Origin of the sequence: Mycolicibacterium llatzerense (assembly GCF_000878195.1) — a bacterium.
GTDB lineage: Bacteria > Actinomycetota > Actinomycetes > Mycobacteriales > Mycobacteriaceae > Mycobacterium > Mycobacterium llatzerense.
The window spans coordinates 114988-217847 of record NZ_JXST01000002.1; the positions used below are offsets into that span (position 1 = coordinate 114988).

Annotated in this window: 94 protein-coding genes and 3 tRNA genes (1 of these 97 running past the window's edge); 50 read left to right on the forward strand and 47 right to left on the reverse strand. The window is 67.1% G+C overall.

Translation table 11 applies throughout. The annotated features are described in order from the left end of the window. Both TL10_RS01840 and TL10_RS01845 read right to left on the reverse strand, forming a co-directional pair. Nucleotides 1-722, reverse strand: the 5' end (the start) of a protein-coding gene (locus tag TL10_RS01840; RefSeq protein WP_043984291.1) for a lysylphosphatidylglycerol synthase transmembrane domain-containing protein. Its footprint begins 1642 nt before the window's first position; only the first 722 of its 2364 coding nucleotides appear in the window; its start codon is at nt 720-722; its stop codon lies off the left edge, out of view. Nucleotides 723-770: 48 nt separating this feature from the next. Then, nucleotides 771-2552, reverse strand: coding sequence for a penicillin-binding transpeptidase domain-containing protein (locus tag TL10_RS01845; RefSeq protein WP_043984292.1), 1782 nt, complete (start codon nt 2550-2552; stop codon nt 771-773). A gap of 126 nt (nt 2553-2678) precedes the next feature. Between TL10_RS01845 and TL10_RS01850 the strand changes: the two genes are divergently transcribed. Further along, nucleotides 2679-3416, forward strand: coding sequence for an SDR family NAD(P)-dependent oxidoreductase (locus TL10_RS01850; RefSeq protein WP_043984293.1), 738 nt, complete (start codon nt 2679-2681; stop codon nt 3414-3416). A gap of 159 nt (nt 3417-3575) precedes the next feature. Here TL10_RS01850 and TL10_RS31395 read toward each other — a convergent pair whose 3' ends face one another. The 3 genes from TL10_RS31395 to TL10_RS31575 form a co-directional block, all read right to left on the reverse strand. Beyond that, on the reverse strand, nt 3576-3839 hold the full coding sequence (locus TL10_RS31395) for a hypothetical protein (protein ID WP_192830160.1): 264 nt from the start codon (nt 3837-3839) through the stop codon (nt 3576-3578). A 374-nt stretch (nt 3840-4213) separates the two neighbouring features. After that, the gene (locus tag TL10_RS01860) at nt 4214-5488 is read right to left on the reverse strand and encodes a hypothetical protein (RefSeq protein ID WP_043984294.1); all 1275 of its coding nucleotides are present in this window, start codon (nt 5486-5488) and stop codon (nt 4214-4216) included. Between the two features lie 295 nt (nt 5489-5783). After that, nucleotides 5784-6182, reverse strand: a complete 399-nt coding sequence (locus TL10_RS31575) for a hypothetical protein (RefSeq protein ID WP_234711352.1) — start codon at nt 6180-6182, stop codon at nt 5784-5786. Between TL10_RS31575 and TL10_RS31580 the strand changes: the two genes are divergently transcribed. Continuing rightward, nucleotides 6094-6522, forward strand: a complete 429-nt coding sequence (locus TL10_RS31580; RefSeq protein ID WP_234711349.1) for an SDR family oxidoreductase — start codon at nt 6094-6096, stop codon at nt 6520-6522. The genes TL10_RS31575 and TL10_RS31580 overlap by 89 nt on opposite strands. Nucleotides 6523-6760: 238 nt before the next feature. On the opposite strand, the gene TL10_RS31585 is transcribed toward TL10_RS31580, so the two are convergent. Further along, entirely contained in the window at nt 6761-7039 is a 279-nt protein-coding gene (locus TL10_RS31585; protein ID WP_043984297.1) for a hypothetical protein, read from the reverse strand. On the opposite strand from TL10_RS31585, the gene TL10_RS01880 reads away from it, so the two are divergent. Continuing rightward, entirely contained in the window at nt 7038-7712 is a 675-nt protein-coding gene (locus tag TL10_RS01880) for a hypothetical protein (RefSeq protein ID WP_131630661.1), read from the forward strand. The genes TL10_RS31585 and TL10_RS01880 overlap by 2 nt on opposite strands. Before the next feature lie 22 nt (nt 7713-7734). On the opposite strand, the gene TL10_RS01885 is transcribed toward TL10_RS01880, so the two are convergent. Continuing rightward, the gene (locus tag TL10_RS01885; RefSeq protein WP_043984299.1) at nt 7735-8874 is read right to left on the reverse strand and encodes a sensor histidine kinase; all 1140 of its coding nucleotides are present in this window, start codon (nt 8872-8874) and stop codon (nt 7735-7737) included. Then, nucleotides 8874-9608 (reverse strand): response regulator transcription factor, encoded by a 735-nt coding sequence (locus TL10_RS01890; protein ID WP_043984300.1) that lies wholly within the window; start codon nt 9606-9608, stop codon nt 8874-8876. The genes TL10_RS01885 and TL10_RS01890 overlap by 1 nt, the downstream gene beginning before the upstream one ends. A 137-nt stretch (nt 9609-9745) precedes the next feature. On the opposite strand from TL10_RS01890, the gene TL10_RS01895 reads away from it, so the two are divergent. From TL10_RS01895 to TL10_RS01905, 3 genes are read left to right on the forward strand one after another with little or no spacing between them, the layout of a single operon-like run. After that, nucleotides 9746-10045 carry a hypothetical protein gene (locus TL10_RS01895; protein ID WP_043984365.1) on the forward strand — a complete coding sequence of 100 codons (300 nt, stop codon included), beginning with the start codon at nt 9746-9748 and terminating at the stop codon, nt 10043-10045. A gap of 50 nt (nt 10046-10095) precedes the next feature. Next, entirely contained in the window at nt 10096-11331 is a 1236-nt protein-coding gene (locus TL10_RS01900) for a CaiB/BaiF CoA transferase family protein (RefSeq protein WP_082067803.1), read from the forward strand. Further along, nucleotides 11324-12472 (forward strand): thiolase family protein, encoded by a 1149-nt coding sequence (locus TL10_RS01905; protein WP_043984301.1) that lies wholly within the window; start codon nt 11324-11326, stop codon nt 12470-12472. Before TL10_RS01900 ends, TL10_RS01905 begins: the two co-directional genes overlap by 8 nt. Here the strand turns inward: TL10_RS01905 and dmpG are convergent. The 3 genes from dmpG to TL10_RS01920 are packed head-to-tail and all read right to left on the reverse strand — an operon-like array spanning nt 12469 to nt 14551. After that, complete coding sequence (gene dmpG, locus TL10_RS01910; protein ID WP_043984302.1) at nt 12469-13476, reverse strand: 4-hydroxy-2-oxovalerate aldolase; 1008 nt, start codon at nt 13474-13476, stop codon at nt 12469-12471. The genes TL10_RS01905 and dmpG overlap by 4 nt on opposite strands. An 8-nt stretch (nt 13477-13484) precedes the next feature. Continuing rightward, nucleotides 13485-13928 (reverse strand): hypothetical protein, encoded by a 444-nt coding sequence (locus TL10_RS01915; RefSeq protein ID WP_052506269.1) that lies wholly within the window; start codon nt 13926-13928, stop codon nt 13485-13487. After that, a complete protein-coding gene (locus tag TL10_RS01920) occupies nt 13925-14551 on the reverse strand; it encodes a TetR/AcrR family transcriptional regulator (protein WP_043984303.1) in 627 nt (208 codons plus the stop codon). The genes TL10_RS01915 and TL10_RS01920 overlap by 4 nt, the downstream gene beginning before the upstream one ends. A gap of 76 nt (nt 14552-14627) precedes the next feature. Between TL10_RS01920 and TL10_RS01925 the strand changes: the two genes are divergently transcribed. From TL10_RS01925 to TL10_RS01940, 4 genes are read left to right on the forward strand one after another with little or no spacing between them, the layout of a single operon-like run. Continuing rightward, entirely contained in the window at nt 14628-16142 is a 1515-nt protein-coding gene (locus TL10_RS01925) for a bifunctional 3-(3-hydroxy-phenyl)propionate/3-hydroxycinnamic acid hydroxylase (protein ID WP_043984304.1), read from the forward strand. Beyond that, nucleotides 16139-17008 (forward strand): alpha/beta fold hydrolase, encoded by an 870-nt coding sequence (locus TL10_RS01930; protein WP_043984305.1) that lies wholly within the window; start codon nt 16139-16141, stop codon nt 17006-17008. Before TL10_RS01925 ends, TL10_RS01930 begins: the two co-directional genes overlap by 4 nt. Further along, on the forward strand, nt 17005-17988 hold the full coding sequence (locus TL10_RS01935) for a VOC family protein (RefSeq protein WP_043984306.1): 984 nt from the start codon (nt 17005-17007) through the stop codon (nt 17986-17988). Before TL10_RS01930 ends, TL10_RS01935 begins: the two co-directional genes overlap by 4 nt. A 19-nt stretch (nt 17989-18007) precedes the next feature. Beyond that, nucleotides 18008-19036, forward strand: coding sequence for an amidohydrolase family protein (locus TL10_RS01940; RefSeq protein WP_043984368.1), 1029 nt, complete (start codon nt 18008-18010; stop codon nt 19034-19036). 15 nt (nt 19037-19051) lie between these two features. On the opposite strand, the gene TL10_RS01945 is transcribed toward TL10_RS01940, so the two are convergent. Together TL10_RS01945 and TL10_RS01950 are read right to left on the reverse strand one after the other, a co-directional pair. Next, nucleotides 19052-20353, reverse strand: a complete 1302-nt coding sequence (locus TL10_RS01945) for an acyl-CoA dehydrogenase family protein (protein WP_043984307.1) — start codon at nt 20351-20353, stop codon at nt 19052-19054. A 90-nt stretch (nt 20354-20443) separates the two neighbouring features. Further along, a complete protein-coding gene (locus tag TL10_RS01950; RefSeq protein WP_043984308.1) occupies nt 20444-21061 on the reverse strand; it encodes a hypothetical protein in 618 nt (205 codons plus the stop codon). 195 nt (nt 21062-21256) lie between these two features. Here TL10_RS01950 and TL10_RS01955 point away from each other — a divergent pair, with 195 nt between their 5' ends. Beyond that, a complete protein-coding gene (locus tag TL10_RS01955) occupies nt 21257-24109 on the forward strand; it encodes an MMPL/RND family transporter (protein WP_043984309.1) in 2853 nt (950 codons plus the stop codon). Nucleotides 24110-24164: 55 nt separating this feature from the next. On the opposite strand, the gene TL10_RS01960 is transcribed toward TL10_RS01955, so the two are convergent. Beyond that, nucleotides 24165-24770: a TetR/AcrR family transcriptional regulator gene (locus TL10_RS01960; RefSeq protein WP_043984310.1), complete on the reverse strand. Its 606-nt coding sequence runs from the start codon at nt 24768-24770 to the stop codon at nt 24165-24167. A 92-nt stretch (nt 24771-24862) separates the two neighbouring features. Between TL10_RS01960 and TL10_RS01965 the strand changes: the two genes are divergently transcribed. The 6 genes from TL10_RS01965 to TL10_RS01990 are packed head-to-tail and all read left to right on the forward strand — an operon-like array spanning nt 24863 to nt 29697. Then, nucleotides 24863-25387, forward strand: coding sequence for a DUF4242 domain-containing protein (locus TL10_RS01965; RefSeq protein WP_043984311.1), 525 nt, complete (start codon nt 24863-24865; stop codon nt 25385-25387). Beyond that, a complete protein-coding gene (locus TL10_RS01970; RefSeq protein WP_043984312.1) occupies nt 25384-26406 on the forward strand; it encodes an acyl-CoA/acyl-ACP dehydrogenase in 1023 nt (340 codons plus the stop codon). Before TL10_RS01965 ends, TL10_RS01970 begins: the two co-directional genes overlap by 4 nt. Next, a complete protein-coding gene (locus TL10_RS01975; RefSeq protein WP_043984313.1) occupies nt 26382-27101 on the forward strand; it encodes an ABC transporter ATP-binding protein in 720 nt (239 codons plus the stop codon). Before TL10_RS01970 ends, TL10_RS01975 begins: the two co-directional genes overlap by 25 nt. After that, nucleotides 27098-28246, forward strand: a complete 1149-nt coding sequence (locus TL10_RS01980) for an ABC transporter substrate-binding protein (protein WP_043984369.1) — start codon at nt 27098-27100, stop codon at nt 28244-28246. Before TL10_RS01975 ends, TL10_RS01980 begins: the two co-directional genes overlap by 4 nt. After that, nucleotides 28243-29049: an ABC transporter permease gene (locus TL10_RS01985; RefSeq protein WP_043984314.1), complete on the forward strand. Its 807-nt coding sequence runs from the start codon at nt 28243-28245 to the stop codon at nt 29047-29049. The genes TL10_RS01980 and TL10_RS01985 overlap by 4 nt, the downstream gene beginning before the upstream one ends. Before the next feature lie 9 nt (nt 29050-29058). After that, nucleotides 29059-29697 carry an IspD/TarI family cytidylyltransferase gene (locus tag TL10_RS01990; RefSeq protein WP_043984370.1) on the forward strand — a complete coding sequence of 213 codons (639 nt, stop codon included), beginning with the start codon at nt 29059-29061 and terminating at the stop codon, nt 29695-29697. On the opposite strand, the gene TL10_RS01995 is transcribed toward TL10_RS01990, so the two are convergent. Then, nucleotides 29684-30385, reverse strand: a complete 702-nt coding sequence (locus tag TL10_RS01995) for an IspD/TarI family cytidylyltransferase (protein WP_082067804.1) — start codon at nt 30383-30385, stop codon at nt 29684-29686. The two genes, TL10_RS01990 and TL10_RS01995, sit on opposite strands and share 14 nt — an antisense overlap. A gap of 158 nt (nt 30386-30543) precedes the next feature. Between TL10_RS01995 and TL10_RS02000 the strand changes: the two genes are divergently transcribed. From TL10_RS02000 to acpS, 4 genes are all read left to right on the forward strand, one after another. After that, nucleotides 30544-31746 carry a low temperature requirement protein A gene (locus tag TL10_RS02000; RefSeq protein ID WP_082067810.1) on the forward strand — a complete coding sequence of 401 codons (1203 nt, stop codon included), beginning with the start codon at nt 30544-30546 and terminating at the stop codon, nt 31744-31746. A 123-nt stretch (nt 31747-31869) separates the two neighbouring features. Next, a complete protein-coding gene (locus tag TL10_RS02005) occupies nt 31870-32595 on the forward strand; it encodes a DUF1906 domain-containing protein (RefSeq protein ID WP_043394420.1) in 726 nt (241 codons plus the stop codon). A 538-nt stretch (nt 32596-33133) separates the two neighbouring features. Beyond that, on the forward strand, nt 33134-42355 hold the full coding sequence (locus TL10_RS02010) for a type I polyketide synthase (protein WP_043984316.1): 9222 nt from the start codon (nt 33134-33136) through the stop codon (nt 42353-42355). Nucleotides 42356-42398: 43 nt separating this feature from the next. After that, nucleotides 42399-42791, forward strand: a complete 393-nt coding sequence (gene acpS / locus TL10_RS02015) for a holo-ACP synthase AcpS (protein ID WP_020102278.1) — start codon at nt 42399-42401, stop codon at nt 42789-42791. 87 nt (nt 42792-42878) lie between these two features. Here acpS and TL10_RS02020 read toward each other — a convergent pair whose 3' ends face one another. After that, entirely contained in the window at nt 42879-43517 is a 639-nt protein-coding gene (locus tag TL10_RS02020) for a LysE family translocator (RefSeq protein ID WP_043984317.1), read from the reverse strand. 48 nt (nt 43518-43565) lie between these two features. Here TL10_RS02020 and TL10_RS02025 point away from each other — a divergent pair, with 48 nt between their 5' ends. Continuing rightward, complete coding sequence (locus TL10_RS02025) at nt 43566-44912, forward strand: dipeptidase (RefSeq protein ID WP_043984318.1); 1347 nt, start codon at nt 43566-43568, stop codon at nt 44910-44912. Here the strand turns inward: TL10_RS02025 and TL10_RS02030 are convergent. The 6 genes from TL10_RS02030 to bcp form a co-directional block, all read right to left on the reverse strand. After that, nucleotides 44888-46156, reverse strand: coding sequence for an amidohydrolase family protein (locus TL10_RS02030; protein ID WP_043984319.1), 1269 nt, complete (start codon nt 46154-46156; stop codon nt 44888-44890). The genes TL10_RS02025 and TL10_RS02030 overlap by 25 nt on opposite strands. Before the next feature lie 15 nt (nt 46157-46171). After that, the gene (locus TL10_RS02035) at nt 46172-46948 is read right to left on the reverse strand and encodes a class II aldolase/adducin family protein (RefSeq protein WP_192830161.1); all 777 of its coding nucleotides are present in this window, start codon (nt 46946-46948) and stop codon (nt 46172-46174) included. After that, nucleotides 46935-48557, reverse strand: a complete 1623-nt coding sequence (locus TL10_RS02040; protein ID WP_192830162.1) for a class I adenylate-forming enzyme family protein — start codon at nt 48555-48557, stop codon at nt 46935-46937. The genes TL10_RS02035 and TL10_RS02040 overlap by 14 nt, the downstream gene beginning before the upstream one ends. A 41-nt stretch (nt 48558-48598) precedes the next feature. Then, nucleotides 48599-49369, reverse strand: a complete 771-nt coding sequence (locus tag TL10_RS02045) for a FadR/GntR family transcriptional regulator (RefSeq protein WP_043984320.1) — start codon at nt 49367-49369, stop codon at nt 48599-48601. Nucleotides 49370-49475: 106 nt separating this feature from the next. Further along, nucleotides 49476-49718 (reverse strand): hypothetical protein, encoded by a 243-nt coding sequence (locus TL10_RS02050; protein ID WP_043984321.1) that lies wholly within the window; start codon nt 49716-49718, stop codon nt 49476-49478. 163 nt (nt 49719-49881) lie between these two features. After that, nucleotides 49882-50355, reverse strand: a complete 474-nt coding sequence (bcp, locus tag TL10_RS02055; RefSeq protein WP_043394404.1) for a thioredoxin-dependent thiol peroxidase — start codon at nt 50353-50355, stop codon at nt 49882-49884. Nucleotides 50356-50446: 91 nt separating this feature from the next. On the opposite strand from bcp, the gene TL10_RS02060 reads away from it, so the two are divergent. Continuing rightward, nucleotides 50447-50671 carry a DUF3618 domain-containing protein gene (locus tag TL10_RS02060; protein WP_043394403.1) on the forward strand — a complete coding sequence of 75 codons (225 nt, stop codon included), beginning with the start codon at nt 50447-50449 and terminating at the stop codon, nt 50669-50671. A 9-nt stretch (nt 50672-50680) separates the two neighbouring features. Here TL10_RS02060 and TL10_RS31135 read toward each other — a convergent pair whose 3' ends face one another. Continuing rightward, nucleotides 50681-50845 (reverse strand): hypothetical protein, encoded by a 165-nt coding sequence (locus tag TL10_RS31135; protein ID WP_157850342.1) that lies wholly within the window; start codon nt 50843-50845, stop codon nt 50681-50683. A gap of 418 nt (nt 50846-51263) precedes the next feature. Between TL10_RS31135 and TL10_RS02065 the strand changes: the two genes are divergently transcribed. After that, nucleotides 51264-51336: transfer RNA gene (locus tag TL10_RS02065), tRNA-Lys, on the forward strand. A 280-nt stretch (nt 51337-51616) separates the two neighbouring features. Beyond that, entirely contained in the window at nt 51617-51970 is a 354-nt protein-coding gene (locus TL10_RS02070; RefSeq protein WP_043984322.1) for a nuclear transport factor 2 family protein, read from the forward strand. Between the two features lie 2 nt (nt 51971-51972). On the opposite strand, the gene TL10_RS02075 is transcribed toward TL10_RS02070, so the two are convergent. From TL10_RS02075 to orn, 3 genes are all read right to left on the reverse strand, one after another. Continuing rightward, entirely contained in the window at nt 51973-52542 is a 570-nt protein-coding gene (locus tag TL10_RS02075) for a GNAT family N-acetyltransferase (protein WP_157850343.1), read from the reverse strand. Between the two features lie 89 nt (nt 52543-52631). After that, nucleotides 52632-52704, reverse strand: a tRNA-His gene (locus TL10_RS02080). 57 nt (nt 52705-52761) lie between these two features. Then, a complete protein-coding gene (gene orn, locus TL10_RS02085; RefSeq protein ID WP_043984324.1) occupies nt 52762-53391 on the reverse strand; it encodes an oligoribonuclease in 630 nt (209 codons plus the stop codon). Nucleotides 53392-53471: 80 nt separating this feature from the next. Between orn and TL10_RS02090 the strand changes: the two genes are divergently transcribed. Further along, nucleotides 53472-55058, forward strand: a complete 1587-nt coding sequence (locus TL10_RS02090; RefSeq protein ID WP_043984325.1) for a helicase HerA-like domain-containing protein — start codon at nt 53472-53474, stop codon at nt 55056-55058. 4 nt (nt 55059-55062) lie between these two features. Here TL10_RS02090 and cmrA read toward each other — a convergent pair whose 3' ends face one another. Then, nucleotides 55063-55869, reverse strand: a complete 807-nt coding sequence (cmrA, locus tag TL10_RS02095) for a mycolate reductase (RefSeq protein ID WP_043394393.1) — start codon at nt 55867-55869, stop codon at nt 55063-55065. A gap of 33 nt (nt 55870-55902) precedes the next feature. Between cmrA and TL10_RS02100 the strand changes: the two genes are divergently transcribed. Then, nucleotides 55903-57228, forward strand: coding sequence for an MFS transporter (locus TL10_RS02100; protein WP_043984326.1), 1326 nt, complete (start codon nt 55903-55905; stop codon nt 57226-57228). Here TL10_RS02100 and TL10_RS02105 read toward each other — a convergent pair. Together TL10_RS02105 and TL10_RS02110 are read right to left on the reverse strand one after the other, a co-directional pair. Beyond that, nucleotides 57225-57887 (reverse strand): MmpS family transport accessory protein, encoded by a 663-nt coding sequence (locus TL10_RS02105; RefSeq protein WP_131630662.1) that lies wholly within the window; start codon nt 57885-57887, stop codon nt 57225-57227. The genes TL10_RS02100 and TL10_RS02105 overlap by 4 nt on opposite strands. Before the next feature lie 67 nt (nt 57888-57954). Continuing rightward, the gene (locus tag TL10_RS02110; RefSeq protein ID WP_043394648.1) at nt 57955-58569 is read right to left on the reverse strand and encodes an SACE_7040 family transcriptional regulator; all 615 of its coding nucleotides are present in this window, start codon (nt 58567-58569) and stop codon (nt 57955-57957) included. A 91-nt stretch (nt 58570-58660) separates the two neighbouring features. Between TL10_RS02110 and TL10_RS02115 the strand changes: the two genes are divergently transcribed. The 5 genes from TL10_RS02115 to TL10_RS02135 are packed head-to-tail and all read left to right on the forward strand — an operon-like array spanning nt 58661 to nt 64658. Next, nucleotides 58661-60223, forward strand: coding sequence for a carboxyl transferase domain-containing protein (locus TL10_RS02115; RefSeq protein ID WP_043984375.1), 1563 nt, complete (start codon nt 58661-58663; stop codon nt 60221-60223). A gap of 1 nt (nt 60224) precedes the next feature. Beyond that, complete coding sequence (locus tag TL10_RS02120; RefSeq protein ID WP_043984327.1) at nt 60225-62204, forward strand: acetyl/propionyl/methylcrotonyl-CoA carboxylase subunit alpha; 1980 nt, start codon at nt 60225-60227, stop codon at nt 62202-62204. Further along, nucleotides 62201-63364, forward strand: coding sequence for an acyl-CoA dehydrogenase family protein (locus tag TL10_RS02125; RefSeq protein WP_043394387.1), 1164 nt, complete (start codon nt 62201-62203; stop codon nt 63362-63364). The genes TL10_RS02120 and TL10_RS02125 overlap by 4 nt, the downstream gene beginning before the upstream one ends. Beyond that, nucleotides 63361-63849 (forward strand): MaoC family dehydratase, encoded by a 489-nt coding sequence (locus tag TL10_RS02130; protein WP_043984328.1) that lies wholly within the window; start codon nt 63361-63363, stop codon nt 63847-63849. The genes TL10_RS02125 and TL10_RS02130 overlap by 4 nt, the downstream gene beginning before the upstream one ends. After that, on the forward strand, nt 63849-64658 hold the full coding sequence (locus TL10_RS02135) for an HpcH/HpaI aldolase/citrate lyase family protein (RefSeq protein WP_043984329.1): 810 nt from the start codon (nt 63849-63851) through the stop codon (nt 64656-64658). The genes TL10_RS02130 and TL10_RS02135 overlap by 1 nt, the downstream gene beginning before the upstream one ends. A 75-nt stretch (nt 64659-64733) precedes the next feature. Here the strand turns inward: TL10_RS02135 and TL10_RS02140 are convergent, their stop codons facing one another. Both TL10_RS02140 and TL10_RS02145 read right to left on the reverse strand, forming a co-directional pair. Beyond that, nucleotides 64734-65411, reverse strand: coding sequence for a response regulator transcription factor (locus TL10_RS02140; RefSeq protein WP_043394381.1), 678 nt, complete (start codon nt 65409-65411; stop codon nt 64734-64736). After that, complete coding sequence (locus tag TL10_RS02145; RefSeq protein WP_052506272.1) at nt 65386-67617, reverse strand: sensor histidine kinase; 2232 nt, start codon at nt 67615-67617, stop codon at nt 65386-65388. The genes TL10_RS02140 and TL10_RS02145 overlap by 26 nt, the downstream gene beginning before the upstream one ends. A gap of 629 nt (nt 67618-68246) precedes the next feature. On the opposite strand from TL10_RS02145, the gene pdhA reads away from it, so the two are divergent. The 3 genes from pdhA to TL10_RS02160 are packed head-to-tail and all read left to right on the forward strand — an operon-like array spanning nt 68247 to nt 71594. Further along, nucleotides 68247-69344: a pyruvate dehydrogenase (acetyl-transferring) E1 component subunit alpha gene (pdhA, locus tag TL10_RS02150; RefSeq protein ID WP_043984330.1), complete on the forward strand. Its 1098-nt coding sequence runs from the start codon at nt 68247-68249 to the stop codon at nt 69342-69344. Nucleotide 69345: 1 nt separating this feature from the next. Beyond that, the gene (locus TL10_RS02155) at nt 69346-70398 is read left to right on the forward strand and encodes an alpha-ketoacid dehydrogenase subunit beta (protein WP_043984331.1); all 1053 of its coding nucleotides are present in this window, start codon (nt 69346-69348) and stop codon (nt 70396-70398) included. Next, complete coding sequence (locus tag TL10_RS02160) at nt 70395-71594, forward strand: dihydrolipoamide acetyltransferase family protein (RefSeq protein ID WP_043984332.1); 1200 nt, start codon at nt 70395-70397, stop codon at nt 71592-71594. Before TL10_RS02155 ends, TL10_RS02160 begins: the two co-directional genes overlap by 4 nt. Here TL10_RS02160 and TL10_RS02165 read toward each other — a convergent pair whose 3' ends face one another. Further along, nucleotides 71595-72347: an enoyl-CoA hydratase gene (locus tag TL10_RS02165; protein WP_043394641.1), complete on the reverse strand. Its 753-nt coding sequence runs from the start codon at nt 72345-72347 to the stop codon at nt 71595-71597. A gap of 118 nt (nt 72348-72465) precedes the next feature. On the opposite strand from TL10_RS02165, the gene TL10_RS02170 reads away from it, so the two are divergent. Beyond that, entirely contained in the window at nt 72466-73131 is a 666-nt protein-coding gene (locus TL10_RS02170) for an MspA family porin (RefSeq protein ID WP_043984333.1), read from the forward strand. 8 nt (nt 73132-73139) lie between these two features. On the opposite strand, the gene TL10_RS31400 is transcribed toward TL10_RS02170, so the two are convergent. The 3 genes from TL10_RS31400 to TL10_RS02185 all read right to left on the reverse strand — a co-directional run bounded on the left by TL10_RS31400 (nt 73140) and on the right by TL10_RS02185 (nt 74186). Continuing rightward, entirely contained in the window at nt 73140-73394 is a 255-nt protein-coding gene (locus tag TL10_RS31400; protein WP_043984334.1) for a hypothetical protein, read from the reverse strand. A gap of 9 nt (nt 73395-73403) precedes the next feature. Continuing rightward, nucleotides 73404-74060 carry a hypothetical protein gene (locus TL10_RS31405; protein ID WP_043984335.1) on the reverse strand — a complete coding sequence of 219 codons (657 nt, stop codon included), beginning with the start codon at nt 74058-74060 and terminating at the stop codon, nt 73404-73406. Between the two features lie 52 nt (nt 74061-74112). Beyond that, nucleotides 74113-74186 (reverse strand) — tRNA-Arg (locus TL10_RS02185). Between the two features lie 131 nt (nt 74187-74317). Between TL10_RS02185 and TL10_RS02190 the strand changes: the two genes are divergently transcribed. The 8 genes from TL10_RS02190 (at nt 74318) to TL10_RS02225 (ending at nt 88169) form a co-directional block, all read left to right on the forward strand. After that, nucleotides 74318-75799: a wax ester/triacylglycerol synthase family O-acyltransferase gene (locus tag TL10_RS02190; protein ID WP_043984336.1), complete on the forward strand. Its 1482-nt coding sequence runs from the start codon at nt 74318-74320 to the stop codon at nt 75797-75799. Further along, nucleotides 75796-77376, forward strand: a complete 1581-nt coding sequence (locus TL10_RS02195) for an HAD-IB family hydrolase (protein WP_043394367.1) — start codon at nt 75796-75798, stop codon at nt 77374-77376. The genes TL10_RS02190 and TL10_RS02195 overlap by 4 nt, the downstream gene beginning before the upstream one ends. Next, nucleotides 77373-79730: a glycerol-3-phosphate 1-O-acyltransferase gene (locus TL10_RS02200; protein ID WP_043984337.1), complete on the forward strand. Its 2358-nt coding sequence runs from the start codon at nt 77373-77375 to the stop codon at nt 79728-79730. The genes TL10_RS02195 and TL10_RS02200 overlap by 4 nt, the downstream gene beginning before the upstream one ends. A 172-nt stretch (nt 79731-79902) precedes the next feature. After that, nucleotides 79903-80346: a single-stranded DNA-binding protein gene (ssb, locus tag TL10_RS02205; RefSeq protein ID WP_043984377.1), complete on the forward strand. Its 444-nt coding sequence runs from the start codon at nt 79903-79905 to the stop codon at nt 80344-80346. Between the two features lie 181 nt (nt 80347-80527). Further along, nucleotides 80528-82201, forward strand: a complete 1674-nt coding sequence (gene ettA, locus TL10_RS02210) for an energy-dependent translational throttle protein EttA (protein WP_043394363.1) — start codon at nt 80528-80530, stop codon at nt 82199-82201. Nucleotides 82202-82256: 55 nt separating this feature from the next. Next, the gene (locus tag TL10_RS02215) at nt 82257-87116 is read left to right on the forward strand and encodes an NAD-glutamate dehydrogenase (RefSeq protein WP_043984338.1); all 4860 of its coding nucleotides are present in this window, start codon (nt 82257-82259) and stop codon (nt 87114-87116) included. 7 nt (nt 87117-87123) lie between these two features. Beyond that, on the forward strand, nt 87124-87537 hold the full coding sequence (locus tag TL10_RS02220; protein WP_020102240.1) for an acyl-CoA thioesterase: 414 nt from the start codon (nt 87124-87126) through the stop codon (nt 87535-87537). Then, on the forward strand, nt 87534-88169 hold the full coding sequence (locus TL10_RS02225; protein WP_043984339.1) for a DUF8010 domain-containing protein: 636 nt from the start codon (nt 87534-87536) through the stop codon (nt 88167-88169). The genes TL10_RS02220 and TL10_RS02225 overlap by 4 nt, the downstream gene beginning before the upstream one ends. A gap of 12 nt (nt 88170-88181) precedes the next feature. On the opposite strand, the gene TL10_RS02230 is transcribed toward TL10_RS02225, so the two are convergent. From TL10_RS02230 to TL10_RS02240, 3 genes are read right to left on the reverse strand one after another with little or no spacing between them, the layout of a single operon-like run. After that, nucleotides 88182-88673, reverse strand: a complete 492-nt coding sequence (locus TL10_RS02230; protein WP_043984340.1) for a pyridoxamine 5'-phosphate oxidase family protein — start codon at nt 88671-88673, stop codon at nt 88182-88184. A 49-nt stretch (nt 88674-88722) separates the two neighbouring features. Next, nucleotides 88723-89388, reverse strand: coding sequence for a cyclase family protein (locus tag TL10_RS02235; protein ID WP_043984341.1), 666 nt, complete (start codon nt 89386-89388; stop codon nt 88723-88725). A 49-nt stretch (nt 89389-89437) separates the two neighbouring features. Further along, nucleotides 89438-89848 (reverse strand): nuclear transport factor 2 family protein, encoded by a 411-nt coding sequence (locus tag TL10_RS02240; protein WP_043984342.1) that lies wholly within the window; start codon nt 89846-89848, stop codon nt 89438-89440. Between the two features lie 79 nt (nt 89849-89927). On the opposite strand from TL10_RS02240, the gene TL10_RS02245 reads away from it, so the two are divergent. Continuing rightward, complete coding sequence (locus TL10_RS02245; protein ID WP_043984343.1) at nt 89928-90521, forward strand: TetR/AcrR family transcriptional regulator; 594 nt, start codon at nt 89928-89930, stop codon at nt 90519-90521. On the opposite strand, the gene TL10_RS02250 is transcribed toward TL10_RS02245, so the two are convergent. The 7 genes from TL10_RS02250 to TL10_RS02280 form a co-directional block, all read right to left on the reverse strand. After that, nucleotides 90518-91453, reverse strand: a complete 936-nt coding sequence (locus TL10_RS02250; protein WP_043984344.1) for an SDR family NAD(P)-dependent oxidoreductase — start codon at nt 91451-91453, stop codon at nt 90518-90520. The genes TL10_RS02245 and TL10_RS02250 overlap by 4 nt on opposite strands. Beyond that, nucleotides 91450-93027, reverse strand: a complete 1578-nt coding sequence (locus tag TL10_RS02255; RefSeq protein WP_043984345.1) for a flavin-containing monooxygenase — start codon at nt 93025-93027, stop codon at nt 91450-91452. Before TL10_RS02255 ends, TL10_RS02250 begins: the two co-directional genes overlap by 4 nt. Nucleotides 93028-93039: 12 nt before the next feature. Continuing rightward, on the reverse strand, nt 93040-93918 hold the full coding sequence (locus tag TL10_RS02260) for a metal-dependent hydrolase (RefSeq protein WP_043984346.1): 879 nt from the start codon (nt 93916-93918) through the stop codon (nt 93040-93042). Between the two features lie 24 nt (nt 93919-93942). Continuing rightward, nucleotides 93943-94803 (reverse strand): metal-dependent hydrolase, encoded by an 861-nt coding sequence (locus TL10_RS02265; protein ID WP_043984347.1) that lies wholly within the window; start codon nt 94801-94803, stop codon nt 93943-93945. A 177-nt stretch (nt 94804-94980) separates the two neighbouring features. Then, nucleotides 94981-95688: a TetR/AcrR family transcriptional regulator gene (locus tag TL10_RS02270; protein WP_043984348.1), complete on the reverse strand. Its 708-nt coding sequence runs from the start codon at nt 95686-95688 to the stop codon at nt 94981-94983. A gap of 3 nt (nt 95689-95691) precedes the next feature. Further along, nucleotides 95692-97272, reverse strand: coding sequence for a glycoside hydrolase family 13 protein (locus tag TL10_RS02275; protein WP_043984349.1), 1581 nt, complete (start codon nt 97270-97272; stop codon nt 95692-95694). After that, nucleotides 97272-97691: a globin gene (locus TL10_RS02280; RefSeq protein ID WP_043394336.1), complete on the reverse strand. Its 420-nt coding sequence runs from the start codon at nt 97689-97691 to the stop codon at nt 97272-97274. The genes TL10_RS02275 and TL10_RS02280 overlap by 1 nt, the downstream gene beginning before the upstream one ends. 128 nt (nt 97692-97819) lie before the next feature. On the opposite strand from TL10_RS02280, the gene TL10_RS02285 reads away from it, so the two are divergent. The 3 genes from TL10_RS02285 (at nt 97820) to TL10_RS02295 (ending at nt 99227) form a co-directional block, all read left to right on the forward strand. Continuing rightward, entirely contained in the window at nt 97820-98470 is a 651-nt protein-coding gene (locus TL10_RS02285) for an HNH endonuclease (RefSeq protein WP_043394334.1), read from the forward strand. A 63-nt stretch (nt 98471-98533) separates the two neighbouring features. Beyond that, nucleotides 98534-98764: an aa3-type cytochrome oxidase subunit CtaJ gene (ctaJ, locus tag TL10_RS02290; protein ID WP_029105398.1), complete on the forward strand. Its 231-nt coding sequence runs from the start codon at nt 98534-98536 to the stop codon at nt 98762-98764. After that, nucleotides 98751-99227 carry a DUF5130 domain-containing protein gene (locus TL10_RS02295; RefSeq protein ID WP_043984350.1) on the forward strand — a complete coding sequence of 159 codons (477 nt, stop codon included), beginning with the start codon at nt 98751-98753 and terminating at the stop codon, nt 99225-99227. The genes ctaJ and TL10_RS02295 overlap by 14 nt, the downstream gene beginning before the upstream one ends. 131 nt (nt 99228-99358) lie before the next feature. On the opposite strand, the gene TL10_RS02300 is transcribed toward TL10_RS02295, so the two are convergent. Further along, nucleotides 99359-100162 (reverse strand): SDR family NAD(P)-dependent oxidoreductase, encoded by an 804-nt coding sequence (locus TL10_RS02300; protein WP_043984351.1) that lies wholly within the window; start codon nt 100160-100162, stop codon nt 99359-99361. A gap of 58 nt (nt 100163-100220) precedes the next feature. On the opposite strand from TL10_RS02300, the gene TL10_RS02305 reads away from it, so the two are divergent. Further along, on the forward strand, nt 100221-100895 hold the full coding sequence (locus tag TL10_RS02305) for a TetR family transcriptional regulator (RefSeq protein ID WP_082067808.1): 675 nt from the start codon (nt 100221-100223) through the stop codon (nt 100893-100895). On the opposite strand, the gene TL10_RS02310 is transcribed toward TL10_RS02305, so the two are convergent. Further along, on the reverse strand, nt 100896-102125 hold the full coding sequence (locus TL10_RS02310; RefSeq protein ID WP_043394330.1) for an alkane 1-monooxygenase: 1230 nt from the start codon (nt 102123-102125) through the stop codon (nt 100896-100898). Nucleotides 102126-102609: 484 nt separating this feature from the next. Between TL10_RS02310 and TL10_RS02315 the strand changes: the two genes are divergently transcribed. Then, nucleotides 102610-102860 (forward strand): twin-arginine translocation signal domain-containing protein (locus TL10_RS02315; RefSeq protein ID WP_043984352.1); only part of this gene is annotated, 251 nt, incomplete at its 3' end.

The following is a 102860-nucleotide window of genomic DNA, read 5'->3' on the forward strand; positions in this document are numbered from 1 at the left end:
GCCGGCCGGATGACCGTCAGCGCCGACACCTCGAACTGGCGGCGGGCCAGCGCCTGCACCCCACCGGCCAACGGAACTTCCAGTGCCGGGGTGCCGCTGACCAGAACCACCAGCGCGCCGACGAACCACCCGACGGCCAGGCCGAGCAGCGACCGGGCCGGCACGATGGCGCTGACCACCAGGTGGATCGGCACGAACGCCAGCAGCAGCGTCCACCACCAGCGGCGCAGCCGGGCCGGCTGCCAGGGACCCGACACCGTCAGCACCGCGGCCAGCAGTGCGATCCAGCGCGGGTCGTCGAGGAACTGGGAGAAGACGGTGTTGAGGCGGTCGGAGAGGTCGAAGTGCCAGTTCGGCGCGGCGATGCCGTTGGAGTTGATGGACAGCGACAGCACCGCGATCAGCCCGGCGGCGGCATACGGACCCAGCAGCTTCCACTGCTTCGTCACCAGCAGGCTCAGCAGGATGACGAACGGTAGCGCCAGGATCGCGATGGCGTAGGCGATGTAGACCAGGTTCGACTGGGTCGGTGTGAGGACGCCGACGATCCGCGACACCGACCGTTCCAGCCGGACCCAGTCGTTGCGGGTGATCAGCGAGCTGGTGACCACGGTGACGAGGAAGGCCGACGCCGCCACCAATCGGAGGATGTCGTTGGTCCGCCGGGTGATCGGTTGCAGCAGGCTGCCCGAGACCGCGACCTCGCGTCCGTCAACCCGCATCAGCCCAGAATCCCAAGTACCGGGTCAATTGGTGAAATTGGCACGCCGTTATCCGGCCAGCGCGGCACGCAGAAAGTCCCCGCTGACGGCCACCGCGGGCGCTGACGAATCGCCGCCGACCACCAGCGTCGCGAACGCGAGGTCCCCGTCGATCCCCGCGAACCAGCCGTGCGAGTGGGTGTTGTCGCCGAATTCGGCGGTTCCGGTCTTGCCGCCGAGGCCGTCGATGTCCTTGAGTGCGGTCGCGGTGCCCTCGGTGACGGTCAGCCGCATCATGGCGCGCAGGGCGTCGGCGGTCGGCTTGTCGACCGGCGCCGACGGAGTGCTGGCCGTGGTCTGCTCGCCGGGCAGCAGCGTGGGGGTGATGGTCGAGCCGTGCGCCAGGCTGGCCTCAGCGACCGCCAACCCGAACGGGCTGACGGTGACGGTGCCCTGGCCGATGCCGTTCTCGACGCGCTGAGCCGGGGTATCGGCATTGGGCACCTTGCCGGTCACCGTGGTGATGCCGGGCACGACGAAGTCGACGCCGATGCCGAGGGTCTTGGCGGTGTTGGGCAGCGCGTCGGCAGGGAGTTTGTCGGCGAGCGCGCCCATGGTGGTGTTGCACGAGTGCGCGAACGCCTGCGCCAGCGGGACGGTGCCGAGGTCGAACTTGTCCTCGTTGGGGATGGTCCGGTTCTCGATGGTCACGGTGCCCGGGCAGGGTTCGGGGGTGTCGGCGGTCGCGAGCCCTTTCTCCAGGGCAGCCGCGGTGGTGACGGTCTTGAACGTCGACCCCGGCGGGTACAGGCCGGTGAAGGCGATGGGTCCCTGCGCGTTGGCGGCGTCGTTCTGGGCCGCCGCGAGGATCGCGCCGGTGCTGGGTGCGATGGCGACGAGGACCGTCGGGCGGGGGTCGGTGGCCACGGCATGCTGCGCGAGGAGCTGCAGCCGCGGGTCCAGGGTGGTGCGGACGGGTTTGGTGTCGGCGGGGCCGTTGTTCGCGAGTTCGTCGGTGGGCTGGCCCTGATCGTCGACCAGGTCGACCGACCAGCCGGCGGTCGCGTCGATGGTTTTCTGCCAGACCTCGGGCAGTCCGCTGATGGCGGGCGAGTGCAGGTTCGGGTCGGCGGTCAGCAGCGCGCCCTGCTTGGTGACGGTGACGCCGGGGATCTGAGTGAGCTCGTCGGCGACCTGGGCGAGGTCGGCCTCGCGGAGCTTGACGACGGTGACGCGGTCGTCCTGATTCCCGTTGAACTCGCCTGCGATCGACTCGGCGGTGATGGTGCCGTCGAACCGGGCAACCACCGGAGCCAGTGCCGCGGCGGAGTCGAGGTGGTCGCGGCTGAGGGTGATGACGCCGACGGTCTGCCAGTTCAGCAGCGGCTGGCCGTTGCGGTCGACGACGGGCGTCAGCAGCGCTTTGTCTTCGCTGAACTGGAATGTGCCGCCCTGCCGGAGTTTGGCGTGCAAAAGCGCCGGGGCCCAGCGGATTTTCCAGTCCTCGCCGACCTTCGTCGCGATTGCCGTTGTGTCGTAACGGAATTCGCGACCAGGTCCGAACGACCAGGTGTAGGCGAGTTTGGCGGTCGACTTGTTGTCGCCCTCGCCGGCAGTGGCCTTGACGTCGAGCGTGGCGTTTTTGCCCATGCCATCGAACATCGACTTGATGGTGGGTTCCGATGCGGCGGCGTCGGTGGTGTCCTTGGCTGCGGCGCTGGAGTCCTTGCGGTGCAACGCATCAGCAAACGCGTTGAAGGCGTCCTCGGGCTCGGGGCTGTCGAACATCGAGCATCCGGTGGTGCCGAGGAACAGCGTGCAGGTCAGTAGCAGCGCAATACGTTTCGTCATGACCCTTCGAGCCAACCATGAGTGGCTATGAATTCCGGCGTTGAAACGCTGGGGTGGGCCGGTATCGCGTAGTGTCCGAGCCGATCGGTATTCCGCTACGGAGCGGAGCGTATTGAAAGGTCTGGCATGAGTGGTGTGGTGGTTACCGGCGGCGCATCGGGTATCGGCCTGGCGTCGGCCAAGGCGCTGATCGCCGACGGTCGCGCGGTGTCGCTGTTCGACATTTCACCGCAGGTGGTGGCGGTGGCTGAATCTCTTGGGGCACACGGCGTCGTCGTCGACGTGAGTGACACCGACTCCATGGCCGCCGCTGTCGAGCAGGCCGCTGCGGCGATGGACGGCATCGACGGCCTGGTCCACGCCGCCGGCCGCGTATTGCCGGAACCGGTCGGGATGTTCACCGTGGAGTCCTGGGACGCCGTCGTCGACGTGAATCTGCGCGCGCAGGCACTGCTGTCCCAGCTGCTGCTGCCGCATTTCGAGAAGGCGCTGGCTGCCGGTGCTTCGCCGGCGATCGTGGGGATTTCGAGCATCGAGGGATTGGTCGGCAATCCGTTCATTCCGGCTTATTGCGCGTCAAAGGCCGGGCTGTTGGGGCTGACCCGGTCGATGGCAGGCCAGTTGGGGCCGTTGGGAATTCGCGTCAATGCCGTGTGCCCGGGCTTCATCGAAACCCCGATGCTGGCCGACGCGCTGGCGGTCCCTGAGGTCAAAACCGCGTTCGTGTCGGCGGCGCCGCTGGGCAGGCTGGGGCAGCCCGAGGAGATCGGGGCGGCCGTCGCATTCCTCATGTCACCCAAGGCGTCGTTCATCACGGGCACGCAGATCGTGGTCGACGGGGGAGTGACGTCGAGGCACGCCTAGCGGCGTTTGGCTGCGCCAGTGCGTCGTCCCACGCTTTCTTGACCGCTGACCGTTTTGCCACTGTTCCCTCGTGTTTGCGTCAGTTCAGTGTGTGGTGGTGGCTTGGGCCATGATCAGTGTCGAAAGCTGTTGTCCCGAAAGCTGCATCCCATGCGCTCTTCAGGCTCGGCCGGGGCCGATGTACTGGTGCCACCACTGGGCGTATGCCTGCGCTTGCTGCACGTCGGTGTTGAGCTTCTTGCGGGCGATCAAATTACTGCTGATCGCAATCCAATTCATCATCAAGATCGACAGGAGGCTCCACCAGCCGAAGGCCACGTTGTGGATCTGCGCGCTGCGCAAGGCCGCCTGGCATTGGGCGTACGTGCCGGTGGTCACGTAGCGCTGGTTGAACCAGAAGACCAACGCCCCGGTGTGCCGCATGGTGGTCACCTGGAAGATCGGGACCTGCTGCGGAGGTGGATACGCGTGTTGCGGCTGTGGCTGCTGCTGATAGTGGCTCGGCGATGAGGTATTGGTGCGGGGCGGTGTGGAGGGCGTCGCTGTTTCCGTGGCGTATTCACACCCGCATGGAGCTGACTGGGCCTGATCCGATGGTGTCGGTTGCAGCAATCCGGGCGTGTCGGCTCTACCTAAGGTGTGTGCGATCCGGAGCTGTCATCATGCGTTGACAGTGTCAGCACATGGTGACAGCTCCCAGCGCGAAGTGGTGGGGAGAGCGCGGCCAGTGTGATGGCTTCATCGGCGTCATTGCTGCCGCCGATGAAGCCACCCCTCGACACTGGTTTCTGACAGGGCTACTTGCCGCCGCCGTGCTCCCCACCACCACCGTGGGTTCCGGTGCTGCTGTGCCCATCGCCGGTTCCGCGACCGCTCGACCCCGCCTTGCCCGACGAGTGCTGCGATCCGTCACTGCCATGAGAGCCGTTGCCGCTCTTGCTCTCTCCGGGTCCGGTCTTGCCGGAGCCGGCATCGGTCTGACTGTTGCCGGTCTGCTCCGAGTCGGTGGACTTCCTGTGCTTGCCGCCCGGCTTCAGTGCGGTCTTGTCGGTGCCGGACTTATCGGAGCCCGTCTGGTCCGACTTCTTGTCCGAACCGGTCTTGTCCGACTTCGAGCCGGCAGCAGTGTTGGGTGCTGCCGCCGCCGCGGTGGGCTTGCTGACCTTGATCAGGTTGGTCTGCACCTTGGGCACACTCGTGGCCGCGAGAGGCGCCGCTGCCGCTGGGACGAGGCCACCGAGACTCGCGACGAATTGTCCTGCCTGCGAGACGATTCCGCTCACCGTGTTGGTGAGGGCAAACCGCAGGGCGTTCGGCAGGTTGGTGGTGAGCAGCCCGAGCAGCGCCTGTGGGGCGAGGGTGTAGGGCAGGCCCGCCACCAGTGGCACGACCACTGGCACCGCGACGGCCATCGGCAGGTTCACTGCGTACGCGACGTCGTTCGCCACCATCGATACTCCAGACGACACCACATTGCCCAGGCCGCCGACCACGTCTTGTGGTGCGGGAACCGAGGGACTGATGGAAGGCGTCACCGCAGCCGAATTGGTCTGCAACTTCGGTGTGTTCGCGGCTAGCGGGGACGCTGCCGCCGGCAGCAGGCCCGCGAGGCTGGACAGGAATTGCGCTGTGGTGCTGACGATTCCGTAGAGGCCGTTGTTGATGGAGTACTGAATGACGGGAAGTGCATAGTTGGTGAAAAAGTTCACGAGCAGGTCCGGGTGGAACAGCAGTGCCGGCCCATCTGTGAGCAGTGGCCAGCCCACTCCGACGCCAATATTCAAGGCCGTGTACAACAAGTAGGCCCCGTCGGTCCACGCCGTGCCCACGGCACCGGTCAGCACGCCGCCCAGGCTGCCAACCAGGTCCAGTGGTGTGGCAGCTGCGGGTGTGGCGGTCGGCGCCAATGCGACGTTGGTCGCCGCGTTCGGCGTCGGATTGCCGGGAAAGTGCAGCCGTAGCGCCAGCAGGTCCTTGATCAACGCGATCGGGTCCGAACTCGCTGTCAGCTTGACCCGCGTCGTGATCGCTGGCAGCTGAGCGGCCATGCTCTTGGTCTGCGGACTGGTCACGGCGAAGCTCGCGCTTACCGCCGTGGCACTAGCCACCAACAGCGTGGCGGCTTTCTGTACGTTAGCTGTGGATTTCTTGGCATGTGCAGCTGTCATATTCTGATCCCCGCCTCCGCTATCGGAAATGCTGGTGGCCACAACACTATTCGCAGGAAGCGCGCCAACACCGCCCCGCACACCATGGTCCCCAGCGATTGAACCCCATCTATAAAATACCAACCGTATGTTTGCTGGGTCAAGATGTAATTAGGCGAAGAAATTAGCTGATCAGGACTGGTGTCAGCAACGAGGTGAGTCAGCGGGCCTTCTTCGCAGCTTTCTTGGCGGGACTGCCAGGCGGCGGGGGCGGATTCTTCGGAGCGTCGGATCCCGGCAGATCGTCCTGCCCCAGATATTTGAGGTGCAGGGACCGCAGGAAGTTCTTGTCTTCATGGATCGGCATCAAGTCCATGGTGTCGTCGTAAACCTTTGTCGGCCAGGGGGAGTCCTTGGGTGCGCCGGATAGCTTCCATGCGGCGGACCAGAGGGCGCCAAGCGTCACCGCGCCCGTCGCGATGACTTCGATGGTCCGGTACCGCGGCGTAATGGGATGTCTCCGCGCGCCGATGCGGCAGGGCGACCTGGGCCGGTTGGGGCAGCCCGACGAGGTCGGGGCGGCCGTCGCGTTCCTCGTGTCGCCCAAGGCGTCACTCACCCGGACGCAGATCGTGGTTGACGGGGGAGTGACGTCCCGACAGGCTCAGTGGCCGTGCGGCAATCACCTGACCGCCGATTCAACTATTTGCCTGCAAATTGTGGCTCAAATGCTCCGTTGGCATCATTTATCGATTGCACATGAGATCAACGTACGCAGTCTTATATCGAATGAGATTGCCGACGTTCCCGGTTGGGCCTCGCTGTATCCAGGAGTGCTTGACGGCAGTGCCCTCCCGCACCGCGATGACCGTACATTGCTCGATGGGTGCGTTACCGACCTTGTTGAGTATCGGCCGAAGTCCTCGTGCTTCCAGATCACTGATCGTGGCCTGGGCTGATGCCTGCACCTCGGGAGCAGCCAGCGCCGGCGACGCCGAGCCCAAACTCAACACGATCGCTACGAACGCAACCATGACGCTCTTGGTGATACCGCCGCTCAACACTTCAATTTCCTTTCGAGCATTTGAAAACCGTTTATCTGCTTTTATCTCAAATTCAATTCTAGTCAGGATTGAACGTGCGTCGAGATACTCATACGCGACGCATAATGTTCGCCATGTCAATTTCATAATTGATTCATAGCCTTTTCAGGCATTGCCAGGTGCGGTTGGCCGTCGCGACTCGGGTCAGTGCGCTGGTGCGCCAATGAAGTGCGCGGAGGAATGCGACCGTCTCGAGTTCGCGGTTGGTGGACTCGTCGTCGCTCGTGCCGTACATGCGGTTCGCAGACAGCTTGACGATGACGGTGTTCTTGATCGGGTCGACGTAGACGAATTGGTTGTACACGCCGATTGCGCTGAACTCGCCGGAATCCCCGGCAGGCAGCCACCATTGCGCGTGTGAGAATCGGGGCATGGGGAGTACAGGGGGACGTAGCCCGATCGGCAGAGTGATCGGGACGCTGTTCGGGTTCGGGATGTTGGCACTGGCGGTGATGGTCTTTCTGGGCTCCAAGAGCGAGCCGGGGGCATCGATCAGATCAGGTGGCGTGGTAACGCCCACCGACAGCAGCTACGTCGTGTATCTCGAAAAATCGCAATCGAACATTCGTTGTACGGCAACGACATCTGATGGGAAGACGCAGTCGTTGGCGCCCTTCACCGGCGCGCATCCCGAGAAGAAATTCGGTGGCAAGCGGCGCCTTTTCTTCTCCAGGGGCAAGACCTACCGCGCGGTGGGAGAGCTGCCGCGCGACCGCGGTCCGGTGACCGTTCGATGCCCCGGCGTGAACAACATCCGGGTGAGTGCGCCGCACAACGGCTGGTCGTGGCCCATCGTCGTCTTCGTCGTGCTCGGGGTGGCGTGCCTCGTGGTGTTCGTCGTTGTGACGTTGCGTCGCCGGGGCCGGCAGAGCGGTGGTGGTCAGAGCGGCGGGCCAGGGCCGACGTATCCCATGCCACCGCAGCAGGGGTATCCCGGCTATCCACAACAGGGCTATCCGGGTTACCCGCCGCCGAGCTACCCGGGCTATCCGCCGGCCGGATACCCGAACCAGGGTTACCCGCCGAACCCCAACTATCCGGGCTAGTTGTCGTACAGAGGCGTCGGGATCAGGACTCGCGTGAACCCGCGAGCGACGTTGCGCGGCTGGGCAATTCCACGGTGAAGGTTGCGCCCGTGCCGACGCCGGCGCTGGTCGCGGTGATACGGCCATGGTGGGCGTCGACCAGGGCCTTGGCGATCGCCAGCCCGATGCCTGAGCCGCCATGCGCCCGGTCGCGCGCCGAGTCGGCCCGGTAGAACCGCTCGAACAGCCGCGGCAGATGTTCGGCGGCGATGCCGTCGCCGTCGTCGCAGACCTTGATCTGCACCGATCCGCCAACCGATGTTGCCGTCACCCGCACCGTGCCGCCGGCTTCCGTGTGCCGCAGCGCGTTGGTCAGCAGATTGGCCAGCACCTGGTCGAGCCGCTGCGGGTCGGCCCAGAGATCCGGCAAGCGCGGAGCGACATCCGACGTCAATGCAACGCCTTTGGCGCGATACGGCGCTGCGAACGCGTCGACGGCAGCAGCGATCACGGTCGCCGGTGCGACGGACTCGGTGTCGACGAGCGCCATGTCACGTTCGGCATCGGACAGTGCCCGCACGTCGGAGCTGAGTCGGGTGAGCCGTCGGGTCTGATCGCGCAGCACGCCGATGGTGGTCGCGTCGAGAGGATGGATGCCGTCTTCGATCGACTCGAGATAGGCGTCGATGACGGAGACAGGCGTGCGGAGCTCGTGTGCGAGATCGGCCAACAGCTGGCGACGGGTCGTCTCGACGGAGCCCAGCTGCTCGGCCATCGTGTTGAAAGCTTCTGCAATGGAATCGAATTCAGTGCCGAGGTGTGGTGGTGAGACCCGGATGTCGTAGTTCCCGTCGGCCACGGCGGTCGCCGCGGCGGCGAGCTCGGCGGTCGAGCGGTGCATCCGTCGGCTCAGATACCAGCTCAGCGCCAGCGCGGTGGTCGCGGCCACCGCCAGCGACATGCCCACCGAAACGGCGGTCGCCTGCCGGAACACGTGCTCGTAAGGGTGCGGGCCGGTGCGGCCGGGAACCAGCACGTCCTGCATCACCTGCCGGAACATCGGCGGGCCGATGATCAAGGCGACGGTGGTCGTGGTGGCGATCGCCGCGACAACCACCACCGCGTTGGTGACGAGCAGGCGGCTGCGGATTCCGTGCTTGCTGCGCGGATGGTTCTGGGCCATCAGCCTTCTCCCATTCGATAACCGACGCCGCGGACCGTGGTGACATACCGCGGCTCGACCGAGTTGTCGCCGAGCTTGCGCCGCAGATGCCCGACGTGGACGTCGACGACGTTGTCGTTGCCGAACCACGACTCGCCCCATACGGCTTCCAACAGTTGGTGCCGCGTCCACACTTGACGTGGACGTGACGACAGGGCCGCCAGCACATCGAACTCGGTGCGGGTCAGCATGATTGGCGCGCCACCGAGCAAGGTCTGGCGGCTGTCGGTGTCGATATGAAGATCCCCGAAGACGCGGGGCGGTGTTCCTGTCGCCGGGACCGGATCGGCCGCGCGCCGGGGTCGTCGCAGCATGGCGCGGATCCGGGCCACCACCTCGCGTGGACTGAAAGGTTTGGTGACGTAGTCGTCCGCGCCGACCGACAGTCCGACGATGGTGTCGATCTCGGTATCGCGGGCCGTCAGCATGACCACGTACGCGTCAGAGAACATGCGCAGCTGGCGGCACACCTCGATGCCGTCGAGGCCGGGCAGGCCGATGTCGAGGATCACCACGTCGGGGTCGAGTTCGCGGGCCGCGACCAGGGCTGACGGGCCGTCGGCGGCGATGCGCACCTCGAACTGTTCGCGCTTGAGATAGCTGGCCACGACGTCGGCCAGCGCCGTCTCGTCGTCGACGACCAGCGCGCGCAGGCTCGGCGTGGGTTCGGTGCCGTTCACCTGCTCATGGTGCACCCGCGTGGCGGCCTGGTCGACCGGTTGGCCTGGTCGGCGGCGGGTTCTTTAACGAATCTTCATCGTTCCTCCGGGGAACCCTTGTCGGCCGATTCGAGGCTGGAAGCCGTCAGAACCTCAACTTGAAGGGAACCGAGATGACCAGCAAGATCGCACTGATCTCCGCCGCCGCCGCAGCTCTGGCGGCCGCCGCCCTGACGGCTGCCGGCCCGGCGCAGGCCTCCAGCGTGTCGGGAAACAACGGCGCCGACGTCGTGTCCACACTGCGCAGCGAGGGCTACAACGTGCAGGTCGATGGCGCCCCGAGCGCACCGCTGTCGGCGTGCACGGTGACCGACGTGCACGGCCTGCCGAATGCGGCGGACCCGACCCAGCGCGCCGACACCCGCATGATCAACAACGTCTACGTCGATGTGACCTGCGCGTCGGACTCCTGAGTGGGCGGCCCGCAGCGCGCCGGCGGGCGGCGGCATGGTTATGTGAGGGTGTGACCGAAGCGTCGTCGCTGCCGCTGGCCGGGATCACCGTCGTCGCGATGGAGCAGGCGGTGTCCGCGCCGATGTGCACGCGCGTGCTGGCCGACTTCGGCGCCCGGGTGATCAAGGTCGAGAATCCCCAGGGCGGCGATTTCGCCCGCGACTACGACGACGTGGTGCTGGGCCAGGCCGCACATTTCGTCTGGGCCAACCGCGGCAAGCAGTCGGTCGCCCTGAACCTCAAGTCCGGCAGCGGCATTGCGGTGCTGCACCAGCTGTTGGACGGCGCTGACGCGTTCGTCTCCAACCTGGCGCCCGGCGCCACCGCGCGATTGGGTTTGTCGCCCGAGGAGCTGGGCAAGCGGCACCCGCAGGTGATCCCCGTCGAAATCGACGGCTACGGCCCGGGTGGTCCCCTTTCTCAGAAACGCGCGTACGACCTTCTGGTGCAAGCGGAGTCGGGATCGTGCGCCGCCACCGGCTTTCCGGAGATGCCCGCCAAACCCGGTCCGCCCGTCGCCGACATCAGCACGGGTCTCTACTCGGCGCTGTCGATCATGGCGCTGCTGTTGGGCCGGGCCCGTGGCGTGTCGGTCGGCCCGGCACCGTCCGTCGCCGTCAGCCTGTTCGACACGATGACCGACATCATGGGTTACCCGCTGACCTACACCCAGCATTCCGGCGTGAATCAACAGCCGCTCGGCATGGCGTCGCCGGCCGTTGCGCCATATGGCGCCTTCGGAACCCGGGACGGGCAGACCGTGGTGCTCGGCACCACCAACGACAGGGAATGGCAGCGGCTGGCCCGGGAGATCATCGACCGGCCCGACCTCGCCGAGGATCCCCGCTTCGCAAGCAACTCGGATCGCTGCGCGCACCGCGACGAGCTCCATTCAGCCATCGGATCCTGGTGCGCAGAGCGCGATCTCGAGGATATTCAGCGGATCGCCGACCAGGCCGGGATCGGCAACTCGCGGTACAACCGGCCCAGTGAAGTGATCGCGCATCCGCACCTGCAGGCCCGTGACCGGTGGCGTCAGGTCAGCACGCCCAACGGCCCCATCGAGGCCTTGTTGCCGCCACCGGTGATCAGCGGACTCGAACTGAGCATGGGTGCAATTCCGGGCCTCGGCGAGCACACAGATGTGATACTCGGCGAATTGGGTTACAGCGCTGAAGATATTGCCGGCCTACGAGCCGACGGTGCCATCGGAGATGTCTACAAAGCAGGGAGCGACCATGCGTGAAGTCGTCATTGTTGAGGCCGTGCGGACCGCCATCGGCAAGCGCAACGGGGGACTGGCCGGCCAGCATGCCGCCGACCTGTCCGCCGTGGTGCTCAATGAACTGATGGAACGATCCGGGGTGGCACCGGATCTGGTCGACGACGTCGTCTGGGGCTGCGTCTCGCAGGTCGGCGACCAGTCCAGCAATATCGCCCGCTGGTCGGTGCTGGCGGCTGGCTGGCCCGAGTCGATTCCGGGGACCACGGTCAACCGGGCCTGCGGATCATCCCAGCAGGCACTGGATTTCGCGGTACAGGCGGTGATGTCGGGGCAGCAGGACATCGTGGTGGCCGGTGGCGTCGAGGTGATGAGCCGGGTACCGCTCGGCGCGGCCCGCCAGACGGGGGAGCCGTACGGGCCGAAAGCGCTGGCCCGGTATGACGGTTTCAATTTCAATCAGGGCATCTCGGCCGAGATGATCGCGAAGAAATGGGGACTGTCGCGGGCGCGGCTGGACGAATACTCCGCACGGTCGCACGAACTCGCCGCGGCCGCACAGGATTCGGGTGCGTTCGTCACGCAGATCGTTCCGGTGTTCACCGACGACGGTGGTGTGGTGCACGAGGACGAGGGCATCCGACGGGGAACGACCGTCGAGAAACTGGGCGGTCTCAGGCCGGCGTTCCAGGACGACGGCGTGATCCACGCCGGCAACTCGTCGCAGATCTCCGACGGTGCGGCAGCACTTTTGGTGATGACACTGGAGAACGCGCTGCAGCTCGACCTCACCCCGCTGGTGCGGTATGTCGGCGGCGCGGTGACGGGCGCCGACCCGGTGCTGATGCTGACTGGTCCGATTCCGGCCACGCAGAAAGTGCTGCGCAAGACGGGCGTACGCATCGACGAGATCGGGGCGTTCGAGGTGAACGAGGCGTTCGCCCCGGTACCGCTGGCCTGGCTGGCGGAGACCGGCGCTTCGGAAGCAGCGCTGAATCCGCTGGGTGGCGCCATCGCGCTGGGCCATCCGCTCGGGGCGTCCGGTGCGGTGCTGATGACGCGCATGATCAACCACATGCGGGACAACGGGATTCGCTACGGTCTGCAGACCATGTGCGAGGGTGGCGGTACCGCCAACGCGACGCTGGTGGAGCTGGTCGCCTAGCCGGTTTCCGCGCGTGTGAGGTCCAGCGCGATGTCCACCAGCATGTCCTCCTGGCCACCGACGAGTCCGCGTCGCCCGGCTTCTTCCAGCAGCGTCCGGGCGTCGACATCGAAACGCGCAGAAGTGATCTCGGCGTGCCGCAGGAAGCTCGAGTACACACCCGCGTAGCCGAGCGTCAGGGTTTCCCGGTCGACGCGGACGGGGCGTTCCTGCAGCGGCCGGACCAGATCGTCGGCGGCGTCCTGCAGCGCATGCAGATCGCACCCGTGCTGCCAACCGAGCTTGGTGGCCGCGGCGATGAAAACTTCCAGCGGCGCGTTGCCGGCGCCGGCACCCATCCCGGCCAGTGACGCGTCGACGCGGGTCGCACCGTGTTCGACGGCGGCGATCGAGTTGGCGACACCCAACGACAGGTTGTGGTGGGCGTGGATGCCGATTTCTGTTGTGGGGTTGAGGGTTTGGCGTAGCGCGTCGACACGGTCGGCGACGTCCCGCATCGTCATGGCCCCACCGGAGTCGACGACGTAGACGCACGTCGCGCCGTAACTCTCCATCAACTTCGCCTGGCCAGCGAGCGCTGCCGGCGTGGTGAGGTGGCTCATCATCAGGAAGCCGACGGCGTCCATCCCCAGTTCGCGGGCGGCGGCGAGGTGGCGCGCGGACACGTCGGCCTCGGTGCAGTGGGTGCCGACGCGGACCACGGTCACGCCGGCGCGATGGGCGTCGCGCAGCTGCCGCACCGTGCCGATCCCGGGGAGGATCAGCGTGGCGATGCGCGCGCGGGACACCGCGGAGGCGACGGCAGAGATCCACTCCAGGTCGGTGTGCGCACCGAAGCCGTAGACGCAACTGGACCCGCCCAGCCCATCGCCGTGTGCGACCTCGATGGAGGTGACACCCGCGGCATCGAGCGCGGTGGCGATCGCGACGGCCTGGGCGATGCTGTACTGGTGGCGCACGGCGTGCATGCCGTCGCGCAGGGTGACGTCGCTGATGTAGATCATGTTGGGAGTCAGGCGCTTTCGGTGGCGACCTCGACGAGTGCAGTCACCTTGGTGCCCGCGAATGCGCCGATTTCTGGGATGTGTATCGGGCCGATGCGCTCGAACTGCACGGCCTGCTTGAGCCGGAAGCCGGGAACCTCTGCGCTGACCCGATCTACCGCGCTGTGTACGTCGCGTCCAATGGCATCGCGGTCAACATCGCCGTCGACCAGGCAATAGACGGTGTTCCGCACTGACGGGGCCGGGCTGAGCAGAGAGATGACCTTCGCCTGACCGGCGCCCGCGGTCTGCATTGCAGCACAGGTGGTTTCGATGAGATCGTCGATGCCGACGCGGATGTCCGGTCCGGCGGATCCCGTGGGGATCGACGACACGATCTCGGCATAGGTCACGCATCCCGATTTCGCGACGGCGGCGACGATGGGCACGGCGGCCCCGATGGTCGCGGTCATCGTGCGTTCTCGGCGAGCATCCGCAATGCCGTGTCGTACATGGCGTTGGCGTGCATCTCGAACAGCTCGAGCAGGTCGACCGAATCGCCGCCGAGTTCCTTGGCGATGAACAGGCCGTCGGCGCCGGCGATGGAGTAGTTCACCAACAGCCGGACTTGGGCGTCGGTGAGGCCGGGGGCCAGCTCGCCGAGTGCTTCCGTGAGTGACGCGGAGGCCTGCGTTCGCGCCTGAAGGAACTGTGCACGGGCTCGCGGTTCCACCGGCCGGCGCTCTAGTGCGAGCATCAGCCCAAGCCGCAGGAAATCGGGATGGTCGAGCAGGCCTTTCGCGAGCTGCGTGGCCAGGCCGATTACGCGTTCGCGCGGCTGGCCGTCGGAGGGGAGTTCCCAGACGCGCAGCCAGGTCTCGAAGCTGCGGTCGATGACTGCGGCCAGCAGGTCGTCCTTGTCTTTGAAGTGCCAGTAGATGGAGCTGGCGGGGAGCCCGCACTTCTTACTGACCAGAGCGATGCTCGTGCCCTCGTAGCCGCGTTCGGAGGCAATCTCGTTGGCGGCGTCCAGGATTCGCTCACGGGACTGCTCGCCGTCGGCTCGTTTCCGACGCGCCTTGGGTGCTTCGGTCATTTTCGCTCCCCACTCTTGACTCTGTAGCGATCACTACATTACCGTAGCGATCACTACAGAACAAGCGGAGGTCCGGATGAGCAGTGATGACACCTACGACGTCGCCGTCGTCGGGTATGGCCCGACTGGTGCCACCGCGGCCAACCTGCTGGGCCAGCTGGGGCTGAGAGTCTTGGTGATCGAGCGTGACCCGGACATCTACAGTCGGGCGCGGGCGATCTCCACCGACGAGGAAGTGCTGCGGGTCTGGCAGTCGGTCGGGCTGGCGGAGCGACTCCAGCGCGACATGCTGCCGGGCCGCCCCGTTGCCTTTGTCGATGCCGACGGCCGCCCGTTCATCGAAACGGTCATCTACGGCCGCGGGTGCGGCCATCCGTCGCAGCAGTTCCTCTACCAACCGGCGGTTGACTCGGTACTTCGCGAGGGCGTCGCGCGCTTCGCCAACGTCGAGGTCCTCCTGGAACACGAATGCCTGCGGGTGGCCAACCGGACCGACGACGTCGAACTGCTGCTCGCCGATCTGCACACCGACACGTTCAAGCGGGTGACCGCCCGCTATGTCATCGCCTCGGACGGTGGCTCGTCGGCGACGCGCGGGGTGCTCGGCATCGGGTACAGCGGACGCACCTACGGCGAGCGCTGGGTCGTCATCGACACCAAGGTCATCAAAGAATGGGATGCCCACGACCGCTTGCGGTTTCACTGCGATCCGGAACGGCCGACCGTCGACTGTCCGACCCCGCTGGGGCATCACCGGTGGGAGTACCCCGCCAGAGCGGGGGAGGACGAGAAGGATCTCGTCAGCGACGAAGCCGTCTGGAAGGTGTTGCGGGAACAGGGCATCACGCCCGACCATGTCGAAATCCTGCGTGCGGTCGTCTACAGCCATCACGTGCGAGTAGCGGACCGCTGGCGTGTCGGCCGAGTCTTCCTCGCCGGTGATGCCGCGCATGCGATGCCGCCGTGGATCGGCCAAGGGATGTCCGCTGGTGTGCGCGACGCCGCCAACCTGTGCTGGAAACTGGCCGCCGTATTGCGAAGCCAAGCGCCGGACACTCTGCTCGATTCGTATGAGGAAGAACGCAAATCGCACGTCACCGAGGTCACGCGGCGCGCGGTGCTGGTGGGCCGGATCATCACCGAGCGGCGGCCATGGCTGGCCACAATCCGCAATCACGTCGTGCGAGCGGTGACCAGGATTCCCGGCGCCAACGCCGTGGGGCAGAAGATCTGGTGGATTCCTGACGCTCGCTACGACGACGGCTTCTTCGCGAAGGCGCACCCCGCGGTGGGCTGGCAGGTCCCGCAACCTGCCGTGGACGGCGTGCTTCTCGACGATCTGCTCGACGGCGAGTGGACGCTGCTGCACACCGGCGCCGCGCCGCTCGGGGCCGCGGCCTGGGCTCGCGCAGGCGTATCGAGCCTACGGGTCACTGAACCGAGCCTCGTGCGGTGGTTGGGTGACCGCAAAGCTGACGCCGTTGTGCTGCGTCCCGACGGATTCATCTATGCCGCAACCTCATCCGGCCAGACGATGCCGGCCCCGCCGGCCGGGCTGAACCTCACCACTCTGACAGGAGCACACGCATGACCACTACTCGCACCGAACACGCCGTCACCGTGGGCGGCCGGAGAATCTATGTGGCCGAAGCGGGATCGGGTCCTGCGGTGGTGCTGCTGCACGGCGGCGGTCCGGGTGCCTCGGGCGTCACCAACTACTCCCGCAACATCGACGCGCTCGCCCAGCACTACCGCGTCCTCGTCCCTGACATGCCCGGCTACGGGCGCTCATCGAAGGGCATCGACAAGTCCGACCCCTTCGGCTCGCTGGCCGACGCGATGCGGGGGATGCTCGACGAATTGAGCATCAGCACAGCACATCTGATCGGCAACTCGTACGGCGGAGCCGCGGCGCTGCGGTTGGCGCTGGACACTCCGGGTCGCGTCGGCAAGCTGGTCTTGATGGGTCCCGGCGGCATCGGCACCACGCGCGGCCTGCCGACCGCCGGCCTGAACAGCCTGCTGGCGTACTACGGCGGCACCGGCCCCAGCCGAGAGAAGCTCGCTGAGTTCATCCGCAATTACCTGGTCTACGAGGGTGATTCGGTGCCGGACGAGCTGATCGACCTGCGGTACGCCGCGTCGATCGATCCCGAGGTGGTGGCTGATCCGCCGCTGAGCCGGCCGTCCGGACCGTTTGCCCTGCGAACGCTGTGGCGCATGGACCTGACCCGCGACTCGCGGCTGGCATCGCTGCAGACACCGACGCTGATCTTGTGGGGTCGCGACGACAAGGTGAACCGGCCCTCCGGCGGACCCATGCTGCAGAACATCATGCCCAACGCCGAACTGGTCATGACCAGCCGCACCGGACACTGGATGCAATGGGAACGCGCCGACCTGTTCAACCAACTGGTCGACGAATTCCTCTCGGATAACACGGTATTCCAGCCATGAGCGTGTTCGGTCATGTGTCGCTCGGTTACCTGGCGGTCGAGACGGAGCGGTTCGCCGACTGGCGGCGGTTCGGCCGCGACGCGGTCGGCCTGCACCTCGATGACCTCGACTCGGACGCCATCCGATTCCGGCTCGACGAACAACAATGCCGGTTCCTGCTGCGGCGCGGTCCGGCCGAGGACGTCACCGCGCTCGGCTGGCAGGTCGATGATCACGAGACCTTCGACGAGATTCTCGGGCGCGTGCACCGCTGCGGCGTTCCGGTCACTGTCGGGAGCGATGAGGAAGCAGCGCTGCGCGGCGTCGAGCGCCTGGTGCGGATACCCGGCCCGAACGGGCTGGCGCAGGAGCTGTACACGCGAGCGCACGTCGGCGACCACCTGTCCGTCGCCGGAAAAGGTTTCGTCACCGGCGAATTCGGACTGGGCCACGTCGCCGTCACCAGCACCAAGCCGCACCAGGTGCGCGGGTACTACAACACCTTGCTCGATGCGCGGCTCAGTGACTTCATCGATGAGACGATGAGCGGGGTGAAGGTCAAGATCCGGTTCCTCCGGGTGAATCGGCGCCACCATTCGGTGGCCATCGCCGCGACGAACCGGCTGTCGATCAACCCGATTCGGACCCGCGTGCAGCACCTCAACATTCAGGTCGCCGAGCTGGATGATCTGACGGACAGCTACCAACGCGTGCGAGCCCTGGGGTTCGACATGGCGCTGGGTATCGGCCAGCACACCAACGACCGCGAGCTGTCGTTCTATGCCGTCACGCCATCGGGTTTCGAATGGGAGGTCGGCTGGAACCCGCTGATCGTCGACGAATCGACCTGGAAGCCGACGACTCACCAGGGCATCAGCATCTGGGGCCACGAGATGCAGGCCAGCGTCGACAAGCTCGGGCAGTTCTCGACGGCAGTCAGGTCATTGCTGCACCGCGAAGACACCGTTCCCGCGCTGGCGGGCGCCGGCATTCTCGACTGATCCATTGAAGGAGAACACCGTGAGCCGTATTGATACCCACCACCACATGGTCCCGCCGGAATACCGAAAGGTGTTGGACCAGGCCGGTATCGCGGATGCCGGTGGGCGAGCGATGCCGGACTGGACCCCGGAGGCATCCTTGGCTGCGATGGCGAAACTCGGTGTCGCCACCGCCATCCTGTCGGTCTCCGCGCCAGGCACAACGATGTTCCCGGCCGTGGCTGACGCGGCGGCGCTGGCTCGAGACCTCAACGACTACAGCGCAGAACTGGTTACCGCCCAGCCGGATCGGTTCGGGTTCTTCGCCACGCTGCCGATGCCGCACCTGGATGCCTCCGTCGCTGAGTCGGTGCGTGCGCTCGACGAATTGGGTGTGGACGGGGTGTTCTTGCTCGCCAACAGCGTCGGGACCTATGTCGGTGCGACGGGCCAGGACGCGTTGTTCGCGGAGCTCGACGCGCGGTCGGCGGCGGTGTTCATCCACCCCGCCGAGCTGCCGGGCCCCACGGTCGACGGAGTGCTGCCCTTCGCCGCCGACTTCCTGCTGGACACCAGCCGGGCGGCGTACCTGCTGGTGCGCAACGGTATTCGACGCCGCTACCCGAACATCCGGTTCATCCTCAGCCATGCCGGCGGGTTCGTCCCGTATGCGTCCTATCGCATGGCGATGGGTATCGCCAGTGATGTCGGCGGCAGCCCGGCTGACCACCTCGACGACTTCGCTGGCTTCTACTTCGATACCGCACTGTCGTCCACGGCGGCCGCGCTGCCGTCGCTGCTGGCTTTCGCGAAGCCGGGCCACGTCACCTTCGGCTCGGATTTCCCATTCGCGCCTGTAGAGGTCAGTCAGCTGTTCGCGGCCGGGCTGGAGTCATACGGGGGATTGGACGATGCCGGGCGGCGCGCGATCGATCGCACGAATGCGCTGGCGCTTTTTCCGCGGCTGGGTGTCGCCCCGACGCCGGCGGCGCCGTCGCTCGTTGACCAGGCCCGGCATGCGGCGAGTAGGGCGGTGATGCGCGGCGTGGCGCGGCTGATGACGGGGTAGGGGCGAGAGCTCTGCCTAGAGGTTCCCTACCTCTAGTTCGAGATACTCGGCGTACTTGGCTTGTGCCGCTTCACGTTTGCCCGGCAGCCACTCGGTCGGCCACAGCTCGTCGGTGCCGGTGTAGTCGCGCAGCACCTGCTTGGCGACCGTGACCTTGTGCACCTCGGTCGGTCCGTCGGCCAGCCCCATCACCGCGGCGCCGGCAACCATGCCCAGGAACGGCACCTCATTGGTGACCCCGAGGGCACCGTGCACTTGCATTGCGCGCCAGGCGATGTCGTGCAGCACCGTCGGCATGACGACCTTGACCGCGGCGATGTCCTTGCGGACCTTCTTGTAGTCGTTGTACTTGTCGATCTTCCACGCGGTGTGCAGCACGAACAGTCGGAACTGCTGCAGCTGCGCCCAGGAGTCGGCGATGAAGCCCTGCACGGCCTGTTTGTCGGCCAGTAGGCTGCCCGCGGTGTGCCGCGACAGCGCCCGCTCGCACATCATGTCGAGCGCCTTCTGCGACAGCCCGATGGTGCGCATCGCGTGGTGGATGCGGCCGCCGCCGAGGCGCGTCTGCGCGATGACGAAGGCCTGGCCCTCACCGCCGAGCACGGCCGAATTCGGCACGCGCACATTGTCGTAATGAATCAGGGCGTGTGAGCCGTGGCCGTCGGATTCCCCGTAGATCGCTGAGTTGCGGATGATGTTGACGCCCGGGGTGTCAGTGGGGACGAGGAACATCGACATGCCCTGGTACGGGCTGACGTCGGGGTTGGTCACCACCATGACGATCAGGAACGTGGAGGTCGACGCGTTGGAGGAGAAGAACTTGTAGCCGTTGATCACCCAGTCGTCGCCGTCGCGCACGGCGGAGGTGGTGAACTGCGTCGGGTCGGCACCGCCCTGTGGCTCGGTCATCGAATAACACGAGAAGACCTCGCCGTTGAGCAACGGCCGCAGGTACTGCTCCTTCTGCTCCGGGGTGCCGTAGTGCGCGATGATCTCCGCGTTGCCGGTGTCCGGGGCCTGACAGCCGAAGATGATCGGCGCCCACTGGCTGCGCCCCAGAATCTCGTTGAGCAGCGCCAGTTTCAGTTGCCCGAAGCCCTGGCCGCCGAGTTCGGGGCCAAGGTGGGTGGCCCACAAGCCTTTTCGACGCACCTGTTCCTTGAGCGGGTCGACGACCCGGCGCCGGGTCTCGTCGAGCGCGGTGTACTGCAGGTGCGGCCAGATCAGGTCGAGCGGCTCGACTTCGTCGCGCACGAAGGCGTCGGCCCAGTCCAGGAGTTCCTGGAACTCCGGATCGGTTTCGAAATCCCAAGCCATACGGCCTCCTTCAGTTCAGCCCACCGCGTCAGAAACAACCCCGCCTCTGTTTGTAACGCACCCGAACGGGTTTGGGAACGCCCAGCAGAATCAGGCCGGTGCCAACGAGTAGGTGTTGCCGAGGTTGTCCTGGGTGACGTGGGCGTCGTCGATGGTGGTGTCGATACTCAGCGGGCTGGTCAGGCTCGACGTCCGATAGTTCCATCCGTCGGGCAGCTGCAGTCGGGCACCGAGCTCCGGCAGGTCCGACAGCGATAGCGTCGGGTCGACGGTCTGGCTCCAGGACTGCATGACCCAGCGCTGCCCCTGCGGATCGAGCAGTTCGAAGACCGGCCGCCCGGCGCCGAACACGAACACCGTGCGGCGGCTGACCTTGTTCAGGCTGTAGGGCGCCGGGTTCATCGACGACAGTTGCACCGTCGCCTGCTGCAGCATCTCGATGCCGCCGAACGTCTTCTTCTCGCCGACGTCCTCGCGGGTTTTCACGATCTCGCTCATCAGCCAGTACCGGGGGCCGTTGAGCAAAGCGGCGGCGACCCCGTTCTCACTTGCGAGGCCCTGCGGGTTGAGCGCCGACCAGGCGTCCTGTGGGCAGTCGTTGAGCGGGTAGGTGTTGAACACCGCGACCTGGGGCCCGGTGGGTGTCTGGGAGACCAGCAGAACTTCGCCGTAGCGCTTGCCGAACGTATCGGCCGGAGAATTGTCCATCCCGTCAACGCTACGGCCGAAATCGCGGCAAAAGACCCCGATTTGTCCCATTTCGTGGGAGGTAGAGGCGCATTTTGTGTATCCGCTATGGATAAAAGTTTGGTGAGCTAGGTATATTTCGCGCGACAGTGATTGTGTAACGCCGCCGAGCTCCATTTCCATGGACCTGTCGGGCCTGATGGAAGGGTGCCCCGCGTGAGTGCCACCAACACCGAACGATCCAAGATCGGCCACCTGATCTGGGTGCTGGCGATACCGATCGTGATCGGCTGGTTTGCGCTCAACGTCGCCACCAACACGCTGGTCCCGCCGCTGGAGAAGGTCGGCGAGGCACACACCGTCGGGCTGAGCGCCAAGGACGGCCCGGCGATGATCGCGATGAAGCAGATCGGCGCCAACTTCCAGGAGTTCGATTCCGACAGCAACGCGATGATCGTGCTGGAGGGGGACCAGCCGCTCGGCGCCGAGGCACACCACTACTACGACGGTCTCGTCGCGAAGCTGACTGCCAACACCGAGCATGTCGAGCACGTCGCGGACTTCTGGAGTGACCCGCTGACCGCGGTCGGCTCACAGAGCGCCGACGGCAAGGCCGCGTACGTCCAGGTCTACCTGCGTGGCAACCAGGGCGAGACGAAGGCCAACGACTCCGTCGCCTCGGTCCGGCAGATCGTCGCCGACTCCAAGCCACCGGCCGGGCTCCACGTGTTCGTCACCGGCGGCGCCCCGCTGGTGTCCGACCAGCACCACGCCGGCGACAAGAGCGTCGCCAAGGTCACCGCCATCACCTTGCTGGTGATCGCCGTGATGCTGCTGGTCGTCTACCGGTCGATCATGACGATGATCCTGATCCTGCTGATGGTCTTCCTCGAACTCGGCGCCGCCCGCGGTGTCGTCGCGTTCCTGGCCAACGCGAATGTCATCGGCCTGTCGACGTTCGCCGTCAACCTGCTGACGCTGATGGTGATCGCGGCCGGCACCGACTACGCCATCTTCGCCATCGGGCGCTACCAGGAAGCGCGCGGCGACAAAGAAGACCGCGTGCAGGCCTACGACACCATGTTCCGCGGGACGGCACACGTGGTCCTGGGATCCGGGTTGACGATCGCCGGCGCCATGCTGTGCCTGAGCTTCACCCGGCTGCCGTACTTCCAGACCATGGGCGTGCCCTGTGCGATCGGCACCCTCGTGGCCGTCGTCGCGGCCCTGACGCTCGGCCCCGCCGTCATCAAGATCGGCAGCCGGTTCGGCCGCTTCGAACCGAAGCGCCCGATCCAGTCCCGCGGCTGGCGTCGTGTCGGCGTCCTGGTGGTGCGCTGGCCGGGACCGGTGCTCGTCGCCACGCTGGCGCTCGCCCTTGTCGGACTCGTGACGCTGCCCGGTTACAAGACGAACTACGACGCCCGCCGCTACGTGCCGGCCGAGCTGACGGCCAACGTCGGATATACCGCGGCCGAACGGCATTTCAGCGCGTCCCGGATGAATCCCGAGCTGCTGATGGTGCAGAGCGATCACGATCTGCGGAACTCGGCAGACTTCCTGGTGATCAACAAGATCGCCAAGGCCATCGTGCACACCCAGGGCGTCGCGCGGGTGCAGACGATCACCCGCCCCGACGGAAAACCCATCAAGCACACGACGATTCCGTTCATCATGGGCATGCAGGCCGTCACGTCGAAGATGACGGAGAAGTACCAGCTGGATTCGATGGCCAACATGCTGCAACAGGCGAACGACATGCAGGTCAGCATCGACACGATGACCAAGATGCAGTCCATCACCACGCAGATGGCCGCCACGACGCACGACATGTCGATGAAGACGGCCAACATGGCGCTCGATATCGCCGAATTGCGGGACCACATCTCCGATTTCGACGATCTGCTCCGGCCGGTTCGGAACTACCTGTACTGGGAACCGCACTGCTACGACATCCCGATGTGCTGGTCGACGCGGGCGCTGTTCGACACCCTCGACGGCATCGACGTCATGACCGACGACATCCAGACCCTGGTGCCGGATCTGATGAAGCTGGACAAGCTGACGGCCGAGATGGTCACGGTGATGCCGCCGCAGATCGAGGTCATGAAGAACATGAAGCACTACATGCTGACCATGTACCAGACCCAGAAGGGTCAGGTGGATCAGCGTGCGGCCTCGTCGGACAACGCGGCGGCGATGGGCGAGGCGTTCGACAACTCGCTGAACGACGAAAGCTTCTACCTGCCACCGGAAGCCTTCGACAACAAGGACTTCAAGCGCGGCATGAAGAACTTCATCTCGCCGGACGGCAAGTCGGTGCGCTTCATCATTCAGCACGAAGGCGACCCGGCGACGCCGGACGGCATCGCCCACGTCGACCCGATCAAGCAGGCTGCCAAGGAAGCCATCAAGGGCACGCCACTGGAGGGCTCCAAGATCTATCTGGCCGGCACCGCGGCCACCTACAAGGACATGCACGACGGCGCGCAGTACGACCTGATGATCGCCGGAATCGCCGCGGTGTCACTGATTTTCATCATCATGCTGCTCATCACCCGAAGCATGGTCGCGGCGGGCGTGATCGTCGGCACCGTGCTGCTGTCGCTGGGCGCGTCGTTCGGTATGTCGGTTCTGTTGTGGCAGCACCTGATCGGCCTCGAGCTGCACTGGATGGTGCTGCCCATGTCGGTCATCCTGCTGCTGGCGGTGGGCTCCGACTACAACCTGCTGCTGGTGTCGCGGTTCAAGGAAGAGCTGTCGGGCGGTCTGAAGACCGGCATCATCCGCTCGATGGCGGGCACCGGATCGGTGGTCACCTCAGCCGGTCTGGTGTTCGCGGCCACGATGGCGTCGTTCGCCTTCAGCGACCTGAAGGTCATGGCGCAGGTCGGTACGACCATCGCGCTGGGCCTGCTGTTCGACACCCTGATCGTCCGGTCGTTCATGACCCCGGCCATCGCGGCGATGCTGGGCCGGTGGTTCTGGTGGCCGAAGTTCGTTCGCCCGGAGGCATCCGAGCGGCGGTTGGCGGCCATCGGAATTCAGCCGGCCGTGGCCGGCAAGTAACTGTCTTCCCGCGAGCAGACGCAAAACTGTCGCAAAACCAGGGTTTGCGACAGTTTTACGTCTGTTCGCGGAGGGACGCGACCAGCTCGGCGGTCATCTGGCGGGCCAGGGTGATCGGGGCGGTCGACCGGTCGAGCTTGGACGCGGTCAGGGCGCCGTCGTAGATGAGCTGAATGCGCGCAGCGGTCGTGGCGGCATTCGGCACTGCGGCGTCCCGCAGGAGTGCACTCAGCTGCTCGCGCATCCATAGCCGGTGCGCCCGTACCGGGTCGAGGGTGTCGCCCGGGAACTCGGTGGCCGCATTGGCGTAGAGACAGCCGCGGAACTGGCGTTTGCGTGCCGCGGCGGCCGCGAGGTCGAAGAACGCCAACAGCTTCTCCACCGGATCCTCGAGCCCGGATGTCTTCGTATTCCAGCGCTTGCGATCAGCCTGATCCAATTCATTCAGGTACGCGATGACCAACGCGTCCTTCGACCCGTACGAGCTGTACAGGCTGGCCTTGGCCACCCCCGCCTCGCGCAGGATCGTGTCGATGCCGACGGCGCGAATGCCCTGTGCGGCAAAGAGATTCGACGCCGTGGTGAGGAGTCGCTGAGCCGGCCCGGCGGGGTCGGTGCGGGGCGCCGGCCGGTCCGGGCGGTGGGTGCGAGTCGCGCTCATATCTGCACCATAGCCGAGGAACGTCGATAGACAGACCGGTCTGTTCATGCGAGCGTCGTGATGTCATCGCCACCGACGAACAGGAAGACACCGTGACTCTGTACCTCTACGAAATCGCCGGACTGACCGGCCGGGCCGACGTCGATCAGGCCATCAAGACGCTCGACGCCGAAGTGCACCGGGCCGGCGGCGAACTCATCGAGGCTCAGGTGACCGGACAGCACCGGCTGTTCGTGGTGGCTGAACTCACTGATGGCCCGCTGGCGATCGACGCGGCTGCGGTTGGCGCCGCAGAACTCACCGGTCCACACGAAGTGCGACTGGTCGGCGCGGAACTGGACCAGCTGAAAGCCGTCCGCCCGACAGCCGGATACCTGGTCGAGTGGGACCTGCCCGCCGACCTGGACATGGAGAGCTACCTGAGCCGTAAGAAGGCCAATGCGCCGAAATACGCGGAGGTGCCCGAGGTCAGCTTCCTGCGCACCTACGTGCGGGTCGACATGGACAAGTGCCTGTGTTTCTACGACGCGCCGGACGAGGACGCGGTGCGGCGGGCGCGCGTGGCCGTGCAGACCCCGATCGATCGGTTGTACGGACTGGAAAGTGGTGGGCAATGACGACTCTGGTGTCCGACGACGTCGCGACCAGGTTGGCGCATGTCACGACCGGGGTGGACGCCCGGGCCGGTGACCTGGACGCGGGGCGCACCGACGTCCGTGACGATCTGCGTGCCCTCGGCGCTGCCGGATTGTTCGGGCTGCGGGACCTGCCCGACTCCGTGCGGGTGATCGAGCAGGTGTCGGCGGTGAGCCTCGCCGCCGGGTTCTCGGCTTGGGCGCATCAGATGGCGATTCACTACCTCGCCGACCGGCCGGACCTGTCGGAGGCGTTGCTCACCGCACACCGCCCCGGCGTGACCGCCATGGCAGCTGGGCTCAAACACGTGGCGGGCCTCGGGCAGCTTCCGATCTTCGCCGGGGAGACGCGTCGTGGACTGCGGCTCAGCGGACCAATCCGCTGGGCGTCCAACGTCTTTGACGACGCATTGATCGTCCTGCCGGCACGGACCGTCACCGGGCGGTTGTATGTCGTCGCGGTCGACGTGAGCGCGGTCGGCGTGGTGGTCGATCCGGCGCCCGCGCTGATGGCCTTGGGTAGCACCGGGTCGACGTCGCTACGCCTGGAAGAGGTCGAGGTGAACGCGGACCGCATCATCAGCGCCGACCTCACCGGGTTCGTCCGCGGGATCAAGCCGACGTTCTTGCTGCTGCAGACCGCATTCTGCGTCGGGGTCACCGGTGCGGCACTGACCGCTGCCCGTAGTGCGACCGACGCGCTGGCCGCCCAGTTCGACGGTGACCTCGCCGATCTGAAGGCGCAAGCCCAACGCAACCGTCGCCGCCTCTACGAATTCGCTTCGGCGCCAGGAGAAGCCGAACTGGCCGACGTGATCCGGCTCCGGCTGGACGCCGCCAACGTTGCGGTGGCGGCGACCCGTCTGGAATCGGCCCTGGCTGGTGGACAGGGCTATCGCGCCGGGACGGCGGCCAATCGCCGGTTCCGCGAAGCAGCTTTTCTGCCCGTGCAATCACCATCGGAAGGACAACTGAGGTGGGAACTGAAGCAGTACGAATAACAGCGGGCAGCAAGAGATTCGGCGACAGCATGGTGCTCGACGGCATCGATCTGGCCGTCGAAGCGGGGGAGTTCGTCGCCGTGCTCGGGCGCAGCGGCAGCGGGAAATCGACGCTGCTACGCGTGCTGGCCGGCCTGGAATCGCTGAGCTCGGGAACCGTCAGCTGGCCCGCCAGCGGCGAGCAGCCACACATCGGGGTGGTTTTCCAGGACGCGCTGCTGATGCCATGGCTGACGGTGCTGGGCAACGTCTCCTACGCGCGACGATTCGCACGCCGACGCAGTGGATTCGACGCGGACTATGCCGCCGAACTGATGCGGCGCTTCGGCGTCGACGAGCTCGCTGACCGCTATCCCGACCAGCTCTCCGGCGGGCAGGCCCAACGCGTGGCCATCCTGCGCGCGGTGGCGACCCGGCCTCAGTTGCTCCTGCTCGATGAACCGTTCAGCGCACTGGACCCGGCGACACGTGCCGACTTGCAGCAGTGGTTGACCACGCTCACAACCGAATTGGGTGTCACGGTGCTGCTGGTCACCCATGACGTCGAGGAGGCGCTGGCCCTCGCGCAGCGCGTCGTCCTGCTGGCGGACGGCGGCCGCATCCGTCGCCAATGGCACCTGGGTGAAGCGGACCGACCGGGGCTGCGTGACGAAATCCTCAGCCATTACCGGGTTTCCGAACTGTGGGTGGCATGAGCCTGCTGATCTCGCGGCGGCGAGCGCTAGTAGCGGCGGTAGCGGCTGCCGGCGGGGCGTTCGGCCTGGCCGACCTGGCGCACAGTGCCACAACGGATTCCGCGGCGGCCGGGCCGCTGCGGGTGGGCTATCTACCGATCACCGACGCGGCACCGTTGTTGATGGCGCACTCCGCGGGTCTGTATCCGGCCGGTGTGGGCAAGCCCGTGCTGTTCCGGAGTTGGGCGGCCCTGGGCGAAGCGTTCCTGAACCGGCAGCTCGACGTCGTGCATCTGCTGATGCCGATGGCGGTGCAGTTGCGGTACGCGCTCGGTGGTGGGGTCCGGGTACTCGGCTGGAATCACACCAACGGCTCGGCACTCACCGTCGCCCCACACATCCGCGAATTGTCGGACCTGGCGGGAGCGCAGGTAGCGATTCCGTTCTGGTGGTCCATCCACAACATTGTCCTGCAGAAGATGTTGCGGGCCAACGGATTGCAACCAGTGATCCGCCGCTCGGCGTCGCGGTCCGAGCGCACCGTGGAGCTCGTCGTCATGAGTCCGTCGGACATGGTGCCGGCATTGGCCACCGGCACCATCGGCGGCTACGTGGTCGCCGACCCATTCAACGCGATGGCGCAGACCAAGAAGATCGGCCGCATCCACACCTTCCTCGGTGACGTCTGGCGCGACCATGCGTGCTGCGCCCTGGTGACCCGGGACGACGTGATCAGCAGCCGTCCGGCCGCCGTGCAGCAGCTCACGGACGCGGTGGTGGCAGCGCAACTCGTACTGTCGAACGACCGGAAGTCAGCGGCCGCGAAACTCGGCGGTGGTCGCTATCTGCCCCAGCCGGTGCCGGCGGTCGCGCTGGCGATGACCTATCCCACGGCGCCCTACCCGCTGCATCACCCGGAGTGGCAGCCGCAGCGGCTCGGCTTTCAGCCGTTCCCGTTCCCGAGCTTCACCACGGCACTTGTCGCGGCCATGCACAGCACCGTCGTCGATGGCGACCGCAGCTTCCTGGAGCGGCTGGACCTCGCCACTGTGCACGACGACCTTGTCGACGACACTTTCGTCCGCAATTCCATTCAGGCTCATGGCGGTCCGGCCGCATTCGGCCTCAGCGATTACACCCGAGCCGAGCAATTGGAGCTGTCATGACCGCAACACCCGTCCGCGTGGTGATCGATCCACCGGCCGCGGTACGCCGTTGGACTCCGCCGGTGGCTGCCGTCGCCCTCGCGATCGGTCTCTGGTGGCTGGCGACCTCCGTGTTGAGCGCCCCGCACTCGCTGCTGCGCCAGGCCGCGCCACAGCGCGTCGCGCCCGCGATCGTTGACCTGTTCTCCCGAGGTGTCCTGCTGCCGGACATCGGGATCAGCCTGTGGCGGTTGGTGATCGGGCTGGCGGTGGCGGTGGTCATCGGGATTCCGGCCGGATTGCTGCTCGGGCTCAGCGCCACGGCCGAGCGAGCCACGGCGCCGATCGTCCAGTTCGTCCGCATGATCTCGCCGCTGTCGTGGGCCCCGATCGCCGTGGCGGTGTTCGGCATCGGCAACGAGCCGGTGATCTTCCTGATTGCGGTGGCGGCCGTGTGGCCGGTGCTGATCAACACCGTGGCCGGTGTGCGCGCCGTCGACTCGGGCTATCTGGATGTGGCGCGGTCGTTCCACGCCACGCGATGGGAACTGGTGACGGCCGTGGTGCTGCCGGCGATCCGGGGGCAGTTGCAGACGGGCGTCCGCGTGGCGCTGGGCATTGCCTGGGTGGTGTTGGTCCCGGCGGAAATGCTGGGTGTGCGTTCGGGTCTGGGCTATCAGGTGCTCAACGCCCGCGACCAGCTGGCCTACGACCAGGTGGTGGCGGTGATCGTGGTGATCGGCGCGCTGGGCTTCGCACTGGACCTGATCGCGCGCCGGCTCACTTCGTCGGACAGGCGAGGGCTGCCGCCACACCGGAGTTAGGGTGTGGTGGTGACTGTGTCGGCGATCGTCATCGTGCCGGCCGGCTTGGCGCCGGCCGACTTCACCGCGCCGATCGCCGGTGAACCGGCCCTGGTCCGGGCAGTGCGGGCGGTGCGCGACGTGGCGCCGGCATCGGTCGTGGTCGCTGACGAGTTGGCGGACGCGGCCACCGAATGCCTTGCCGTGCACGACTTGAGCGACGTGCCTGTCATCACCGCGCCGAATGGCCAGTTATGGCACGACACTGGCGAAAATGCGTGCGATACCTGGCCACTCGGCGTCGGGGACGGGGTCCTGCTGCACGACGTGCGGTATCCGCTCGCTCCCGCTGATCTTGCGGTCCGCGTAGCGGCGGGGCTGGCGGACCACGACGTCGTACTGCCGGTGCTGCCGATGACCGACAGCGTGAAAAGCATTGCGGCGCACGACATTGTGCTCGGCAACGTGGACCGGTCGGAGCTCGTCACCGCGCAGTACCCGCGGGCGTTCTCGGCAGCGGCCCTGGCCAGACTCCCACGGACCGATGCCCTCGCCGCGCTGACCTCCGCCGGACTGCGGGTCGGCACCGTCGAGGGTGATCCGAACGCATTCGCCGTCGACCTCGCGCAGGATCGGCGACTGCTGGAGGCGATCGTCACCGCCGGCTGAGCAGCCCTTCGGCCACCTGCACGTCGTGCGCGAACGTCACCTTGAAATTCTGGGCAGACCCGGCGATCGCGTGGACCTCGATATCGGTGAAGCGCTCCACGCATGACGAGGTGTCGGTGCCTTCGAAGCCGGCGGCGGCCGCGTCCTGGTAGGCCCGCCACAGCGGCGCGGCCAGGAACGCCTGCGGTGTCTGAACCCGGACCAGGGATTGGTCGATGGCACTGAGGCCGTCAGCCGTCATCCGCAGCACGTCACCCGACGGCAACACCGGAATGGCACCGCCCTGCGCCCGCGCGGTGGTGACGGCGGTGTCCATCAGGTCAGCACCGGCGAGTGGGCGGGCGGCGTCGTGGATCAGCACCACGTCGACCGTCCCGGCGTCGATGTCCGCGGCCAGGTAGCTCAGCACGTTGTGTTCGGAGCCGTGCCGGGTATCCCCGCCCTCGACGAATTCGACTGTGGTGCCGGAGAGTTCGTCGGCCATGAGTTGCACGACCTGGTCGCGTTCGCCGCGCCGGAACACCAGGATGGTGCGGGCGACCTCGGGGCTGGCAGCCACCGCCGCTACCGACCACGCCACCATGCTGCGGCCGGCCAATTGCAGGTAGGCCTTGTTGCCGTCGGCCCCGACCCGCGATCCGATACCGGCGGCAAGAACGACGCCGACGGCGATCGGGGGAGCAGACACGTCTTCACGGTAGTGGGACGGAAGCGGGGATCTGCGGCAGGCTTACCGTGACGCGGCCCGGATGCCGCCAGGATTTGCTGAAGGGACATGGCATGGACGGGGTGCAACAGCACGCTCCTGACCCACACAGCGCGGTGCGGGCCCACCGGCTGACGCCGATGCGGGGACGCGACCCGCACGAGCAGCACCGGGTGGCGACGCCGCTGGAGCTGCTGTTCGACCTGACCTTCGTCGTCGCGTTCGGGGTGGCGGCATCGGAACTGGCGCACATGCTGGCCGCGGGTCACGTCGGTGCCGGCATCACGGCATTCGTCTTCGCCACCTTCGCGATCATCCTGGCGTGGATCAACTTCACCTGGTTCGCCTCGGCCTATGACACCGACGACTGGGTGTTCCGGTTGATGACCATGGTCGAGATGGTCGGCGTGCTGGTCCTCGCGCTCGGTCTGCCGGCGTTCTACGCGTCGATCGAGCACGGCCACCACGTCGACAACGCGGTGCTGGTCGCCGGCTACGTGGTGATGCGAATTGCGTTGGTGGGGCAGTGGTTACGCGCGGCACGTCAGGACCCGGCACGCCGGTCAGCGGCGATGACGTACGTGTCGATCGTGTCGGTGGTCCAGGTGGGCTGGATCGGGACGGTGTTCCTGCCGACGAATGTGCCGGTGACGCTGAGCATCTGGGTGTTGCTGGCACTCATCGAACTGGGCGGTCCGATGGTCGCCGAGATACGGCGTGGCGGCACCCCGTGGCACGCCCATCACATCGCCGAACGCTATGGGCTGCTGGCGATCATCGCGCTCGGGGAGGGCGTCGTCGGGACGGTCGCCTCGCTCTCGGCTGTCGTCGCGGAGCACGGCTGGTCCGCTGACGCTGTCCTACTGGCGATCTCGGGCACGGCCCTGACCTTCGGCATGTGGTGGGTGTACTTCACGGTGCCGGGGGCCGACGTCCTGCACGCGCACCGCGAACGGGGATTCTGGTTCGCCTACCTGCACATGCCGCTGTACGGCGCCATCGTCGCGACCGGCGCCGGCCTGCACACGGCCGCGTACTTCATCCAGCACCACTCGGCGCTGGGGTCGGTGGCGACGGTGCTGAGCGTGGTGATCCCGGTCGGCATCTACATCGCGTTGGTCTACGTGCTGTACGCGATGATGCTGCGGACGGTGGACGGCTTTCACCTGCTGCTGTTGGTGCTGACGGTCGTGGTGCTGGTGGCGACGGTGGTGCTGGCCGGCATCGGGGTGCCCATGGCCGTCTGTCTGCTGGTGGCGAGCCTGGCGCCGATGGTGAGTGTGGCCGGGTTCGAGATCATCGGGCACCGGCACGTCGCCGATGCGGTTGCGCGTGGAGCGTGAAGGAGATGGCGAGAAATCGCACGAATGTGGCGACTTTCTTCGCGGTGGGCGGGTGCGACTGGGGCAAGAGTGCACGGGTGTGGCTAACGGTTCAGAAGGGGTAGCTGTCATATCCTGAGACTCGTGGCAATTTCGCGTCGTGACCTGCTGAAATACGCTGCAGCCGCCCCGGCGGCACTCGGCCTGGGGGCCGGGTTGCAATCGGTGTTCGGCGCGACGACCGCCTCTGCGGCCCCGCACGGAGTGTTGCTGGACTACGCCGCGGGGGTGCTCAGCGCGGCCGATATCCGGTCGGCGGGGGCGCTGGGAGCCATCCGTTATGTCTCGGACCGGCGACCGGGTGGGCAGTGGATGCTGGGCAAGCCGATCCTGCTGCCCGAGGCGCGGGACCTCTACAAAGGCGGCTTGAAGATCGTCTCCTGCTATCAGTACGGCAAGGAATCCACCGCCGACTGGCTCGGGGGCCACGCCGCCGGCGTGCAGCACGCCCAGCGCGGATTCCAGTTGCACACCGCGGCGGGCGGCCCGGTCGGCGCGCCGATCTACGCATCCATCGACGACGATCCGACTCCGGCGCAGTACAAAGCGCAGGTTGCGCCCTATCTCCGAGGCTGGGAATCGGTGTTGGGCCACCAGCGGGTCGGGGTGTACGCCAACTCCAAGACCATCGAGTGGGCCGTGCAGGACGGCCTGGGGTCGTACTTCTGGCAGCACAACTGGGGCTCGCCCGGCGGGGCCGCGCATCCGGCGGCGGCGCTGCATCAGGTGGAGATCGACAAGCAACACGTCGGGGGAGTCGGGGTCGACCTCAACCACATCCTCAAGCCCCGCTTCGGGCAGTGGGACTGACGGTCGCGCAGATTACTGCTCAGTAGTTAGCTGGCGCTCAGCTCTAAGAAAACGGCAAACAAGCCCAGCAAATGGCCGCGCGGTAACTTACCGCGCGTATAGACACTCGGACCGTCAATGTCGAGTGTTTTCTGGACCGGGTCTTTTCCTACTCATTAGTAAGGTTCGGCGCCGTCACAAACGCGGTAACGATTTGATAACAATACCGCTTTGATCAGCGATGTTGTTGCTACTCGACCGTAACCACCCGCCAACAGGACGTTTGTCCTGTTGAGTACAGGCGGTCCCAGGACGCGGTGTTACCCAGCCGGGTGGTTACCGATCCGTAGAACTCGTTGGTAACCATTTCCAGCCGAAAGACGCCGCGAATCTTATGACACTCTTAGTGCAGTCGGCCCGGCTCTCAGGCGCCCGAAAACTCGGGCGCCAGACGTAGCACGGGCCTCACGTGATCCGACGTCGCATCGCGTTGCCCCAGGGCCGACTACCAAGACCATGCAGCACCTGACGGTTCGCGCGGCAACGAGGGAGAGACGAAGTGACGATCAACGAGCACCGCAATGTGACCAGTGGCAACACCGAGACCGTGGCGGCGAGCGCCAACGCTCTGGTGGACCTGCTCAATGCCGGCGAACCGTATGCCGTCGCGTTCGGCGGCCAGGGTGCCTCCTGGCTGGAGAACCTCGAAGAGCTGGTCAGCTCGGCCGGTATCGAATCCGAGCTCAGCGAGATCGTCGGCGAAGCGGCCCTGCTGCTCGAGCCCGTCGCGCGCGAACTCGTCGTCGTGCGGCCCATCGGCTTCGAGCCGATGCAGTGGGTGCGTTCCCTCGCCGCCGACGAGCCGCTGCCATCGGCCAAGCAGCTGACCACCGCCGCCATCTCCGGACCCGGCATCCTGCTGGCCCAGATGGCCGCCATCCGCGCCGTGCAGCGTCAGGGCCTGGACCTGGCCGGCACCCCGCCGGTCGCGGTCGCCGGACACTCGCAGGGCATCATCGCCGCCGAGGCGCTCAAGGCCAACGGCACCCGCGACGCCGAGCTCCTGGCGCTCCTCCAGCTCATCGGTGCCGCCGGCTCGCTCGTGTCGCGTCGTCGCGGCATGGTCGGCCGAGGCGACAAGTCGCCGATGGTGTCGGTCACCAACGTCGACCCCGAGCGCATCGCCGAGCTGCTCGAAGACTTCTCCCAGGACGTCCGCACCGTGCTGCCGCCGGTCCTGTCGATCCGTAACGGCCGTCGCAGCGTCGTCATCACCGGCACCCCGGAGCAGCTGGCCCGCTTCGAGCTGTACTGCAGCAAGATCACCGAGAAGGACGAGGCCGAGCGCAAGAACAAGCTGCGCGGCGGCGCCGTCTTCAGCCCCGTCTTCCAGGGCGTCCAGGTCGAGGTCGGTTTCCACACCCCGCGCCTGGCCGACGGCATCGAGGTCGTCGACCGCTGGGCAGCCAAGTGCGGCATCGACACCGAACTGGCCCACGCGATGACCGAGGCCATCTTCGTCAAGCCCATCGACTGGGTCGCCGAGGTCGAGCGCATGCACGAGGCCGGTGCCCGCTGGATCATCGACCTCGGGCCGAGCGACACCGTCACCCGCCTGACCTCGCCGATCATCCGCGGCCTCGGCGTGGGCATCGTGCCCGCCGCCACCCGCGCCGGCCAGCGTTCGCTGTTCACCGTCGGCGCCGCCCCGGTCGTGCAGCCCGCGTGGTCCAGCTTCGCGCCGACGGCCGTCGAGCTGCCCAATGGTGACGTCAAGCTGTCCACCAAGTTCACCCGTCTGACCGGTCGTTCGCCGATCCTGCTGGCCGGCATGACCCCGACCACCGTCGACGCCAAGATCGTCGCCGCGGCCGCCAACGCCGGCCACTGGGCCGAGCTCGCCGGTGGCGGTCAGGTCACCGAAGAGATCTTCGAGAACCGCGTCGCAGAGCTGACCCAGCTGCTCGAGCCGGGCCGCGCCATCCAGTTCAACTCGCTGTTCCTGGACCCGTACCTGTGGAAGCTGCAGCTGGGCGGCAAGCGCATCGTGCAGAAGGCCCGCCAGTCGGGTGCCCCGATCGACGGCGTCATCGTCACCGCCGGCATCCCCGAGCTCGAGGAAGCCGTCGCGCTGATCGAGGAACTGCACGAAATCGGCATCACCAACGTGGTGTTCAAGCCGGGCACCGTGGACCAGATCAAGTCGGTCATCAAGATCGCCGAAGAGGTCCCGGGCCGCGAGATCATCGTCCACGTCGAGGGCGGCCGCGCCGGTGGCCACCACTCGTGGGAGGACCTCGACGACCTGCTCGTCAGCACCTACTCGGACCTGCGCAAGCAGGCCAACCTGACCATCTGCGTCGGTGGTGGCATCGGCACGCCCGAGCGCGCCGCCGAGTACCTGTCCGGCCGCTGGGCCGAGACCTACGGCTTCCCGCTGATGCCGGTCGACGGCATCCTGGTCGGCACCGCCGCCATGGCCACCCTGGAGGCCACCACCTCGCCGCAGGTCAAGCAGCTGCTGGTCGACACCAAGGGCACCGATCACTGGGTCGGCGCCGGTAAGGCCCAGGGCGGCATGGCTTCTGGCCGCAGCCAGCTGGGTGCGGACATCCACGAGATCGACAACACCGCGTCGCGTTGCGGCCGCCTGCTCGACGAGGTCGCCGGTGACGCCGAAGCCGTCGCCGAGCGCCGCGACGAGATCATCGCCGCCATGGCCAACACCGCCAAGCCGTACTTCGGTGACGTCGCGGACATGACCTACCAGCAGTGGCTGCAGCGCTACGTCGAGCTCGCGATCGGCGACGGCAGCAGCACCGCCGACACCAAGCGCGACCACTCGCAGTGGCTCGACGTCTCCTGGCGCGACCGCTTCGAGGAGATGCTGCAGCGCGCCGAGGCTCGCCTGAACCCGGCCGACGCCGGCCCCATCGACACGCTGTTCCCGGCCACCGCGGAAGGCGAAGCGCTGCTTGAGGATCCGCAGCGCGCCATCGCCGAGCTGCTGGCCCGGTACCCCGAGGCGCAGACCCTGCGCCTGCACCCGGCGGACATCCCGTTCTTCATCACGCTGTGCAAGACGCTGGGCAAGCCCGTCAACTTCGTCCCTGTCATCGACAAGGACGTGCGCCGCTGGTGGCGCAGCGACTCGCTGTGGCAGGCCCACGACGCCCGCTACGACGCCGACCAGGTCTGCGTCATCCCCGGCACCGCTGCCGTCGCCGGCATCACCCGCGTCGACGAGCCCGTCGGTGACCTGCTGGACCGCTTCGAGCAGGCCGCCATCGACGAGGTGCTGGCCGCCGGCGTCAAGCCGGTCCCGGCGGTGTCCCGCCGTCAGGCCCGCGCCGACATCACCGGCCCGCTGGCCGTCGTCCTCGACTCGCCCGACGTGCTGTGGGCCGGTCGCACCGCGATCAACCCGGTGCACCGCATCGGCGCGCCGAGCGAGTGGCAGGTCAACGAAAACCGTTCGGCCACACACCCGTCCACCGGTGCCCGGCTCGAGCTCGACGGTGATTCCGTCACCCTGAACGTGCCGCTGTCCGGTGTCTGGATCGCGATCCACTTCACCCTGCCGGCCGCCACCGTCGACGGCGGTATGCCGGTCGTCACCACCGACGACGCCTCGGCCGCGATGCGTGCCGTGCTCGCCATCGCCGCCGGTGCCGACGGCGTGGACTCGCTGCCGGTCGTCGCCGACAACGTCGCCACCGTCACCGCCGACTGGGACCCGGAAGAGGTCGCCGACCACACCGGCGTCACCGCCACCTTCGGCGCCCCGCTGGCGCCGGGCCTGACCCTGGTGCCCGACGCCCTCGTCGGCCGCTGCTGGCCGGCCGTGTTCTCGGTCATCGGCGCTGCCGTCACCGACGACGGCATCCCGGTCGTGGAAGGTCTGCTGAGCCTGGTCCACCTGGACCACGCCGCGCAGCTGCTGGCCCCGATGCCGGCCGAGCGCGCCGAATTGACTGTCACCGCAACGGCTTCCGCGGCGTACGACACCGAGGTCGGTCGCGTCGTCCCCGTCACTGTCAGCATCACCGACGCCGAGGGCACGGAACTGGCCCGCTTGGAAGAGCGCTTCGCCATCCGTGGCCGCAGCGGTGCCGCCGAGCTGACCGACCCGGTCCGCGCCGGCGGTGCGATCACCGACAACGCCACCGAGACCCCGCGTCGTCGTCGCCGCGACGTCACCGTCACCGCGCCGGTCGACATGAGCGCCTTCGCCGTGGTGTCCGGTGACCACAACCCGATCCACACCGACCGCGCCGCCGCACTGCTGGCCGGTCTGAAATCGCCCATCGTGCACGGCATGTGGCTGTCCGCCGCCGCGCAGCACGTGGTCACCGCCACCGACGGCCGGGCCACCCCGCCGGCCCGTCTGGTCGGCTGGACCTCGCGCTTCCTTGGCATGGTGCTGCCGGGCGACGAGATCGAGTTCCGCGTCGACCGCGTCGGCATCGACCGCGGCGCCGAGATCATCGAGGTCACCGCCAAGGTTGGCGGCGAACTGGTGATGGCCGCGTCCGCTCAGCTGGCCGCGCCCAAGACCGTCTACGCCTTCCCGGGCCAGGGCATCCAGCACAAGGGCATGGGCATGGAGGTTCGTGCCCGCTCCAAGGCCGCCCGCAAGATCTGGGACTCCGCGGACAAGTTCACCCGCGACGTCCTGGGCTTCTCGGTGCTGCACCTGGTGCGCGACAACCCGACCAGCATCATCGCCAGCGGTGTGCACTACCACCACCCGGACGGCGTGCTGTTCCTGACGCAGTTCACCCAGGTGGCCATGGCCACCGTCGCGGCCGCTCAGGTGGCCGAGATGCGTGAGCAGGGTGCCTTCGTCGAGGGCGCCATCGCCTGCGGCCACTCCGTCGGTGAGTACACCGCGCTGGCCTGCGTGTCCGGCGTGTACGAGCTGGAGGCGCTGCTCGAGGTGGTGTTCCACCGCGGCAGCAAGATGCACGACATCGTCCCGCGTGACGCCAAGGGCCGCTCCGACTACCGGCTGGCCGCCATCCGGCCGTCGCAGATCGACCTCGACGACGATGACGTCACCGACTTCGTCGCCCGGATCGCCGAAGAGACCGGCGAATTCCTGCAGATCGTGAACTTCAACCTGCGTGGTTCGCAGTACGCGATCGCCGGTACCGTCCGCGGCCTCGACGCCCTCGAGGCCGAGATCGAGCGTCGCCGCGAAATCACCGGTGGCAAGCGGTCGTTCATCCTGGTGCCCGGCATCGACGTGCCGTTCCACTCCGAGGTGCTGCGGGTCGGCGTCAACGACTTCCGCCGCGCGCTCGATCGCGTCATGCCGCACGGGCAGGACCCGTCGATCCTGGTCGGCAAGTACATCCCGAACCTGGTGCCGCGGCCGTTCACCCTGGACAAGGACTTCATCCAGGAGATCCGCGACCTGGTGCCGGCCGAGCCGCTCGACGAGATCCTCGCCGACTACGACACCTGGCGGAACGAGAAGCCGTCCGAGCTGATGCGCAAGGTCGTCATGGAGCTGCTGGCCTGGCAGTTCGCCAGCCCGGTGCGCTGGATCGAAACGCAGGACCTGCTGTTCATCGAGGAGGCCGCCGGCGGCCTCGGTGTCGAGCGGTTCGTCGAGGTTGGCGTGAAGACCATGCCGACGGTTGCCGGCCTGGCCACCAACACGCTGAAGCTGCCGGAGTACTCGCACAACACCACCGAGATCCTCAACGTCGAGCGCGACGCCGCGGTGCTGTTCGCGACCGACACTGATCCGGAGCCCGAGGACGACGCTCCGTCGGCCCCGGCCGCCGCTGCTGAGGCTCCGGCGGAAGCCGTTGCGGCAGCACCGGTTCCGGCCGCGGCCCCGGCCGCACCGGCTGGCGGCCCCCGTCCGGACGACATCACCTACGACGCCGCCGACGCCACCATGGCGCTCATCGCGCTGTCGGCCAAGATGCGCATCGACCAGATCGAGCCGCTGGACTCCATCGAGTCCATCACCGACGGTGCGTCGTCGCGACGCAACCAGCTGCTCGTCGACCTGGGTTCGGAGCTGAACCTGGGCGCCATCGACGGTGCCGCGGAAGCCGACTTGTCCGGCCTGAAGGGACAGGTCACCAAGCTGGCCCGTACCTACAAGCCGTTCGGTCCCGTCCTCTCCGACGCGATCAACGACCAGCTGCGCACGGTGCTCGGGCCCTCGGGCAAGCGTCCGGCGTACATCGCCGAGCGCGTCAGCAAGGCTTGGGAATTGGGCCCCGGCTGGGCCAAGCACGTCACCGCCGAGGTGGCGCTGGGCACCCGCGAGGGCAGCAGTGTCCGTGGCGGCGACATGGGCGGCCTGCACAGCGGTGCATTGGCCGACGCCAACGCCGTCGACAAGGTCATCGACGCCGCGGTCACCGCGGTGGGCGCTCGTAAGGGCATCGCGGTGTCTCTGCCGTCCGCCGGTGGTGCCGGTGGCGGCGTCGTCGACTCGGCCGCGCTCAACGAGTTCGCCGAGAAGGTCACCGGCCCCAACGGTGTGCTGGCCGGCGCCGCCCGCTTGATCCTGGGCGAGCTGGGTCTGCAGACTCCCGTGTCGGCGCCCGAGGCCACCGACTCCGAGCTGATCGACCTCGTGACCGCCGAATTGGGTTCGGACTGGCCGCGTTTGGTGGCTCCGTCGTTCGACGGCCGCAAGGCTGTGCTGTTCGACGACCGCTGGGCCAGCGCCCGTGAGGACCTGGCGCGCATCTGGCTGCTCGAAGAAGACGCCGTCAACGCCGACTGGGCCAAGCTCTCCGAGAGCTTCGAAGGTGCCGGGCACGTCGTGGCCACGCAGGCCAGCTGGTGGCAGGGCAAGGCCCTCGCCGCCGGCCGCACCCTGCACGCCGCGCTGTACGGCCGCGCGGCCGCCGGTGCGGAGAACCCCGGCAAGGGCCGCTACGCCAACGAGGTCGCGGTCGTCACGGGTGCCTCCAAGGGCTCGATCGCGGCGTCCGTGGTGGGCCAGCTGCTCGCCGGTGGCGCGTCGGTCATCGCGACCACGTCCAAGCTGGACGACGACCGGTTGGCGTTCTACCGGACGCTGTACCGCGACCACGCCCGGTTCGATGCGCAGCTGTGGGTCGTGCCGGCAAACATGGCCTCCTACAACGACATTGACGCGCTGGTCGAGTGGGTCGGTACCGAGCAGGTCGAGAACCTGGGCCCCAAGGCCATCCACCTCAAGGACGCGCAGACCCCGACGCTGCTGTTCCCGTTCGCCGCGCCGCGCGTGGCGGGCGACCTGTCGGAGGCCGGCGCCCGCGCCGAGATGGAGATGAAGGTTCTGCTGTGGGCCGTGCAGCGGCTCATCGGCGGGCTCTCGCACATCGGTTCCGACCGCGACATCGCCTCGCGTCTGCACGTCGTGCTGCCCGGTTCGCCGAACCGCGGCATGTTCGGTGGCGACGGCGCCTACGGCGAGTCGAAGGCCGCGCTGGACGCGGTCGTCGCCCGCTGGAAGGCGGAAACCTCGTGGTCCGGGCGGGTTTCGCTGGCACACGCGCTGATCGGCTGGACCAAGGGCACCGGCCTGATGGGCCACAACGACGCCATCGTCGGTGCTGTCGAAGAGGCCGGTGTCATCACGTACACCACCGAAGAGATGGCCGCCATGCTGCTGAACCTGTGCAGCATCGACGCCAAGGTGTCGGCGTCGCGTGAGCCCATCCAGGTCGACCTGACCGGTGGCCTCGGTGACATCGAGCTCGACATGGCAGAGCTGGCCGCCAAGGCCCGCGAGGAGATGGTGGCCGAGGCCACCGTTGACGAGGAGGACCTCGAAGGCACCATCTCGGCACTGCCGTCGCCGCCGCGTGGCTACCAGGCCGCGCCGGCTCCGGAGTGGGCTGACCTGGACATCGACCCGGCCGACATGGTCGTGCTGGTCTCCGGTGCCGAACTCGGCCCGTACGGTTCGTCGCGTACCCGCTTCGAGATGGAGGTCTCCGGCGAGCTGTCGGCCGCGGGCGTCCTGGAGCTGGCCTGGACCACCGGTCTGGTCAAGTGGGAAGACGACCCGAAGCCGGGTTGGTACGACACCACCACCGGTGACCTGGTCGACGAGTCCGAGCTGGTCGAGCGCTACCACGAGACCGTGCTCGAGCGCGTCGGTATCCGCCAGTGGGTGGACGACGGCGCCCTCGGCTCCGATCACGCTTCGCCGCTACTGGTTTCGGTGTTCCTCGACAAGGACTTCTCCTTCGTCGTGTCCGCCGAGGCCGACGCCCGGGCGTTCCACCAGTTCGATCCGGAGCACACCGTCATCGCGCCGGTGCCGGACAGCAGCGACTGGCAGGTCACCCGCAAGGCCGGCACCGAGATCCGTGTGCCGCGCAAGGTCGAGCTGTCTCGCACCGTCGGCGCCCAGGTGCCGACCGGCTTCGACCCGCAGGTCTACGGCGTCACGCCGGACATGACCAGCTCGATCGACCGCCTGGCGCTGTGGAACCTGGTCACCACGGTCGACGCGTTCCTGTCCGCCGGCTTCAGCCCGGAAGAGCTGATGCGCTGGGTGCACCCGAGCCTCGTGGCCTCCACGCAGGGCACCGGTATGGGCGGCATGACCTCGATGCAGACCATGTACCACGGCAACCTGCTGGGCCGGAACAAGCCGAACGACATCCTGCAGGAAGTCCTGCCGAACGTCTTCGCCGGTCACGTCGTGCAGTCGTACATCGGTAGCTACGGCGCGATGATCCACCCGGTCGGCGCGTGCGCCACCGCGGCGGTGTCCGTCGAAGAAGGTGTCGACAAGATCCGTTTGGGCAAGGCCGAATTCGTGGTCGCCGGTGGTTACGACGACCTGACGCTGGAAGCCATCATCGGCTTCGGCGACATGTCGGCCACCGCCGAGACCGCGATGATGCGGGCCCGTGGCATCAGCGACTCGAAGTTCTCGCGCGCCAACGACCGTCGTCGTCTCGGCTTCGTCGAAGGCCAGGGCGGTGGCACCGTGCTGCTGGCCCGTGGTGACCTCGCGGTGAAGATGGGCCTGCCCATCCAGGCCGTCGTCGCCTACGTGTCGTCGTTCGGTGACGGTGTGCACACCTCGATCCCGGCCCCCGGCCTGGGTGCGCTGGGTGCCGGCCGCGGTGGACGTCAGTCGCAGCTGGTGCGCGACCTGGCCAAGCTGGGCGTCACCCCGGACGACATCGCGGTGATCTCCAAGCACGACACCTCGACGCTGGCCAACGACCCCAACGAGACCGAGCTGCACGAGCGGCTCGCCGCCTCGATGGGCCGGTCGCCGGGCAACCCGCTGTTCATCGTCAGCCAGAAGAGCCTGACCGGACACAGCAAGGGTGGCGCCGCGGCGTTCCAGATGCTGGGTCTGTGCCAGGTCCTGCGCGACGGCGTCATCCCGCCGAACCGCAGCCTGGACTGCGTGGACGACGAGCTGGCCAACGCACAGCACTTCGTGTGGGTGCGCGAGGCGCTGAAGTTCGGCGACCGCCTGCCGCTCAAGGCCGGCCTGGTGACCAGCCTCGGCTTCGGTCACGTGTCGGGCCTGATCGCTCTGGTCCACCCGCAGGCGCTGGTGGCAGCCCTCGACCCGGCCGAGCGCGAGGACTACCTGCGCCGCTCGGGTGAGCGGGTGCTGGCTGGTCAGCACCGGTTGGCCTCGGCGATCGCCGGTGGGCGTCCGCTGTACGAGAAGCCGGCCGACCGTCGCTTCAACCACGATGCGCCGGAGAAGCGTCAGGAAGCCGACATGCTGCTCAACGCCGATGCGCGCCTCGGTGAGGACGGCTGGTACGCCCGCTCGTGACGCCTTCTGAGGTATCGGGATTGGGTCCGCTAGGTTGTTGCCCATGAGCATCCTGGGTGTGGGCATCGACCTGGTCTCGATTCCGGATTTCGCCGAGCAGGTCGACCAACCGGGCACCGTCTTCGCGGAGACATTCACCCCAGGTGAACGCCGTGACGCCGCCGACAAGAGTTCGTCGGCGGCACGGCACCTGGCAGCCCGCTGGGCCGCCAAGGAGGCCGTGATCAAGGCGTGGTCGGGCTCGCGGTTCTCGAAGCGTCCGGTGCTGCCCGAGGGCATCCACCGCGACATCGAGGTCGTCACCGACATGTGGGGCCGGCCCAAGGTGCGGCTGTCCGGCGAGATCGCCGAGCACCTCAAGGGCGTGGCCATCCACGTGTCGCTGACCCACGAAGGCGACACCGCAGCGGCCGTCGCGGTCCTCGAGCAGGACTAGTTCTTCTCGGCGCGAGCAGCCGTGAATGCCCCTGGAATCAGCAGATTTCGGGGGCATTCACGTCTGCTCCCCAGCGGGAGCGGTCGGTCAGTCTTTGCGGCCCGTGACCGCGAGGCTGACACCGAGGCCGACCATGGCCAGGCCGCCGGCACCGCCGATGGCCGCGATGCGCCGCGGCGACTGCGCGAACCAGTCTCGGGCCAGCCCGGCCGCCAAAGCCCAAATGCTGTCAGAGGTCACCGCGATGGCGAGGAACACGACACCCAAGATGAGCATCTGAGTCGATACGTGCCCGGCGGCGGGGTCGACCACCTGTGGTAGTGCCGCGACGAAAAACACGATCGTCTTGGGATTGGTCATTCCGACGACGAAGCCGTCGGCAAGCACCCGGAGCGGCCGGATCGAGGACGTGCCACCCGTGAGCGCCTCGCCGAGGGCGTGCCGATGCCGGATGGCTTGGACGCCAAGATAAATCAGGTATGCGACACCGATCGATTTGATGATGCCGAAGGCCAGCGCCGAAGCGTAGATGAGTGCACCGGCGCCCAGGGCCACGGCGAGGATCTGCACATAGGCGCCCATCGCATTGCCGGCCACTGTCAGCAACGCCTGGCGCCGTCCGACCGTCAGCGCTCGGCCAACGGTGAACAGGACGCTCGGGCCGGGTACCACGATCACCAAGAACGAGATCAGCCCGAACGCCAACAGATGACCCATCGACGGCATGCGGTGACGATACGCCGGTTGGTGAGGGCGCGCACTACGCTCGACGTCATGGCTGATCTCGTCGCCCGCGTCCGTGAGGTGCTGCCGTCGGTGCGTGCCGACCTGGAGGACCTGATCCGCATCCAGTCGGTATGGGCCGACCCGGCCCGGCACAGCGAGGTACATCGCAGTGCCGCACTGACCGCAAAGCTGTTGTCCGATGCGGGTTTCCGGGAAGTGCACATCGTCCAGGAGGGCGGGGCTCCGGCGGTGATCGCCCGTCATCCGGCGCCGGAAGGCGCCCCGACCGTGCTGCTGTACGCGCACCACGACGTGCAGCCCGAAGGCGACGTCACTCAGTGGGACTCGGCGCCCTTCGAACCGACCGAGCGCGACGGCCGCCTCTACGGCCGCGGCAGCGCCGACGACAAGGCCGGCATCGCCGTGCACCTGGCCGCCATGCGGGCGCACGGCGGCAACCCGCCCGTCGGCGTGACCGTTTTCGTCGAGGGCGAAGAGGAATCGGGCTCGCCGTCGCTCGGGGCATTGTTGAGCGCGCACAAGGACCTGCTGGCCGCCGACGTCATCGTCATCGCCGATTCGGACAACTGGAGCACCGAAATCCCGGCGCTGACGGTCTCGTTGCGGGGCCTGGCGGACTGCGTCGTCGAGGTCGCGACGCTGGATCACGGCCTGCACTCCGGACTGTGGGGTGGGGTGGTGCCCGACGCGTTGAGCGCCCTGGTGCGGTTGTTGGCGACGCTGCACGACGACGACGGCAACGTCGCGGTCGAGGGCCTCTACGAGGGCACCGCGGCCGACGTGGACCGTGGCCCGGACTGGGTGGCCACCGAGACCGGTCTGCTCGACGGTGTGCAGCAGATCGGTTCCGGCTCTGTGGTGCAGCGACTTTGGGCCAAGCCGGCCATCACCGTCATCGGCATCGACACCACCTCGATCGCCAAGGCGTCGAACACGTTGATCCCATGTGCCCGGGCGAAGATCAGCATGCGGGTCGCCCCGGGTGGCGACGCCCTGGCCCATCTGGCGGCCCTGACCCGTCACCTGGAGAGCCACGCCCCCTGGGGCGCCAAGGTCACGGTGACGCCCGGTGACGTCGGGCAGCCCTACGCGATCGAGGCCAGCGGCCCGGTGTACGACGCGGCCCGCTCGGCGTTCGCGCAGGCGTGGGGGACCGTGCCGGTCGACATGGGCATGGGCGGCTCGATCCCGTTCATCGCCGAGTTCGCCGAGACTTTCCCCGACGCAACGATTTTGGTGACCGGCGTCGAGGACCCCGGCACCCAGGCACACAGCATCAACGAGAGCCTGCACCTCGGCGTGCTGGAGAAAGCCGCGGTCTCCGAGGCGCTGCTACTGGGTGCGCTCGGTCAGAACGACTCGGGATCGCGCTGAACCGACTCGGGCACCGGGTGCTGGTAGAGCCGTGAGGCGTTCTCCCAGGTGATCTTTCGGATCACATCGGCGGGCAGCGTGCCGATCTCCTCGTGGATGGTCGCCTGCGTGTGCGGCCAGGTCGAGTCGCAGTGCGGGTAGTCGGCCTCGAGCATGATGTTGTCCACGCCGATGCGGTCCCGCTGCACGAACGACGACTGGTCTTCCACCGCGCAGAACCAGAAGTTGCGGGTGAAAACCTCGGCCGGAGTGAGCTTTTCGCCGAGGCGCTCCCAGGTGCCGTACATCGAGTGGTAGCTGAGCATGTGGTCCAGCCGGTCCAGCAGTCCGGCGACCCAGCCGATGCCGCCCTCGGACAGACAGATCTTGAGGTCGGGGAACCGGCTGGGCAGACCGGAATACAACCAGTCCACCGCCGCTGAGATGGCGTAGGCGAAGAACAGCACGCCCTGCACGTCCGGCGGCGCGTCCGGGGTGGTGGAGGGGGAGGAGCCCGACGATCCGATGTGCAGGTTGACGACGGTGCCGGTCTCGGCGCAGGCCGCCATCATCGGATCCCAGTAACCCGAGTGGATGGTCGGCAGCCCCAGCATCGCCGGGTTCTCACTGAAAGTCATGGCGTGGAAGCCGCGTTCGGCGTTCTCGTAGATCATCTTGGCGCCCACTTCGGGGTCCAGCAGCCACGGCAGCTGGCAGGGGATGATCCGGTCCGGGTACGAGCCGGCCCACACGTCGAAGTGCCAGTCGTTCCAGGCCCGCACCGAGGCCATCGCCAGCTCGCGGTCGGTGGTGACTTGCTGCAGCCGCTGACCGGCGAATCCGGGCAGGAACGACGGGAAGTTCAGCGAGGCGTACACCCCGTTGAGGTCCATGTCGCGGACGCGTTCGTGGATATCCCAAGCGCCCCGGCGCATCTCGTCGAACCGGACCGGCTCGAAACCGTACTCGGAGACCGGCCGGCCGACGACGGCGTTGAAGCCGACGTTGGGCAGTTCCTGGCCGTCGTACACCCAGGTCTGGCCGCCGCCCGCGGTGTCGACGACCCGCGGCGCCCGGTCGGCGAACTTGCTGGGCAGCCGTCCGGTGAACGTGTCGGGCGGCTCGACGATGTGGTCGTCGACCGAGATCACGGTGTACCGGCGCGGGGCACGCGGCGGGTCGGGCAGCAGTGTGACGGTGCGGTCCTCGCCGGTCTTGGCGACGGTGAAGTCGAGGTTGGTGGCCAGATCGTCAATGGATTTCATGTCGTACCAACACCTTTACTGCAGAACGGACGGATCGGATTTGATGGTCATGCGGGCAGCGCCGGCCCAGTACACGTCGGCCGCGCGCTCGATCAGGGAGGCCTTCATCCCGACCATGTCGGACCATTTCATCTCGGTCGGCTTCAGCCCTGTGAGCATGACGTCATAGGCCAGCTTGCAGACCCGTTCGATGGAGGCCGCCCGGTACACGGCCTCGGCCAGGTTGCGGCCGGTGGCGATGACGCCGTGGTTGGCCAGGATGGTCACGTTCGCGTTTCCGATCCGGGCGGCCAATTCGGCTGCGCGCGAGGCACTGTCGACCTCACCGTCGTACTCGTCGACCAGGCAGAGGTCGTCCAGGAACAGCGATCCGGTCTGGTGCACCAGCTCCGGCAGCCGTCCCAGCGCCGCGAGCACGCACACGTAGTAGGGGTGGTTGTGGATTACCACGCGCGCATCCGGGCGGGCACGGTGTAGTTCGGTGTGGATGTGGATGGCCGGGGTGACGTCCCAGCGGCCCCGCTGCACGCGGGCGTCTTCGTCGACGACGCAGATGTCGGAGGCGGAGACCTCCTGCCACCACAGGCCCCACGGGTTGACGTACATGTCCGTCTGGCCGTCGGGCTGAAAGGTGATGTGCCCGGCCAGGTTCTCGGCGAAGCCGATGCTCGCGAGGTGCCGGAACGCGATGGCCATGGCCTGTTCGTCGGTGAGGTCGACGCCGATCGGCGGCGTCACCGAGGGCGCCCAGACTTCGAGTCCGCCGCGGCGCGGTTTTTCAGCTGCGGTCATGTCCGTCTCCCATTCGGGTTCGAATATCTTCGCGCAGTTGGCCTTTGGCGACCTTTCCGCCCGAGGACCGCGGCAGTTCGTCGACCACGATCAACCGTTCGGGCAGCAATTCCTTCGAGACGTCCTGGGCCAGCAGGTGCGCGCACAGTTCGTCGAGGTCCAGAGTCGCCGAGCCGATGAATTCGACGTAGACGCAGACCTTTTCGCCGAACACCGGATCGGGCATGGCCACCGCCGCGGCCAGCCCGACCGCCGGATGGGTGGTGACGACGTCCTCGACCTGGGCGGCGCTGATGTTCTTGCCGCCGCGCACGATGAAGTCGGAGGTTCGGCCCGTCACCCGCAGGTAGCCGTCGGTGTCGATCTCGCAGATGTCGCCCATCCGCATCCAGCCGTCGGCGGTGAACAGCTTGTCGTGGTCGGTGCCGCCCAGGTAGCCGAGACTGGTCGCCGGGCCGCGGCACGCGGGCTGGCCCCGGCCGGTGTCGGTGACGTCGGTGTCACCGTCGAAGAGGCGGACGGCCATGTCCGCGACGATCCGGCCGCCGGTGCGCAGCCGGTGTTCCAGCGAGTCGTGCACCGTGGTGCCGCTGAGCAGGCCTGTCTCGTTGGAGCCGTAGAACTGCAGAATCGTTGCCCCGGTGAGCTTTTCGAATTCATGGGCGGGGCGGTAGGGCAGCGCCTCGCCGCCGGTGAACACCACCCGCAGTGAACTCAGATCGTAGTCGCGGGCCACCGGGTCGGCCATGATCATGGTCAATTGGGTACTGACACAACACAACACGGTGACCTTGTGGCGTTCGATGGCCGCGCACGCCGCCGCGACAGTGAAGCGGTCCAGCAGCACGTTGGTGGTACCCAACAGGATCGGGGTGATGTGAGTGGTCCACAGTCCGAAGCCGAACGGGGTCGGGATCACCGGCAGGAACACGTCATCGGAGGTCAGTAGGCCGTTGGCGACCGCCTGTTGATGGAAGTAATACCAACGGTTCTGCGTGTGCACGACACACTTGGGCAGACCGGTGGTGCCCGACGTCGAGTTGATGAGGAAGACGTCGTCGGGGCCGAGTTGTGTATCGGGGCTCAGGTCCGCCGGGTCCGTTCCGACGGACAACTCGTCCAATGTCAGCAGCGGGCAACCGATGGCAGTGGCCACGGTGTGGGCCTGAGCCTGGCGCGGGGGATCGGTGACCAGCAGCCGTGGCTCCGCATTCTGCAGGATTGACGTCACCTCGCGGATGCCGGCGCGCGCACCGACACCGACCACCACCGCGCCGCACCGCTCGATCGCCACGAACAGCACATGGATCGCCGTGGTGTCGCCATGCCACACCGCGATCCGGTCCCCGAGGCGGACGCCCGCGCCGGCGAGCTGCCCGGCCAAAGCGGTTGCCGCGGCGTCGAATTCGCGCCAGGTCAGCGACCGGTCCGGGTGATCCACGTACGCGGTGCGGTCGGGGGTGCGAGTGACGTTGGCGCGCACGGCATCCGAGATCGTGGTGTCGGTCCACCAGCCGTTGGCATGGAAGCGTGCGACGTCCTCGGCGGTGAAGGCGGGCGAACTCGTGACCGGTGTCATCGCCGTGATGGTCGCCTCCGTCGGCCGCATCTTCAAATCATATGAAAATAAGCGCGTACCTTGTCAAGGATTCACGAAGAACGGGTGCGGGTCCGCACCATCGCGGGGTCGACCACCCCGGCCGAACCCGGATAGTGCTGGGCATCCAGCAGGTGGGTCGCGGCGAGCTCACGGGCCCGTTCGGCGTCACCGGCCTCGATGGCGTCGATGAGCTTGCGGTGGTCTTCCAGGGCGGCCCTGCGCTCGTCCACGGGAATGCTGGCGTGATCGGTGAACTGCCGTGACCAGCTCAGTTCATGCGACGACCAGAGCGCCTCCAGTGCGCCGGCGAGGATGATCATCGTCTCGTTGCCGCAGTGCCGCACCAGTGCCTCGTGGAAGCGCCGACTGGCGGAGGTGACCAGCACCAGATCCTCGACCGATTCGACCGACTCGGCGTGGATCTGCCGAAGGACCGGCACCACTTCGCTCTTGCGGTCGGCGCGCTGCGCACACAACGCCGCGCAGGCCGGCTCCACCTGCTGCAGCGCGGAGCCGACGTCGCCGAGGCTCACCTGATTCGCGCCGAGTACCAGACCCATGGTGTACGCCACGTTGCTCGCGCTGGGCCGGTGCACCACCGAGCCGCCGAGCTTGCCGCGGCGCACGCTGAGCAGCCCTTCGGCGTCCAGGATTCGGATGGCCTCGCGCAGCGAGGGCTTACTGATCGGGAACTCGACCAGCAGTTCGTCTTCCGTGGGCAGCACGCTGCCATCGGCGAGGTCGCCGCTGAGGATGCGCCGGCGCAAATCGTCGGCCACCTGCTCGGCGAGGCGGCGGAAACGGACGTCGGGCGCGGCCACGGGTTGAGTGTGCCAGAGAGGGGCGGCAGGGTGACCGAAGTCGTCACCCCACCGATCCGGTGTGGCCGGGGGCACGAAACGTCGTCCCCCCGGGCACACCGGAGCTCTACTCGTCGTCGTCTTCGTCTTCGTCCTCGTCGTCTTCGTCGAAGTCCAGATCGAGCGGGTCTTCACTGTGGGGGTCCACGGAGTACTGCTGCCAGTAGGACGGGCTGAAGTAGATGGTGTCTGAGTGGTCGGCGTCGTCGCCGATCTGGACCCAGAGAATCTGGTCCTTCTCGCCATAGCTCAGTGCCTGGGGGTAGCGAATGCTGCTGTCGACGGTGCGGATGTGAATGTTGTGCGTCACGCTAAAAGTCTTGCACCTGAACACATCTGCGGCTGTTTGCGGAACGCCGGTAAAGACAACGATTGTCCGAATGGCCACGCGGCCGTCACACGTGGTTGGGCGGGCCGCTACGCGGCTCCTGGCTCGGGCTCGCCGAGTCAGGAACCGACGATGACGCGGATGGTCAGACGGACAGGTCCCGTCGCAGCTTCGCCACGTGGCCCGTCGCCTTGACGTTGTACTGCGCGACCTCGACCTTGCCCTGCTCGTCGATGAGGAACGTCGAGCGGATGACGCCCTGCACGGTCTTGCCGTACATCGTCTTCTCTCCGAAGGCGCCGTAGGCGGTGAGCACCTTGCGGTCGGGGTCCGACAGCAGCGGGAACGTCAGGCCCTCGTTGTCGCGGAACTTGGCGAGCTTCTCGGGCTTGTCGGGGGATATGCCGATGACGTCGAGGCCGGCCTCGTTGAGTTCGGCCAGGCTGTCGCGGAAATCGCAGGCCTGCTTGGTGCAACCCGGCGTCGACGCCGCCGGGTAGAAGTAGACGATGACCTTGCGGCCCTTGTAGTCCGACAGCTTCACGGTGTTGCCGTCGGCGTCGGGCAGGCTGAATGCGGGGGCTTTGGCGCCCACTTCGAGTCGCGGGGTCGGTGCCACCGGGATGTCCCTTCTGTCGGCCAAGCGTTGCTGTTACGGCAAGCTGCTCTAGGGTAGAGCGCCAAGGTGCAACGCGAGCTGGAGGGCTGAAGTGGCTGACCGGAATCCTGACCAGATCAAGCAGGAAATCGATCGTGCACGCGATCAGTTGGCGTTGACGGTGGACGCTCTCGCCGAGCGGGCAAATCCCCAGCGCCTGGCTGACGACGCGAAGGCCAAGGCCATCGCGATTGCTTCCAAGCCGGCGGTCATCGCATCGTTCGCCGGACTCGGCGTTGTCGTGCTGGTGGTGGTTATCCGCAAGATCCGCGGATAGCCCGACTTTCTAGTTCCCGCGACGCGGTGTCAGCCAGCCTGGCAGCCAGCTGCGCGGCGGATTCGCGACCCGGCCAAGTCGGGTGCAGTTATAGACGATGACCAGGGTGTCGTCGGCTGCTGACACAACGTCGGCATCGGGCGCTGTGTATGCGGCGACGGCGATGGGTGTCATCAGCTAACTCCCTTCAGGCGTTGTCACCTACATTTCTACACCATCATACGCGGTTTCAGCTAACTCTGTCCCCATGCCTCGTGGCGTAAAATTGCAGGTCTAGTTGATTTTCTCCGCCTTTCTAGCGATGGCCGCTATTGACGATGATGGCTGTATACAAAGTCGTGACAGGTGTTACGTGGCTACTGGCCGGCCGGGATTGGGCTGTGTTGGCATGCGGCGCAGTGGCATTCGGCGCACTTCCGTGGTGGCGCCCAAGCTGCCCCGTCGTCCTGTGTGATGTTGGACACGACCGTGGGCAGTGGCAGTGACGACTGAGCCATCTTGTCCTGTTGCGCAGCCTGGTTGCGGGGCTCGAATACGGCGCTGACCATACGATTTCACCCTGCGGCCATCGGGCTGTTAAGGTCTCTCTCGCGCGCCGTTAGCTCAGTTGGTAGAGCAGCTGACTCTTAATCAGCGGGTCCGGGGTTCGAAACCCTGACGGCGCACAGAAGCGAAAGCCCCCTCCTTCGGGAGGGGGCTTTCGTCGTTTCTGGTCGATCCACGGGTGAATTGCTGGGCCCTTGCGTTGATCCCGCGTCCACGGCGTTCTGTACTCGAACTTTTGCGCCGTAGACGCGGAGTCAACGCCGACCCAGGCGACGCGCTGTGGCGGCGGTGGTGATGAAAACCCAAGCGGCAGAACATCGTTACCTCTGACGTAATCGACTTGCCGCGTGGACGCGGCCAAGCTTTGAGCTGACCAACCCCGATGCGAAAGAGGTCAGCATGAACGACATCGTCACCGCGTACCTGAAGACGTGGAATGCCACCGACCCCGCCGAGCGCAGCGCCCTGCTCGGTGACCACTGGACACCTGAGGCGTCCTACACCGATCCGATGGCCGACGTCAGCGGTCGTGACGCCATTTCCGGCGTGATCGGCGCGGTGCACACCCAATTCCCCGGGTTCGTCTTCTCGCTCGTCAGTGGACCCGACAGCCACCACAACCAGGCCCGCTTCCAATGGGGTCTGGGCCCTGCGGGGGAGCAGCCGCCGATCGTCGGGTTCGACGTGCTGGCCACGGACGCGGACGGCCGTATCCGGTCGGTGCACGGCTTCCTGGACCAGTTGCCCGGCTGAACCTAAGCCTCGGTGGGTAGGAACGTGGCCAGCTGGGCGGTCGCCAGCGCCTGTTCGGCGTCGTACTGCTCGAAAGTCCCGACAACACTGAACCCGAGGCGCTCAGCCAGTCGAAGTGAGGCGCGGTTGGCGGTCTGGGTGACGATCACGACAGGTTGGTCGCCCAGCTCGCCGGCTGCGTACTCCAGCAGCAGCCGTGCAGCTTCGCTCGCATAGCCCTGACCCCACGCGTGCGGCCGGAAGACATAGCTCAGCTCGAGCTCGTCGTCACCGGTGTCCAGATGACCGGGAACGTCGGTGCGACGGCGACTCAGCGTCACTGTCCCCAGCATTTCGTCGGAATCCGCGGCCGTCGCGATGTAGCAGCCGGGGCCTTCCAATAGCGTTGCCGCCCCGACCGATTCGAGCACGGCGCGAACGTCGTTGACGGGCCGCGGGCCGCCGAGATACCGGCGCACCCGTTCGTCGGTCTGTGTTTCGATCAGGCCTTCGGCGTCGCCGTCTCGGGCTTTGCGCAGGCGAACTCGGGGCCCTTCGAGACAGACTGCTCGCAACTCAACGGCGTCACCCACGTTCACCACTGTGCCAGCAGGGCGGGTGACCCCCGGAAAACAAACATCGCCCCACCCGCGTTTGCAGGTGAGGCGATGTTCTACCTCGGGGTGGCTGACGGGACTTGAACCCGCGACACCCAGGATCACAACCTGGTGCTCTACCAGCTGAACTACAGCCACCATTGCTGCGGACCTTTCGGCGCTAGCAGCGTCGTAGATATTAGCGCCTTCGGCTCGCTAAGCCGAATCGGTTACCGCCGAATCGTTCGTCGGCGGGCCCAGCTCGCCCGCGACGGCGGCGATTTCGCTGGTAGACGGGCCGGGTGCGGGCACGAACGCGGTGCCGCGGTAGTACTTCAACTCGCGGATGGACTCGTGGATGTCGGCCAGTGCGCGGTGCGCGAGACCCTTGTCCGGCTGCCCGAAGTAGATGCGCGGGTACCAGCGGCGGCACAGTTCCTTGATCGAGCTGACGTCGATCATCCGGTAGTGCAGAAACTCGTCGAGGCGCGGCATGTCCCGCGCGATGAAGCCGCGGTCGGTGGCAATCGAATTGCCGGCCAGGGGAGCGGTTTTGGCCTGCCCGATGTGGCTGCGGATGTAGTCCAGCACCATCTGCTCGGCTTCTTCGAGGGTTACGGAGGAGGTCCGTACCTCGTTGATCAGGCCCGAGCGGGTGTGCATCTTCATCACTACGTCAGCCATACCGTCGAGTGCGGCATCGTCGGTGTGGATCACTACGTCCACGCCTTCGCCCAGCACGTTCAGGTCGCTGTCGGTGACCAATGCCGCGATCTCGATGAGCCGGTCGGACTTGAGATCCAGCCCCGTCATCTCGCAATCGATCCATACAAGTTCGTCACGCACGGTGTTCCAGACTATTCCCAGCCCATCAACGGGGTGTCCATACCCGGCCACCAGGGATCCGACGAAGTATGGTCAGGCGCATGACGACAGCATCGAATGCATCCCCCGCGCAGCAGATCGCCGCTGGTTACGCCGTCACCGGCCAGGCGCTGAACCTGGGCGCGGTCGTCGTCGACGGGACCGTCGACCCGAGTGCTCAGGTCAAGATTCCACTGGCCACCATCAACCGCCACGGCCTGATCGCCGGCGCGACCGGCACCGGCAAGACCAAGACGCTCCAGGTCATCGCCGAGCAACTGTCGACGGCCGGGGTGCCCGTCGTGATGGCCGACGTCAAGGGCGACCTGTCGGGGCTCGCGCAGCCGGGCGCAGCCAACGACAAGACCGCGCAGCGCGCCACCGACACCGGCGACGACTGGACGCCGAGCGCGTTCCCCGTCGAGTTCCTGTCCCTGGGGACGACGGGCGTCGGCGTCCCGGTGCGCGCGACCGTCACCAGCTTCGGGCCGATCCTGCTGTCGAAAGTGCTGGGGCTCAACCAGACCCAGGAGTCGACTCTCGGACTGATCTTCCACTGGGCAGACCAGAAGCGCCTGCTGCTCGATGATCTGAAGGATTTGCGTGGCGTCATCCAGTTCCTGACCAGTGATGAAGGCAAAGAGGAGCTCAAGGCGCTCGGCGCGGTGTCGCCCGCCACGGCGGGCGTCATCTTGCGTGCGCTGATAAACCTGGAGGCCGAGGGCGGCGACACCTTCTTCGGATTGCCCGAGCTCAAGCCCGAGGATCTGATGCGGCTGGACCCGCAGGGGCGCGGCATCATCACGCTGCTGGAGCTGGGTAGCCAGGCCGCGCGGCCGGTGTTGTTCTCGACGTTCCTGATGTGGGTGCTGGCCGACCTGTTCACGACGCTGCCGGAGATCGGTGACGCCGACAAGCCGAAGCTGGTCTTCTTCTTCGACGAGGCGCACCTGCTGTTCGCCGACGCGTCGAAGGCGTTCCTGGACCAGGTCGAGCAGACGGTGAAACTGATCCGCTCCAAGGGCGTCGGCGTCTTCTTCTGCACGCAGCTGCCCACCGACATCCCCAACGACGTGCTCAGCCAGCTGGGCGCGCGCGTTCAGCACGCGATCCGGGCATTCACCCCGGATGACCAGAAGGCGCTGACGAAGACGGTCCGGACCTACCCGAAGACGTCCGTCTACGACCTGGAGTCGGCGCTGACGTCGCTCGGGATCGGTGAGGCGGTTGTCACGGTGCTCTCCGAGGTCGGTGCGCCGACCCCGGTGGCCTGGACTCGCCTGCGGGCGCCGCGATCACTGATGGGCACGATCGGCCCCGACGCCATCGCTGCGGCGGCCAAGGCCAGTCCGTTGCAAGCGACGTACGGAGCCACCGTCGACCGCGACTCGGCCTACGAGCATCTGTCCGCGCAGCCGGTGGCGGCTGGTGGCGCCGCCCCGACTGGCGACCCGGCAGCACCCGCTCCCGCGCCGGCCGAAGAGCCCGACCTCACCGCGTCCGGCCGCGTCGAGGTCGAGGCCGAGGGGCCCGGCATGGTCTCGGAGGTGCTGCAGAGCACCGCCTTCAAGAGCTTCCTGCGGTCCGCGGCGACCGTGGCCGGCCGCGAGATCACCCGCAGCCTGTTCGGCACGACCCGCCGACGGTAAAGGCCTACGAGCCGCCGAGCTTCTTGTAGACCGCGCCGACGATCGGCGCGACGATCGAGCGCGGGGCGTAACCGCTCGCGGCCGACATGGCCTTGGACGTCAGACCGGGCACGACGCGCATCTTGTTGCGCTCCAGGCCGTCCAGCGAGACCCGGGCGGTGTACTCGGTGTCGATCCAGAGGAAGTCGGGGATCAGCCGCTCGACCAGTGACTGCTCGGACGGGTCGGGCAGCTCGGTGCGCACCGGTCCGGGCGCCAGCAGCGTGACGTTGACGCCGTGCGGCTTGAGCTCACCGCGCAGCGATTCGCTGAAGGTGTTGGCGAATGCCTTGGACGCGGCGTAGGTCGCGTTGTTCGGGATGGGCGAGTTGCCCGCGGCCGAACCGGAGATCAGGATGCCGCCGCCGTGACGCGAGATCATGCCGGGCAGGACAGCGAGCACCAGGTCGTGCACGCCCTGGACGTTGAGCTGCACCTGCGCCTTCTCGCCCTCGACGGGCAGCTCGGCGACGGTGCCGAACGTCGCGGTACCGGCGTTGGCGCACAGGATGGAGATGTTGCGCTGGGCCAGCTCGTCGCAGAGCTTGTCGCGGTCGGCCGGGTCGGTCAGGTCGCAGGCCCGGACCTCGACGGTGACGCCGTACCGGTCGGTGATGCGCTGGGCGACCTCGGCCAGCACCTCGGCGCGACGAGCCGTGATGATCAGATGGTGGCCGCGGGCGGCGAGTTCGGTGGCCAGCGCTTCACCGATGTTCTGAGAGGCGCCGGTGACGACGGCGCGGGCGTCGGGACTGGGAGCGGGTACAGGCATGGGTGCAATCGTAGGGACCAATAGAGTGGCGGCATGAGCGAGGCTTGCCGAGCGAATCGACGGGCCTTGAGCAGCCACGTCCCGCCCGTCGGCCGGGGTCGCGTCGCTGCCTGGGCGCTGTGGGACAGCGGCGCCACGGGCGTGAACGCGATCGTGACGACCTTCGGTTTCAACATCTACCTCATCTCAGAGGTCGGCAAAGGGCTGCCCGGCTCGACGACGCCGGAGAGCTGGCTCGGGCGCGCAGTGCTCGTGGCCGGCATCGCGGTGGCGTTTCTGGCGCCGGTGACGGGCGTGATGGTCGATGCCGCGTACCGGCGGCGCCGGGCGCTCGCCGCGCTGACGGGCGCCGTGGTGGTGCTGACGGCGTCGATGACGTTCATCAAGCCCGACTACCACTACCTGTGGATCGGCTTGGCCCTGTTGGCCGCGACCGCGGCGTGCATGGATCTGGCGACCGTCCCGTACAACGCCATGCTGCGGCAGTTGTCGACGCCGACGACCTCCGGCCGGATCTCCGGATTCGGCTTGGCCGCAGGGTTTTTCGGCAGCGTCGTACTGCTGCTCCTGGTCTTCGTGGGGTTCAAGGCCGGCAGCGGCGACACCCTCGGCCTCCTGGGTATCCCGAACGCGGACGGCAAACCGGACCGGTACGCGGTCCTGGTGGCGGCGGCGTGGTTCGTCGTCTTCGCGCTGCCGCTACTGCTGACGGTGAAGTCACCGCCGCACGACGGCACCCCGGCCGTCGGGTTCTTCGGCGCCTACCGCAGGTTGTGGACCGAGGTGGTCGGCGAATGGAAGCGCGACCGCAACGTCGTCTACTACTTGCTCTCCAGCGCGGTCTTCCGCGACGGCCTGACCGGCATCTCGATCTTCGGTCCGGTGGTGGGGGTCAGCGTCTACGGGCTGGCGCCGACGAGTGTGCCGCTGTTCGGCGCCGCTGCGTTCACCATCGCGGGGCTCGGCGCGGGGCTCGGCGGAATGCTCGACGACCGGATCGGTTCCAAGCGCGTCATCGTCACCTCGTTGACCGCGATGGTGACGGTCGGCATCACGTTGATGTTCCTGTCCGGACCGATGGCGTTCTGGATCTGTGGTCTGACGCTGTGCCTGTTCGTCGGCCCCACCCAGTCGGCGTCGCGGAACCTGATGTTGCGCATCTCCGCGGACGGCAAGGAAGGCGTCGCCTTCGGGCTCTACACCACCACCGGCCGGGCGGCGCATGTGCTGTCGCCGTGGTTGTTCTCGATGTTCATCGACATTTTCGCGACGACCCGCGCGGGCCTGGGTGGCCTGTGCACCGTCCTGGCTATCGGACTGGTGGGCATGATGCTGGTGAAGGTGCCGGCCCGGCGCTAGTGCCCGTGCCCGCGGCCGCGTTTGGCTGACTGCCGGCACACCGTGAGGCCGGCGCCTTCGCGCTGCTGAATCTGCGTGCCGTCGACAGAGATGGTGCAGGCGATGCCGCGTCCGGCGTTGACGATGCTGACGCTGGCCGAGCGTGCCGCCGGCCGGTTCAGCTGGACTTCCTTGGTCCACGGCAGTGCCACATTGAACTCCGTCTGCAGCACCCCGCCGGTGTCGACGTAGGTGATGCTCACGGCGCGGCCGTTGCCGATCACGGCGTACAGCACGGCCTCGGTGTCACCGCTTTCGGCATCCGATGGCGCGGCTGCGGCCGGGGGACTGACGGCTTCGCTGGGCTCGGTGCTTTCGGGCGTCGTGGTGGTCGTCGCGGTCGTCGACGACGACATCGGGTCCTGCGTCGGCACGGGCAGCGGCGGCGGCGCCACCAGGGTCTGTTGCTCGGAACTGTTGACGATGACGACTGCGATCACCATGCAGAGAGCCAGGATCAGCAATGCTCCGGCCAGCGGGAACAGCCACTTGTGGCGGCGGACCTTCGGCGGTGCGGCGACACCGTAGGGATCGGTGAAGGCGTCGGTCTGGTAGCCGGCCGTCTGCATGGCCGGGAGTTTCCTGGTGGCGTCCAGCCCGTCGTCGCGCGATCCGGTCATGGCCACCTCATGTTTGCAGGGTACCTGCGGCGCGCGCCGGGCCGCGGGGACGTTGCGGAGGGCCGGGTCAGCGGTGCGGGGCCAGCGCGGCGACGGTCATGGCGCGCAGCACGGCGCGCGAGGATTCCTCCTGCTTGCGGGCGCCGCCCGCGGTGACACTGTGCGGGGTCGAGTTCAGCAGCCCGAAGGCGGCGTGCGCCATGGTTCGGGCGTCGGCTTCGCTGCGGGACGGGTCGAGCCGGCGCAGCACGTCCACCCAGATCTCGACGTACTGGCGCTGCGACCGGCGCACCTGCCGCTTGGCGGCGTCGGGCAGGTTGTTGAGGTCGCGGTCCTGGATGCGGATCAGATCGGATTCGTTGAGGGCGAAGTCGAGGTGGAACTCGATGAGGCCGCTCAACGCGTCGGCCGGATCGTCGCATTCGGCGACCACGGCACGTCCGCCGGCGTGCAACCGGGCGCTGACGCTGACCAGCAGCTCCACCAGGAGCGCTTCCTTGTTGGGGAAGTGCCGGTAGATCGCGGGTCCGCTGATGCCGGCCGCGGAGCCGATGTCCTCGAGCCGGACTGCCAGATAGCCGCGTTCGGCGATGAGCCGTTCGGCGGCGGCGACGAGTTGGCTGCGCCGGTCGGATTTGGCGCGGCTGCGCGGTGTTTCGGCGTCTGCCTCTGATGCCGTCATCGACACCTCCAACCCGGTCTGGACAACTCAGTTAATGAAGACTAACATCGCGTTCGGTTATTCGCCATTAACTCAACCGAATGGAGCGATGATGGCGTCGAGCGTTTCCCAACGGGTATCGCATCGCGAGCAGCACCTGGCGTTGGTGGCTGATCTGAAGGACAAGCTGGCCACCGCCGCGCTCGGAGGATCGGAGCGTTCACGTGAGCGCCACGTCGGTCGCGGCAAGCTCCTGCCGCGCGACCGGGTCAACGGACTCCTCGATCCCGGCAGCCCGTTCCTGGAGATCGCGCCGCTGGCCGCGGGCGGCATGTACGACGACGAATGCCCGGGCGCCGGGATGATCGCCGGCATCGGCCGCGTCTCCGGCCGCGAATGCATGATCGTCGCCAACGACGCGACGGTGAAAGGCGGCACGTACTACCCGATCACGGTCAAGAAGCACCTGCGGGCACAGGAGATCGCCAGCCAGAACCAGCTGCCGTGCGTGTACCTGGTGGACTCCGGCGGCGCGTTCCTGCCCCGCCAGGACGAAGTGTTCCCCGACCGCGAGCACTTCGGCCGAATCTTCTTCAACCAGGCCAACATGTCGGCGCGCGGCATCCCGCAGATCGCCGCGGTGCTCGGCTCCTGCACCGCCGGTGGTGCGTACGTCCCCGCGATGAGCGACGAGGCCGTCATCGTCCGCAACCAGGGCACCATCTTCCTGGGCGGTCCGCCCCTGGTGAAAGCCGCTACCGGAGAGGTGGTTTCGGCCGAGGACCTCGGCGGTGGCGACCTGCACTCCAAGATTTCCGGGGTCACCGACCACCTGGCGCACGACGACCGCGACGCACTGCGCATCGTGCGCCGCATCGCCGCGACGTTCGGGCCGCGCTCGGAGACGCCGTGGGACGTCGCCCCGGCCGTGGACGCGGTCTGCGATCAGACCGAGCTCTACGACGTCGTGCCGATCGACTCGAAGGTGCCGTACGACGTGCACGAGGTGATCACCCGCATCGTCGACGGCGGCGAATTCACCGAATTCAAGGCCGAGTACGGCACCACGCTGGTGACCGGCTTCGCCCGCATCCACGGCCACCCGGTGGGCATCATCGCCAACAATGGCGTGCTGTTCGGCGAATCCGCCCAGAAGGGCGCACATTTCATCGAGCTGTGTGACAAGCGTTCGGTGCCGCTGCTGTTCCTGCAGAACATCTCCGGCTTCATGGTGGGCCGCGACTACGAGGCCGGCGGCATCGCCAAGCACGGCGCCAAGATGGTCACCGCCGTCGCGTGTGCCCGCGTGCCGAAGCTGACCGTCGTCATCGGCGGTTCCTACGGCGCCGGGAACTACTCGATGTGCGGCCGCGCGTATTCCCCTCGGTTCCTGTGGATGTGGCCCAACGCGCGCATCTCGGTGATGGGTGGCGAACAGGCCGCCTCGGTGCTGGCCACCGTGCGCGGTGAGCTGACGCCGGAGGAGGAAGAGGCGATCAAGGCGCCGATCCGCCAGCAGTACGAGGACCAGGGCAACCCGTACTACTCGACGGCCCGGCTCTGGGACGACGGCGTCATCGACCCTGCCGACACCAGAACCGTGGTGGGACTGGCCCTTTCAGTTGTCGCGCAGGCTCCGCTCGAGCCTGTGTCCTACGGCGTTTTCAGGATGTGAGATGAAGACCTTCGACACCGTCTTGGTTGCCAATCGTGGCGAGATCGCGGTCCGCGTCATTCGGACGTTGCGGGCCATGGGTATTCGTTCGGTCGCGGTGTTCAGCGATGCCGACGCCGGCGCCCGGCACGTGCTCGAGGCCGACGTCGCCGTGAACATCGGCCCGGCCCCGGCCCGGCAGAGCTACCTGAGCATCGAGGCCATCGTGACCGCGGCCCGGCGCACCGGCGCCCAGGCCGTGCACCCGGGCTACGGATTCCTTTCGGAGAACGCCGAATTCGCCGCCGCGTTGCACGACGCGGGCATCGTCTTCATCGGGCCACCGGCCAAGGCCATCGGCACCATGGGCGACAAGATCACCGCCAAGGCGGCGGTGTCGGCCTTCGGCGTGCCCGTGGTTCCCGGTATCTCGCGTCCCGGCTTGACCGACGAGGACCTCATCGCCGGCGCCCCCGAGGTGGGGTTCCCGGTCCTGGTGAAACCGTCCGCCGGTGGCGGCGGCAAGGGCATGCGGGTGGTGCATGCCGCCGCGGAGCTGCCGGCCGCGCTGGCCTCGGCCCGCCGCGAGGCCGCGTCGGCATTCGGCGACGACACCTTGTTCCTGGAGCGATTCGTGTTGAACCCCAGGCACATCGAGGTCCAGGTCGTCGCGGACAGCCACGGCAACGTCGTCCATCTGGGCGAGCGCGAGTGCAGCCTGCAGCGCCGGCACCAGAAGGTCATCGAAGAGGCCCCGTCGCCGGTGTTGGACGAGGCGACCCGCGCGCGGATCGGTGCGGCTGCCTGCGACACCGCCCGCAGCGTCGACTACCGCGGCGCGGGCACCGTCGAGTTCATCGTCTCGGCGGACCGGCCCGACGAGTTCTTCTTCATGGAGATGAACACCCGCCTTCAGGTGGAGCACCCCGTCACCGAGCTGGTCACGGGCATCGACCTGGTCGAGCTGCAGGTGCGCGTGGCAGCTGGTGACGCCCTACCGGTGGCTCAGGACGACATCACCATGACCGGGCACGCCATCGAAGCCCGCGTGTACGCCGAAGACCCGGCGCGCGACTTCCTGCCGACGGGCGGCACCGTGCTGGCACTGGCCGAACCTGCCGATGCCCGAGTGGATTCCGGCATCCGGGCCGGCTCGGTGATCGGTAGCGACTACGACCCGATGTTGTCGAAGATCATCGCGTACGGCCCGGATCGGGAGTCGGCGCGTCGTGGCCTGGATCGGGCGCTGGCCGATACCGCCGTGCTGGGTGTCGGTACCAACATCGACTTCCTGCGCTTCCTGCTTGCCGACGAGGACGTCATCGCCGGACGCCTCGACACCGGTCTGCTGGACCGCCGTACCGGCGACTACGTCGCCGCCCAGGCCGGAGACGACGAGTTCATCGCCGCTGCCGCGTACCGCTGGCTGCACAGCTGGGCCGACGCAGGTGAGCTGTGGGCCACGCCGTCCGGCTGGCGGATCGGGGAGCACGCTGCGACGACGATCCGGCTGCGGGCCGGCGAGCGCACCGACCACGTCCACCTCACCGGCACGCCCACGGCCGCCACGGCACGTATCGAAGATGGCGAACTGCGGAGTGTGGCAGCGTCGTTGGACGGTGACCGCCTGATCGTCACGGTCGACGGTCTGCGCACCGAATACCTGACCGCCGTCGAGGATCACCGGCTGTGGCTGGCCGGTGCCGGCCGCACGATCGTGATCGAGGATGTGCGCGAAGCCCCGGTCCGTGCCGATGACGAACACAGCGGCGACGCCGAGATCGTCAGCCCGATGCCCGGATCTGTTGTCGCCGTTGGTGTCGAGGACGGTGCGACGGTCGGCACTGGTGACGTCGTGGTCACCGTCGAAGCCATGAAGATGGAACACGCGTTGTCGTCGCCGGTCGGCGGCACCGTGGAATTGCTTGTCGCCGTGGGCGATCAGGTCAAAGTGGGCCAGCCGCTGGCCCGGATTATCGCTGCAACCGAGGAGACCAAGTGAGCGACTTTCTGTCCACCGGCACCCTGCCGGACCACTATGCCGAACTGGCCAAGACGGTTCGGGAATTCGCGCAGACCGTTGTCGCGCCGGTATCGGCTCAGCACGACAAGGACCACACCTTCCCGTACAAGGTGATCGACGGCATGGCCGACATGGGCCTGTTCGGCCTGCCCTTCCCCGAGGAGTACGGCGGCATGGGCGGCGACTACTTCGCCCTGTGCCTCGCCCTGGAAGAACTGGGCAAGGTCGACCAGAGCGTCGCCATCACGCTGGAGGCGGGCGTCGGGCTGGGTGCCATGCCGGTGTACCGCTTCGGGACCGAGGCGCAGAAGCAGGAATGGCTGCCGCAGTTGGCCAGTGGAAAGGCGTTGGGCGCCTTCGGCTTGACTGAGGCCGGCGGCGGTAGCGATGCCGGTGCCACCAAGACCACCGCCAAGCTGGACGGCGACAGCTGGGTCATCAACGGCTCCAAGCAGTTCATCACCAACTCCGGCACCGACATCACCAAGCTTGTCACCGTCACCGCGGTCACCGGCGAATTGCCCGGCGGGCACAAGGAGATTTCGGCGATCCTGGTGCCGGTGCCGACCCCGGGCTTCACGGCCGAACCCGCCTACGACAAGGTCGGCTGGAACGCCTCGGACACCCATCCGCTGAGCTTCGACGATGTGCGGGTGCCGGCCGAGAACCTGCTGGGCGACCGCGGCCGCGGCTACGCCAACTTCCTCCGGATCCTCGACGAGGGCCGCATCGCCATCGCCGCGCTGTCGGTCGGTGTCGCGCAGGGCTGCGTCGACGAGTGTGTGAAGTACTCGAAGGAGCGGGAAGCGTTCGGCCGCAAGATCGGTGGCTACCAGGCCATCGCCTTCAAGATCGCCCGGATGGAAGCCCGCGCACACGTCGCCCGCACCGCGTACTACGACGCGGCGGCACTCATGCTGGCAGACAAGCCGTTCAAGAAGGCGGCCTGCATTGCCAAGATGATCGCCAGCGAGGCCGCGATGGACAACGCCCGTGACGCCACCCAGGTGTTCGGCGGCTACGGCTTCATGAACGAGTACCCGGTGGCCCGGCACTACCGCGATTCGAAGATTCTCGAAATCGGTGAAGGCACAACGGAGGTGCAGCTGATGCTGATCGCGCGTGAGGCCGGGCTGTGACCGACAAGCGGATCGTCGAGCAGCGCGGGCTCTGGTTCGAGGAGTTCGAGCCGGGCGTCATCTACAAACATCGACCCGGCCGCACCATCACCGAGGCCGACAACGTGCTGTTCACCACGCTCACCATGAACACCCAGGCGCTGCACCTGGACGCCGCGTTCGCCGACGCGTTGCCGCCGTTCCATGCGCGGCTGGTGAATTCGATGTTCACGCTGTCGACGCTGGTGGGTCTGTCCGTCGCGCAGCTGACGCAGGGCACGATCGTCGGGAACCTCGGTTTCTCCGACATCGCTTTCCCCAGGCCGCTTTTCCACGGTGACACGCTGTACGCGGAGTCCGAGGTGATCGACAAGCGCGAGTCCAAGCGCCGGCCGGGAGAGGGCATCGTGACGTTCGCCCACACCGGCCGCAATCAGCACGGCGACGTCGTCGCCACGGCGTCGCGCAAGACGATGGTCCGCAAGCGCCCGGCGGACGCGGTCTGATGGCGCTGCAGGCACCCGGTCCCGGTTGGCTGTTCTGCCCGGCCGACCGGCCCGAGAGATTCGAAAAGGCAGCGGCGGCAGCTGATGTGGTGATCCTCGATCTGGAGGACGGCTGCGCCGCGAAAGACCGGCCGGCCGCTCGTCAGGCGCTGATCGATACCCCGCTGGACCCGTCGCGCACGGTGGTGCGGCTGAATCCGTCGGACACCGCCGATCACCCGTTGGACCTGGAGGCGCTGGCCCGCACCCCGTACACCACGGTGATGCTGGCCAAAACCGAATCAGCTGAACAGGTTCGGGCGCTTGCGCCGCTGGATGTGGTGGTGCTGGTGGAGACCCCGCTCGGCGCGCTCGCCGTCACCGAGACCGCCCGCGTCGACAACACCTACGCCGTCATGTGGGGTGCCGAAGACCTGTTCGCGGCACTTGGTGGCACCGCGAACCGGTGGCCCGACGACAGCTACCGCGATGTCGCAAAGCACGTCCGGTCGCAATCGCTGTTGGCAGCCAAGGCTTTCGGCAAGCTCGCGCTGGACTCGGTCTATCTGAACATCAAGAACCTGGACGGTCTGCGGGCTGAGGTCGACGATGCCGTGGCCGTCGGATTCGACGCCAAGGTCGCCATCCACCCGACGCAGGTCGCGGTGATCCGCTCCGGCTACGCCCCCACCGAGAAGGAAATCGCCTGGGCGCGCGCGGTGCTCGATGCCGCGACCCGCGAGCGCGGGGTGTTCCAGTACGACGGTCTGATGGTCGACATGCCGGTGCTCCGCCGCGCACAGCGGATCGTCGCACTGGCGCCGCAATAGTTCTTCCCGCGAGCAGACGTAAAACTGTCCCTTTTTCGATGAAAAGGGACAGTTTTACGTCTGCTCGCGAGGGGACTAGAGCTCCTCGACGCTGAGGATGCCGTCTTGCACCGCGCGGGCGACGAGTTGGGCTTTGGTGGCTGCCGGCCGCCCCGCTGCGGCGTACTTGGCGCGGACGCGTTGCAGGTGGGTCCGGACGGTGGTTGGGGCCAGGTGCAGGCGCTTGGCGACGATGTCCTTGCTTTCCGTCTGAAACCAGGCCTTGAGCACTTCGCGTTCGCGATGGGTGAGCCCGGGGCGGCCGGAATCAGTGTCCGAGCAGATGGCCGCGGCCATCCGGGGCCCGACGTACGGCTCGTGGGTGCTGGCCGCGCGGATGGCCTCGATCAGCTGGCTCTGGCCTTCGCTCTTGGCCAGATACGTGATCACCCCGATGGACAGGCAGCGCAGAATGACCTCGGCGTTCTCCAGGTGCGAATAGACGATCACCGCATGACCGGCGTCGACGATGGCGGTGACGGCGTCGAAATCGGGCTGGCGGCTGCGTAATTCGAGGTCGAGGATGACCGCGGCCAGCTCGCCACCGGCCTTGGGATACAGGGCAAGGAAGGATTCGGCATCGGGATGGTCGGATGCGACGCGGATCGGCGGGTCGGCCTTTGCACACCATGCGGCGATGCCGGTGTGGATGACGTCGTGGTCATCGACGACGGCGATGGCCAGGGGCTCAGGCGGGGTGGCCGGCGAGGTCATGGCTGACTGGTCCTTCTGCGAGCTGGAGTTGGAAGGTGATCCATACGGTGTCGTCGAGGGTGGTGACGTCGAATCCATCGTTGGCGCCGACGTCAATCTCGGTCGGGATTTCGGCGACTTTGGCGCCGTGACACACGACGCTGATCTCCGCGCCGGTCGATTCGCCGGTCACGGTGATGCGAGCGGCGGTGCTGGTCGCGGCGAGGGCGAGGTCGAGCAGGTGCGCGATCCGCCGTGCTGCGGCTTCGTCGACGGTGGGTAAGGCGCCGTCGACGTTGATGGCTACCGCAACGCCGCGATCCTGGGCGGCGTCGATGTGCGGACGCAGCTCGCGCAACAGGACGTGCTGAAATATCGACGACTGGTCGAAAAGCGTTCGCAGTCGCTGGTATTCGTTCTGAGCGTGCTGTTGGACGGCGGCGTCCAGCGGAGCGCCGTCGGCGAGGCTCACCAACAGCGGACGGATCGTCTCGGCCAGATCGGCGTAGCGGCGCAGGTACTCGGCCTGAACCGCATCGGCGATCCGGTTCGCGGTCAGAAGTTGCTTGCGCGCAGCGGTTTCCGCGGCCGCATCGGCGGCGGCACCTCTGATGAGGTTGTCGAAGAACAGGCCGCACAGCTGGATGAGCAGAACGCTCACCGTGCCGTACCCGATGTCGACGATGTTGTCCATCGAGAGGTCGTGAACGACGGCGTAGCCGATCGGGATGGTCCAACACAGGACCAGGATGCTGATGCTGTAGCGGAGCCTCTCGTTGAGCAACAGGGGGAGCGCGCACCAGCCGATCGCGCCCTGCATCCATTGCACGTCGGTGTCGAGTTGCGCAACCGGCAGGGACGCCGATTGCACCACCGAAATAACCAGCAAGGCGGCAATGCCCGCACGGGTGGGCAGACCGGGCACGCCGAGGCGCCGGACCACGGCCGAGAGCGTGATGGCCGCGGCTACGGCGATCAATGCCAACTGCAGCTTGGGGTGTGCGGTCGAGTGCATCGCGGTGGGGGCGATCGCCAGTAGGTTGGCGATGGCATAAGCGGTCAACATCAGGCTGTATCCGGTGCGGGCGCGTTCGATCATCCGCTCCGGGTCTGCTGGATTCGCCACGGGAGTGGATGTGGGCCAGCGTAATTCAACGGTGGTGCCGCGCCCCGGTGCTGTCGTCACCACTGATTCGCCGCCGAGCCGCCGCATGCGGGCGGCGATCGAGTTGGCCAGTCCGTATCCATGGGTTGGTTGCGTGGCGTCGAATCCGCAGCCGTCGTCGGCGATGCGCACCAGGCCGGGCTGGATCGTGACGGTGACGCCAGTTGCGGCGGCATGCCGGTCCACGTTGGTGAGGGCTTCGCGTGCCGCGGCGGCGACGATCGTCGCGGTGGCACCGTCCAGCCACATCTGGGTTGGTCCCGCCAAGGTGACCGGGGTAGTGATGTGTGTGATGTTGTCACGCAGTGCCGCAACAAGATCGGCGGGTGGAGCCGGTGCCCACGACCGATCGTCGAAGACTTCGAGATCGCGGCGCGCCTGCGTTGCGATACGCGTCGGCGACACCGCGCTGCCGGTGCCCACGATCAGCAGCGTGGAGGCGACGGTGTCGTGCAGCAGCCGCAGTTGTTCCCGGTCGTACTCACGGACGGCTGCGTTGACCTCGTGTTGCAGTTCGGCGGCATGCCGGTTCGCGCGCGCGGCGTCGACCGAATCGGTGACCCGCAACATCAGAACGCGGTTCAGCGTCGCCGCCAGCCACAGCACCGCGAAGTAGACGGCGATGTTGCCGCCGACGTGGCCCCACCCGAAAGCTGTGGTGCCGAGAACGTACGCAGCGGCCACTCCGAGGGCGAGCGCGACATTGATCCATGGGGTGAAGACGGTGAAGCTGATGATCGCTGTCCCGGCAATGGCCACCAGGCTGAAGGTGGACAGGTGGACATGGACGTTGGACGCCAGCATCGGGATGGTCAGGCAGGCGACGATGGTGACGGCGTAGTCGACTGCGAAGACGCGTGCTGTCGTGGAATGCGTGATCAGCCGATAGGTGGCCCAGGTGCCGGCCGCCAGTGCGAAAGCAGTGCCGACGGCACTGACCGAATACTCGGTGGTGACCATGACGGCGTACACCACCAAGCTGCCGCCGTTGCGCAGCACCAGGCTGAGCAGCATCGCCTGACTCAGGAAGTTGCGCCGGGCGGCGTCCGCCGTGTCACCCATGGTTGGCCTGATCGTCTTCCGTTACCCGGATGCGGCGGCCCGGCCACGATACGTCGCACCAGGAGCAGATGCAGCGAACAATTGAGATGGCATCGGCACTCCCGTGGAGGCCATCGCGGAGACGTTGGCGATTCCTTTGCTGGAACGCCGTGCGGAGGTACGGGCCGTACCCCCGGCTGTCGGACGAATTACCAGTTGAAAGTCGATGTTTACCCGCGGTGAACGCCCCGTCATTCCCTCGCCTCCCCGCACATTTACGATGCTGGCATATTGGTTTTAGCACGTTCGGACGACGATCTACGGCCGAGCGCTCGAATCGATCTGGCAAACGACCACCAATCCAGGTGTTTCATACGTTCGGCGGACAAGCGGCTGTCCGGATTCGCCGGTCGTGTCCCCGCCGCGACACGTATTCACTCCGTTACCTGCGATGACCACGGCCGGATCGGGTTCGGGCGCATAATGGCGGTGATGCCCCAGCACTGCGGCGAGCAGAGCGGATCATCCGACTGATGCCACACCCCGGCATCGGCCGGCGACCCCCATCACCCGGGGGTTGCCCTGGTCGCCACCGCGCTGAGCTTCTCGCGGACTGGCGGCCGAACATGCCGTCACCGAAAGGAGGCGGTATGGCTGATGTGTCGGTCCCTGGCCTGGACAACCGGGTGGACCTTGAACCCGTGCAACTCATCGCGCCCGACGGCGCACCCACCTCCGACGCGCGGTACCGCCGCGACCTGCCGCCCGAAACGCTGGGCTGGCTCTACGAGGAGATGGTCGTCACCCGCGACCTGGACGGCGAATTCGTCAATCTGCAACGTCAGGGCGAGCTCGCACTGTTCGCCTCGTGCCGCGGCCAGGAAGCCGCGCAGGTCGGCGCGGCGGCCTGCCTGCGCAAGACCGACTGGCTGTTCCCGCAGTACCGAGAACTCGGCGCCCTGCTGGTCCGCGGCATCACGGCCGCCCAGATCAGCGCCGTGTGGCGGGGCCGCTGGCATGGCGGCCTGGGGTTCACCGAAAAGCACTGTGCGCCAATATCGATAGATATCGGCACGCATGGCCTGCACGCGGTCGGCGCGGCGATGGCCGCGCAACGGCTCGGGGAGGACTCGGTGACCGTGGCGTTCGTCGGCGACGGCGGCACCTCCGAAGGCGATATGCACGAGGCGCTCAACATCGCGGCCGTCACCTCGGCGCCGTGTGTGTTCTTCGTGCAGAACAACCAGTGGGCCATCTCGGTGCCGGTGCGTCACCAGCAGGCGGGACCGTCGATCGCGCACCGCGCCATCGGCTACGGCATGCCCGGAATCCGGGTCGACGGCAACGACGTGCTGGCCTGCTACGCGGTGGTGTCGGAGGCGGCGCAGCGCGCCCGTGACGGTGGTGGTCCGACGCTCATCGAGGCCGTCACCTACCGGATGGGGCCGCACACCACCTCCGATGACCCGACCCGCTACCGCGACCCGGACGAGCTGAAGCACTGGGAGGCACGCGATCCCATCGCGCGCTACCGGGCCTACCTGGAAACCGTCGGGGTGTGGACCCCACGACTGCAGGAGCACGTGGAGAACCGCTCGCGCCGACTGCGCGCTGATCTGCGTGAGTCCGTCCTGTCCGCACCGGACTTCGACGTCGCGGACATGTTCGACAACGTCTACGCCGACATCACACCCGAACTGGCCCGGCAGCGTGACGCGCTGTTGGCCGAACTGGATTGGGAGGGTTGACATGACGCAGATCATCGAGCGACCGGCGTGGCCCGGTGACGCGGAGCCCGACGAGCCGAGGCCGCCAACCGGATCGCCCACGGCGACCACGGTTTCCATGGTGCAGGCCATCAACCGCGCCCTGCACGACGCGATGGCCGCCGACGACCGGGTGCTGGTCTTCGGCGAGGACGTCGCCCAGCTGGGCGGGGTGTTTCGGGTCACCGATGGCCTGCACGAAACCTTCGGGGAAGCACGGTGTTTCGATACCCCGCTGGCGGAGTCGGCGATCGTGGGGATCGCCATCGGCATGGCGATCCGCGGCATGGTGCCGGTACCCGAAATCCAGTTCGACGGATTCGCCGCCCCGGCGTTCGATCAGATCGTCAGCCATCTCGCGAAGTACCGGATGCGCACCCATGGCGATGTCGACATGCAGGTGACCATCCGCATCCCGTCGTTCGGCGGTATCGGTGCGGTGGAACATCATTCGGAATCCACCGAGTCGTACTGGCTGCACACCGCCGGACTCAAGGTCGTGATCCCGTCGACGCCGTCGGACACGTATTGGCTGTTACGCGAGGCCATCTCGTCTCGTGACCCGGTGATCTTCCTGGAGCCCAAACGCCGGTACTGGACCAAGGGGGAGTTGGACACCAGCGTGCCGGCGCCACCCATCGGGCGGGCCGCGGTGCGGCGCGCCGGGCGGGACGTCACCGTCATCACCTACGGCTCACTCGTCGACACTGCGCTGGCTGCAGCCGATCTGGCTGACGGCCATGACCTGGAGGTCATCGACCTGCGGTCGCTGAACCCACTCGACTTCGACACCATCGCGGCCTCGATCCGCAAAACCGGGCGCGCGGTGATCATGCACGAAGGGCCGCGCACCCTGGGGTTCGGTGCCGAACTGGCCGCCCGGATCTCCGAGGAGCTCTTCTACGACCTGGAGGCACCCGTGTTGCGCGCCACCGGCTTTGACACTCCCTACCCGCCGGCCCGGCTGGAGAAACTGTGGCTGCCCGGCGTGGACCGGCTGCTGGACTGCGTACACCAGGCGATGAGCCAGCCATGACGGCGACACGCGACTTCCTGGTACCCGACCTCGGTGAAGGCTTGGAGGACGCCACCATCACCTCCTGGGCAGTGGCAGTGGGGGACACCGTCGAGCTCAACCAGGTCCTGTGCACCGTGGAGACCAACAAGGCGGCCGTGGAGATACCCAGCCCGTACGCCGGTGTGGTGACCGAACTCGGTGGGGCAGAAGGGCAGACGCTCGCCGTGGGCGCTGTGCTGGTCCGCATCGCCACCGATGCGCCGGCGGTGGCGGAACCTGCACCCGAGCCACAGGCTGAGCCCACAGCCGAGCCGAAAGCCAAAGCACCCGAACGCAAACCCGTGCTGGTCGGCTACGGCGCGGACGCTGAACTCGATACCACCCGGCGCCGTCCCCGGGCCAAACCGCGGGTGCGCAAGCTGGCTGCAGAACTACATGTGGACTTGGCCGGGGTGGCGCCGTCCGGACCGGACGGCATCGTCACGCGTCAGGACGTGCTCGCCTCGGCGCACCAGACCGTCGACGCCGACCTGGTTCCCGTGACCGGCGTACACGCCGAGATGGCACGCCGGATGTCGGTGTCACGCAAGGAGATACCGGACGCGCATGCCTCGGTGCAGGTGGACTGTTTTGAATTGCTCCGGGTGCGCGACACCTTGGCCGTCGCCGACGGCACCGTCACGCCGTTCGTGTTGACGCTGCGACTGCTCGCCATCGCGCTGCGGCACCACCGCGAGTTCAACGCCACCTGGGTGCCGGCCGAACACGGTGCGGGCGTGCATCTTCACGAATCGGTGCACCTGGGTATCGGCGTCGCGACCTCGCGTGGATTGCTGGTGCCGGTGGTACGGGACGCAGAGCGCCTGTCCACCCGGGAGCTGGCCTGGGCGGTGGACGGGCTGATCCGCGCCGCCCGCGAGGGCACGCTGAAACCCGCCCAGTTGCACGGCTCGACGTTCACCGTGTCGAACTTCGGGGCGCTCGGTCTGGATGAAGGGGTACCCGTCATCAACTATCCGGAGGCGGCGATCCTCGGGATGGGGACGCTCAAGCCCCGTGCCGTGGTGCGCGACGGCGAGGTGGTGGCACGGCCGACCATGACGCTCACCTGTGCCTTCGACCACCGGATCGCCGACGGAGCCGGGGCAGCCGCGTTCCTCGGTGAATTACGGGCCCTCATCGAGACGCCCGAACTGGCGCTGCTCGACGGATAGTCAGCGTTGCTTGGCAGCGGCCAATCGCGCAGCGAACTCCGGTGATTCGATCGATGCCGCCTGCGGGGCGATCTCGATGTCGACCGCCTTGGCGTGCTGCTCGTTGTCCAGGACACCGGGATGGTCCGTCGCGCGCATCGACGCCTTGGTGGCCAGCACCACCTCGCGGGGTGCCGATGCCGGACCGGCGGCCAGCGCCAGAGCCGCGGCGACGGGGTCGTCGGCGACCTCCAGCGCCAAGCCGTGCCGCACGGCGGCGTCAGCGTCGAACCTCATGCCGAACAACAGCGCCGCCCGTGCCGCCTGCGGGCCGATGGCGCGCTGCAGCATCCAGGTCGCGCCGCCACCCGGATGAATCCCGAGCTTCTGGAACCGTGGGTCGAAGACCGCGCCGGGCCCGGCGATCCGGACGTCGGCGGCGAGCGCAAGGTTCAGCCCCGCCCCGACGGCCGGGCCGTTCACCGCGGCGATCGTCGGCAGCGTGCAGTCGGCCACCGCGAGGAAGCCGTCGTAGATCACCCGCAGACCGTTCACCGTGGCGGCACCGAGCGCGGTCAGATCGGCGCCGGCACAGAACGCCTTGCCTGCGCCCGTCACGACCACGGCGTGCACGCCATGATCGGCCTCAGCGGCGTTGATCGCGGCCCGCAGGCCGGCAGACATTTCCGCGGTCACCGCGTTGCGGCGGTCGGGATCGTTGACGGTGATGAGCGCGACGCGGTCGATGACCTGCGTCAGTACGAGATCGGACACCACCCCAGCCTATGGCCTGTGTTTCGACTCACGTGAGTCAAAACCTTTACCCGAGGTCATTTCTGCGAAACAACTGTGTGATTGCTTTGCTGTTCGTGTTGAGAGGCGTTCGGAGTTCATGTTGAAGCGTTTTGCTGTGGTTGCTGCTGTGAGCATGTTGCTCCCGTTGGGGGCAGCGACCACCGCGTTCGCCGACCCCGCGCCCGCCGGTGACGACGGCCCGCCGCCGGACACCGGCATCGTGGCCTCGGACGAACCGGCGACGGTCACAACGCCCGACGGCTGGACGCTCACGGTGGTGGCCAAGAACGAGACCGAGCTGCCCGTCGCACCTCTCACGACAGCGGTCAGCTCCCGCGAATACCTGGTGGGCGGCACGTTCACCGGAACAGTGACCGGCAAGGGCAAGACCACCCTCGCCGGCGGCACGCTGGAGGCGGGCTACCAGATCGGCTGCGGCATCGAGCTGGGCCAGGTCCGTCTGGTCGGCTCCATCGGTATCGCTACCTCCGGGTCGACGCTGGCCGGATTGCTCCCCACGGGCGTGAGTGTCCCGATGTCGGGCACCGTGGAAATCCACCCGAAGCCCGGCACGGTCACCCAGGTACCCGTCGACAAGAAGTCCTTCAAGGCCGCGCCCGTGCGCATCACGCTCAAGGACACGCACGTCAAGGTCGACGGCTGCGTCGGCCAGTCCTTCCTGCGGTCCTACGCGGTGCTGACCAGCTCGACCACCGACACCGACGACATCGTCGCCTACTACGGCATCACCAAGTCCGTCTGACCCGAACCTCACGCCGTTTCGGCGCGCAGAGCACCCCCGACCGGGCACAATGCCCGGGTCCGTAGAAGGGGGAGCATGAGCGACGACGCCGAATCGCCGGCAATGCGGCAACGCGTCGAAGACCGGTACCGGCAGCTGGCCGAGATGCGCCAGCTGCGGCCCATCGTCGCCGTCGTCAACCGCTTCAACGAGATCGACGGCGGCACCCTGGGCACGGTGGTGTCGGTGCAGCTGTTCACCACGGTGATCCCGTTGGCGATCATCGGCTTCAGCTATCTCACCGGGTTCGCCGACAGCGCCAGTCCCGGCGTCGTAGTGAGCCGGCAGCTCGGCCTGGTGTCGCCGCTGACCGACCACGTACGGGCCGCCTTCGGCCGCGCGTCGGGCCTACGGTCCAACTGGACGTTCTTCGGCGTCGCGAGCTTCCTGGTCTGGGGCATCCCGATGTCGATGACCATCGCCGGAATCTTTGCCAAGGCGTGGCGCCGCGAGCCCTTCGGCTGGGGCGGCAAGCTGTGGCGCGGAGTGACGTGGTTCGTGTTGTACCTGACCATGATCGGAGTGCGGGAACGCATCGCCTTCGGCGCCGAGCACCACGGCTGGAGCCAGGTTCTGCTCTTCGCGGTGTCACTGATCCCGGTCTGGATTTTCTGGACCATCACGCCCGCGCTACTGGTGCGCGGTGGCGGCCGGGGCCGGGCCGCCCTGCTACTCGCGGGTTTCGCGGGTGTGGTCATCGAGGGCACCATCCTGCCGCTGGCTGCTCGGATGATCTTCCCGCCGCTGCTGCGCGGGTGGGACGACTTCGGGCCCATCGGCGTGGCGATGGCGCTGCTCACGTGGTGCGGGATCAGTGGCGCCGGCTGGGTGATCACGGCGTGCGTCGGCGCGGTGCTGTGGGAGCGGACGGCGCCGTCGCAGACGGTCATCGAGGCTGAGTCGGACGATGCCGGGCAGCCTGATACAAGATCAGACACAAAGCGCCCCCGGCAGGAATCGAACCTGCGACCTAGAGATTAGAAGGCTCTTGCTCTATCCAACTGAGCTACGGGGGCAATGCGCTGGAAGTCTATCTCGGCGGCTCCTCGCGGTGGTCACCGCAACAGCGGTATTGCGCCGCGCCGTTCCCGGCAGCGGACTAGCGTTAGGGGCCAGCGCTGGGCAACGACGGAGGAGAGCGACAGCCATGAGCGACGTGCCGGACTTTGACACGGCCGGGTTGCCCGAAGAGTTGAGTGCAGTCGATCAGTTGATGCATCGCGGGGAGGCCAATCCCCGTACCCGTTCCGGCATCATGGGCGTCGAACTGCTGGATGTCACCCCGGATTGGGAGCGATACCGGGCCGGGTTCGAGCAGGCCTCCCGCAAGGCGATCCGGCTGCGGCAGAAAGTCGTGATGCCGAGCCTGCCGACGGCCGCCGCACGCTGGGTGGTCGACCCTGATTTCAACCTCGACTACCACGTGCGCCGGGTGCGCGCGCCGGGTGCGGGCACGCTGCGCGAGGTCTTCGATTTCGCCGAGTTGGCGCTGCAGTCGCCGCTCGACATCTCCCGTCCGCTGTGGACGGCCACGTTGGTCGAAGGGCTGCCGGGCGGTGGCGCCGCCAACATCGTGCACATGAGCCACGCCGTCACCGACGGCATCGGCAGCATGGAGATGTTCGCGAACCTGTACGACCTGGAGCGCGATCCCGCGCCGCGGCCTTCGGCGCCGCTGCCGATCCCCGAAGACCTGTCGCCGAATGACCTTACGCGGCAAGGCATCAACGCGTTGCCCAAAGGCATTGCCAACAACGTGCTCGACGCCACTCGCGGTGCGGCCGGTCTGCTCGGGCGCATGATGCGCGACCCGGCCGACGCGGTCGGCGGGGTGGTCGACTACGTCCGGTCGAGTCGCCGGGTGATGACGCCCGCGGCGCCGCAGTCGCCGGTGCTGCGCCGGCGTGGTCTGGCGTCGCGCAGTGAGGCGATCGACATCAAGTTCAGCGATCTGCACAAGGCGTCCAAGGCGGCCGAGGGTTCCATCAACGACGCCTACCTCGCCGCCCTGTGCGGTGCGCTGCGCCGCTATCACGATGCCAAGGGCATCCCGGTGGCATCGCTGCCGATGGCGGTGCCGGTGAATGTGCGTTCCGACTCGGATCCCGCCGGTGGCAACAGATTTGCGGGCGTGAACATCGCCGCGCCCATCGGCGTCGTGGACCCACGCAAACGCATCCAGAAGGTGCGTGCCCAGATGACCCGCAAGCGGGAGGAACGCGCCATCGAGGTGGTGGGCGTCGTCGCGCCGCTGCTGAACCTGGTGCCGGACAATCTGCTGGAGTCCATGGCAGGCTCGGTGGTCAACTCCGATGTGCAGGCCAGCAATGTGCCCGGGCCGCCGGTCGACACCTTCATCGCCGGCGCAAAGGTGGTGCGGCACTACGGAATCGGGCCACTGCCCGGTGTCGCGATGATGGCGGTGCTCATCTCGCGCAGCGGCTGGGTCACCATCAGTACCCGCTACGACCGGGCGTCGATCAACGATCCCGAGTTGTGGGCCCGCTGTCTGCTGGACGGATTCAACGAAGTGCTGGCTCTGGGTGGGGACGGCCGGGCCATCCCGGCGTCGTTCGAGCTGTCGGACGACCAAGCCGATTCGGCAGTGAACGGGGGTGCCGCACAATGAGTTCGGACGACGAGTACTCGGCAGAGTTCCGCAACGCCCGGTTGCCGGGCTCGGTGGCGGAGATCCTGGCCAGCCCGCAGGGGCCGGAGGTCGGTGCGTTCTTCGACATGGACGGCACCCTGGTGGCCGGTTTCACCGGCGTGATCATGACGCAGGACCGGTTGCGCCGCGGCCAGATGGGCGTCGGTGAATTCATCGGCATGGTGCAGGCCGCGGTGAACCACCAGCTGGGGCGCGCCGAGTTCGAGGACCTGATCGGCCGGGGAGCGCGGATGCTGCACGGCAATTCGCTCAGCGACCTCGACGAGCTGGGCGAGCGGTTGTTCATCCAGCACATCAAGAAGCGGATCTATCCCGAGATGCGTGAACTCGTCCGCGCCCACATGGCGCGCGGGCACACCGTCGTGCTGAGCTCGTCGGCGCTGACGGTCCAGGTGGAGCCGGTGGCGAACTTCCTCGGCATCAAGAACGTGCTGTGCAACAAGTTCGAGACGGATGAGTACGGGCTCATCACCGGCGAGGTGGTCAGGCCGGTGCTGTGGGGACCCGGAAAGGCCAACGCTGCACAGGCTTTCTCCGCGAACAATGGTGTCGACCTGGCGAAGAGCTACTTCTACGCCGACGGTGACGAAGACGTCGCCCTGATGTACCTGGTCGGCAACCCGCGGCCCACCAACCCGGCGGCGAAGCTGGAATCTGTTGCCGCCAAACGCGGTTGGCCGGTGCTCAAGTTCTCCAGCCGCAGTGGCAGCAGCCCCATCGCGCAACTGCGGACCTTCGCCGGCATCGCATCGCTGGCTCCGGTCGCGGCCGGTGCGCTCGGTCTCGGTCTGCTGACCGGCAATCGGCGCACGGGCGTCAACTTCTTCACCTCGGCGTGGAGCAAGGCACTGATGACGACCCTCGGCATCGACCTGAACGTGATCGGCGCCGAGAACCTGCGGGCCCAGCGGCCTGCGGTGTTCATCTTCAACCACCGCAACCAGGCCGACCCGATGATCGCCGGCGCACTGGTCAGCGACAACTTCACCTCGGTGGGCAAGAAGGAACTCGAAAGCAACCCGATCATGGGCACCATCGGCAAGGTGATGGACGCCGCGTTCATCGACCGCGACGACCCCGCCTCGGCCATCGAGAGCCTGCACAAGATGGAAGACCTTGCGCGTAAAGGCCTTTCGATCCTGATCGCCCCCGAGGGCACCCGCCTGGACACCACCGAGGTCGGTGAGTTCAAGAAGGGGCCGTTCCGGATGGCCATGGCCGCTGGCATCCCCGTCGTGCCGATCGTGATCCGCAACGCGGAGGTGATCGCCGCCCGCGATTCGTCGACCTTCCATGCGGGCAAGGTCGACGTCGTCGTCTTCCCGCCCATCTCGGTCGAAGACTGGACCCTCGACAATCTGTCCGACCGCATCGACGAGGTGCGTCAGCTCTACCTCGACACCCTCCGAAAATGGCCGCACGACAAGGTGCCCGACAACGCGCTCTACCACCGGGCAGCCCCGGAACCTGCCGACACAGACGATTCACCCGACGACAGCGGCGAGGCTCCGCGCGGCGCTAAGGGCCGACGGTGAAGCACACCGCTGACGACCTCGCCAGCTTCGATCCGACCGACGACGCTCTGGTGCTGACCGCGGTCGGTTCGGCAGCCGAGTGGGACCTGCTGAACGACTGGCTGGCCCACCAGCGCAAGCAGCACCCGGACACCCGACTCGAGGTGCTCCGGCTGCCGACCGAGGGGGAGCCCTCGCCCGGCACGTTGGCCCGCCTGGTCGAACTACTCAGCGCCGACGACAGCCGTTCCGTGGTGCCGGTCCGGGTGTTCTGGGTGCCCGCCGGTCTGCCGACGCGTTCCAAGATCGTCTCGCTGATCTCGGGCCGCGACCGGTACCGGCCACCGGAGCTGCTGCAGCGCCGCATCCTGCGCAAGGACCCGCTGCGGGCCCGGGTGGTGGCCGGTGAGCCCGCCACCGTCGGGCAGCTGCGGCAGCAGTGGAAAGACACCACGACGGCCGAAAACCCAAGGGAATTCGCCCGGTTCGTGCTGCGCCGGGCGCAGCTCGCGATCGAGCGCGTGGAGCTGCGGCTGCTCGGTCCCGAGTACAAATCACCCCGGCTGGTCAAGCCCGAGGTGCTGGCATCGGCCCGGTTCCGGGACGGGCTGGAGAAGATCCCCGGCGCGACGGTCGAGAAGGCCGGCGAGATGCTCGACGAACTGTCGACGGGCTGGAGCCGGTTCTCGGTCGACTTCATCCCCAAGGTCGGGCGCGCCATTTTCAGCCGGGGTTTCGACCCCAACGTGGACTACGACCGCGAGCAGGTCGAGGCCATGCGGCACTCGCTGGAACTGCACCCGGCCGTGCTGCTGTTCTCGCACCGGTCGTACCTGGACGGCGTGATCGTGCCGGTGGCGATGCAGGAGAACCGCCTGCCGCCGGTGCACACCTTCGCCGGGATCAACCTGGCGTTCGGTCTGATGGGGCCGATCTTCCGGCACTCCGGCGTCATCTTCATCCGGCGCAACATCGCCGGCGACCCGTTGTACAAGTACGTGCTCAAGGAGTACGTCGGGTACATCGTGGAGAAGCGCTTCAACCTCAACTGGTCCATCGAGGGCACCCGCTCGCGGACCGGAAAGATGTTGCCGCCCAAGCTCGGTCTGCTGGCGTACGTCGCCGACGCCTACCTCGACGGCCGCAGTGAGGACATCCTGCTGCAGCCCGTCTCGATCAGTTTCGACCAGCTCCACGAGACCGCCGAGTACGCGGCCTACGCCCGCGGCGGCGAGAAGACCCCCGAAGGTCTGAGCTGGCTGTACCACTACATCAAGGCGCAGGGCGACCGGAACTTCGGCAAGATCTACGTGCGCTTCCCCGAAGCGGTGTCGATGCGCGAGCAGCTGGGACCGCCGGACGGCGCGGTGTCCACCGACCCCGCGGTCAAGCGCCTCGCCCTGCAGAAGATGGCCTTCGAGGTCGCCTGGCGCATCCTGCGGGCCACGCCGGTCAACGCCACAGCTCTGGTGTCGGCGCTGCTGCTGACCACTCGCGGCCTGGCGCTGACACTGGACCAGCTGCACCACACCCTGCAGGATGCGCTGGATTACCTTGAGCGCAAACAGATTCCGATGACCAATTCGGTGCTGCGGCTGCGTACGGCAGAAGGGGTCCAGGCGGCGCTCGACGCGATGTCGGGCGGGCATCCGGTCACCGCGGTGAACACCGGCCGCCAGCCGGTCTGGTACATCGCGTCGCAGGACGAGCACGAGGCCGCGTTCTACCGCAACACGACCATCGACGCGTTCCTGGAAACCGCCATCGTCGAATTGGCCATGGCGCACGCGGCCAAGGCGGAATCCGATCCGGTGGAGGCGTTTTGGTCGCAGGTGATGCGGCTGCGCGACCTGCTCAAGTTCGAGTTCTACTTCGCGGACTCGGCCAGGTTCCGCGAGCACATCGTGGAAGAGATGTCGTGGCAGGCCAACTGCGAGCAGCAGCTGGCCGAGGGCGGCGAGGCCATCTACGCGATGCTGCGGGCCAAGCGTCCGATCATCGCCGGCGCGATGTTGCGGCCGTTCCTGGAGGCCTACGAACTGGTCGCCGACGTGTTGCGGGGCACGCTGCCCGAGATCAGTGAGAAGGAACTGACGAAACGGGCGCTCGGCGTCGGCCGGCAGTACGTCGCGCAGGGCCGGATTCGCAGCAACGAGTCGGTGTCGGCGCTGCTGTTCACGACGGCGCGCCAGGTGGTCGCCGACCAGAAGCTGCTCGAAGCGGCGCCCGATCTGGAGGAGCGGCGCACGGCCTTCCTCGCCGAGCTGCGGTCGATCCTGGCGGATCTGGCGACCGTCGACTCGATCGGCTGGATCAAGTTCGACGTCCGTGAGTTGCAGCGGCGCAAGTCCAAGAAGGCCGTCGAGGCCGAGTAACCCGGGGCAACTCGAGCCGGTGCACTCAAGCCCGGGTTATCCACAGTTCGCGATTCATCCACAACCGGCGCCGCCATTGCAGCGGCGCCGGTTCTTTTGTCGGTGCCTGGCGGGTCAATGGACGCACAGGCCGACGAGAACGCCGGCAACACCGAAATGGATGGAGAAGCACATGTTCGAGACACCCTTCACCGTGGTCGGCAACGTGGTCAACAACGTCGTCCCACGCCGGGCCGGGGAGACCAATGTCGTGACGTTCCGCGTGGCGAGCAATTCGCGGAAGAAGACCGAGGACGGCTGGGAAGCGGGTAATTCGCTGTACGTCACGGTGAACTGCTGGGGCCGCGTGGCCGACGGCGTGGCCGGCCGGTTGTTCAAGGGCGACCCGGTGGTGGTCGTCGGCCACATCTACACCAGCGAGTACCTGGACAAGGAAGGCAACCGTCGCTCATCGATGGAGGTGCGGGCGACGTCGGTCGGTCCGGATATGGGGCGGTGCCAGGTCAAGGTCGACCCCCGGCGGCCGAGCCCGCTCGACGTCGAGGCCGGCGACACAGAGCCCCAGGACGAGCTGTCCGAGACCACGAATTCGGACGACCTGGTGCTGTCCGCGTAGGGCCTCGGTCGGGGCGCCGCGCACAGGGCCATCCGCGGGCGCCCCGACCGCGCCATCGGGCGATTTGGCGGCTTGCCTAGGATGGGCAGCGAGTTTTCGCGGGACCGCGCCAGATCCAGGAGCCGGGGCTCGCGCTACGAGAACGCTACGACGAACAGCCAACGAAAGGCATGACGACGGCATGGCCGAATTCATCTACACGATGCGCAAGGTCCGTAAGGCGCACGGCGACAAGGTCATCCTCGACGACGTCACCCTGAACTTCCTGCCCGGCGCGAAGATCGGTGTCGTCGGCCCCAACGGCGCCGGTAAGTCCAGCGTCCTGAAGATCATGGCGGGCATCGACAAGGCCAACAACGGCGACGCCTTCCTGGCGCCCGGCGCCAGCGTCGGCATCCTCATGCAGGAGCCCGAACTCGACGAGACCAAGACCGTCCGCGAGAACGTCGAGGCGGGCGTGGCGATCAAGGGCAAGCTCAACCGGTACAACGAGGTCGCCGAGCTGATGGCCACCGACTACACCGACGAGCTCATGGAAGAGATGGGCAAGCTCCAGGAGGAGCTCGACGCCGCCGACGCCTGGGACATCGATTCCCAGCTGGAGCAGGCCATGGACGCGCTGCGCTGCCCGCCGCCGGACGAGCCGGTCACCCACCTGTCCGGTGGTGAGCGCCGCCGCGTCGCGCTCTGCCGGTTGCTGCTCAGCAAGCCCGACCTGCTGCTGCTCGACGAGCCCACCAACCACCTGGACGCCGAGAGCGTGCTGTGGCTGGAACAGCACCTCGCCGACTACAAGGGTGCGATCCTCGCCGTCACCCACGACCGGTACTTCCTGGACAACGTCGCCGAGTGGATCCTCGAGCTCGACCGCGGCCGCGCCTACCCGTACGAGGGCAACTACTCCACCTACCTGGAGAAGAAGGCCGAGCGTCTCGAGGTTCAGGGCAAGAAGGACCAGAAGCTGCAGAAGCGACTGAAGGACGAGCTGGCCTGGGTGCGTTCGGGCGCCAAGGCCCGCCAGGCCAAGAACAAGGCCCGCCTCGGACGCTACGAGGAGATGGTTGCCGAGGCCGAGAAGACGCGGAAGCTCGACTTCGAGGAAATCCAGATTCCGACGCCGCCGCGCCTGGGCAACGTCGTGGTCGAGGTCGACAACCTGGAGAAGGGCTTCGACGGCCGCACCCTGATCAAGAACCTGTCGTTCACGCTGCCGCGTAACGGCATCGTCGGCGTCATCGGCCCGAACGGTGTGGGTAAGTCCACGCTGTTCAAGACCATCGTCGGCCTCGAGGAGCCGGACGACGGCAACGTGAAGGTCGGCGACACGGTCAAGCTGTCGTACGTCGACCAGAGCCGGGCGGGCATCGACCCGAAGAAGACGGTCTGGGAGGTCGTCTCCGACAAGCTCGACTACATCGAGGTCGGCCAGAACGAAATCCCGTCCCGTGCCTATGTGTCGGCGTTCGGCTTCAAGGGCCCCGATCAGCAGAAGCCGGCCGGCGTGCTCTCCGGTGGTGAGCGCAACCGGTTGAACCTGGCGCTGACCCTCAAAGAGGGCGGCAACCTGATCCTGCTCGACGAGCCGACCAACGACCTGGACGTGGAAACGCTGTCTTCGCTGGAGAACGCGCTCGAGCAGTTCCCGGGCTGCGCTGTGGTCATCAGCCACGACCGCTGGTTCCTGGATCGCACCTGCACCCACATCCTCGCCTGGGAAGGCGATGACGAGGACGAGGCCAAATGGTTCTGGTTCGAGGGCAACTTCGGTGCCTATGAAGAGAACAAAGTGGAACGACTTGGAATCGAAGCGGCGCGTCCGCACAGAGTGACCCACCGCAAGCTGACTCGCGACTAACGTCGCACGTACGTGCCGATCGGGGCACGACGGTGCGACGTCAGGAGCAAGTCGGATGACGGAAAATCGGGGCGGACTCAGCAGTACGACGCGGTCCGCCGGCGCGGACGGCAATGCTGGTCTTGCACGGGCCTATCTGCTGACCTACCGCGGCCCCAACGACGGCTCACCGGCCGACGGTGGGGTCACCGCCCCGATCGACGTAGCGCTGGCGACCCGGGTCTCCCCGGAGTTGCTGGCGGCGCATTTCCGGCTCGGCCGTCGCCGCTCGATGGGGGAGACGCTGGTCGCGATCTACCCGGCCGACGATCCCGGCCGCTTCGGCCCGGCGCTGCAGATCGTGACCGACCACAGCGCGCTGCTGATGGACTCGGTGATGGTGCTGCTGCACCGCATCGGCGTCGCCTACACCGCGATCATGAGTCCCGAGTTCCGGGTGCGCCGTGATTCGGCCGGTGAGGTCGTCGCGATGGGTCCGGCGGGTGACCCCAGCGCACCGGCCGACGGCATCGACGAGACCTGGATTCATGTGCAGTTGGCGACCATCGGTGACGGCAAGGCGGTCGCCGAAGCGGCGGCCGTGCTGCCCCACGCCCTGACCGACACGCGCGCGGTGGAGCTCGACACCCCCGCGATGAACGCCGCGCTCGTCGGGTTGGCCAACGCGCTCGACGCCGACCACAACGGCCGGTTCCCCGGCTACGACCGGCGCGACGTGGCGGCCCTGCTGCGCTGGCTGGCCGACGGACACTTCGTGCTGCTCGGCTATCAGCAGTGCACGGTGCAGAACGGGCAGGCCCAGGTTGACCCGAGGACCCGGCTGGGCGTGGCCAAGCTACGCGCCGACGTGCTGCCGCCGCTGGCGGGCGACGACGAACTGCTGGCGGTCGCGCAGGCCACCATGCCCAGCTACCTGCGCTACGGCGCCTACCCGTACATCGTGGTGGTCCGCGAGAGCGCGGGGCCGAACGGTCCGGCCCGCGAACACCGCTTCATCGGACAGTTCACCGTCGCCGCGGGTAACGCGAATGTGCTTGAGATACCGCTGATCTCCCGTCGGGTCAACGAGGCGCTGGCGTTGTCGCAGGGGGACCCGAGCCGGCCCGGCCAGCTGATGCTCGACATCATCCAGACCGTGCCGCGGTCCGAGCTGTTCTCGCTGACCGCGCGCGACCTCGTGGAAATGGGCAAGTCGGTCATCGACCTGGGTTCCCGCCGGCGCTCGTTGCTGTTCCTGCGCGCCGACAAGCTGGCCCACTTCGTGTCGTGCCTGGTGTACCTGCCGCGTGACCGGTACACCACCGACGTCCGGCTGGCGATGCAGGACATCCTGGTTCGCGAGCTCGGTGGCGAAAGCATCGAGTACACCGCGCGCGTCAGTGAATCGCCATGGGCTGTCGTGCATTTCACCGTGCGCTTGGGTGAGACCGCCAGCCCGGCGAGTGTCGACACCTCGACGGCGAACGAGACCCGGATTCAAAGCCTGCTGACCGAGGCGGCCCGGACGTGGGGCGACCGGCTGATCGGCGCCGTCACGCCGGGCACCATCACCCGGGCCGAGGCCGAGCACTATGCGGTGGCGTTCCCCGAGGTGTACAAGCAGGCGTTCACACCGGTCAAGGCCATCGCCGCCATCAGCATCATCGACCAGCTGCAGGACGACAGCGTCAAACTCGTGCTGGACTACCCCGAACCGGCCGTCGGCGAGGACCGCACCGCACAACTCACCTGGTATCTGGCCGGCCGCTCTGCGTCGCTGAGCGAGCTGCTGCCGATGCTGCAGTCCACCGGCGTGGTGGTGCTGGAGGAGCAGCCGTTCAACGTGGTACGCGGCGACGGCATGCCGGTGTGGATCTACCAGTTCAAGATCTCGGCGCACCAGTCCACCGTCGACGCACCAGAGGCCGAGCGCGAGGTCATCGCCACCCGATTCGCCGACGCGGTCACCGCCATCTGGCAGGGCAAGGTGGAGGTCGACCGGTTCAACGAGTTGGTGCTGGGCGCCGGACTGACCTGGCAGCAGGTGACGATCCTGCGGGCCTACGCAAAGTACCTGCGGCAGGCCGGTTTCTCGTACAGCCAGTCGCATATCGAGACGGTGCTGCGGGACAACCCGGGCACGGCGAGGTCCCTCGTCGAATTGTTCGAGGCGGTGTTCGACCCGGCCGGGGGAGACGCCGTCGAACGCGCCCAGACCGCCGCGGCTGCCGTCGCCGCCGACATCGACGCCCTGGTGAGCCTGGACACCGACCGGGTCCTGCGGGCGTTCGCGGCGCTGGTGCAGGCCACCCTGCGCACCAACTACTACGTCACCGCCGAGGGCTCGGCGCGACAGCGAAATGCGTTGTCGTTCAAGCTCAATCCTCAGCTCATCGACGAATTGCCCTTGCCCAGGCCGAAATACGAAATCTTCGTGTACTCACCGCGGGTCGAAGGCGTGCACCTACGGTTCGGCAACGTGGCCCGCGGCGGCCTGCGCTGGTCGGACCGGCGGGAGGACTTCCGCACCGAAATCCTGGGCCTGGTCAAGGCGCAGGCGGTGAAGAACGCCGTCATCGTCCCCGTCGGCGCCAAGGGCGGCTTCGTGCTCAAATCGCCGCCGGCGCTCACAGGTGACGCAGCCACCGATCGCGAGGCGCTGCGCAGCGAGGGCGTCGCCTGCTACCGGCTGTTCATCGCCGGCCTGCTCGACGTCACCGACAACGTCGAGACGGCCACCGGTGCCATCGTCCCGCCGGCACAGGTGGTGCGCCGCGACGGCGACGATGCCTACCTCGTCGTCGCCGCGGACAAGGGCACCGCCACGTTCTCCGACATCGCCAACGATGTCGCCAAGTCCTACGGCTTCTGGCTGGGCGACGCGTTCGCCTCGGGCGGCTCAGTGGGCTACGACCACAAGGCGATGGGCATCACCGCCAAGGGCGCCTGGGAGTCGGTCAAGCGGCACTTCCGGGAGATGGGGCATGACACCCAGACCCAGGACTTCACCGTCGTCGGCGTCGGTGACATGAGCGGTGACGTGTTCGGTAATGGCATGTTGCTGTCCAAGCACATTCGGCTCGTGGCGGCCTTTGACCACCGGCACATCTTCCTGGACCCGAATCCTGATTCGGCCCGGTCGTGGATCGAACGCGACCGGATGTTCCAGTTGCCCCGATCGAGTTGGGACGACTACGACAAGTCGCTCATCAGCGAGGGCGGCGGTGTCTACAGCCGTGAGCAGAAGTCGATCCCGATCAGCCCGCAGGTGCGCGAAGTGCTCGGCCTCGCCGCCGACGTCACCGAGCTCACGCCGCCGGCGCTGATGAAGTCGATCCTGCTGGCGCCCGTCGACCTGTTCTGGAACGGCGGTATCGGCACCTACATCAAGGCCGAGACCGAGTCGGACGCCGACGTCGGCGACCGGGCCAACGACGCCATCCGCGTCAACGGAAATCAGTTGCGTATCAAGGTGGTTGGCGAGGGCGGCAACCTCGGCGTGACGCAGCGCGGCCGCATCGAATTCGATCTCGCCGGCGGCCATATCAACACCGACGCGATGGACAACTCGGCGGGTGTGGACTGCTCGGACCACGAGGTGAACATCAAGATTCTGGTCGATGCCCTGGTCACGGCCGGCAAGGTCGCGGCCGCCGAGCGCACCGACCTGTTGATGTCGATGACCGACGAGGTCGGTCTTCTGGTGCTCGCCGACAACATCTCGCAGAACGACCTGATGGGCACCAGCCGCGCCAACGCCGCGAGTCTGCTTCCGGTGCACGCCAGTCAGATCCGCCATCTGTCGAAAGAACGTGGGCTGAACCGTGAGCTCGAGGCGCTGCCGTCGGACAAGGAGATCCGTCGGCGGATGGAAACCGGTCTGGGACTGACCTCGCCGGAGCTGGCCACCTTGATGGCGCACGTGAAGCTGGCGCTCAAGGAGGACGTGCTGGCCAGCGACCTGCCCGACCAGGAGGTGTTCGCCGGACGGCTGCCGAACTACTTCCCGGAGGAACTTCGGGACCGGTTCACCTCGGACATCCGGTCGCACCAGCTGCGCCGGGAGATCATCACCACGATGCTGGTGAACGACCTGGTCGACACCGCAGGCATCACCTACGCGTACCGGGTCTCCGAAGACGTCGGTGTAGGGCCGGTCGATGCGGTCCGCAGCTATGTCGCGGTGGACAAGATCTTCCGGGTCGGCGAGGTGTGGCGGAACATCCGGGCGGCCGGCCTGGCCGGCGTCCCGGTGGATGTCACCGACCGCATGACGCTGGACCTGCGCCGGCTGATCGACCGGGCCGGCCGTTGGCTGCTGAACTACCGGCCCCAGCCGCTGGCGGTCGGCGCCGAGGCCAACCGGTTCGCGGCGAAAGTCGAGGCACTCACCCCGCAGATGGCGCAGTGGCTGCGTGGCGACGACAAGGCCATCGCCGAGACCGATGCCGCCCAGTTCGTGGCCGCCGGTGTCTCGAAGGAGCTGGCCTACATGGTGGCCACCGGGCTGTACCAGTACAGCCTGCTGGACGTCATCGACATCGCCGACATCGCCGAGCGGGAGCCCGCCGAGGTGGCCGACACCTACTTCGCGCTGACCGACCACCTGGGCATCGACAACCTGCTCACCGCGGTGTCCGAGCTGACCCGCAACGATCGCTGGCATTCGTTGGCACGCTTGGCGATTCGCGACGACATCTACGGATCGATCCGGGCGCTGTGCATCGACGTGATGGCGGTCGGTGAGACCGATGAGACCGGCGAACAGAAGATTCACGAGTGGGCGTCGACCAACAGCTCGCGGGTCACGCGGGCCCGCCGGACGCTGACCGAGATCCTGGGCGACGAGGTGCGTGACCTGGCGACCCTGTCGGTGGCCGCCCGGCAGCTGCGCAGCATGACCACGCGAACGACGGGCACGGGCAATCAGGGATGATGGGCGGGTGACTGAACGCTTCACGACGCCGGTGCCGGTGCGCTGGTCGGACATCGACATGTATCAGCATGTCAACCACGCCACCATGGTGACCATCCTCGAGGAGGCGCGGGTTCCGTTTCTCACCGAGCCCTTCGCCGAGGACGTAGCCACCACCGGACTGCTGATCGCCGAAGTCAACGTGAAGTACAAGGACCAACTGCGCCTTGTCGATTCGCCGCTGCAGGTGACCATCTGGACCAATCGGCTGCGGGCCTGCGACTTCACGCTGGGGTATGAGGTGCGGTCGGCACAGGCCGATCCGGATTCCAAGCCGGCCGTGATCGGGGAGACCCAGCTGGCCACTTTCAACATCGAACGGCAGATGCTGGTGCGCATCGCCCCGCATCAGCGGGAGTATCTCCAGCGTTTTGCCCGATGACCGAACGCGGAGTCTGGCTCGCCGACACGGCGCAGGCAGAGAACCTGGGCACCTTCGTCGAGCGCGCGCTGCGCCTCGACGAGGCTGCGGTGGTGCGGCTGCGGGCGCGTGGTGAGGGTGTCATCGTCGCCTGGGCGGCAACGGGTTTCGAGGTGCTGGCCGCGCGGGTGGTGAGCGGCCGGGTGGCGCCGTCCGACCTGTGCGCCGGAGCGGATGCGCTCGGTCGCGAGCTGCCCGGGTCGGGCCGGATCGATCCGGGATTCTCGATGGACTCGGCCTGGCGTGGTGCGCTGCCGCCGGACAACGGCTTCAGCCACCTCGATGACGTGCCGGCCCACGCGGTGCTGGAGTTGTTTCAGCGTGGCGTCGAATTGGCGCGGGAACACAGCGGGCCGCAGGGCCCGCCGCCGTCGCTGCTGGACCAGGACGTCCTGCGGGTCAGCGCCGGCGACGTCGAGGTGGGGATCCCGATGCGCTGCGTATTCGCTTTGACCGCCATGGGTTTCGTGCCCGACCCGCTGCCGGAGAACGAGGTGGTCCGCGTCCGGGTCCATCCGACGTGGCTGCGCATCGACGCCCGGTTCGGTTCGGTGTACCGCCGCCGCGGTGGCCCGATCCTGTTGTCGCCCTAGGGGCCAAGCGCATCAGTGCTTGCGGACGACGCGTTCGGATCCGCCGGGCTTCCATACGGTGATGTCGAGGTGTCCGTCGCCCACCTCGACCGCCGACGCCCCGATCAGGTTGGCGCGGTAGCAGTGCTCGAATTCCTGGCCCCGGATGTCGAAGCCGGTCTGTTCGTACAGTGCCTCGGCGAACCGCCGATGCAGGGCCTTGTCCAGCACGTCCTCCACGACACCCCATAACTTCGCGTCGCCGTCGCTGACGTGGGTGTCGACCGTCGCGGTGTGCAGGCAGAAGCGTGGATCGCGGGCGAGGTCATCGAATTTCGTGGTGTGCGGCATACCCGAGAGCCACAGCTCGTCTTCGAAGAACCGCGGCTCCATGGGGCTGATCCGCGGGAATCCATCCGAGCGCAGCGTGCCCAGCATGCACAGGTTTCCGGTGGCGGTGTGCCGGCGGGCGAAGATGGCCGCGATCTGCGGTGCGACGTCCGCGAATTCTCTCCAGCTCGTCATGTTCGCGACGGTAGTCCCCGTCGCCGCGCCTGGAAACCCTCTGAGGGCCTCAGTCGGGGATGGTGGCGTACGCCCGGACGGGGAAGGTGCCGAAGCCTTCGACACGTGGCGGGACGGCGGTGAAGCGGGCGCCGCGGGCAGGCAGCGAAGCCAGGTTGGTGAGGTGTTCGACGACGTGAATCCCGTTGCCCAACAGCGCAGTATGGATGGGCCGCCGACCGGCCGCCGCCGGACTGGCGTCGTCGATGTTCACCGAGTCGATGCCGACCAGCGCCACTCCGCGGCGCACCAGGTGTTCGGTGGCGGCCTCGGACAGGAACGGTGCGTCGACGGCGTAGGCCTCGGTGCCGAAGTGCCGGTCCCAGCCGGTGTCGATCAGCACGGCACAGCCGGCCTCGATGTCCTCGGGCAACTCGGCGACGTCGACGGCCCGCGCCGCGACGTCCCGACGGTGGACGACGATCGTGGGCAGGTCCACCAAGGTGTTCAGGTCCAGGCCGGCCAGGTCGGCACCGTCCGCGTAGCGGTGAAACGGCGAGTCGATGTAGGTACCCGTGTTGCCGACCATGGTGATCGCGCCGATCGCGAACTCGGTGCCAGGGGCGTAGACGTCGCGGGACGCTTCACGGGTGAGGTGGGCGCTGATCGACGGGGCCGGCAGCCCGGGGTAGGTCACCATCCCCGCACGAATGGTGTGAGACAAATCGACGAGCATCGTGACTCCGTTCGGGTTGCCGGTCCCAGAGTCATGAACTCTAACGTTGTCAGCCGGCGGCAAGCGCGTCGTGCCAGGCCTTGGTGTCGGTGATCTGGGTCAGCGATGCGATCTTCCCGCCGCGGACGGTGATGTCGTGGACGAACGCGGCCACATAGCGGTGTCCGCTGGCCCGGCCACGGCCGCGGTAGTACCCGAGCACGATGACCCGATCCTCGCCCGCGGCGACGAACTCGTCTGGGTATGGCGCGGTTTCCCAGTGCGCGGAGGCGCCGCCCCAGACATCGCGCAACATCTGCTCGGGGCTGTGCACGGCTCCGCCGAGACCGAAGGGCATGCCCTCGCTGACCCGTCCGGTGAAGTCGGGATGCAGCAGGGCCGCCAAGCCTGCCCTGTCGTGCGAGGCGAAAGCGGCGTAGAGACGTTCGGCAACTTCAACGGTTGTGTCGGGTGTGCTCATATCCAGTTTCCTTTCGGTGTGCCAACCAAATTTATTAGAGAGAACACTCTAATAAATAGTAGAGCATACTCTCTAGATCATGGGTAGGGCTCCACAGCACAGCGCCGACGATTTCCTGGACGCGGCCGCACGCCTGTTCGCCGCCGGGGGAGTGCGGGCGTTGACGATGAACGCGGTGGCGCGCGAGGTAGGGGCCCCGAGCGGGTCGATCTACCATCGCTTTCCCGACCGGGCTGCATTGTTGGCCGCCTTGTGGTTCCGCACCACGGCGGGCTTTCAAAGCGGCTACCTGGAGGCCCTCGGGGATCACCCAACGCCCGACAGTGCGGTTCGCGCGGCAGTGTGGTTGGTCGACTGGTGCCGCGGTCACCTACCGGCGGCTGTCGTGCTGCAGGCCGGCGTTCGGGCATTCGAGCCCGACGGATGGAGCGAGGCCGCCCGCGCGGAATTGGCCACCGCTGAAGACGATTCGCGACAGCGCCTCGACGGTGCTGTTCGGGGCTTGGCGAAACAGACCGGACGGCCCGCGGATCAGATCGCCTTCGCCCTCCTGGATCTGCCATTGGCCGCCGTACGGCGGCACCTCCTCGCGGGTGAGCCGCCGCCGAAGCGGGTCACCACGCTGGTGAAGAGCATGGTGGGCCTGATCGTGGGTGGTGCTGAGCCCGGCTAGTGGCGCGCCATGGCTTCCGCGCCGGCGGCGGGCGCGGTCGGTGCGGGGGTCACGCGCTCCAGCACGGCACCGACCAGCTTCTCGGCCAAGTCGAACGAGAATGGCTGCGCCATAACGCGATTGATTCCCGGCGCGACGCGGTGCATGACGTAGCCCAGCCAGGCCTCCGCCCGCACCGGTACCACCGCGAGGTCGTAGCTGACCGCCCGCACCACGGCCCGGGCCACGAGATCAGGGCTCATCGGCGAGAACGGCAGCATCTCGGCGAACTCTTGTAGCTGTTTGGTCAGGCGCTGGGCCTGCGCGACGAGCGCGGGATCGACACCGACGGTCACAGCCCGATCCCCGATGTTCGTGTTGATGACGCCGGGGCAGATGGCGCTGACCCCGATGCCGTATGGCTTGAGCTCCAGGCGCAGGCATTCGCTCAGCATCTTGACCCCCGCCTTGGACACCGAGTACGGCGCCATGACCGGCGTCGGCGTGAACGCGGCCGCCGAGGCGATGTTGACGATATGACCGCCCCTGCCGCGCTCGGCCATCTGCGCACCGAACACCCGGCAGCCGTGCACCACACCCATCAGATTGATGCTGAGCTGCTTGTCCCAATCCGCGGCGGACAGTTTGAGGAACGGACCGCTGACGACGATGCCGGCGTTGTTGACGACGACGTCGGGCACGCCGTGCTCGGCACGCACGGCAGCGGCGAAAGCCTCCCAGGCGTCCGGATCGGTGACGTCCAGCTGCGCGGCCGACGCGCGGCGCCCGGCGCCTTTGATCATGGCGGCGGTCGCCTCCGCCGAGTCGACGTCGATATCGGAGACCACCACGTGCGCACCGCGTTTGGCGAAACGGATGGCGGTGGCACGCCCGATGCCGCTGCCCGCGCCCGTGACGACGACGAGCTGTGGTTCCAGATTGTTGATCTTCATCCGGCCTCCTTCGAGGTGGCTGCTAGTTGGTCGACGTTGTCGGTGCCCGTGCCATACCGATAGACGTCGAGGTTGTAATGACGGTTCTGCCAGTACATCTCGCCATGCGTCGTCGGCCGGAACGGTGAATCACCGTGGTAGTCGATGTAATACGTGTTGGACCCTGCGCAGGTCGGCGTGAACAGGACGTTGCGCGCCTGACGCTGGAGGCAGTGCTGGAAGTAGGCGTCGTGAATGTCCTGCCGGATCTCGACCTCCCGGGCGCCGCGCCGCTTGGCTTCGGCGATGGCGCGACTGAGATGTGCGGCAGTGGCCTCGATCATCCACAGATACGACCCGAGGACGAAACCGTAGGGCCCGGTGATCATGAACATGTTCGGGAAGCCGGGTACGGAGACACCCTGATAGGCCTGAAATCGATTGACCGCCCAGAACTCCGCGGCGTCGAGTCCGTCGCGGCCGACGACGGGGAAGGGCGGTACCGAATCCCTTTCCCACAGCTTGAATCCGGTCGCACAGATGAGGACGTCGACCTCGTGCTCGACGCCGTCGGCCGTCACCACACCGGTCGCGGTGATGCGCTCGATGGACTCGGTGACCAGGCTGACGTCACTGCGATTGAACGTCTTCAAGTAGTCGTTCGACATCGACGGCCGTTTGCAGCCCAGGCCGTAGCGTGGGATCAGCTTCTCGCGGGTCGCCGGATCGGTGATCTGGCTGCGCATCCACGCCCGCACAGGAGCCTCGGCGAGCTTGCGGGTGGCTTCGACCAGCCAGCTCGGGCCGGTGAGCATGCCGCCCATCCCGATCTCGGTCGCGACGGTCCCGACTGCGCGCAGCGCCGACCGCAATTGGCCGAACTCCAGCACCGTGCGGGCGATACCGTGAATCTGGCTGTCGGGCTTGGGAAATACCCAGATCGGGGTGCGCTGAAAGACGGTGAGGTGCGCCACCTCGTCGACGATCGCCGGCACGAGCTGAAGCGACGTCGCGCCCGTCCCGATCACCGCCACCCGTTTCCCGGCCAACGCGACATCGTGATCCCACAGCGCGGTGTGCATGAGCACCCCGCCGAAATCCTGCAGCCCGGGAATGTCCGGCAACTTCGGCCGTTCCAGCCCGCCGACCGCCATCACGATGTGGCGGCCGGTGATCTCGGATCCGCCGTCGGTGCGTAACCGCCACATGCTGTTGCGCTCGTCGAACGTCGCCCCGGTCACGGTGGTGCCCAGCCGCAACTTGTCGCGCAGGCCGTACTTGTCCACCATGTCGTCCGCGTAGTCCCGCAACTCACTGCCGGGAGCGAAGACCCGCGACCAGCCGCCGCGCTGCTCGTAGGAGAAGCTGTAGATGACAGACGGGATGTCTACTGCCACACCGGGATAGGTGTTCGCGTGCCAGGTGCCGCCGACGTGGTCCCATTTGTCGACGATGACGAAGTCGTGGATCCCCGTGCGGTACAGGGCGATACCGGCGCCGATGCCACCGAACCCGGCGCCGACGATCACCACTTCGTGATCGGGCGTGTGCCGCTCGGCTGTAGGTGGCGGTGCGACCTTCGTACTTGCGGTCATGTCCGTCCTCGGCTATCGGACGTAGTCGACGAGTTGGCCATCGGCGCCGAACAAGTCGTGCTGCCAGCGTTCGAGCAGCTCGTCGGTCGGCACATCGTCCGGATGGAAGCCGGGCCGCAGATACTCGGCAATCTCTGAGAGGATCCCGCGCACCAGGGGTCCGCGGAACACCCCGTAGGTCTGGCGGAGCACCTTGAACGGCCGCCACGCGGTCGGATCCAGCAGGATCGACAGCGCGACCGCGGCCGTGACGACCGGGATCGTCAGGAAGTACATGAACCACATGACCGCGATGCGGGTGCGCTCGGAACCGCCCACCGACTGGTAGACGTCGAAGGCGACGGACTTGTGCTCCAGCTCCTCCATCGCGTGCCAGTTCAGCAGCCGCCAGACCTCGGGATCGCCTGGGATCGCCTGGATTTCGTCGTTGGACAGCACTCGCGCGCCCAGGACTGCGGTGTAGTGCTCGGCGGCGGCCGTCATCGCCAGATGGACCTTCGCCGGGATCAGCTGCTCGATGCGCAGCACCACCTTCTCCCGAACGCTGGTCGGCGCGAACAACAAGAACCGCACCAGCGGATAGCCCATGTCGGCGAGCTGAGTGTTCAACTTGCGATGTTCCTGGCCGTGTACCGATTCCTGACCGATGAACCCGGCGACGCGCTTCTTGAGCACGGGGTCCGTGATCTGGTCGGAGAAGCGTCGAACAGACCGGATGAACGACTCCTCGCCGGGCGGGAATGAGCCGGACAGCACGGCCACCAGGTGGCTGAACACAATGTCGCCCTCGACGAAATGGCGGTGCAGGGGCTCGGGTTCGCCGAACCGGAACCGCATCCGGCGGACCTTGGGAAGAGCGACCCCATGCGGGGTGATCGGCTCAGCACTCATGATCGATTCCTTCCGTTGTCTCGGCTATTTGAGGTGGTCGACGAGGACGCCGTCGGCGCCGAAAAGGGTGTCCCGCCACTGCAGGGCCAGTGCGCTGGTATCGACATCGTCTGGATGGAACCCAGGCCGCAGGTAGACCGCGAGATCAGGCAGCAGGCCTTTGAATATCGGGCCGGTGAACAGCTCGTACGCTTCGCGGGCCAGGCGGTCGGGCCGGCGCCGTGCCACCGGATCAGACCCGATCGAGGCCGCCAGCGAAATCAGCGTCACCGGCAGGAGCAGGCCGCACACCGCGGCCATCACCGCGATGCGGGTGCGCTCGGTGCCGCCGACGGCGCGGTACACATCGAAGGCCACCGACTTGTGCTCGAGTTCTTCCAGCGCATGCCAATTCAGCAGGTGCCACACCTCGGCGTCGGCCGGGATCGATTGTAGCTCGTCGCTCGACAACACCCGCTCGGCCAGCACCGCGGTGTAGTGTTCGGCGGCCGCCGTCATCGCCAGATGTACGTGCGCGGGCAACCGGTCTTCGAGCCGTATCTGCCTGTCCTTCAACCCTTTTGAATCCCACCACGCGATGGGGTAGCCCATCGCGACCAGCTTCTCGTTGAGGTGCCGGTGTTCCTGTCCGTGCATGGATTCCTGGCCGATGAAGCCGGCGACCCGTTTCTTGAGGTCGGGATCGGTGATCCGGTCGGCGAATCGGCGGACCGACCGGATGAAACCTTCCTCGCCGGGAGGAAATGCCCCCGAGAGGCCGGCGACGAAATGGCTGAAGACCATGTCTCCGGCGACGAAATACTTTCGGTCAGGGTCCTCGCCGAAGCGGAAGCGGATTCGTCGGGTCCGGGGATAAAGCGGCCGGGAGTTCCGCTCCGACGTCATTGTCGGGTGTTGCCTGCTGCGTACGGCCATGCCGCCAGCCTTTCCTCGAACATTCAGTAACTAGTACCGCGAGTTCTAGTAGTTCGAAGTTACGACGGCATGCGCCATTGCGCAAGGGTTTTGGATAATGACGTTTTCTGAGCTGCCTGAGTGCAGGTCAGGACGACCGGCAACGGTTCAGTCGGCGGTGCCGAACAACGCCATCTGCTCGTCGGGTGCGATGACGACGCCGCGGGCAGTGGCGGCCGCCGACACCGCACCCCAGATCACGGGGGTCAGCTGCGCGGTGAGTTCGTCTTTGCTGATCGTCGGCTCGTTGAGCCACCGCAGCACACCGAGGGCGACCGCGCCGAGGATCGCATCGGCCGTGTACTCCAGGTGGTCGGCGTCGCCGCCGTGCATGCGCAGCATCGCGGCGAGGACTTCGGTCATGGCGCTGGACAGATTGCGGCCGTTCTCCAGCAGCTTGGTCCGGGAATGGTCGTCGCTGAAATGGGAACCGACCACGAACCGAAAGAGGTTGGGCCGCTCGTCCACCAGATCGATGTAGCCGGCCAGCGCAGAACGCACGAGCTCCAGTGCCGTCGCGGTGACGTGGAAGCACGGAATGACGCGCTGCACGATCAGCTCCTGCATGCGGTCACCGACGGCGGCGAACAACGTCTCCTTGTCGGTGAAGAAGCGGTACAGCTTCGGCCGTGGCACGCCGGCGGTTTTCACCACGTCGTCGATCGACAAGTCGGGCCCGTATTCGTCGATTGCCCGAAGGGTGGCCTCGATCAGCTCCTCCCGCACCGTCGCGCGGTGCGCCCGCCACCGGTCGGCGCGCGCGTCACCGGTCGGTGCGGACAATCGCACCGCAACACGGGTCGCGTCGACGGGCATGAACTAATCGTAAGTCAGCCAGGCGGCGGTGGCGGGTGGCATTCGGCCGCCGGGCAGCGGCCCGCTCGCGAGCACCACCTGGCCGGCGGGTAGGTCGACCGTGGTGCTGCCCGCATTCAGCAGGCAGACCAGGCCGTCCTCACACTGGAATGCCAACAGGTCCGGTGCGGTCGGTAGCCACCGCACCGAACGACCCAAAACCGTTCGGCCCCGGCGCAATTCGATGGCCCGCCGGAACAACGACAACGTCGACTCCGGGTCTGTGCACTGCGCGTCGACCGTCAACGGCCCCCAACCCGCGGGCATCGGCAACCAGGTATCCGCGGCAGCAGAGAATCCGTACGGCGCGGTGTCGCCGGACCAGGGCAGGGGCACCCGGCAGCCGTCGCGGCCTCGTTCGGTGTGGCCGGAACGCTCCCAGACCGGGTCCTGCAGGACATCGTCGGGCAGGTCGACGTTGGGTAGTCCGAGTTCCTCGCCGTTGTAGACGAATACCGCGCCGGGCAGCGCCAGCATCACCAGCGCCATCGCGCGGGCCCGGGAAAGTCCCTGTGCGCCATCACCGTAACGGCTCACCTCGCGTTCGACGTCGTGGTTGGACAGCGTCCAGGTGGGTGGCGAGTCGGCCAGCTCGGCGGCCGCCAGGGAATTCTCGATTGCCTCACGGACGGCGTGCGCGGTGAAATCGGCTCGTACCAAACGGAAATTGAAACCCAGATGCAGTTCGTCGGGGCGTAGGTACTTGGCGAAATCGGCATTGTCGAACACCCAGACCTCGCCCACGGTGGCCGCGTCGGGATAGTCGTCGAGCACCGTCCGGATGTCACGGTGAATGGCGTGCACGCCGTCGTTGTTGAAGCGTGGATCGTTCGACTCGGACGTCAGCATGGCGGTGTCAGATTCCGCGGCGCGATCGGCCATATCGGGCAGGTCGGCCGGTTTCGCCATCCCGTGCGCGACGTCGATCCGGAAGCCGGCGACGCCGCGGTCCAGCCAGAACCGCAGTGTCCGTTCCAGATCCGCGGCGATCTCCGGATTGTCCCAATTCAGGTCCGGCTGCGCGGCGTCGAACAGGTGCAGGTACCACTGGCCGGGCCGGCCGTCGGCCGCAGAAACCCGGGTCCACGCCGGACCGCCGAAAACCGATGTCCAATTGTTGGGCGGCAGATCGCCGTTCGGTCCACGGCCGTCCCGGAAGTGATAGCGGGCCCGCTCCGGACTGCCCGGACCTGCGGCCAGGGCCGCCTGGAACCACGGATGCGCGGAGCTGGTGTGGTTCGGGACCAGGTCCATCGTGACCTTGATGTCCACGGCCCGCGCGGCAGCGATCAACCGATCGAGCGCCGCCATCCCGCCGAACAGCGGATCGACGTCGCGGGGGTCGGCGACGTCGTACCCGTGATCGACCATGGGGGAGACCATCACCGGGTTGAGCCACAGCGCGTCGACGCCGAGCGACCGCAGGTAGTCCAGGTGCGCCGTCACACCATCGAGGTCGCCGACACCGTCACCGTCGCTGTCGGCGAACGATCGCGGGTAGAGCTGATAGAAGACCGCGCGTGACCACCACCGCGGCGCTGTCATCAGAACGCCGAGTTGACCATGTGCTGTGCGGCCATGTCGAAGTAGTCGAGCAGTGCCTGCCGGTGCGCGGCATCGATGGTGTCGGCGTCGATCGAGGCGAGCGCGGTGTGCATGCACCGCAGCCAGGCGTCGCGCTCGAGGAAGCCGATCCGGAACGGGGCGTGCCGCATCCGTAGCCGGGGGTGGCCGCGTTCCTGACCGTAGGTGCGGGGACCACCCCAGTACTGCTCGAGGAACATCCGCAGCCGGTGTTCGGCGCCGTCGAGGTCATCCTCCGGATACAGCGGGCGCAGGATCTCGTCGTCGCGGACCAGTTGATAGAACCGCGACACCAGGAGTTGGAAGGTCTGAGCTCCACCGACTTCGTCGTAGAACGACCGTTGCGCTTCGTCGTTGAACGACGGTTGGACATCAGTCACGGTTCCATTGTCTACCAGCCTGCAGCGGCGCTTCCGTCACCCGAAGTTCACCGGATCGTCCAGCTAACACGCCGGAATTCTCGTGCGATCTCTGCCGATCCATGGTGGACTGTCAACACGGAGGACGTATGTCGCAACGGAGAAAGGTCCGCGGCCACAGACTTCACAGCGCCGCGGTGGGTTTGCCTGTGCCGGGCACAGCACTGTCATCACCCCTGCACGCAGTCGAATCAAGTCCCTCTGAGGGATCAGTCGGCTCGCTCTGGGGCCGCCGCCGTGTCCTGCTGCTGAACTCGACCTACGAACCGCTGACCGCGCTGCCCATGCGTCGCGCCGTGATCATGGTGCTGTGCGGCAAAGCCGACGTGGTGCACGACGATCCGACGGGTCCTGTCATACATTCGGCGACCCGTGCGGTCGCCGTTCCGTCGGTAATCCGGCTGCGTAGTTATGTGCGGGTCCCGTATCGGGCCCGCATTCCCATGACCAGGGCCGCGCTGATGCACCGGGACCGGTTTCGTTGCGCGTATTGCGGCGGCAAGGCCGACACCGTCGACCATGTCGTGCCGCGCAGCCGCGGCGGCGAACATTCCTGGGAGAACTGCGTCGCGGCGTGTGGTCCGTGTAATCACCGCAAGGCCGACCGGCTGTTGACCGAACTCGGCTGGACGCTGCATGCGGCGCCGCTGCCGCCCAAAGGGCAGCACTGGCGGCTGCTGTCGGCGGTCAAAGAACTCGATCCGGCCTGGGTGCGCTACCTCGGCGAAGGCGCCGCCTGAAATCCGGCGGCGGAATGCCCCTGTCCTCAGCGTGAGCTGGTTGCGTACTGATACGGTTTGCGCGTGAGCATTGCACTTACTCATTCGCTGCTCGGTGGGGTGCCGTTGGCGCTGCTGCTGGTGCTTGGCGCGCTGTTCTTGTTGCGCAAGAGTCCGCATCCGGACACCTACAAGATGACCGACAAGTGGACCCACGCGCCGATCCTGTGGGCGGCCGAGGAACCTGCGGATCACGGCCACGGTGGCCATGACTCGCACCTGACTGTGGGAGGTGGCGCAAGTGGCAAGTGGTAGCCAGACCGAGGTCGCAAACATCGATCCGGCCAACCTGCCGTACGGCTACGCCGTCACGTACAGCGGCCGCATCTCCGGCGTCACCGAACCCGGTGAGCTGTCGGTGCACTACCCGTTCCCGGTCAAGGACCTAGTGTTCCTCGACGACGCCCTGAAGTACGGTTCGCGCGCTGCCGGCGCCCGTTTCGCCGTCTACATCGGTGACCTGGGTGCGGACACCGCCGCCACCGCACGTGAGGTGCTGGCCACCGTGCCGACGCCGAACAACGCGGTGCTGCTGGCCGTTTCGCCGAACCAAAAGGCCATCGAGGTCGTCTACGGCTCCGAGGTCCGCGGTCGCGGTATCGAAGAGGCCGCTCCGCTGGGAGTGTCCGCGGCGGCCGCGTCGTTCAAGCAGGGCAACCTGATGGACGGCCTGATCAGCGCGGTCCGCGTGCTGAGCGCCGGCGTCTCGCCCGCCTGATTTCTCTTCACCCTGCCGGGTGCGAACCATTGGTTCGCACCCGGCAGAGTGCTATCTGTGGCTGGTTCTCTCCACCGAGCTGCCGTACCACTGCTGCGGTTGGATGAACGTGTCTCGCTCCTTCGAAGCGCTCAATTGGATCGGGCCGCAGCGAGTTCCGGACGGACGGAGCGTTCGGCCAGTCCGATGGCCCATCTGATGGGGAGGCGGCCGGCGATGCGTGCCAGCAAGGCGTTTGTCGCACCGTCGACGATGTCGGAATGGTCGGACTCGAGTGCGCGAAGAGCGGCGCTGACGACTTGTTCTGGCGTACGCCGGGAGCCGAATGACGCGTCATCGCCGGCGACTTCGAAGAACTCGGTGTCGGTTGCACCCGGACTCACGGCCAATACCCGGACGCCGGTGCCGCGGGACTCGGACCACAAGGCGCGGGTGAAGGAGAGTACATATGCTTTTGTCGCGGCATATACCGCCATGTGAGGTACCGGCTGAAATGCGGCGGTACTCGCCACGTTGACCACGGCTCCCCGTCCGCGAGTGACCATGCCCGGTAACAAGATTGCTGTGAGCTCGGTCAATGCCGTCACGTTCACCGCGATCTGATTCGAGATGGCCCCGAGGTCGGCGCCGGCCAGGTCGCCATGGATTCCGAGGCCGGCGTTGTTGACCAGCGCGTCGACGACGATCGAACGCTGGGTGAGCATGTCCGCGATGCGTGACGCTGCGCCCGGGGTGCTGAGGTCCGCGGTGATGACTTCCACGCTGGTGCCGAACCGCTCGCGCAGCTCGTCAGCCAGTGTCTGCAGGAGTGCGTCCCGGCGAGCGATCAAGACCAGGTCGCCGCCGTCTGCGGCGATACGTGCCGCGAACGCTCGCCCGATACCCGACGACGCCCCGGTGACCAGCACCCGCTGCCGGTTGAAATATGCGCTCACCGTTGTCTCCTTAATTAAACCGACCCGTTGGTTTAATTAATAGCCCTATACTGGGCCGATGGCAACCCCACCTCGCAGCGCGCCGGCTCGTCGACCCGTCGGCCGCCCGGCCGGCCCGACCGAGCAGGGCGCTACGTCCCGCCAGCGAATCCTCGACGCGGCCGCCACTGTGTTCGCACACGTGGGCTACGACCGCGCGCGGATGGCGGATGTCGTCGAGGCGAGCGGAATGACCAAGGGCTCGGTCTACTTCCATTTCGAGAACAAGGAAGCACTGGCCGTCGCCGTGCTCACCGAGAAACACGCGCAATGGCTCGATCGAGTGCAGACGCGACTGGCGTCGGTGCCCGCCGGACGCGGACGACTCGAGGCGCTGCTACCTGCCATGCTGGAACTGCACCGCGCCGACCCGGATGCCTGGGTCATCTCGCGCCTGACGCAGAACCTCGCCGAGATGCCCGAGACGCGCACCCTCGCGACGGAACTGACCCGCAGTTGGATCGACACTGTCGCCAACATCGTCCGCGACGGCCAGTACAGCGACATGGACGTCACTGTCGACCCGGAGCTCCTCGCCACCGTCCTCGTCGGTGCCTTCGACGGCTTGAAGACAACTGTCGAGATGGTCAGCGACGACCGACATGCCGCCGACGCTCAGCTCGAAGCGGGCGGCGCTCTCCTGCTGACGATGATGCGGTCGGTAGTCCCGAACCGCCGAGCCTTGGCGGACTGACTATCCCTGCGCGGCGGCCGGGTAGCGCTTGCGCAGGCGGGCTTCATAGCCCGGCTGCAGCGCGGTGAGGCTGATGTCGCCGTCGTAGTGCGCCAGCACGCGCGGGTCCATCACCCGACGCCACAGTGGCGGGCAGATGGCCAGCAGCAGCATGGTGCCGTAACCGCCCGGTAGCTGCGGAGCCTCATCGGCATGGCACAGCGCCTGGTACCGACGCATCGGGTTGGCGTGGTGATCGGAGTGCCGCTGCAGGTGGAACAGGAACACATTGGCGATCACGGTGTTGCTGTTCCAGCTGTGACCGGCGCGCACGCGCTCGTAGCGGCCGTTCGGCAGCTTCTGCCGCCGCAGGCCGTAGTGCTCCAGGTAGTTGACGGTCTCCAGCAGGAAGATGCCGATGACGGCCTGACCGAACAGCCAGGGCAGTACGGTGACACCGAACCAGGCCACCAGGATGACGAACAGGACGACGGTCATCAGCCAGGCGTTGAGGACCTCGTTGTGCAGCGACCACTTGGATTTACGGATGCGGGCGAGGCGGTCGGACTCCAGCTGCCAGGCCGACCGCAGGCTGCCGATGACCGACCGCGCGATGAAGGCGTACAGGCTCTCGCCGAGCCGTGAGCTGGCGGGATCCTCCGGCGTGGCCACCCGCACGTGGTGGCCGCGGTTGTGCTCCACGAAGAAGTGGCCGTAGCAGGTCTGGGCCAGGGCGATCTTGCTGAGCCGGCGCTCGGACATGCCGCGCTTGTGGCCGAGCTCGTGGGCCGCGTTGATCGCGATGCCGCCGACCGTCCCGACCGCGGCCATGAGGCCCAGCTTGTCGACGAGCGACATGGTCACCCAGCCGCCGCCGGCCCACAGCCAGCACGCGAAGATCAGCGAGAGGTACTGCGCCGGCAGGAACAGGTGGGTGGCGATCCGGTAGAAGGGGTCGTCTTCCAGACGGCGCAGGTCTCCGGGAGTCGTCTCGGCCTCGGGGCCCACGATGTGGTCCAGCAGCGGGACCAAGCCGAACGTCAGCAGCGAGCCGGCCCACCAGAATGCGTCGACGCCCGTTAGCCACACCAGCAGCCAGGACAGGCCCACCATTCCGGGTGTGATGGGGCCAAGCAGCCACAGGTAGCGTTTGGGATCGCGCCATTTCGACTTCGGCGCTTCGGGTGCATCGGGCTCAGCGGGCGCGTGAGGCTGCGATGCCTCCTGGCCCGCGCGCAATGCCGACAACACCCCGTATTCGTACCCGCATTCGGCCGTTTGCGCAAATACGCAACGGTTGCCAGCGCCAGTTCTTGTCCGTTTTCTTAGCGTTATCCAGCAAATTGTCTGCAGGGTCAGGGCGCGGGGCCATTCCGCCGAATTGCCCGGCCGCGCTCCCGGCAGTGGGACACCGGTCGTCCGCCCGGCGTCGTCGGCGATAAACTTGCAGGTAGAGTGCTATACACGGATATGAGTGACCTGCGACATACCGGGCGTCGCGCGGGTTGGTCGACGCGCTGGAGGCCGGATCTCGCAGAGCGGCGGAAACCCTGCGGCATCGTGTAATTTTTGTGATGAATCCGTTATTCGGAACGTCGGGAGGCGGCCGGTTCGGGTTAGCTGGACGGTTAGGCGGAAGGACGATCTTGGCAGTGATGCAGGGCCGGCATCGACACATCCCGCGCTGCGGCGCGGCCCGTGCTGCCGACGCATGTCCTGTCGAGGCAGGCAACCGATGAGCCCGGTCAGCCGGCGCCAGTTTCTCGGCGGTGCGGCGGTGGTGGGCGTCGCGGGTGCGGCCGGTGTGGGCGTCCTCGTCGAACGATCGCGCGACCGCACCGAATCCCGGAAGCACTTCTCGGCCATCGTGATCGGCAGCGGCTACGGCGGCGGCGTCTCGGCGCTGCGGCTGGGGCAGGCCGGCATCGAGACGTTGGTCATCGAACAGGGCCGGCTGTGGGACAAGCCCGACGACGACGGCAAGCG

Bases quoted from the DNA above. Each gene is read 5' to 3' on its own strand.
- TL10_RS02020 (WP_043984317.1), bottom strand. From the start codon at position 43,517: ATGCCGTCGATGGGTCATCTGTTGGCGTTCGGGCTGATCTCGTTCTTG.
- TL10_RS01950 (WP_043984308.1), bottom strand. From the start codon at position 21,061: ATGGACAATTCTCCGGCCGATACGTTCGGCAAGCGCTACGGCGAAGTT.
- TL10_RS02270 (WP_043984348.1), bottom strand. From the start codon at position 95,688: ATGCCCGTCGACGCGACCCGTGTTGCGGTGCGATTGTCCGCACCGACC.
- TL10_RS31395 (WP_192830160.1), bottom strand. From the start codon at position 3,839: ATGCGGCACACCGGGGCGTTGGTCTTCTGGTTCAACCAGCGCTACGTG.
- TL10_RS02120 (WP_043984327.1), top strand. From the start codon at position 60,225: ATGAAGACCTTCGACACCGTCTTGGTTGCCAATCGTGGCGAGATCGCG.
- acpS (WP_020102278.1), top strand. From the start codon at position 42,399: ATGAGCATCCTGGGTGTGGGCATCGACCTGGTCTCGATTCCGGATTTC.
- TL10_RS01935 (WP_043984306.1), top strand. From the start codon at position 17,005: ATGAGCGTGTTCGGTCATGTGTCGCTCGGTTACCTGGCGGTCGAGACG.
- TL10_RS02305 (WP_082067808.1), top strand. From the start codon at position 100,221: ATGGCAACCCCACCTCGCAGCGCGCCGGCTCGTCGACCCGTCGGCCGC.
- TL10_RS02115 (WP_043984375.1), top strand. From the start codon at position 58,661: ATGGCGTCGAGCGTTTCCCAACGGGTATCGCATCGCGAGCAGCACCTG.
- TL10_RS02160 (WP_043984332.1), top strand. From the start codon at position 70,395: ATGACGGCGACACGCGACTTCCTGGTACCCGACCTCGGTGAAGGCTTG.
- TL10_RS02100 (WP_043984326.1), top strand. From the start codon at position 55,903: ATGAGCGAGGCTTGCCGAGCGAATCGACGGGCCTTGAGCAGCCACGTC.
- TL10_RS02170 (WP_043984333.1), top strand. From the start codon at position 72,466: ATGTTGAAGCGTTTTGCTGTGGTTGCTGCTGTGAGCATGTTGCTCCCG.
- TL10_RS01895 (WP_043984365.1), top strand. From the start codon at position 9,746: ATGACCAGCAAGATCGCACTGATCTCCGCCGCCGCCGCAGCTCTGGCG.
- TL10_RS02265 (WP_043984347.1), bottom strand. From the start codon at position 94,803: ATGACGTCGGAGCGGAACTCCCGGCCGCTTTATCCCCGGACCCGACGA.
- TL10_RS01920 (WP_043984303.1), bottom strand. From the start codon at position 14,551: ATGACCGAAGCACCCAAGGCGCGTCGGAAACGAGCCGACGGCGAGCAG.
- TL10_RS02230 (WP_043984340.1), bottom strand. From the start codon at position 88,673: ATGACGAGCTGGAGAGAATTCGCGGACGTCGCACCGCAGATCGCGGCC.
- TL10_RS02070 (WP_043984322.1), top strand. From the start codon at position 51,617: ATGAACGACATCGTCACCGCGTACCTGAAGACGTGGAATGCCACCGAC.
- TL10_RS31580 (WP_234711349.1), top strand. From the start codon at position 6,094: ATGCGGCAGGGCGACCTGGGCCGGTTGGGGCAGCCCGACGAGGTCGGG.
- TL10_RS02285 (WP_043394334.1), top strand. From the start codon at position 97,820: ATGTCGCAACGGAGAAAGGTCCGCGGCCACAGACTTCACAGCGCCGCG.
- TL10_RS02110 (WP_043394648.1), bottom strand. From the start codon at position 58,569: ATGACGGCATCAGAGGCAGACGCCGAAACACCGCGCAGCCGCGCCAAA.
- TL10_RS02090 (WP_043984325.1), top strand. From the start codon at position 53,472: ATGACGACAGCATCGAATGCATCCCCCGCGCAGCAGATCGCCGCTGGT.
- TL10_RS01960 (WP_043984310.1), bottom strand. From the start codon at position 24,770: ATGAGCGCGACTCGCACCCACCGCCCGGACCGGCCGGCGCCCCGCACC.
- TL10_RS02140 (WP_043394381.1), bottom strand. From the start codon at position 65,411: ATGACCTCGCCGGCCACCCCGCCTGAGCCCCTGGCCATCGCCGTCGTC.
- TL10_RS01925 (WP_043984304.1), top strand. From the start codon at position 14,628: ATGAGCAGTGATGACACCTACGACGTCGCCGTCGTCGGGTATGGCCCG.
- TL10_RS31405 (WP_043984335.1), bottom strand. From the start codon at position 74,060: ATGACCGTCTGCGACGGCGCCGTCCGCTCCCACAGCACCGCGCCGACG.
- TL10_RS01930 (WP_043984305.1), top strand. From the start codon at position 16,139: ATGACCACTACTCGCACCGAACACGCCGTCACCGTGGGCGGCCGGAGA.
- cmrA (WP_043394393.1), bottom strand. From the start codon at position 55,869: ATGCCTGTACCCGCTCCCAGTCCCGACGCCCGCGCCGTCGTCACCGGC.
- TL10_RS02000 (WP_082067810.1), top strand. From the start codon at position 30,544: ATGCGGGGACGCGACCCGCACGAGCAGCACCGGGTGGCGACGCCGCTG.
- TL10_RS02260 (WP_043984346.1), bottom strand. From the start codon at position 93,918: ATGAGTGCTGAGCCGATCACCCCGCATGGGGTCGCTCTTCCCAAGGTC.
- TL10_RS01850 (WP_043984293.1), top strand. From the start codon at position 2,679: ATGAGTGGTGTGGTGGTTACCGGCGGCGCATCGGGTATCGGCCTGGCG.
- TL10_RS01845 (WP_043984292.1), bottom strand. From the start codon at position 2,552: ATGACGAAACGTATTGCGCTGCTACTGACCTGCACGCTGTTCCTCGGC.
- ettA (WP_043394363.1), top strand. From the start codon at position 80,528: ATGGCCGAATTCATCTACACGATGCGCAAGGTCCGTAAGGCGCACGGC.
- TL10_RS02235 (WP_043984341.1), bottom strand. From the start codon at position 89,388: ATGCTCGTCGATTTGTCTCACACCATTCGTGCGGGGATGGTGACCTAC.
- TL10_RS31400 (WP_043984334.1), bottom strand. From the start codon at position 73,394: ATGATCGCCAACGGGATCACCGTGGTGAACAGCTGCACCGACACCACC.
- TL10_RS01980 (WP_043984369.1), top strand. From the start codon at position 27,098: ATGAGCCTGCTGATCTCGCGGCGGCGAGCGCTAGTAGCGGCGGTAGCG.
- TL10_RS31585 (WP_043984297.1), bottom strand. From the start codon at position 7,039: ATGCCCCGATTCTCACACGCGCAATGGTGGCTGCCTGCCGGGGATTCC.
- TL10_RS02035 (WP_192830161.1), bottom strand. From the start codon at position 46,948: ATGACCGCAGCTGAAAAACCGCGCCGCGGCGGACTCGAAGTCTGGGCG.
- TL10_RS02030 (WP_043984319.1), bottom strand. From the start codon at position 46,156: ATGAAATCCATTGACGATCTGGCCACCAACCTCGACTTCACCGTCGCC.
- dmpG (WP_043984302.1), bottom strand. From the start codon at position 13,476: ATGATCTACATCAGCGACGTCACCCTGCGCGACGGCATGCACGCCGTG.
- TL10_RS02215 (WP_043984338.1), top strand. From the start codon at position 82,257: ATGACGGAAAATCGGGGCGGACTCAGCAGTACGACGCGGTCCGCCGGC.
- TL10_RS01880 (WP_131630661.1), top strand. From the start codon at position 7,038: ATGGGGAGTACAGGGGGACGTAGCCCGATCGGCAGAGTGATCGGGACG.
- TL10_RS02025 (WP_043984318.1), top strand. From the start codon at position 43,566: ATGGCTGATCTCGTCGCCCGCGTCCGTGAGGTGCTGCCGTCGGTGCGT.
- TL10_RS01915 (WP_052506269.1), bottom strand. From the start codon at position 13,928: ATGACCGCGACCATCGGGGCCGCCGTGCCCATCGTCGCCGCCGTCGCG.
- TL10_RS02225 (WP_043984339.1), top strand. From the start codon at position 87,534: ATGACCGAACGCGGAGTCTGGCTCGCCGACACGGCGCAGGCAGAGAAC.
- TL10_RS01985 (WP_043984314.1), top strand. From the start codon at position 28,243: ATGACCGCAACACCCGTCCGCGTGGTGATCGATCCACCGGCCGCGGTA.
- TL10_RS02105 (WP_131630662.1), bottom strand. From the start codon at position 57,887: ATGACCGGATCGCGCGACGACGGGCTGGACGCCACCAGGAAACTCCCG.
- TL10_RS02195 (WP_043394367.1), top strand. From the start codon at position 75,796: ATGAGTTCGGACGACGAGTACTCGGCAGAGTTCCGCAACGCCCGGTTG.
- TL10_RS02255 (WP_043984345.1), bottom strand. From the start codon at position 93,027: ATGACCGCAAGTACGAAGGTCGCACCGCCACCTACAGCCGAGCGGCAC.
- pdhA (WP_043984330.1), top strand. From the start codon at position 68,247: ATGGCTGATGTGTCGGTCCCTGGCCTGGACAACCGGGTGGACCTTGAA.
- TL10_RS01885 (WP_043984299.1), bottom strand. From the start codon at position 8,874: ATGGCCCAGAACCATCCGCGCAGCAAGCACGGAATCCGCAGCCGCCTG.
- TL10_RS02275 (WP_043984349.1), bottom strand. From the start codon at position 97,272: ATGACAGCGCCGCGGTGGTGGTCACGCGCGGTCTTCTATCAGCTCTAC.
- TL10_RS02190 (WP_043984336.1), top strand. From the start codon at position 74,318: ATGAGCGACGTGCCGGACTTTGACACGGCCGGGTTGCCCGAAGAGTTG.
- TL10_RS02250 (WP_043984344.1), bottom strand. From the start codon at position 91,453: ATGAAGATCAACAATCTGGAACCACAGCTCGTCGTCGTCACGGGCGCG.
- TL10_RS01905 (WP_043984301.1), top strand. From the start codon at position 11,324: ATGCGTGAAGTCGTCATTGTTGAGGCCGTGCGGACCGCCATCGGCAAG.
- TL10_RS01970 (WP_043984312.1), top strand. From the start codon at position 25,384: ATGACGACTCTGGTGTCCGACGACGTCGCGACCAGGTTGGCGCATGTC.
- TL10_RS02145 (WP_052506272.1), bottom strand. From the start codon at position 67,617: ATGGGTGACACGGCGGACGCCGCCCGGCGCAACTTCCTGAGTCAGGCG.
- TL10_RS02240 (WP_043984342.1), bottom strand. From the start codon at position 89,848: ATGAGCACACCCGACACAACCGTTGAAGTTGCCGAACGTCTCTACGCC.
- ssb (WP_043984377.1), top strand. From the start codon at position 79,903: ATGTTCGAGACACCCTTCACCGTGGTCGGCAACGTGGTCAACAACGTC.
- TL10_RS01945 (WP_043984307.1), bottom strand. From the start codon at position 20,353: ATGGCTTGGGATTTCGAAACCGATCCGGAGTTCCAGGAACTCCTGGAC.
- TL10_RS02245 (WP_043984343.1), top strand. From the start codon at position 89,928: ATGGGTAGGGCTCCACAGCACAGCGCCGACGATTTCCTGGACGCGGCC.
- TL10_RS31135 (WP_157850342.1), bottom strand. From the start codon at position 50,845: ATGACACCCATCGCCGTCGCCGCATACACAGCGCCCGATGCCGACGTT.
- TL10_RS02040 (WP_192830162.1), bottom strand. From the start codon at position 48,557: ATGCGGCCGACGGAGGCGACCATCACGGCGATGACACCGGTCACGAGT.
- TL10_RS02155 (WP_043984331.1), top strand. From the start codon at position 69,346: ATGACGCAGATCATCGAGCGACCGGCGTGGCCCGGTGACGCGGAGCCC.
- TL10_RS02135 (WP_043984329.1), top strand. From the start codon at position 63,849: ATGGCGCTGCAGGCACCCGGTCCCGGTTGGCTGTTCTGCCCGGCCGAC.